The organism is Flavobacterium sp. RSP46, from assembly GCF_003984825.1.
GTDB lineage: Bacteria > Bacteroidota > Bacteroidia > Flavobacteriales > Flavobacteriaceae > Flavobacterium.
Genome location: NZ_RYDM01000002.1, coordinates 57,672 through 173,014 on the forward strand (window position 1 = coordinate 57,672; position 115,343 = coordinate 173,014).

The window sequence follows — 115,343 nt, forward strand, 5'->3', positions numbered from 1 at the left end:
ATTGCTTTATTGTTTGATAATTACTTTCCTCAATCTTGGTTTAATGGTTGGTTTCGAATCGTTTGGTATGTTGCAGCTTACATTCCGGTAGGGCTTCCAGTTTTGAAAGAAGCTTACGCTAGTATTGGTAAAGGAGCTATTTTTTCTGAATTTTTTCTAATGGGAATAGCTACATTAGGTGCGTTTGGAATTGGTCAATATGCCGAAGGAGTGGCTGTCATGTTATTTTACTCCATTGGTGAATTATTCCAAATGCTCGCCGTTAAAAGAGCAAAATTAAATATAAAATTATTACTGGATCAAAGACCTGATGTTGCAAACGTTGTAATGGGACAAAATGTGATTGCAATTAAAGCTTCGGAAGTGGCTATTGGAGCTGTCATAGAATTAAAACCCGGAGAAAAATTAGCATTAGATGGAATGTTGCTTTCGGATTATGCCACTTTCAATACTGCTGCATTAACAGGCGAAAGCAAACCGGATTCTAAGTCAAAAGGAGATACAATTCTTGCCGGAATGATCAATGGCACTTCTATTGCTCAAGTAGAAGTGACTACTGCATTTACAGACAGCAAATTATCTAAAATCCTCCAGATGGTGCAGGATGCCACTGCTAAAAAAGCACCAACAGAATTATTTATTAGGAAGTTTGCTAAAATATACACGCCAATAATAGTGTATCTCGCTATTGCTATATGTGTAGTGCCAATCTTATTTGCAGAAACGTATATATTTAAGGAATGGCTGTACAGAGCCTTACTGTTCTTGGTGGTTTCCTGTCCGTGTGCCTTGGTGATTTCCATTCCGTTAGGGTATTTTGGCGGAATTGGCGCCGCAAGTAAAAACGGAATATTGTTTAAAGGATCTACATTTCTGGATACTATGGCAGCTATTCAGGTAGTGGTGATGGATAAAACAGGGACTTTAACCAAAGGCGTTTTTAAAGTTCAGAAAGTAGTGTCGATAGGAATTCTGGAGTCTGATTTAGTTAACTATACTGCAGTAATTGAAGCTAAATCGACGCATCCGGTTGGTTCCGCAATAGTAGAATTTGCCAAAAATCCTAAAAATGAAATTGTTGTTTCTAATTTCACTGAGATTCCAGGCCTTGGCTTGCAAGGTGTTGTAGATGGAAATGAAATCTTGGTGGGAAGTCCTAAACTGATGAAAAAATTCCATATTGATTATGACACGGATCTTGATGCTATTCCGTACACTATTGTTGTAGTTGCCATCAATCAAAAATATACAGGTTATTTTCTTGTTGCCGATGAAATAAAAGAAGATGCAAAAGTGGCTATTGAAAGTTTACATAAAATAAATATCAAAACAATATTACTTTCTGGGGACAATCAAGCGGTAGTTTTGGCTGTAGCCAAAGAATTAAATATTGATGAAGCTTACGGAAATTTGTTGCCAGAAGATAAAGTCAATAAAGTAACCGCACTTTTAAACCAAAAATTAAAAGTTGCATTTGTTGGAGACGGAGTAAATGATGCTCCAGTCATTGCTCTGGCAGATGCGGGAATTGCTATGGGTGGTTTAGGAAGCGATGCTACTATTGAAACGGCTGATATTGTCATTCAAAATGACCAGCCCACTAAGATTTTTACCGCTATCACCATTGGAAAAAAAACAAAACAAATCGTTTGGCAAAATATTGGATTGGCTTTTTCCGTAAAACTAATAGTTCTCATTCTGGGAGCTGCTGGACTTGCCTCTATGTGGGAGGCGGTTTTTGCAGATGTGGGGGTGGCCTTATTGGCGATTTTAAATGCCGTTCGAATTCAGCGAATGAAATTTTAAATTTGTATTGCATTTAACTTAAAATTCCATAAAACACATTCCTATTTTTCTTAATTTCGTTTCATTAAATTACATACATGAAAATTGCAATAGTTTGTTATCCTACCTTTGGAGGTAGTGGTGTTGTCGCTACAGAATTAGGACTGGAATTGGCTCGTCGCGGGCATGAAATACATTTCATAACTTACAGTCAGCCCGTACGTTTGGCACTTTTAAGTCCAAATGTGCATTACCACGAAGTAAATGTGCCTGAATATCCATTGTTTCATTACCAACCGTATGAACTGGCCTTATCGAGCAAATTAGTCGATATGGTAAAATTATATAAAATAGAATTGCTTCATGTACATTATGCTATTCCTCATGCCTATGCGGGCTATATGGCAAAACAAATGCTGAAAGACGAAGGCATTGATATTCCAATGGTGACAACATTACACGGAACAGACATCACCTTGGTAGGGAATCACCCGTTTTATAAGCCAGCAGTCACTTTTAGTATCAATAAATCAGATTTTGTGACCTCAGTATCCCAAAGTTTAAAAGACGATACGCTTAAATTATTCAATATAAAAAATGAAATTGAGGTTATTCCTAATTTTATTGAATTGAATAAAAATACAAATAACCTGAACATTCCTTGTCAACGTTCAGTCATGGCCAAGGAAAATGAACGAATTATAACGCACATCAGTAATTTTAGAAAAGTAAAACGAATTCCGGATGTCATTAAAATTTTCTATAATATTCAAAAAGAGATTCCGGCTAAATTGATGATGGTTGGTGATGGCCCTGAAAAAGAAAAAGCAGAATATTTATGTCAGGAATTGGGTATACTAGACAAGGTAATCTTTTTTGGTAACAGCAACGAAATTGATAAGATTTTGTGCTTAACTGACTTGTTTTTACTCCCATCTGAAACAGAAAGTTTTGGTTTGGCAGCCCTTGAAGCTATGGCGTGTAAAGTTCCTGTTATCTCTAGTAATTCAGGCGGTTTACCCGAAGTTAATTTTGAAGGCATTTCCGGCTATTTAAGTGATGTAGGAAATACAGAGGAAATGGCTCAAAACGCATTGAAAATTCTAAAAGATGATTTGACGCTTGCTAAATTTAAAGAAAACGCATTAGCTGTTGCCAAACAATTTGACATAAAAAATATTTTGCCCCTTTACGAAGAGTTATATCAAAAAGCCATTAATAAATACTTATAGACACACAGGAATTATTTTTGAAATTATTAAATGTAAAAACATAAAAATGAAAAAAGTAATGCTGTCGTTCCTTGCTATAACTGTCGTTTCCTGCGGTAGCGTTTCTTTAAAAAGTACAGATGCCACTACAGCGCTATTTGAAGTTTTGACTCAGCAAACTAATGGTGGAGCTAGTATCCGTTTTTTTGAGATTCTTTCTGAACCAAGCGAAATTAAAATGCTGCAGAATGATGAAAACTTAAAAAATAAGATTAATGCTAATGATATTCTGAATGCTAATTTTGTTGTTTTGAATATGGGAGAGAAAACCACTGGCGGATATGCCATAGGAATTGATAAGGTAATTGAAACGGATAAAAATATAATTATAACAGTTCAAGAAACAAATCCTGAGCCGGGTAGTATGGTGACACAAGCTTTTACGACTCCTTTTTGTATTGTGAAAATTAATTCCAAGAAAGAGATTCTTATAAAATAAAAAATGCCACTATTTCTAGTGGCATTTTTTTTATTCTTTTTGAAATATTAGAATTGGTATTTAAGAGCTAAAGCTACATCAGAACCGTAATTGTTTCTGTAATAGTCGCTACCACCAAACTCTGGTCTGAAATCTAAAGAGATTAACAATGGAATATCAAAATTATATTCGATACCTATATCTCCGGCAACAAATGCGAAAGTTCCATTATTATAATTTCTATTATCATAATAATCTCTATTGTAGTTTCCTACACCACCACCAATACCTGCATACCAGTTGAATCCACCATCAATGTTCCATACCCACTGATACAAACCAGTTAATTTGATGGCATTGTCATCATAATTATCATTGTTATAATTATTTCTGTTTCTCCAACCTAAGTCTAATTCTAAACGATTGTTATCGCCTAAACCTCTTTGATAGGTGATCTCAGTACCAAAACCACCACTGTCACCAAAACGAAGGCCTAGTGCATTTTTTGAAATCTCTTGTGCTTGTGAGGTGAATGCTAATCCAATTAGCATTATAACCGATAAAATAATTTTTTTCATAAGTAATTTTTTATAAATACAAAGATATTACTAACTTTGTGATTAAATTTACAAAATTAATTGTAAATGTTTCATAATTCACACTTTTGATATAAAACCACCATTAATCTAAAATAGTTTTTTTAAAGAAAATAGCAGGTGTAACATACTGAGTACTGATTAAATCCTCCATCTCAAAAAGATTTTCATCTTCAGCATAATTAGTTTCTGAGTAGTGAAATAATTTCCAACGTTTTTTATTGTATTCCAATGCGGTTAAATTCTCCACCCAATCCCCGGAATTCAAATACAAAGTAGCCCCGTTTTTATTCTCTTTTTTGATTATTTTTGGCTCGTGAATATGACCGCAAATTACATAATCGTAGTTGTTTTCGATGGCGAGTTCCGTGGCTGTTTTTTCAAAATCCGAAATGTGCTTTACTGCCTTTTTTACACCAGCCTTTATTTGTTTAGAAAAAGAGTAGGGCTCTTTCCCTATTTTTGATAAGCACCAATTTACAAATCGGTTCAAAAGTATCAGATAATCATATCCTAAACCGCCTAATTTTGCAATCCATTTTGAGTGTTGTACGGAAGCATCAAAGACATCACCGTGAAATATCCAGGCTTTTTTGTCATCAAGATCCAAGACTAACTTGTCCACCAATGCAAAATTACCCATACTCATATCGCTAAACTTTCGGAGCATTTCATCATGATTTCCAGTAATATAATAGACTTTTGTTCCCTTTGAAGCAAAACTGATGATTTTTTGGATAACCTTTAAATGCGCTTTGGGAAAATAGGATTTTCTAAATTGCCATACATCAATAATATCTCCATTTAAGACTAAAATTTTAGGTTTAATTGCAGATAAATAATTATAAAGTTCTTTAGCATGACTTCCATAAGTCCCCAGATGTACATCAGAAATCACCACTAACTCGACTTTTCTTTTTTTCAAGGTGTTTGAATTTGAATTTTATCAAATTAATGGAATTCTACTGAATTGAAATGCGATTAAAGGTTAATAAATAGTTTTCAATATTAATTTAAAGTCAATAAATAGATATTGCTATTCAAAAGTTTAGTGGTTAAAATTTTGAACTTTAAACTAAAATACTACTTTTGTTCAAAACTAATCAGTATGGCAGGAAATAGCTACGGAACACTATTTAGAATAACAACTTTTGGAGAATCTCACGGTGACGCTTTAGGAGGGATAATAGACGGTTGTCCTCCCGGAATAACAATAGATTTAGAAGCAATTCAATTTGAAATGTCCCGCAGAAAGCCAGGCCAATCAGCAATAGTTACTCAACGCAAAGAACCGGATGACGTTCAATTTCTTTCCGGAATCTTTGAAGGTAAAACCACCGGTACACCCATAGGTTTTATTATTCCTAATACCAATCAAAAATCAGATGATTATTCTCATATAAAAGACAATTACAGACCCAGTCATGCGGATTATGTGTATGAAAAAAAATATGGGGTTAGGGATTATCGTGGCGGTGGACGCAGTTCTGCGCGGGAAACTGCCAGTAGAGTTGTGGCGGGAGCTGTAGCAAAACAAATGTTGCCAGACATAAAAATTAATGCATACGTTTCTTCTGTAGGACCTATTTTTTTAGACAAACCCTACCAAGATTTAGATTTTTCGAAAACCGAAAATAATCCGGTTCGTTGCCCAGATGAACAGGCAGCGGTAATCATGGAAGAATATATTCGTGATATCCGAAAACAAGGGGATACTGTGGGCGGAACCGTAACCTGTGTGATTCAAAATGTACCTATTGGTTTAGGAGAGCCCGTTTTTGATAAGCTTCACGCAGAACTTGGCAAAGCAATGCTTTCTATTAATGCCGTAAAAGGATTTGAATTTGGAAGTGGTTTTGAAGGCGCTAAGATGAAAGGAAGTGCGCATAATGATTTATACAATGCTGACGGAACGACAAAAACCAATCTTTCAGGTGGAATTCAAGGAGGAATCAGTAACGGAATGGATATTTATTTTCGCGTGGCTTTCAAACCTGTGGCCACCATTATGCAAAAACAAGAATCACTGGACAATAAAGGCAATATTACAGAAATGACTGGAAAAGGGCGTCATGATCCTTGTGTAGTACCGCGTGCTGTGCCTATTGTTGAGGCAATGGCAGCCATTGTATTAGCTGATTTTTATTTGATAAATAAAACATATCAGTAGTAATTGTTGATACTTTTTATGTTTTTTACAATACCATTTTTTACCTGACTGCGAGTAAAATTTTTTTTATAATCAAGGTTGATCCTACAATCTTATAACCAATTTAATGAATATGAATACAACTAAAAAGCCGTCCTTTTTTTCAGGATTAACAGGGCAAATATTAATAGCTATGGTTTTGGGTGCTATTTTAGGCATTATCATTCATAATTCTATTTCACCGGAAGCAGCTCAAAATTTTAGTAACAAAATCAAAATTCTGGCTACTATTTTTATTCGACTGGTTCAAATGATTATTTCGCCATTGGTATTTACGACGTTGGTGGTAGGAATTGCGAAACTTGGGGATATCAAAGCGGTGGGGAGAATTGGAGGAAAAGCGATGGGATGGTTTTTTACAGCTTCATTTATCTCTTTGTTATTGGGGATGTTTTTTGTAAACATACTAGAACCGGGAGTTGGCCTTAATTTATCAAATGTTGATATGGGATCAGTTTCAGAAGTCACAGCGAAAACACAAAACATATCTTTTGAAAACTTTATTGAGCATATAGTACCTAAAAGTATTTTTGAAGCAATGGCTACTAATGAAATTTTACAAATTGTAATATTTTCGATTTTCTTTGGTCTGGCAGCGGCTGCATTAGGTGATTATGTGAAGCCAGTGACAAATGCTTTGGATAAAATATCTCATATTGTTCTGAAAATGGTAAACTACGTTATGAAGTTTGCCCCAATAGGAGTATTTGGTGCTATAGCAGGTGTATTTGCGGTTAGAGATTTTCAGGAATTGGCAATTACCTATTTCAAGTTCTTTGGTTCTTTCTTAATTGGAATTTCCTCACTTTGGGTCGTGTTGATTGTTGTGGGGTATGTATTTCTAAAAAGCAGAATGACCGTTTTGCTAAAAAGAATTGTAAGTCCATTGATTATTGCTTTTGGAACAACCAGCAGTGAAGCTGTTTTTCCAAAATTGACCGAAGAATTAGAACGTTTTGGAGTCAAGGACAGAATTGTTTCTTTCATGTTGCCGCTCGGGTATTCTTTTAACTTGGATGGAAGTATGATGTACATGACTTTTGCCAGTATTTTTATTGCGCAAGCCTACGGAATTGATTTGGATTTGGGTACGCAAATGACCATGCTTTTAGTTTTGATGCTTACCAGTAAAGGAATTGCAGGAGTACCAAGAGCGAGTTTAGTGGTTGTTGCTGCAACTTGTGGTATGTTTGACATTCCAATCGAAGGAATTGCTTTAATTTTACCTATTGACCATTTTTGTGATATGTTTCGTAGCGCAACCAATGTGTTAGGAAATGCTTTAGCAACATCGGTAGTTGGAAGCTGGGAAAAAGACGAGGATTCCGAACCGGTTTCATTAGACTAAATAATAAAAAACTCCTCAAATAATGAGGAGTTTTTTTTTGTAAAATATCAGTTTGTCTGATTCAAATGAATTTAAAATTATGAAAAAACTTGCTTTACATTGGAAAATTCTTTTAGGAATGATTCTAGGACTCCTTTTTGGATTAGTAATGAAAAACTTAGAACAAAAAGGAATCGTAATTGACTGGATAAAACCTTTTGGAACTATTTTTATAAACTTACTCAAAATGATTGCTGTTCCCTTAATTGTGGTTTCATTGATTGTTGGATTAGCAGATTTAAAAGATATTTCTAAACTTTCTAAATTAGGAGGAAGGACAGTCTTTTTTTACTTATGTTCCACAGTAATAGCAGTCATTATTGGTTTGTTGTTAGCCAATTTAATTAAGCCCGGAACTTACATTAACGAAGAATCCAGAATAAGCTTACTTGAAAATTTTTCGGTTGATGCTTCTCAAAAAATTGAATTGGCGGTAAAAGCTAAAAATAGTGGGCCACTGCAACCTTTGATAGATATTGTACCAGATAATTTTTTTAAAGCTTTAAGTGATAATGGAAGTATGTTGCAAGTCATTTTTTTTGTTATTTTAATTGGGATCGGTCTCATTTTAATTGAAGAAAAAAAATCAAAACCTGTCGTTGATTTCTTTAAGGGATTGAATGATGTAATTCTGAAAATTATTGACATTATCATGCTTTTTTCACCAGTTGGTGTTTTCGCACTGATGGCCGCACTGATGGTCGAAATTCCAGATTTTTCAACATTAGGAGCGCTGGGAATCTATGGATTAACGGTTTTGCTTGGCTTGTTTTTGATGATGTTTGTGTTTTATCCAAGCTTATTAATGATTTTTGCAAAAGTAAATCCAATACAGTTTTTTAACGCCATTGCGCCCGCCCAATTATTGGCTTTTTCAACAAGTTCAAGTGCAGCTGCACTGCCCGTTACCATGGAATGTGTTACCGAGCGTTTAGGAGTTGATGAAGAGGTTTCCAGTTTTGTTTTGCCTCTGGGAGCAACAGTAAACATGGATGGAACTAGCTTGTATCAAGCAGTAGCTGCGATATTTATAGCTCAAGCAATGCTTCCGGAAGCTTTAGACCTCAGTACACAATTGATGATAGTTGTTACTGCAACACTGGCTTCTATAGGATCAGCAGCGGTTCCTAGTGCCGGAATGGTGATGCTTGTTATTGTTCTTGGTCAAGCTGGAATTCCAGAAGCTGGGCTAGCGCTTATTTTTGCTATTGACAGACCTTTGGATATGTGCAGAACTGTAGTCAATGTAACAAGTGATGCAACTATTGCAACTATTGTCGCCAAATCTGTAGGGAAATTAAATAAACCAAAAGAAATTAATTTTTAACTAATAGTTCTTTGTACACCATGAAGTAGATTTAATATATTTGAAATTCATGAGACTTCAAAATAGTTCACTTTTGACACTTAATTGATTAAAATAAATTATTATTTATTGGCGCATAAATTTATATTTAATTAAACTTAATCACTTATGAATCAGGTGTATATTGTGTTATTAATAGTGTTTGTATTTAACTTTTTCAGTGATGACGTACTTGCACAAACGTAAACGGCATGAAACAATGAGATCGTAAAATTAACGGATCATGCGTCACAATACCTGAAGAATGCTGATTTCGAAAAATCCTTGAAAATTTCGAAAATTGCCTTGTACAAAGCCATTACTCAAAAGGATAAATTTTCTATAGTAATTTCTTTAGTACATGACAAAAATAGATAGTATTGAAATTCAAGAAGATTAAGGTCATTTAATTCAAATAATATTTTCATTAAAACGCTTAAAAATAACACGTTAACGATAAATCACTTTTTAACGACAGTTAAAAAGTGATTTATTACAGATGTAAGTCAGTATAACGAATTTAATACCAGCGTTTTTTATTTTGTTTGGAAACCTCTGATTTTCTTGATTTATGAGCTCCACCACTGCGGTTTGAGTTCTTTTGAGTTCCCGCGGGAGCGGTTTCAGGACTTCCTGAATGCCAACCGTATGGGTGATCACTTACGGTTTTTACATCTACTTTTATTAATTTCTGAATGTCTTTCCAATATTGGTGCTCATCTTTGCTACAAAAAGAAATTGCAACACCTTCATTTCCGGCACGACCGGTTCTGCCAATTCGGTGTACATACGTTTCGGGAATATTGGGTAAATCAAAATTAATGACAAATGGTAATTGATCAATATCAATTCCTCTGGCTGCAATATCAGTAGCCACTAAAACATTCACTTCTTTATTCTTGAATCCTTCTAAAACGCGTTGTCTGGCATTTTGAGACTTGTCACCATGAATCGCTTCGGCAGCAATATCGTGTTTGCGCAATGCTTTTACAACGTTGTCAGCTCCGTGTTTTGTTCTTGAAAAAACCAAAACATTAGACAGTTTTTCGTTCTTAATTAAATGATACAGCAAATTTCTTTTTTCTGCTTTTTCAACAAAATATACGCGTTGTTCTACGTTTTCAGCTGTAGAAGAAACAGGAGATACGGTAACTGTTGCAGGATCTTTCAGAAACATTTCGGCTAATTCTCTTATGGCCATTGGCATTGTAGCCGAGAAAAATAAGGTTTGTCTGTTATTAGGGGTCAGTTTTACAATTTTTTTGACATCATTTACAAATCCCATATCCAGCATCTGGTCCGCTTCGTCAAGGACTAAAGTATGCAAATGGTCTAAATCGATGAAACCTTGTTTGACTAAGTCTAGCAAACGTCCTGGAGTAGCAATCAGGATATCAATTCCTTTTTTTAGCATTTCTACCTGTGGCACTTGAGAAACGCCACCAAAAATAGTAAGTTGCACTAAGTTTGTGTATTTTCCATATTGGTCAAAATTTTGTCCAATTTGAACGGCCAATTCTCGGGTTGGGGTGATGACTAAAGCACGGATTGGACTTGCTTTTTTAGAGGACCCTACTATTCTATGCAATTGATGAATAATAGGAATGGCAAATGCGGCCGTTTTTCCGGTACCGGTTTGGGCACAACCAATCATATCTCTACCTGATAATACGATTGGAATGGCTTGTTCTTGTATTGGAGTTGCTTCTAAATAGCCTTGTTCAAATACGGCTTTTTGTATACTTTTTGAAAGTGATAAATCTTCGAATAACATATTTTAAATATTAAATATCATGTATTAAGTACATAGATAGTGCTGCAAAGGTAGTGTTATTTATCGATTAGGTTAATAGGTATTCGTTTAAGCAATTTATCATTTAACCAGTTAGACAATCTGCTGGTTCGATTTAATAAAATCAGTCACCAGATAGCCTATCAGTTTACCTATTAAATGATTGTTTTTTTCTTCGCCTAAATCCGGTGCGCCTTCACAAATGTGTAAATAGGCAGCATTTTTATTTTTGGCAAAATAGTATATAAATTGCCTAAGTTGCTCCACAGAGTATCCACTCATAGTCATGGCACTGCAGGCAATATTAGGAATCGCATCCAAGTCGATCTCTATTCCAAAAAAATCATCATTTATAAATTCCGAAGCGAGCGCCATTTCCTGATCAAAGTTTTTTTCTCTTCTAATACTTACACTATCATAGGTGTTAAAACGAACTCGATCCTCTATTTTCTTAATGATATCCAACACACTTTTTGAAGTGTAGTTTTCATGTAGTCCAAAAATAAAATATTTTTTCAAAAAACCTTCTTCATAAGCATACGAAAAACCATTGCCACTGTGACGTCCTTCTATAATCCTAAAATCAGAATGCGCATCAAAATTGATTGCATTAATAGGTTTGCCTTTGGCGAGTGCAGTTCCTTTTATATTTCCGTATGAATTATTGTGTCCGCCACCAATGATTATTGGAGTTTTACCTGATTTTATAATGTTAAAAATGATATGAGAGACATCTTTGTCTATTTTTTCAACTAATTGGCTTAACTTAAAACGATCATCAATATCATTAAAATCAAGGTGTTCTACTTCCTGCATTTTCTCACTTACGTCTAATTGCCCTAAAACAATTAACTGACTTCCTTTACAAAAACGATTGTGCTGAATATTAGCGATACTTTTTATGGCACTGTCCCAAGCTGAAGCCGCCCCGGGTCGGCCAAAATTAGCTCTTATTCCAATGTCTTCGGGAATACCAAATAATACATATTTAGCCTCACAGGTTGTTAGAAAATCAATTGAATCAACATCTTTTGGGATGGTTATCATTTTTTCTCCAAACTTTATCTCGCCACTTCTGTGGTTCGTAATTTTTGCAAGATCATGAATTGTAAAGCGTATAATTTTTTCCATTAAAAAAAATATTTTTTCCCAAAAATAATATAAATGTATCAACTTGCGTTATTCATTAGTTATATATTGTTAAATTTGTAGAAATTAAATTAATTAAAAGATGGAAAATCAAAAAAGCAGTTCAAGTCTTAAGGCGGTTATAGCAGTGTTGGCTATTTTATTAGTGGGGAGTTTGGTTTACATTTTTAAAATGACTTCCGACGCAGATACCGTTAAAACAGAATTGAAAACTACATTGACCGAAAAAGAATCGGTTATGAAAGATTTGCAGGAATTAAAATCAACGTATGATGCCGCAATTGCTGAAAACACATCCATGTCTGATGAGTTAATTCAAGAAAGAGATAAAGTAGTAAACTTGATGAATGATTTGAGTAAGTCCAAAGGGGATGTAGCTTCATTATCTAAATACAGAACTCAATTCAATGCCTTGCAGGGAAATATGAAAGTTTTAATGGCTGAAAATGAAGGGTTGAAAAAAGAAAACACAACCTTAACTACACAACGAGACAGTACTGTAGTGGTCTTGGGAGAATCTAAAAAATACAACGAAGTATTAGTTGGACAAAACGAAGAATTATCTAAAGCGGTTGAAAAAGGATCTAAATTAACGGTTTTAAATACTAGAGGAACAGCTTTTAAATTAAGAAGTTCTGGAAAACAAATTGAAACAGACAAAGCAAGTAGAGCCGATGTTTTAAGAGTTAATTTTACGATTGCTGAAAATCAAATTGCTATGTCCGGTGACAAAATGTATTACGTACAAGTAATTGACAGCAAAAACAATGTTTTAGGAGACAAGAAAACGGAAAATTTTGGTGAGAATACGTTAACATACAGTTTTGCAACTAATGTGAAATATGAAAACAAAACAATTCTAGTTTCTGAGGATTTAAAAGGGAAAGATTTTGCTAAAGGAACGTATTTTATCAATATTTTTAATAAAGATGTTTTAGTTTCAAAAACAAGTTTTGTGTTGAGATAATCAAAAATTGAAATAATTAGGAAAGAGGAACGTGCTGTTCCTCTTTTTTTATGAAATAATTTCACCTTCAATCAGTACCGTTTCAATTAGAGTACTGCCAAAAGCGTATGGAAGCTGGTAATAGGATGTAATGGGTTTTGTAATAATTAGATTTGCTTTTTTGCCAATAGTAATGCTTCCATGAGTTTCAGAAATTCCCATGGCGTAAGCTCCATTTATTGTGGCAGCATTGATGGCTTCTTCGGGAGTCATTTTCATTTTGATGCATGCCGTTGCTACAACAAAATTCATATTTCCTGAAGGAGTAGAGCCCGGATTGTAATCCGTTGCAAGGGCAATAGGAAGTCCTGCCGCTATCATTGCTCGTGCGGGAGTGTAGGGAATGCTTAAAAAATATGAGCAAGAAGGCAATGCAACAGGCATTGTGTCGGTATTTTTCAACGCTTTGATATCTTCCGGTTTCATAACCTCTAAATGATCTACTGATAACGCGTTGTATTCAATTCCTGCTTGAATTCCGCCAATTGAGTTGAACTGATTGACGTGAATTTTTGGCTTTAAGCCAAATTTAATTCCGGCTTCCATAATTTTTCGGGTTTCTTCAACAGTAAAATAACCCGCTTCACAAAACACATCGATGAAATCTGCCAGTTTGTTTTTGGCAATTTCAGGAAGCATATCGTTGATAATTAAATCGATATAACCTTGATGGTTTGTTGCATATTCCAATGGAAAAGCGTGAGCACCCAGAAAAGTTGCTTTTATAGTAATGGGATAATTTTTTGATAGCCGCTGAACCACGCGAAGCATTTTCAATTCTCCATCCAGCGTCAAGCCATATCCTGATTTGATTTCTACAGCTCCGGTTCCCAGTTGCATGACTTCCTCCAGACGCACCTTGGATTGGTTATAAATTTCATCTTCGGGAGTTTCGTTGAGTTTTGTAGCTGAATTTAAAATTCCACCACCACAATTGGCGATTTCTTCATACGACAAGCCATTAATCCGATCTACAAATTCCTGTTCTCTATTTCCCGCATACACAATGTGCGTGTGACTGTCACACCATGAAGGTAAAACTATTTTGCCAGTGGCATCAATTATTTTGTCAGCATGTAATTCCGGCAAATTATCCATTGATCCAAAATCAGCAATCAGGTTGTCACTAATGACCAAAAAGGCATTTTTGATGGTGGGAAGAATTGCCATTTCAGCACCGGAAACTTTAGCAATAGCAGTTTCCCTAATCTGGAGTAATTCTTTGATATTGATAAGTAGCGTTGTCATTTTATATAAAATTATTCAGAAACTTTGATTTCAAACATTTTATCCCAGTTTTTTCCGGTCACAAAAATGGTTTTGGTTTTTGGGTTGTAGGCAATTCCGTTTAGGACATCTGTATCAGGTAATTGGGTAATTTTTTTCTTCAAATCAGCAAGATTGATAATTGCTTCAACGGCTCCATTTTTAGGATTGATGACTGCAATGGCATCTTTCTGGTACACATTTCCATAAATTTTACCATCAATCCATTCGAGTTCATTGATTGCTTTTATTTTTGTTTCAAAGGAATATACGTTCAAGTAATCTACTTCTTTGAATGTGATTGGATCAATGATCCAAATTTTTTCGGTTCCGTCTGATTGGTATAAATAAGTTCCGTCATTTGTCAATCCCCAACCTTCAATTGATTTGAAATAGGGGAACGTTTTTTCTTTTTTGAAAGTATCAGCATTATACACATATCCTTCATTGTTTTGCCAAGTCAGTTGGTATACTTTGTTGTTGAGAATCGTAATTCCTTCCCCAAAATAATTGTCAGCCAGTTCTACTTTTTTATATACTTCTCCAGTTTTATAGTTTGTTTTTCTTAAACTCGAAATCCCTTTTATTCCAGAACTGTTTCCAGAACCGTTTCCAGTTCCTTCATACAGCGTGTCACGGTAAAACTCTAATCCTTGCGTGTAGGCTTGAATGTCGTGCGGATAGGTATTTACAATGGTATATTTTAATAGTTTTGGTTGAATGCCGGAAACTAATTCTACTCTTCCAGTAGCCTCAGCGGTTTGTCCTTCATAATAAACAAGGGCTTTCAGGTCTTGGTTTCCTAATTTTTGATCTTTTAATTCCAATGATAGTTTATCAAGACCTTTCTTAGAAGCAATTTTTTTATCATTGACGTAGTAAATAATGCTATCTACTTTTTTTGAATTGGGATTCAAAACCGCTAAAGAAAGGACTTCTTGTGGGGTATATAATGCTGAAAATTTAGAATTATCAAAGGTAAATAAAGTGTTTTGGCCTTTTTTTTCCTCGTTGCAACTTGCTAAAGTGATTCCTAATAAAATGATAGATAGGGAGTTATGATTTTTCATTGTTTGAATTTTTGATACCCCAATATAACGTTATTTTTTAATGATTAAAGCTCTTGTAAAAATATAAAAAGATTGTATATTTGCACCGGCAAGTCCTACACGACCAGCTCCTGCAGACTCCCCCAGGATGGGAACATAGCAAGGGTACGTGGTTGAGCGGTGCGATGTAGGTCGCTTGCCATTTTTTTAATCTAAATTTATTTCAGATTCTTTTCTAAATTCACACAAATAAGTAGTCTTCCTTCGGGAGGATTTTTTTATTTTTGGATCTTTTGTACAATAAACATCAATAATCATGAATAAAGTAGTTTTAATAACAGGCGGTTCTTCAGGAATAGGGAAATCTATTGGCGAATTTTTACACCATAAAGGTTTTGTTGTGTACGGAACTAGCAGAAATCCGGAACGAATTTTAAATTCGGTTTTTCCTCTAATTGCTTTAGATGTTCGGGATTCGGATTCGATTCATGCGGCTGTAGCCAAAGTGATTGCGACCTCCGGAAGGCTTGATGTTGTCATTAACAACGCTGGTGTTGGGATTACGGGACCATTGGAAGAAATTCCGATGCATGAAATTAAGAATAATTTTGAGACTAATCTTTTTGGCCCAATTGAAGTAATGAAAGCAGTGTTACCACAAATGCGTACACAAAAATCAGGATTAATCATCAATGTGACTTCTATTGCGGGATATATGGGTTTGCCGTATCGAAGTGTTTATTCTGCTTCAAAGGGTGCCCTTGAACTCATCACTGAAGCGTTGCGAATGGAAGTGAAATCCTTTGGTATTCATATTACGAATGTGGCACCGGGAGATTTTGCGACAAATATTGCTTCGGGACGTTTTCATGCTCCGGTGCTAAAGGGTTCCGCTTACGAAACTCCGTACGGAAACACCTTGAAAACGATGGATGAACATGTGGACAGCGGCAGTAATCCAAATGAAATGGCCGAAGCGGTCTATCAGATTATCCAAACTCCAGAACCTAAAATTCATTATAAAGTGGGCGTTTTTATGCAAAAATTTTCAATTGTTTTGAAAAGAATTTTACCAGATAAAGTATATGAAAAAATGCTGATGAGCCATTATAAGTTGTAATTTTGCACCGAATTTATTAGCGTGAGGGATTACAGTGAAAATCCTTTTATTTTTTCTTTAAAAAATAAAAGATTGAAGCGGAAAGCCCGACCCTTGGGTCACGCCCAAAGAATTAAAACACACAATTAAATTAGATAATATGAAATTTTTTATTGACACGGCTAATTTAGCTCAGATTGAGGAAGCACAGGCGTTGGGCGTTTTGGATGGTGTTACAACTAATCCAACATTAATGGCAAAAGAAGGAATCACAGGAAAAAACAACATTTTGAAACATTATGTTGACATTTGTAATCTTGTTGATGGTGATGTTAGTGCCGAAGTAAATGCTTTGGATTACGACGGAATGGTAAAAGAAGGTGAAGAGTTGGCGGATTTACACGAGCAAATCGTGGTAAAATTGCCGATGACTAAAGAGGGAGTGATGGCTGCTAAATACTTTTCGGATAAAGGTATAAAAACAAATGTAACTTTAGTATTCTCGGCTGGTCAGGCTTTATTGGCTGCTAAAGCGGGAGCTACTTATGTTTCTCCGTTTATTGGTCGTTTAGATGATATTTCTACAGACGGTTTGGCTTTGATCGAAGAAATAAGATTAATTTATGATAACTACGGTTACGAAACTCAAATTCTGGCTGCTTCAGTGCGTCACACGATGCACATTGTAAACTGTGCGAAAATTGGTGCTGATGTGATCACCGGACCACTTTCTGCCATTTACGGCTTATTAAAACACCCATTGACTGATATCGGATTGGCGCAATTTGTGGCTGATTTTGAGAAAGGAAATAAATAAAAAATGCTCGGTGAGCCATTTTGAGTCTCAGCGAATTGAATAAAAAAATCCCATTTCAAATTTGAAATGGGATTTTTTTTATTGGTTTGGTATCAATATGGTTTGGTATTATATTTTTGATTAGTGTCGGCCACCAACTTCTACTTCTTTTCCGATTCCTTGTTTTTCCAAAATTCCAATTACTTTCCATCCGTAGAATGCGATGAATGCGAAACATAAAACAGGAATGAAGTAAGAAGCATGAATTCCTATAATATCTGCTAGTTTTCCTTGTAATGGCGGGATAATACCACCACCCAAAATCATCATCACCAAGAAGGCTGAACCTTGGGAGGTATATTTTCCTAAACCTGCAATTGCTAATGAGAAAATAGAAGGCCACATGATACTTAAGAATAATCCACCGCTCATGAAAGCAAAAATAGCGATTGTACCCGTAGTGAATAAACCAATAAGCATGGCTGTCATTCCCATTAAACCAAAAATCATTAAGGTTCTAGACGGTTGATCTTTTCCTAAAAAGAAACCAGCGATTTGGAACAAAATTACAAATGCATAAGCATATAAAGGTGTTACATCTTGTCCGGAAATAGCGTTAGCGGCTAATACGACTCCAAAAGCTATGTAAGGAACTACGATAAGTAAAATTTTCTTTAGTTGAGATGACGGGTTGAAAACTGTAATGGCTCCTGCCCAACGCCCAATCATTAAGCTTCCCCAATACATAGACATATAGGGCGCTAAAGCAGGTCCAGCTATTGAACCAAAATCAGCAGTCACCAATAATTCACCAAGGTTACTTCCTATAGTTACTTCGACACCTACGTAAGCGAAAAGGGCTAACATTCCCAAAACTAATTGTGGGTATTTCATGGCTCCCCATCCTTCAGGATTTTTTTGAGCCGTTGTATTGGCGAAAAATAATCCAATAACAACTACCAAAAGTGTAGAAACCGTTAAGGCTAATCCTAAGTAATCTTTTTCTTTGTTCTCGATAAAACGAGTAATAAATTCAGCATCTTCATAACGGGAAAAGATATAAGCAAAAATGGCAACCAAAATTACAGTGATCGCAATTAGTGTTTTCATTGCTTTATTCGCCGTTTCAAAAGTAGAATCACTTTTTCCGGCCGGTAACTTTTTAGAAAAATGGAATAAGGCTGCTGCCAATAAAAAGAGTGCACCAACAAATACATAAAGGATTCTCATAGAATCTAATGAATCTGGTTTTTGAGCAAATTCTTCGATATTAACTCCTGCAATAACACCAAACAAGGCGATAGAAACCACTATCGGTCCTATTGTGGTGCCCAATGAGTTGATTCCTCCGGCAAGATTCAGCCTGCTTGATGCTGAATGTGGTTCACCCAGTGAAGCAGCAAACGGCTGTGCCGATGTTTGTTGCAGTGAGAAACCAAGAGCTACAATGAATAATGCACCAAGAATAAACAAATAACTTCCTTGTGTTACCGCTAAAATCATAAGCAGAGCTCCAAACGTACTTATCAATAATCCGTAAATAATTCCTTTTTTGAATCCCCAACCGTTTAAAATATCTTTTTTGGCGATACTGCTAAAAATAAAAAGCAATAAAGCACCGATATAATAAGCCCCATAAAAAGCAAAATCGATAAGTTGACTTTGAAATTGGTCTAAGCCAAATTTAGCTTTGCAAAATGGAATAAAAATTCCGTTTGATGCTCCAATAAAACCCCAAAAGAAAAATACGGTTATGAGCGTGTAAAGCGCGGAATTGTTAGACTTTGTTTGTTCTGAATTCATAAGTATACATTGGTTAATGATTAAAACTAAATACTTTTATAGCTGTAAGACCGTAAATATATTTGTTAAGTAAATTAAAAAAAAATAATTTAGACTAAATATTGTTATAATTATTGAATCACCACGTTTTATTAAAAAATGATGCTTTTTTTTTAACCTTTTTGCTAATTCTAAAACGACGGTAACTTTGAAATTGGGATTAAATGTACTTTATCTATAGAAATAGTTTAAGATTTTCATAATCTCCATTTTTTTGGATACTCGAAGCAATCTGATTTATGGTATTTTTTATTTTCCTTACTCTTTTAAAAAAAACTATCTTTATAATTCAGTATGAAAAACACGATATGAAAAGTGATTTAAGAAGAAAAAAAGATATCAGTTATAAAAGTGCCGGTAAATTCGAAGAAACTAGATTTGAAAAAATTCATAATGAAATTTTCAAAAACTCAACAGAAGCCTCTGTAATTGTAGCGCAGGAAATTGCTGAATTGATTAAATCAAAAGAAAAGCAAAATAAATCTTGTGTTCTTGGTTTGGCTACTGGCTCTTCACCTATTAAAGTGTATGAAGAACTAGTTAGAATGTATAGAGAAGAAGGACTTAGTTTTAGCAATGTAGTCACTTTTAATCTGGATGAATATTATCCGATGACAAAAGAAAATAACCAAAGCTATCATTATTTCATGCACCAGCATCTTTTTAATCATATCGATATTAAGCCTGAAAACATACATATCCCAGATGGAACGATAGCTATTGAAGAACTGAATCAATACTGTATTGATTATGAAATGAATATTAAAAATGCTGGCGGACTTGATTTTCAATTATTAGGAATTGGTCGTACGGGTCACGTTGGGTTCAATGAACCAGGATCCCATATCAACTCGGGCACTCGCATAATTACTTTGGATCACATTACAAGAGTCGATGCCTCATCTGATTTTAATGGGATTGACAATGTTCCTAAAAGAGCAATTACCATGGGAGTTTCTACGATTCTAAGATCTAAAAGAATTGTATTAATGGCCTGGGGCCAAAACAAAGCAGATATAATAAAAAGAACAATTCAAGGCGATATTAGCTCTGAAGTTCCTGCGACATTTTTGCAAAATCATGCTAATGCTACGTTCGTTTTAGATCAATTGGCAGCTTCAGAATTAACCCGTTTTAAAACACCGTGGTTAGTGGGCGAATGTATTTGGACTCAAGAGTTAAAAAGCAAAGCAATTGTTTGGCTGTGTCAAAGTACCAATCAATCTATTTTGAAATTGACCGACAGAGATTACAATAATAATGGAATGTCTGATCTTTTAGCATTAGAAGGTTCAGCTTACGACTTGAATATAAATATGTTCAATGTGTTGCAGCACACCATAACCGGATGGCCAGGAGGTAAACCTAATACTGATGATTCCCATAGACCGGAAAGGGCTAATCCTGATAAGAAAAGAGTGATTCTTTTTAGTCCGCATCCAGATGATGACGTGATTTCCATGGGAGGAACTTTTTCTAAATTAATAAAGCAAGGACATGATGTTCATGTAGTGTATCAAACTTCAGGAAACATCGCTGTTACAGATGACGAAGCCTTAAAATTTGCTGAGGTTTGTACTGATTTCATTGGAGATGCTAAAACTAAAATTGATTTTCAATCCGTTATTGATTTCCTGAGGAACAAGTCAGAAAATCAAATAGATTCTCTTGAAGTTCGGAAACTTAAAGCACTCATCAGACGCAGAGAATCGTATGCAGCCGTTCGATACATTGGGTTAAATGAATCGAATATCCATTTTCTGGATATGCCTTTTTATGAGACGGGACTAATAAAGAAAAACCCAATCCACGCGGATGACATTGCTATTGTAAAAGCGATTATCGAAAAAATAAAACCGCATCAGGTTTTTGCCGCTGGTGATCTTGCGGATCCGCACGGAACGCATGAAGTTTGTCTTAATGCTATTTTTACTGCTATGGCAGCGTTGAAACCACAATCGTTTATGAATGATTGCTGGCTGTGGTTATATCGTGGTGCTTGGCATGAATGGGAAATTCATGAAATAGACATGGCAGTACCATTAAGTCCAGAAGAAGTAATGCTAAAAAGACACGCAATTTTATACCATCAATCGCAAAAAGACCGCGTGATGTTTCAAGGTAATGATTCCAGAGAATTTTGGGTGCGTGCCGAAGACCGCAATAAACATACAGCAAAATTATATGATGATTTAGGACTGGCAGAATATGAAGCCATCGAAGCTTTTAAACGTTTTGACTATTAAAAACATATTGAATACCTATAAACTATGAAATACTTTTTGATCCTATTATTAGTAAGTTTTGTTTCGAATGCACAAATTACCACCGAGCAATTAAACCTGATGCCTTGGCCACAAAATATAAAGTTGACCGCTGGCACTTTTGCTTTAAGCAAAAAATTTAAAGTGAATATTACCGGGAATCCTAATCCTAGAATTTTTATAGGCGCAACCAATTTTCTGCGACGATTAGATGGCAGAACGGGATTGTTTCTCGAACAAAGTTTTTTGACAGAAGTCAACGAAAGTCCGGAAGCTGAATTGCAGATAAATTGTGTTCGCAACGGAAAAATAGAAATTAATGAAGATGAAAGTTACGAATTGAAAATTGCTTCTAATCAAATAACCATTAATGCCACAAGTGATTTAGGGGCTTTGCATGGTTTGGAGACGTTATTACAATTGCTTCAGAATAATAGTACGTCATTTTACTTTCCGGTTGTTGAAATCTCGGATTCGCCACGTTTTACCTGGAGAGGCCTGATGATTGATGCGGCAAGACATTTTCAACCGGTAGATGTTATCAAAAGAAATCTGGACGCTATGGCTTCGATGAAAATGAATGTTTTCCATTGGCATTTAGCCGATGATCAAGGTTGGAGAATTGAATTAAAAAATCATCCAAAATTGACAGAATTAGCCTCAGATGGAAATTTTTATACTCAGGAAGAAATTAAAAATATTGTAAAATATGCTGATGAAAGAGGGATTCTGGTTATTCCTGAAATAGATGTTCCTGGACATGCATCGGCATTGCTGACTGCCTATCCTGAAATAGGAAGTAAAGTAGGTGAGGGGGAAATCACGTATGAAGTACAAAGAAATTCAGGGATTTTCAATGCGACTTTAGACCCTATAAATCCAAAAACCTACGAAGTTTTAAGTTCTATTTTTGATGAAGTGTGCCCGTTATTTCCAAGTAGTTATTTTCATATTGGAGGTGACGAAAACAATGGGAAGGAGTGGAATGCAAATCCTGCTATTCAGCAATTTAAAAAGGATAATAATCTGGCCAGTAATCATGATTTGCAAACTTATTTTAATATGAAGTTGATTCCAATCTTGAAAAAATACAACAAAAAATTAATGGGTTGGGAAGAAATAATGACTGAAAATATGTCTAAAGACGCCATAATTCATGCTTGGCGAGGAACTAACGAAGGGCAAGAAGCCGGTGGAGCATTGATCAAAGCTGCAAAAAGCGGTTACAATACAGTGTTGTCAAATGGATATTATATTGATTTGATGCTTGGTATTGAAAGTCATTATTTGAATGATCCCATACCCAAAAAGATAATTCTTAGTCCAGTGGAAAAAGCAAGGGTTTTAGGAGGAGAAGCAGCGATGTGGAGTGAACTCGTAACGCCATTAAATATAGATTCCAGAATTTGGCCACGAACCGCTGCGATAGCCGAGCGATTATGGTCTGATGAATCTGTTACCGATATGAACAGCTTACGCAAAAGGTTGAAAACAATTTCTTTTCGATTAGAAGAACTCGGAATTACTCACATTAGAAACAAAGAAGTGATTTTAAGAAACATCAGCAACAATCAAGATACGCGTGCATTGAATGATTTTTCAAACCTTTGTGAACCACTGAAAAATTACAAACGTAATGGTGGCGGAAAGAAATACCGCATGCATTCTCCGTTGACCTTATTTGCGGATGCTTGTAATGCGGATGCTTCGGAAGCACTAGATTTTAATGTTGCAGTCAATGTATATTTAGCAAATAAAAGCAAGGAGAATAAAGGGATAGTGACTGACTTTTTTAAGAAGTGGATCGTCCTAAATTCCGATTTAATTGCTTTAAGTGCCAATGCGCCGCTGGTGCAACCTCTTTTGCCCTTGTCTAAAAGTTTGAGTGATGTATCCCAGCAGCTATTGCTTTTAATAGATAAAAAACAAAAAGTAAGTCAAACGGTATTGGAAGATTTATTAGAGAAATGCAATACCAGAAGTCCCGCCGATGTAGAATTAGCAGTTTACGGTAGTTTGAAAAAATTGCTGTAAACAAGAAAAGTAACATTGGCTTTATGAAGTAAGAATTTTGAAATCCTGATAATTTGTGTCAGGATTTTTTTCTGTTAATTGTTGTTCTAATCCGTAAATTAAAACCGTTAAAAATGGATTTTTTTGGAATTCAGTAAATCGTTATTTTTTTCGTATTTTTGCAAAAATTTTATAAAATAAATATTCATGTTAACAGTAAATAATTTATCAGTTCAGTTTGGCAAACGAATTTTGTTTGACGAAGTAAATACTACCTTCACTCACGGTAATATCTACGGAGTTATCGGAGCCAATGGCGCTGGAAAATCTACTTTTCTTAAAATAATCGCCGGTGAAATGGACCCAACTTCGGGACATATTCATTTGGAACCAGGAAAACGTATGTCGGTTTTAAACCAAAACCACAATATGTTTGACGAAAGCACCGTATTGGAGACCGTTATGATGGGGAATAAAACCTTGTATGCGATCAAAAAAGAAATGGATGCTTTATATTTAGATTACAATGATTCAAATGCGGACAGGATAGGCGAGTTACAAGTGCAATTTGAAGAGATGAACGGTTGGAATGCTGATTCCGACGCGGCATCGATGTTGTCAAATCTAGGCATTACAGAGGAACATCATTATACTTTAATGGGAGATCTTGAGGGAAAAATTAAAGTTCGTGTCCTTTTGGCACAAGCGCTTTTTGGAAATCCGGATTTACTTATTATGGATGAGCCTACCAATGATCTGGATTTTGAAACCATTGCCTGGTTAGAGAATTTCTTGGCCAATTATGAAAATACCGTAATTGTAGTTTCTCACGACAGACACTTTTTGGATTCTGTTTGTACGCATATTTCGGATATAGATTTCAGTAAAATAAATCATTATTCCGGAAACTATACATTCTGGTATGAATCAAGTCAATTAGCAGCAAAACAACGCGCGCAACAAAACAAAAAAGCAGAAGAAAAGAAACAGGAATTAGAAGAATTTATTCGTCGTTTTAGTGCGAATGTAGCCAAATCAAAACAAGCTACTTCTCGTAAAAAAATGATTAGCAAGCTGAATATTTCCGAAATAAAACCATCAAGTCGTCGTTATCCGGCAATTATTTTTGACCAAGAGCGTGAGGCAGGAGATCAAATTTTGAATGTGCAAAATTTAAGCGCTTCTGTTGATGGAGATATTTTATTTAAAGGCGTAGATTTGAATATGGCCAAAGGCGATAAAATCGTTCTTTTCTCCAAAGATTCACGTGCCACTACCGCTTTCTACGAAATTCTAAATGGAAATCAAAAAGCGGATTCCGGAACTTATGATTGGGGAGTTACAACAAACCAAGCGTATTTACCAGGAGATAATCATTCGTTTTTCGAAAACGATTATTCTCTTGTAGATTGGTTGCGTCAATGGGTAAAAACTGAAGAGGAGCGTGATGAAGTAAATATTCGTAGTTTTCTTGGAAAAATGATTTTTTCAGGAGAAGAAGCCTTAAAAACCTGCAGAGTATTATCCGGAGGAGAAAAAGTGCGTTGCATGTTGTCTCGAATGATGATGGAACGAGCGAATGTTTTAATGCTGGATGAACCTACCAATCACTTGGATTTAGAGTCCATTACAGCTTTTAATAATTCATTAAAAAACTACAAAGGTTCTGTGATTTTCACCACTCATGATCATGAATTCTCGCAAACGGTTGCTAATAGAGTAATTGAATTAACGCCTAATGGAGCGATTGACCGTTACATGACTTTTGATGATTACCTAGATGATGAAAAAGTTCAGGAATTGAGAGCTAAAATGTATATTGTATAAAAAGTAATTTATATTTAAGATTAAAAATATCCCGCAATTGCGGGATATTTTTATTAAAAGAAGTTTTTAATTGTCAATCTTAATTAAACGATCATTATTTCTTACCGAAAATCTTATTAATGATAAAAATGATAATAACGATAACGGCAACAACTATAAATATACCAACACCTACTCCAGCTTTGAATATTCCTCCTATTATTGAACAACTTGAAAATGATATTAGTACTATAAAAAGCATCAATAATCTGGTGAGTCCTTTTTGCATGATTTTGTGTTTTTTATGTTAAATGTTAAAATGTAAAATTAGGGTATCACTTCTGGTCGCTATTACATAATTTTCATTCTTTCTTGTAAAATTAAGTACTATAAATATACTGTTTTTTTTGAATTATTTGAATTAGCATTTTCTCTCTTTTTAATTATAAAATCATAAATTGGAATTTGTATATTTGCCAAACCAAACTACACAATTACTATGAGTCAAAAAGTATTACTTACTGCAAAAGAAGTTACTATCATATTACATCGTTTGGCCTGTCAATTAATAGAAAAACATTTAGATTTTTCAGATACAATATTAGTTGGAATCCAACCAAGAGGTGTTTTTTTGGCAGAGCGATTGAAACAAATTCTGGAAAAAGAATATCAAACTCCTGAAATTCAATTAGGTTATCTGGATATTACCTTTTTCAGAGATGATTTTAGAAGAACAGATAAGCCATTAGAAGCCAATAAAACCAAGATTAATTTTATTGTTGAAAATAAAAAAGTCATTTTCATAGATGATGTCCTGTTCACCGGACGAAGCATACGTTCAGCTTTGACTGCTATACAATCTTTTGGGCGACCTTCGGAAATTGAACTGCTGGTTTTGATAGACAGACGTTTCAGTCGCAATTTACCCATTCAACCGGATTATAGAGGCAGACAGGTAGACGCAATAAATGATGAAAAAGTAAAAGTGAGCTGGAAAGAAAATGACGGAGAAGATGGTGTGTATTTAATTACAAGTTAGATTTAAAACAAAAGCCACCTATTAAAAACTATAATCGTAAATAAAAATGAAAGAATTAAGCGTAAATCATTTATTAGGGATAAAATACATCAACAAGAATGATATTGACCTGATTTTTGAAACTGCCGATCATTTTAAAGAAGTCATTAATCGACCAATTAAGAAAGTGCCTTCGTTACGAGATATTACCATTGCCAATATTTTCTTCGAAAACAGTACCAGAACAAAACTTTCTTTTGAATTAGCACAAAAACGGTTGTCTGCAGATGTTATTAGCTTTTCGGCAGCACAATCTTCTGTCAAAAAGGGAGAAACATTAATAGATACCGTAAACAATATCCTTTCGATGAAAGTAGATATGGTGGTGATGCGGCACGCGAATCCAGGCGCTGCTTATTTCTTGTCCAAAAACGTAAAAGCCAGCATCGTCAACGCAGGAGATGGTGCACACGAACATCCTACACAAGCGTTGTTAGACAGCTATTCCATTCGAGAAAAACTAGGTGAAGTAGCCGGAAAGAAAGTGGTCATTGTAGGTGATGTTTTGCATTCCAGAGTCGCTTTGTCCAACATCTATGCGTTGCAAATGCAAGGCGCTGAGGTCAAAGTTTGCGGCCCTAAAACACTTATTCCAAGACATATTGAATCGCTTGGCGTTACTGTGGAACCTAATTTAAGAAAAGCATTAGAATGGTGTGATGTTGCCAATATGTTACGTGTGCAAAATGAACGTATGGATGTCAATTATTTTCCATCCACAAGGGAATATGCACAACTATATGGAGTTGATAAACCACTTTTGGATTCTCTTAATAAAGAAATTATAATTATGCATCCCGGACCTATTAATCGCGGTGTAGAGATTACAAGTGAAGTGGCTGATTCCCATCAATCCGTGATTTTGAACCAAGTAGAAAATGGTGTAGCAATTAGAATGGCGGTTATTTATCTTTTGGCTTCAAAAATTCAATAAACTAATTTAAAACTTTGTAAATTAGCTACTTATAAACCATACTGCTATTAAAGATGCAGTCTCTGAAATTTAATACAATGAAAGTAGATCAAAAAGGACATACGATAACGATTAGGGATACTCAGGGTGATTTTACTTCTTTTTTAATGAAGGTTACCCATCAATATAAAACATTCGAAAAACACAACATAATAATTGATCTTTTGTTGCATAACGATTTGTCAACAAATGATGTTAAATTATTTATGCCATTGTCAAAACAACATAAAAAAGCTAAAAAATCTTTTGTAATTGTCACTTCTGATTTTGATTACAATGCCATTCCTGAGAAATTAACTGTGGTGCCTTCACTATTAGAGTCTCATGATATTATTGAAATGGAGGAGATTGAAAGAGATTTAGGTTTTTAAGTTAGAACACTCGGTTACTTTTTAACCGCCAAATTTATTTAAACAAATATGAAATAACGATTAAACAGTTAACCAAATAACCGAATAAATTAAACTTGAAACTAACAATCCTCGGTTGCTATGCAGCCACTCCACGAACCTTTACCAATCCTACTTCCCAGATTTTAGACATAAAAAACAGACTTTTTTTGATTGATTGCGGAGAAGGAACCCAAGTGCAATTGCGGAAGAATAAAATACGATTTTCTAAAATAAACCATGTTTTTATTTCCCATTTGCACGGAGACCACTTCTTTGGATTAGTGGGTTTAGTATCCACATTTACTTTGCTCAACAGAACTACGGATTTGCATATTTATGGTCCAAAGGGCATCAAAGAAATTATCAAGTTGCAATTGCGATTGTCTAATTCTTGGACCAATTACGGTTTGTTCTTTCATGAATTGGAATCGCTGGAAAGCGAAATTATTTTTGAAGACGACAAGGTTTTGGTGAAAACCATTCCATTAAAACACCGCGTGTATACAAATGGTTTTTTGTTCCAAGAAAAATTAGGAGACCGAAAACTGAATTTGGATGCCGTTCAAAATTATGAAATAGAGAGCTGCTATTACCAAAAAATAAAAAATGGGAAAGACATCGCGTTGGAAGACGGAAGAATCATAGCAAACGACAAATTGACATTTGATCCTATTCCGGCAAAGAATTATGCATTTTGCTCAGATACTGCTTACAATGAGGAGATACTTCCTATAATTGAAAATATAGATGTGTTGTACCATGAATCTACTTTCCTTCAATCGGAGGAAAATCTGGCAAAAAAAACATTACATTCTACAGCTAAAGAAGCTGCAACCATAGCTTTGAAAGCAAATGCTAAACAATTAGTTTTAGGACATTATTCCACCCGATATGAAAATATCGGATTGTTTAAAGAAGAAGCCGAAACTATTTTCCCCTCAGTACTCTTAGCAGATGATGGAAAAAGCTTTGAGTTTTAAATACAGAAATCAATTTAGAGTATAAAATAGTATTTGGATTTTTTGATAATTTTTATCAAATCATTCAACAATCAAACTTTTTTAAAACAATGAAATATGAACGACTTAAGTAATTACAGAAAATCATACGAAAAGAGTGAATTATTAGAATCGAATATTCCGGAAGACCCAATAAATTTGTTTAATCGCTGGTTTCATGAAGTAGAAGATTATGGTGGCGAAAGCGAAGTAAATGCTATGACGGTTGCTACAATAGGTTTAGATGGTTTTCCCAAGTCTAGAGTTGTTTTATTGAAAAAATTTACTGAAGAAGGTTTTATTTTTTATACCAATTACAATTCAGAAAAAGGTAAGGCTATTGCTGAAAATCCTAATGTGTGCCTGTCTTTTTTTTGGCATACTATGGAGCGTCAGGTAATCATTAAAGGAATTGCAAAAAAAACATCGGAAATGACTTCTGATAGTTATTTTGAATCCAGACCTGATGGCAGTAAATTAGGCGCAATAGTTTCTAACCAAAGTGAAGTGATTCCTTCCAGAGGCTATTTAGAGGAAAACCTGAAGCAGTTAGAAAAAGATTTTGAGAGTGTTGTAATTCCGAGACCCAAACACTGGGGCGGATTTTTAGTAACTCCTTTAGAAGTAGAGTTTTGGCAAGGAAGGCCCAATCGATTACATGATAGAATTCGTTATACAAGTCAACACGATTATTCTTGGAAAATGGACAGGCTCTCTCCTTAAAGTAGGAAATATACATATATAAATATCTTTATAATGTAGTTAGTCGATTATTTTTGGTAGTTTAACGATAAAAGATGTAATTTTAATTAATAATAAAAAGCATCTATTAATTATTCTTAAAGTTTTTTGTCCCACAATTTACTTTACACTTAAACTACTACTCTTATGAAGCTAAAATTACTTCGTGCGTTATTGCTCGTGACTGTAATATGCACTATGAATTCCTGTTCTTCAGACTCTTCTGATACTCAAACAGCTGATGCCGTAGCAAAGAAAGTAACTGTTTATTCATACAATTCGATCGAAATAGAAACGATGAATTTGATTAATGCTCACAGAGTTCGCAAGGGTTTAACACCTTTAGAAAAAATTAATCACATGTCTTACAAATCAGAAGAACATGATCATTATATGATTGCAAATAATGTAGTGAATCATAATGATTTTGTGGCTCGTTCCGAAAATATAATGAAAACATTAGGAGCCACATCCGTGAGCGAAAATATTGCTTATAATTACAATACACCACAAGCGGCTTTAAATGCTTGGTTAGCCAGTCCTAGTCATAAAGAAAATATAGAGGGTAATTTTACCCATTTTGGAATTGCAATAAAAGAGGATCCTGCAACGGGTAAAAAATATTACACAAATATCTTCGCAAAAATTTAAGTTGAGTATTTTTTTATAATTAAAAGGCTGTCTTCCCCCAAAAGACGGCCTTTTATTTTTTATGAATAGCCAATTATTTTTAAAAAGGTTTAGTGCTATTTTTTTATTTACAAAAAGTCCAATGAATCTACTTTCATTGGACTTTTTGTATTTGTGTAATCTTACGGAATTTTTATTCGTTTATAAAAAAAACAACTAATTTTATTCTAAAGTAGCTCTTTCATTTTTGGTTTACGTCCACTGATGAGTAAAAGATACTAAATAGTCGGCAGTACAACTCATAATGAAACAACGGAAAGTGATGCTTCTGGAAAACCAAAAAACCTCGGATTCGGGCTTTGTTTTTTTGTGGACGGTTTCTTAATTTACTATTTTCAAACTTCGTACCTTTGCACTTTAGAAATTGAAAGAAAATGATTGAAATAGGAAAATACAATACGCTTACCATATTACGCGATACCAAAGTGGGTTTGTTTCTAGGTAATCCAGAAAAAGATCCCGAAGGAATTCACGACATTCTGTTGCCTAACAAATATGTACCAAACGAATTTGAAATAGGCGAGGAGTTGATTGTTTTTGTGTATTTAGACCACGAAGAAAGACCCGTAGCCACCACATTAGAACCGTATATATTATTGAATGAATTTGCGCTTTTGCGTGTGAATTATACCAATCAGATTGGTGCTTTTATGGATTGGGGAATGGAAAAAGATATTTTGGTTCCGTTCAAAGAGCAGGCGCGTCCTATGGAAAAAGGCAAACGCTACTTGGTTTATCTTTATATGGACGAAAAAACCAATCGTTTGGTGGCTTCCAGTAAAACCAACCAATTTCTAAAAAATGAGGAGCTAACGGTTGAAAAAGGAGAAGAAGTGGATTTGATTGTTTCGCACATTACTGAAATAGGAATTAACGTAATTATCAACGAGAAACATAAAGGTTTGTTGTACAAAGATGAAGTGTATGATGATGCAATTCGAACAGGAGACCGCATGCGCGGCTACATTAAGACGATTCGCCCTGATAATAAAATTGATGTGGCATTGCAGGTTCAGGGGTACCAAAGTATCGAGCCCAATGCAGATAAAATTCTAGATGAGTTAAGAGCCAGCAGAGGTTTTTTGCGTTTGACGGACAATTCACACCCGGAAGACATTAAAACAGTTTTGAAAATGAGCAAGAAAACCTTCAAGAAAGCCATTGGTGCTTTATACCGAGAGAAATTAATCGAAATCAAGGAAGACGGAATTTACTTAATTAAGGAGTAAAATAATACCAACACTATTTTTATGTTTTATCGTTTTCAACCATTAAAAAATTTAGGAAGTTTAGTCAAGGAGCATATTCTTACTGTAGATTAATTTCTAAATGATTTAGAAAAAATATAAAATGTTTAAACAATGTTCAATGTAAATTAAAAAAAGAAAGACTAATCGGTATGATTAGTCTTTCTCTTTTTAATATTGTTTTAGAATAATAAATTCTGACAACATTAAAATAAATTGGATGTCCAAAGTAACTTTATCCACCTCTAACACTATAGTATTCAGGATACTATTTTTAAAACAATAACGTAAGCATAAAGTACTTTAAAGAATAGTTTGTCTTTAAATGTCCAGTCAGTTGCGTAGCATTTTTGAAAATAATTTCACAATAAAGCCACTGGTTTTATATATATTGGAAGATAATTTTCTAAACAATTGTTTATTAATGTCTCACTTATGCAAGAACAAGAAAAATAGCTCTTTAGTTAACCGTGGGTGTTACTTTTATTTTTACTGCTGAAGCAAATGATTTTCTCATAAACTCGTTAATCAGGGCTTTTGAAATAGTGTTATAAGTTATTACCGTAGAAAAACGAGTGACAACATTTTTAATGATATTCAATACATTCTTTTTTTAGGTTAATAAATCAGTGAAAAATCAATAATTAAATGAGATAAATAATTCGTATTTATCTGATTAGCTGATTATAAAGTTAGAAATAATTTGGATTCCCAACTGTTAAAACGCTATTTTTTGGTCGTTTTTTAACATTACAAAGCCTTTAATGAGAGAAATATTACCATAAGCTTGTCTAAATAGAATAGATAAAATGTAAAAAATGATTTATTTTTACACTATAATAATTAAAATCAATTGTAATGGATTGGATTACTGCTAAAGAATACGAAGATATCACTTATAAGAAATGCAATGGCGTTGCCAGAATTGCTTTTAACAGGCCGGATGTGCGCAATGCATTTCGTCCAAAAACGACAGCTGAATTGTATAATGCCTTTTATGATGCGCAGGAAGATACTTCAATTGGAGTAGTTTTACTTTCTGCCGAAGGACCTTCTTCTAAGGATGGCGTATATTCTTTTTGTAGCGGAGGCGATCAAAACGCACGTGGTCATCAAGGATATGTAGGCGATGACGGACAGCATCGTTTGAACATCTTAGAAGTACAACGCTTAATCCGATTCATGCCAAAAGTAGTTATCGCCGTAGTTCCTGGATGGGCTGTAGGCGGCGGACATAGTTTACATGTGGTCTGTGATTTGACTTTGGCAAGTAAAGAACACGCTATTTTCAAACAAACTGATGCCGATGTAACCAGTTTTGATGGTGGATATGGTTCAGCTTATTTAGCTAAAATGGTGGGACAGAAAAAAGCACGTGAAATTTTCTTTTTGGGACGCAATTATTCTGCTCAGGATGCTATGGATATGGGAATGGTGAACGCTGTGATTCCTCACGCTGAATTAGAAAATACGGCTTACGAATGGGCGCAGGAAATCTTGCAAAAATCTCCAATGGCTATTAAAATGCTAAAATTTGCGATGAATCTTACGGATGATGGAATGGTGGGACAACAGGTTTTTGCCGGTGAGGCCACTAGACTTGCCTATATGACCGAAGAAGCTAAAGAAGGCAGGAATGCATTCTTGGAAAAAAGAAAACCGAATTTTGAGAAAAAATGGTTGCCGTAATTGAGTATTCAGTTATAAGTGTTCAGTAGTAGGTCGCCATCAAGAACGCAGTCGTAATTTGTCATTTCGACGAAGAAGAAATCTCATTAACAGTTTCAGTAATCAGACTCAAAAGACTCAAATAAAAACGTCGCGCCTTAGTGGTCTTTGTGGCAAAAAAGAAAGCCTCTTTTTGGCAAAAAAAACTAAAATTTACAAATGGAAAATTTCACAAACGAAACAATTGATACGGGCCAACTTCCAAAATTTGAGAAAGTCACTTTTATGAATTTACATCCTAAATATATTAGGGTAGTATTGATTAATTTGGCGTTATTTATTGGCATACTTATTCTTGTTCCAATATTGATTTCAACATTTAAACCGGAACTGTTTTCAGGAAGAGTCTGGTTGATTATAGGAGCTGTTATTCCCGTATTCTCAGCTTTGTTGGTAGTGTTTTCTATTATTGGATTCCATAAAAAAGGATTTGCATTCAGGGAACACGATGTGCTTTTCAGACACGGAATAATTGCTACAAATACGATTGTAATTCCTTATAACAGAGTGCAACATGTGGCATTGCATGAAGGACTGATTTCACGTTATTTTGGTTTGGCCAAAATTGAAATTTTTACTGCTGGCGGAAATTCCAGTGATATTGAAATTCCCGGAATTGAAAAAGAACAAGCCGAAAATATCAAACAGTTGTTGATGGGTAAAATACAAAAGCAATTGTAATGGGAGCCGATTTTAGTCAGCCACAGAGGCAATCTTCAATAGGGATTTTAGTGATGTTTTTTTACACGCTTCAGTATTACGCCAGAGCGTTGTGGCCTATGATTGTGATTTGGATTTTCAAGTTTGATGAGGTTAATAAATTGTATTTTTTCTTTGGGATGCTTGCCCTCTTTGTGAGTGTTGGAGTTGTTTCTTATTTGAAATACCTGAATTTCACTTTCTTTTTGGATGCCGAAAATCAGGAATTTATAATTACAGAGGGCGTTTTCAATAAAACCAAAACCGCGATTCAGCTGCGTAAAATCCAACAGGTAAATATCAATCAGTCTTTTATTCAAAAATTAATTGGAGTTTATGAATTGGATGTAGACACAGCCGGAAGCAATAAAAAAGAAGGCGCTATTCAAGCGATTTCGCAAGAACTGGCTTTGGAATTGAAATTTCGTTTGTTAGAAAATGAAGATATAAAGAATGAAATTGGCGCTGAAGAAACTGTATTGGAGGAAACCGAGCAAAAACTATTTGAAGCTGCGCATCCTTTTATTAAAATCAGTTTTTTGAGTTTGCTGAAAGTTGGAATTACATCTAATTATGGCAGAAGTATCGCTCTATTGGTAATTTTTTTTAGTACTATATATGAGAATTTTCAAAATTTTGGAGAAGAAAGCAATGCTTATAAGGAGAAAGTAGGATTATACATTGATAAAAATGCAGTGTTGCAAACTATTTTAATATCAATACTGTTGTTGTTTGTTGTGGTTCTGGTAGTAAATGTGATCCGTACGGTTTTTAAATATTATGATTATAGAATAGCGAGACAAAAAGGATCTTTGTTGTTGTCTTTTGGCTTGTTGAATACGAAAAGCACTATCATCAAACCTGAAAAAGTTCAGATCACGTCCGTTACCAGAAATTATTTCCAAAAAAAAATGGGAATTTTAGAACTACAAATCAAACAAGCTACCGGGGGTGAAAAGGAAGAACGGAAATCAATAATAGAAATTCCGGGATGCAGTGAAGCCGAAAGAGATTCCATATTGAAGTTATTATTTCATCAAATTCCTGAAAAGGGACTAATGCTTCAGCCTAATTTTCGTAAACTTGTTTTTTCTGTTATTCTTTCAATAGGATTACCTTTGTTTGGTTTTATGGCAGTTGGTCATTGGATTGAACCTATAATTTTTGAATATAATTATGTGGTGCCAATTTATGTGATTTTTATTGGAGCAATCCAGTATTTTAAATTCAAAAATGACCGATTGTTTATCCACGAGAATTTTATAATAAAGCAAAGTGGCGCTTGGGATGTGAGCAATGATATTATTGAACCCAGTAAAATACAAGCGATTACAACGTCGCAGCTTTTTTGGCATAAAAAGTTGGATATTGGTTCCATAACATTGCATACCGCAGGAGGAAATATCGCTTTTCAATTAGGGAATTATTCAGTACTACAACAACAAGTTAATTTTTGGTTGTACGAAATAGAAACTTCCGATAGCAATTGGATGTAAATAAAATGGTTTAAAGTTTAAGGTTTAAAGTTGTTTTTTACAATAAAGCTTAAGTTTTAAACTTCAAACTTTTAAATAAAAAAATATGAAACATTGGATTGAAGCCGCACGACTGCGCACCTTGCCTTTATCGGTTTCTGGAATAATAGTTGGAAGTATGTACGCTTTGGCAAACCCAACAGATAACATATTAACGCCTACGGAAGTCTTTAACTGGCGATTGTTTGGTTTTGCAATATTGACAACATTAGGATTGCAAATATTGTCCAATTTTGCCAATGATTACGGTGACGGAATGAAAGGAACGGACAATGAAGATCGGGTAGGACCAAAACGAGCCATACAAAGCGGTGTGATTACTCCGCAAGCCATGAAACGCGCCATGATCATAACATCAGCTTTGACGTTGCTTTCAGCGATGCTATTGATTTATTATGCGTTTAGAGATACAAATTTATGGTTTTCCTTGTTTTATTTGGTTTTGGGAATTTTGGCAATTGTATCAGCCATTCGATATACAGTTGGAAATACGGCGTACGGATACCGTGGATTTGGCGATGTGTTTGTCTTTGTATTTTTTGGGTTGGTGAGTACTTTAGGAGTGAATTTTTTATATTCTAAACAATTGGATGCGTTGTTGGTTTTACCTGCAATAGCCATTGGATTATTGAGTGTAGGTGTTTTAAATCTGAATAATATGCGAGACGAAGCATCAGATAAAAAATCAAATAAAAACACGATTGTCGTAAAAATTGGCGGTGCCAAAGCTAAAATATACCATTATATTCTGATTGTAACCGCGATGGTTTTAGTATTGATTTTTGCAATTACAGATGATTTTCACTTTGATCAATACTTGTTTTTATTGTCGTATATCCCTTTGACTAAACATTTAATTACCGTCTATAAAAACCAAAATCCTAAGGAATTAGATCCTGAATTAAAAAAACTGGCATTGAGTACTTTTGCACTTTCAATTTTATTGTCATTAGGTATGATTTATTTCTTTTCGGATATAATTGTAAACACTTTTTTAGGGGGGAGATAAAATAATAATCTAAATACGGAATCCTTTAATCATTCTATTTTTAAATTTAAAAAGATGAAAATAACATTTTACGGTCACGGGGCATTAGGGATAGAAGTTGGCGGCAAACATATTATTGTAGATCCGTACATTTCTGCAAATCCCAATGCAGCTCACATTGACATTGATACGTTAAAAGCCGATTATATTTTAGTGACACATGCTCACGGAGACCATATTCTGGATGTCGATGCGATAGCTAAAAGAACGAATGCGGTAATTGTTTCTAACGCTGAAATTGCCGGTTATTATGGTGCAAAAGGCTTTCAATCGCATCCTATGAATCACGGTGGAAGCTGGAATTTCGATTTTGGAAAACTGAAATATGTAAATGCCATTCATTCCAGTTCGTTTCCTGATGGCAGTTATGGAGGAAATCCTGGCGGTTTTGTCATTGAAGGGGAACATAAAAACATCTATATTGCTGGTGATACAGCGCTTACTATGGATATGAAACTCATTCCTATGCGGACCAAACTCGATTTAGCCATTCTGCCCATAGGTGATAATTTTACCATGGATGTTGAAGATGCTATTGTCGCTTCTGATTTCTTGGATTGCGATAAAATTCTGGGGTATCATTACGACACTTTCGGTTATATCGAAATTGATCATGAAGATGCTATTCGTAAATTTTTCAATAAAGGAAAAGATCTCATGTTGTTAGAGATAGGAAGTTCCATAGAGTTGTAATTTTTTTATTTGAAGCTAATCCAGCTATCCGTTGCAATCTTTTATCACCCTGTCAGGGTTTCAAACCCTGACAGGGTGATAAAAGGATTTTTACTTCTATCTGGGCTAGGGTTTGCCGGTACCAAACTTCGTAGTTAATTTTACTAAAACGTTGTTCGCTCTGGTGTTTAAATTTTATATCAATCATGCAAAAAAAGAATTTCATTTTTTTATTTCTGTTTCTAATTTCAACAAATACTATTTTTTCTCAGAAAGATGGCTATTGGGATAAAACCCGTGCTACAACCGAAGAAATTACAGTTTCCGCCAGAGATAGAATCGTTATAAAAACTCAAGATTTCCCTGAAGGAACTACCGAGGTCGTATACAGAATAACGCTTTTGGATAAAAATCAGCAAATGGTGGGCAGTTTAGTTTCGGTTTTAAAAGCTATTCCAGACCCAACAGGAATCAGTCAAGGTTCAGCAGGAGCAGTTTTTATCTTGTCGAAAATATCAGGTGATGATAAATGCAAGTATGCTGTTTTCTCTAGCGATGAATTAGCCATGCAATATAAAGAAAGTGGCAAAACGGATGATGCTTGTTTGGTTCAAGACACGCCGGTGAGTAAAGATGCCAAACGACTTTCTACTGAGAAATCTACTTGTATGCGATCGAATTCGGGAAATTTATGGTTTGGTTTCGAAAGTAAAAACTGGATCATGAACCAAAAAATCATTCTCGAAGTGGTGCCGTGGGTTGATAATAAACTCAGTCGCGGATGGACTTTAGCAAACAGAAAAGCAATAATTGAACAATGCAAAACATCTAATTTGGCTCAAAAAATGACCAATTCAGATGATTTTTGTGTTTGTATTCTCGATAAAATCCAAACCAAGTACAAGTTTAAGGAATTCCAGAAATTATTAGCTGTAGAGCGCACTAAGGCGTTCAGGGATTTTGGTAATAGTTGTTTTGGTGAAAGTAGTCTTTCAAAAAGTGTGTATGACAATTTGCGTAAGCAAGCCGCTATGTTGGCTAAACAAGGAATGCAAGGTGAGGCAATCACGAAATTGACAACGATTATCAATGATGGAAAAGCAACTGCTTTGGATTATAATGCGATAGGTAGCAGTTATGTTTTGACGAAGCAATACGGCAAAGCAATTAAATTCCTGAAAGAAGGTGAGAAAATAGACGATACAGAGTTATTGATAAAGCTGAATTTAGCACACGCGTATTTATTGAATGATAATTTTTCGTCTGCAAAAGCCATTTATAAAGAGTATCAATCGCAAAACGTAACGGATAGTTTGAGTTGGACTCAAAAAGTAAAACAAGATTTCGCAGCTTTTAAGAAAGTTGGGATTAAAAATGATGATTTTGAAAGAGTTTTGAAGTTAATGGATAAATAAATCGAACTTTAAAGCTTATATGCCTTATATGTTTTAAAGAAGCAACAATTCTTTTTACCATGTTAGGCATCTAAATTTTAATAAAATAATTCAGATATAAGTTTACTAGATTGAAATAACTCATAATTCATAATTTCTTGAAAGCAACCTACCACAAATATATTCTTAATTTCAAACGTCCATCAGGAACTTCTCGTGGCGTTATGACCGAAAAAGAAACTTGGTTTATTGTTTTGGAACAAGACGGTAAAAAGGGAATAGGAGAGTGCGGAATCCTTCGCGGATTGAGTATTGATGACCGACCGGATTATGAAGAAAAATTGCAGTGGACTTGCGATAATATTCACTTAGGAAAAGATCAGCTTTGGGAAGCGTTATTAGAGTTTCCTTCGATACAATTTGGAGTGGAAATGGCGTTCCGATCTTTGGAGAGTGAAAACCCTTTTTTCCTCTTTCCATCTGAATTCACAAACGGTACAAAATCCATCCTGATAAACGGTTTAGTTTGGATGGGTGAAGAGGCGTTTATGAAGCAGCAAATCGAGGAAAAATTAGCGCAGGGTTTTAGATGCATCAAACTCAAAATTGGAGCAATAGATTTTGATAAAGAACTACAGTTATTAAGGTTTATTCGGGAACATTTTACTCCGGAACAAGTCGAAATTCGGGTGGATGCGAACGGTGCTTTTGATGTAACTTTAGCTTTAAATAAATTAATTCAACTATCTGAATTTAAATTACATAGTATAGAGCAACCGATACAAAAAAACCATACTGACAGGATGGCAGATCTGTGTAAAAAAGCTCCTTTTCCTATTGCTTTGGATGAAGAGCTGATCGGTGTGTTTACTTTGGCAGAGAAAAAGCAATTACTGACAAAAATCAAGCCGCAATACATCATTTTGAAGCCTAGTTTTGTAGGTGGTTTTCGAGGCACGCAAGAATGGATTTCATTGGCTGAAAAGCATAAAATCGGGTGGTGGATTACCTCTGCTTTGGAGAGTAATATTGGACTAAATGCGATTGCGCAATGGACTTTTTTGCAACACAATGCAATGCCTCAGGGATTAGGAACCGGAGCGCTTTATACGAATAATTTTGACTGTCCGCTGGAAGTTTCACAAGGGCAATTGTGGTATAAAAAGGAGTTGGACTGGGCGTTTGATTTTGCTCTTTTGAAATAGATTATCTCGTCTTTTTTTGTTCGCCCTCTCCTAACAAAACGGATAATGTCTTCTAACTAGGAGTGCGGTCCGCTATCAATTTTATAATAAATAAATAACGGGACCTGCCAAAAGTGAGGTTCTAAAATACAAATAAAGATAGCTAATCCTTTTTGTATTCCTTTTTTTCAATCCACTTACAAACAGGATATAGAATAAAACTAATGAGTAAAGCAAAACATAACGGAATAAATAGTGTTTTTCTAAAATAGAATATTAATGCGGACAACGTTAAGTAAGTCGAAAGTTTAAAAGTCGTAAAGTCAAAAGAATTAACTTTAAGTAAAATATCTTTAAATCAGATTGTTACATAATTTTATCCTGATTTTAAAATACGACATTATACCATGGTTATTACTTATAAACTGAAGAATTTCTAAAACAGAATATTTTTTAGTGGACTGAACCGGGATGGGAGTTTTAGAGGATTGGATATCAATATTACATTATAGTCGTTATCTCTTATTCGTATTTTATATTTATTTGCGAGTAAGATGTTTGTTATAACTAATCGAATTACAGTAAATTGAATATTGTGGGAAATATTTAAGCGTCCAATAATCGCCTGTGGTAATTAATTTGTCCCAAATGATAGGCAAGGTGCGTGGTCAAATGGAGGAGTATGAACTCAGTTGAAGTTTTGTTCTTTAAAACTAAAAGTGGATATTCCATTTTCAAATCTTCTTCTGAGAGGGTATTAAGTGCATTGACAAGGATAACTATCGTTTCTTCGATTTTTGATAATAATTCTGCTCTTGAAATATCTTTCAGTGAAAATTCTAATGGTCTGTTTCTTATATAACCCGTCTTTCCATATTGGGCTCCAATATATGTGTTGAGATTTCCTATAATATGCAAGCATAGATTTCCGGCTGAATTAGCGATTCCTTTTTGTGTTTTCCAAATATCACTTTCGTTTTCATACGATTCAATTTCGGATTTCAGAATGTTTAAATCTCTAATGAAAAGCATTTTCAGGGTGTCAATCAGCATGTTGAGTTTCTTTATATTTTTTTAATGATAAAAGGGCTTGCTCTTGAATTTTTTTATGAAAAAAACCAGTCCAGCCTAGTAGGTATCCGGTGATTCCAAAAGCTTGTTTGGACCATTTAAAAATATCAAAATCATCGGTGTGTTTTATAATTAATCCGTCTTTAAACTGAAATTGTGCCTGAATACGATTTACTACTTTTCTATTAGTCTTACTGAAATTGTAGGTAGCTATAAATTGTACGGAGCCAATATAGTCATCAGCCTTGACCGCAGAGAATTTAATTGTAATATTCCCTTTGCTTTTTTCGAGGAGCATTTTCCACATTAGGCAAACATCATTTCCCTTTAATAGACCAAAAACTGGATCACGAAATTGAATACTGGAATCATAACAGTTACACATTGTTGGTGAATCTGCATTTGCAATAGCACTATAGAATTTGGTAAGGATTTTCTCGTTTTCGGTCATGTTTTTAAATAAAGTGAAAAGTAAAAATACTAAAATTTTTACGAAAAGTAAGTGTTTAAAATCAAAATTGGAAGGGGATTACGTCTAATTTACCTTTACTTTGTAAAATTATAAGATTCAGAACTAATAAATTAATTCAAAAAAATTGGTATTAATTTGGGACTAAAATAGTAATAAAGATCTTCATTTCTTTCCATAGATTTCACAGATTTGCATAGATTAATGCGCTTCATAGCTTTAAAATATTTTTAATCAGCCCAATCTGTTGCAAAAATTTTCTTTAATAATTGCGAGAATATATCTTTCTTGCTACTTAATTATGAAAATGAATTTCTATTCATGATATCTGAAATAAATTTCAGCACAAAAAAAGAGGATAGAACTTTGCGTTTCTACCCTCTTTGTCAATTTATAATACGTGCATTTTACTTATTTAATAGCGGGCATTATATCAATTATGACGGTACGGTTGTAAAAACGTTCTTCAGGGGTTTTGTTTTCAAAAGGAGAATTATTTTCATTCTCGCCCTCTCCGGTTACTTCAAATTTTACGTCATTCCTACCGGCTTTAGATAACCCTTTTTCAAGGATCCCTTTCACATCGTTAGCACGGGCTAAAGACAAGTTTTGATTGTAGGTTTTTTCACCAATACTATCAGTATGACCGTGAATTAGTACTGTTGCGCCAACAGGTATTTGTGGGGTTACTACTTCGCTAAGGTATTTTTCATAGATACCAATTGCTTTAGATTTATTAAATTCATAAATAATACTATATCTGGTGCCTTCCTCCATTTTTGCAGGAGTCCAAAGTACCATGTGAACAGGAGTTTCTTTTTCTACAATTTTACCACTTTTAGTTTGACCAATCATTTTTACGGTGTAATCACCTTCTGGACGGCTCCCTAAAATTGCTTTTCCAGGAATTTTAACTTCGTCTTGAGTATATGGTCCAAAATTTTGAACCGTACCTTGCTCATCAGTAATTTGTAATGACCATGAAGATAAGGCTTCACCGGCTCCTTTATTGTTGAAGCTAACATAGCTTTCAATAGGAGCTTCTTGTAGTGCTATTATTTGTACAGGTTTTAATTGCGCATCAGGTCCACTTTGAAATTCCATTAGTAAATCCGGTGAATTACTTTCGATAGAAACTCTGCGATCGCCTTCACGAAGTAAGACTAGTTCTTGAGTTCCGCCTGGTTGTTCAGAAGGTATAGTTGGTTTGTCTTGACCTTTAGTCATGATTCTAGACGGATCAATAGCAAATATATATACTAGATAAGTCTTGATTGATGCTGCCATTACTAAACCCTCTTGGGATCCTTTTTCTGACGAACCTACCAAGATAATTGTAGCTGTAGGATTTTTTTGCATTCGATCACCCAGAATGTTCAATACATTATAATACACAGTCATTTGACGTTTAGAACGATCAGACAATTTTTTTGGAACAAAAACTTCCAGTTGGTCTTCTTTGAAGTCTTTTACTTGGTCTTTCGTTAATACAACATAACGACTTGGAATTTCAGTAGATCCTTGATTAAAAAACACATAGTTTCTAAGTGGGAAAATCTCTGTCATTCTTCTTTCTCCCGGAACATTACTAGGAGAATTTACGGAGAACTGTACTTCACGGTCCTTAGCCAGATCTGTTGCTTCCTGAATATTTTTCCCTTGTCCAAATTTGAGCGCAACACCAGCTCTGACAGTAGTATTGTTCCATGTTTCTGTAGCACGTGGATCTTGACCAAAATAGGGTTGGAAAGCGACAAAAGGCGACAATATAAATTGTGTTTTGTTGCTGTCTGAAGATAGCGGAATGTCATATCCAGCTCCAATTTGAAGAGATAAAATTGTTTTGTTAATGGCACTAAAATCACCTCTTACTTCAGGAGAAGGCTCTTGATCCGGAAATGCCGTATTAGTGCCCAATTGATAGGTAAATGATTTGTCTAAGTTGAAAGCTAAACGCGGGCCTCCATACACATAGAAATTAGATTTGAACGGAGCAAAACGTACGCTGGGTTCCACGGTGATGTAACTAAGATCAGTAGATAAATCTGCAGGACAGTCACATGCGGTAGTAACGGGGTCAAAAGAACCTTTACGGCTGTCATAACCTGCTTGAAACATGATGCCCCATCTGGAATCAGCAGGCCTGTATTCTACAAGCGGCGCAATGAAAAGTCCAATACCGTCTCCCTCATGGAAAGTAGCGGGTGGTGTGAAATTAGCATTCAACTGATTTGTTGAACCGCGATAAAAATTAAAATTGGCACCAGCTGCAGCTCCAAAAAGCCAAGTAGGTTTTGCATATTTTACTACTAGTGTTTCTTGTGCCTGAACTTGGGTTTGAATGCTCCACCATGTCAAAGCAACTATCGCAACACTTTTGAAATTCAGATTATTAGGGGACCATGCAGCGCATGATCCCATTTTGAAATTATTTTTAGTTTTCATTTTTTACGGTTTAGAGATTATATTTGTGTGCGTCATTACTACTGCTCCATTTCGAGCAAGCATTCTGCCATTTGCAGTTGAATATGCTCCCATTGTTATAGATTGCAAGGCTAATATATTCCCTTCAAATTTTGTGTAGTTTCCAATAGTTGCAGAACTTCCCGTTTGCCAATACACATTCTTAGCAAGTGCTCCACCACTAAGTTTTATATTTCCACCTGCACCACCAACAGTAGTAAAAGCAGATGCGACTTGGAAGATCCAAACGTCAGTTGCAGAACCGGTAAGAGTCAAATCTCCATTTTGTACTAAAAGTGTGGATGTTGATTTGTATATACCTGCAACAAGTGTTTTTCCGCCCTGATCACCGGATACAGTTATTGGCGCACTATAAGAAGCTCCTTCTGCAAAAAGATATGCATTAGTCAGGTCTAGTTTTGCTTGTGTTAGCAGGGCAGCAATCCCTACAGGGGCAGTATCATCAGAAGCATAAATAGCACCATTTATTATAACTGCGGGAGGAAAGCCTGTTATTGAAGAACGAACACCAGGACTGATACCCACATCCATATTATTAATTACACTGAAACCTGCATTATTACTTACTCCAACACCGGATAAAATTCCAAATCTTTCTGCTGATCCAAGATTTACTGTATTTCCAACCAAGTTTGAACTAGTACTAAAGTTCCAAACGTAATCGTTTGCCAGAGGAGTACCCGCTAAATTTTTAGCAGCTGTACTAATTGTTGCGGTATAAGTAGTCCCTGCTGTAAGTGGGCTTGTAGGAATAAAGGAAAGTGTAGTCCCTGAATAGGAAATAGCTCCTGCTACCGCTGTAGTACCATTTTTTAAAGTAAAGGTAGAATTACTAATAGTAGTAGGATCCATTTCTACACTAAAACCAGCAGTAATAGTTTTATTCAGAGCAACACCAGAAGAATTATTTTCAGGATCTGTTGTGACTACTGAAGGTCCACTAGTGGCGCCTGTGGTAAATGTCCAAACAAAGTTATTTGTAAGTGATGTTCCTTGTATATTTTTGACTCCAGTTGTGATCGTACTTGTATAGACGGTATTGACAGTTAAAGGAATACTAGGTACAAAATAAGCTTTTGTTCCGTTATAAGTAACCGTACCAGCAACGGAATTAGCGCCTTGTTTTAAGGTGAAATTGGTAGCGTTTACAGTCGCTTGATTCATTGGCATATTGAACTCTGCCGCAACCACTTTATTCAGAAATACATTGGTGGCATTGTTCAACGGATCTGTTTCTATTACCATTGGAGTAACTGTAGATCCGGTACTAAATGTCCAAACATAGTCTACTTGTAATGCATTTCCCATTACATCTTTAACGGATGTTTTAATTTTACCGGTATAGGTTGTGTTCGCAGATAATGGGGATGTAGGATCAAGTGTAGCAGTTGTTCCACTGAATGAAACAGTTCCTGTAACTAAAGTGGAGCCTTGTAAAGTAAAAGAGGATTGGTTAAAAGTTGATGCGTTCATCTCCTCATTGAAAATAACGGTAATCGATTTGTCTAGTGCTACATTAATAGCTCCATTTTCAGGGCTTGTCGAGATAACTTCTGGACAAACACCATCAATTTCTTGAAAGTCATCCTTAGCGCAACCAGAAATTAATGCAATAAATAGTATTGCAAAAGTTACTAATAAATTTTTAATTTTCATTTTTTGTTTATTTAGGGGATTAAGTTATATGCAGACAAAGGTGAGTTTATTAAAGTAGGAATATGTTATGGAATTAGCGAAATTACTTGCAAGATTTACTCTTGTAAATTGTCATCTTTACTTTTATGTATTAAAAATCAATTAGTTATATTTTGTGTTTGCTTAACGCAATATTAAAAGAGAATAGTGGCCTTTTACAGGATCTCTTTACAGTTTAAAAGCTTTTTTGTAGTTTTATATCGATGTTCAATTTTAAGTTCAAAAAAGTAAATAGCGTAAAACGCAAAAATTAATTTTAAAAAAAGACATAAAAAAAATCAAGAATTTTCATTCTTGATTTGTAAATAATACGAATATAATCTGTTTATGTCTTTTTTTTCTTTTTACCTTTTTTTTCTAATGCAAAAATAAATGTTGTCAATTCGTTTGTAAAAATATCCAGCGCTATGGTAGATTGTTTTATGTACTCTGAAAATTCCTTTAATTCATTTGGGGAATTTATAGATTCCTCAAGTAAATTGGCTAACCCAATGATATTGGCAATAGGTTGCCTCACTCTATGCGAGGTCATGAAGATCATTTCTTCAAGACCTTTTATATATTCTTTATGGTTTCTTTTGCTTTTTTAAAAAGCATTTATACTGTAGTTACATTGTTTTCCACACTGAAAATTGGAACAAATTGATATTGAGAATCTTTTTGTAACTGTAATTTAAAAATTTTAAATTTTAAATTCCTTTTTAGCTTCTACAAATTTAGTTTCTCCCTTGCCAATTAAATTTTCGCCTTCGTTCCAAATTTTCTCATACTTTTGAGTTATTGTCCCTAATAAAGAGTCTAATTTGCCTTTTAGTTCATCAGCATAATCATTGCTTTTGTCCATGATTTTTCTTCTTGTTTTGTCTCCTTTTTCAGGCGCAAACAAGACTCCTAATAATGCTCCTACGGCAACTCCTCCTAATACTCCTAATATAATTTTATCTGCTTTCATAATGTTTATTTTTAATAACAATGAATTTAAATTCCTCGGCCTTTTATCAGTCTCAATATCACTGCTATTACAGCTATAACCAAAAGGATGTGAATAATTGATCCCGCGCTGTATGCGAAGAACCCAACCGCCCAAAAGATAATTAAAATTACGGCTATGGTATATAATAGATTGCTCATGATTTTAGTTTTTAATGATTAATATTTTAATTTCTAGTTAAGTCTAAGTCCCACATATACGCTCAATACGCTATTTTTTGCATCAGGATAAGTGTAATTAGTACCGGAATAATTTCTTTCTTTTCCTACTTTGGTTAAACCATAATTATATCGTACTCCAAAGTTTGCAACATCTAAATCGATACCAATACCTCCGGAGATACCGGCGTCAAACTTATTGAAATCATTGGTGTCTAATTCACTTTCGGAACTAAATAAGTTAGAATCATTGGTTGTTTTACCACTTACCATATAAGCGGCATAAGGCCCAACATGGACATTAAAATTATCGGTAAGATTCATTACCAATAAGACTGGTACTTCAATATAATTGACATTGAATTTAGCTGTTCCGTTAGCAAAAGAATTGTTGTACACCAGTTCTGCTCCTTTTGTGGTATAGTTAATCTCAGGCTGAATAGCAATAGCATTAGTAATGGGAAGCTTAGCATATAAACCGGCATTAAAACCTGTTAATACATTATTGTCATCTACATTATCCGTGTAAAGATTTGAGAAATTTAATCCTCCTTTAAAACCAAAAGAAGCTGTTTTTTCTTGTGCTTCAATAGTTGTAAAAGTGATAAGGCTTACAAATAGTGAAGCTAAAATAATTGATTTTGATTTTTTCATTTGTTTAATTTTTTAATTAAAAAATTGTTCTTTGCAAAGATGCAACTGTTTCAAAATAATTATGTTACAATACTTTTTGATAAGTTTATATTATTCACACTTTTTTCAATCTCCAAATTTTTCTTTTGATTTTTATTTTTGTCTTTCCAATTTCCTTTTAAATCTGATTCATTCCGCTTTATTGATAATTACCTGTGAAAGAATTGTCACTTTACAAAGTTCAGCTCTTTATGTACAGTTTAAACCGGAATAGGGTGTTCAGTTTGCTCTGGAATATCCACTTTATACCTAAAAACGATTACATAACTTTTAGGATTAGTTACATTATTCACGGGTTACAGACTAAGGCTTAGAGCCACATGTATTTTGCCTCATTCATTTCATATACCGGAATTGATTAATTGGCAGTTCTAGGGTGATTAATAGTGTATTCTTTAAGGATATTTTCTAAAGACTTGTAGTAATTTGTTAATGTTTGGATATTTATTTCAGGATTTGAAATAATTGGAACAGTGATGGGAATCTCCGCTAGGTATTTAGATAACTCAGGATACTGGTCGTGTATTTTTATCGTAATTTCAAGAATAGATTCGCTAAGTTGTTTTTCTGTTTTCATACTAAAATAGTTTAAGGTAACCTTTATTTTTTTTAAAAAGATGCAATCAAATTCACGAATTTCATCTTTAATAATTAGAATAAATACTTGATAAAGTAGTGGTTATAAAGTAAATTTATTCAAAATACGGTTGTTTATTCCAGAGTAAGAATTGTTATTGCGGGTTTCATGTTCTAAGGTTTTTTTGGATTATTGCTATTCCAAAAAAAGAAAAGGTAACTTTTTAAAAATAAAACCTACCAGGTATGGATTCATATCAGGTAGGTTTTATAAATTTAAAATTGGTTGGTAGACAAAATCATCTGCATCCCCGGATATTGAATATCTCCGTCATCTTCAGCAGTTATAAATATTTTTGACGGCTTGTAGGCTGTAACTGTTTCAAAAGTTGCTCTAAGTTTTGAGGACAAAAATCCGCTATTGCTTTTTATTTGACCAATATTTCTTACAATATCCCCGTCTGTTTCCATCCAGACAACGTAAACATTTTTTGAAGGCTGTAATCTGTTTACTTCGGCTAAATCTGATATTTTTATTTTTATCAAATAATTTTTGTTACTGTCTTTTGTGACATTTACCGAGCCATTTGCTGCGGGGACCACAATAGAATTTTGAAAAGCAATGTTTTTACCACATGAAGAAATCGAAAGCAGCATCAGCATTGCTAAACCACCCATAAATATTTTTTTTAAATCAGCACTTATTTTCATTTTAGTTTTATTTTAAGAGTATATATAATACAAATTTAAGTTTTTTTATTAAATTAGTTGTTGAATAACTTTTATTTAAACTTGTAATATTCACAGATTAATAAAAAATTTATTCTTTGTAATTAATTACTTTGTTTCTTGTCTTTCATAATTAAAACAACTCCTCCAATAGCAAGTACAGCACCTATAATGGGGGACCATTTTATTGGATGGTTTACTTTTTTATTTATTTGTATTGGGCCTATATCAACAATTTTTTCAGTGGTTACATAGTTAAAGCTGTTGTAAAGTAACAGAATTACTCCTAAAAAAATCATCGCGATTCCAATGGTTCTTGTTTTCATTTTTTTTTATTTAAAAGTGATTGTATGGAGATGCGTTTATGCTTTTGAAAAATATTCTTTTACAAAGGTATGTTGCTGATTTGGTGTCATCTGATTGGGATGTTTGATTTCGAATTTTATTTTAAAAAATGTTCATCCTCACTCAAGAAATTAAACAGTTCCAGTGGGTGTGCTTGAGCAAATGGCTTTTAAAGTACAGCTATAGAGTTGTCAATTTGGTATAAAACAATTTAAATTATAAGATAATTCCGTTCTATTTATGGAGTGTTGTTTTGACAGTTGTGCAGAGTGAAGATATTTTATTATTCATCTTTTGTTGTACGAATCAGACTAATACCTGAAGCGAAAAATACGGCACCTAATATGCCATAAATAAGGAGGGATTTAATGTCACTCATATCGTCTGAGGCACTAGAAAATAATACCGCAGTATAGATTAGACCGCTAATTCCAAGAAAAGTAAGTACAGTTCCAAAGATTCTTTTAAGATTCATATTTCTTTTTTTTAAATGGATTGCTATAGTTTTAGTAATTTCTCGTGAAAGTCTAATTAGAAACAAATACACAAAATAAAAATATCTTCAAACAGCTGTAAATAATGGTATTACAATACAAATGTATTCCGATTAGACTTTACGAGTGTTATATAATTGTCTATAAAAGTTACATCATTCACACTTAAAAAAAAGGGATTTAGTATCACATTCTATCCATGAACCAATTCAATTCCTTTGTCATTTTTTGATATTTAAAAATAGTTTTGATATTTTTATTTAACCGAATAAAGGCAGTTTCACTTTTTACTACATAATCAAATGCTTTGTGATGCATACAGTTTACTGCAATTTCAATCTTATCCTGTGAGGACAACATGATCACTGGAATATCTGGATTGAAAGCTTTAATTTGATCTAAAGTTTTAATTCCGTTTATGGCATTTTTCTCAATACCATCAAGTTGGTAATCTAAAATGATCACATCTGGATTATTGGATATATTTGCCAAGCAGTGTTCACCGGTAGAGAAGGTTTCAACGATAAAATCAGTATTTGTGGTAAATTCAATTTCTAAAGATTTTAAAAATAATGCATCATCATCTACTAAGAAGATTTTTATTTTATTTTCGTTTTTCACTATTATGTGTTTTTAATTATATTAAGTTCTTCCTCTAGTTCAATACAGGCTTGCAGACAAATTTTTTCTAGTTGTAATACTAAATCATATATTCCCTCTGATTGATCTTGTGTAATTGCAAAGTTCTGAATTTTTTTTGCCATATTTTCAAAATCACTGTTAATACCCATTATGGCAAATGAAGGGATCATTTTATGAGCAGCAGCGCCTAATAATTTCCAGTTTTTGTCCTCTAAACTTTGCTTTATAGTATTCATTAAAGGCGGTGTTTGTACTAAATACAGGGATATCATTTCCATCATTAAGGTTGGATTTGATTTTGTTTTTTGATTCAAATAAATCAAATCAATACATTTTATTTTTTTCTCTTTACTATTGTTTTCCTTTAAACCGTTATTAAGTTTTTCACTCAGTTTTTCCAGTTTTGGTTTTTTTAATATTCCAACAATTTTGCTGTACAGCAGTCTTTCGTCAACTGGTTTTGCAAGGTGGTCATTCATTCCTACCGATTTGCATTTAGCTAAATCAACTGTGGTGACATCAGCAGTTAAAGCAATAATTGGGACTTTTGAATTCATTTTCTTACGGATATACTCTGTAGCTTCAAATCCGTTCATCTCTGGCATTTGTAAATCCATTAGAATAATATCGTACTCTTTCGCTTTTAGTTTTTCGATAGCTATTTTCCCGTTTTCGGCAATATCGCACTCAAATCCAAAATCGTCTAATAATGTCTTCATTAGCAATTGATTGAGCGGAATATCTTCAACTACTAAGACTTTAATATTCTTGATTTCGGTATCTAATTCGATTAACTCATTTTCTAATTCAACATCGGCATTTGTTTTCTGAAAACTTAAAGTAAAACTAAATGTAGAACCTTCATTTAGGGTACTTCTTACCCTTATAGTCCCGCCTTGTGGCTCTATCAGCTGTTTGACAATTGCCAGACCTAGTCCCGTTCCTCCGTACAATCGTGAAGTTCCACTGGAAGCTTGTTGAAAATTTTCAAATATTTTGTCTATTTTTTCTTCTGGGATACCAATTCCGGTATCAGTAACGGCAAATTCAATAATGACTCGATCTTCGTCTTCATGTATCAAATGTACGCTTACTGTAATGTTTCCTTTTGATGTAAACTTTACGGCATTGCTCACGAGGTTTAAAATAATCTGATGCAAACGCACCGGGTCTCCCACAAGTACATTTGGTATTTTACTGTCGTATTGCTTTATTAATCGTAAGTTTTTTTCTTGAATTTTTGTTTCAAATAAATGCAGCATAGCTGATATGGATGATTTCATTTTGAAAGGTTTTTTTTCAAATGTCATCTTTCCTGCGTCAACTTTTGCTAGATCGAGTATGTCGTTGATCAGCACAATTAGGGCATCACCACTCATCTTAATCGCACTGATGTATTCTTTTTGTTTGGGTGTCAATTCTGTTTTCAAAACCACTTTTGTAAATCCAATGATGGCATTCATTGGGGTACGTATTTCGTGACTCATATTTGATAAGAATTGTTGTTTTGCTTTTACGGCATTCTCTGCTATAATAGTGGCGCTTTCAGCATTTTTTTTAGCTTCTTCAGCAATTTCTGTAGTTAACTCAGCAAAAACTCTGGCCTCAATCAACTCTGTCGCAATTCTTTTTTGCTCAGTAACATCTCTGGCAACAATTACTACACCAAGGATGTTTCCTTTGTCATCTTTGTATACGGATCCGTTGAATAATACATCTGTTAGTTTGCCGTCTTTATGCCGTAGTGTAAGTGGTGAATCTGCAACAGATCCTTTCTCAAATACTTCCTGATATACTTCTCTTGCGTTTTGTTGTTCCGTAAAATAATCAAAAAAATCAGAATCAGTAAGTTCCTCTCGAGGGATTCCTGTGATATTTACTAAGGCTTCATTCATGTCAGTAATTTTTCCTTTGGTATTAATTGTAACCAATGGATCACGACTCGCTTCAATTAAACTGAGTGAATACTGATACGCTAATTTTGCGTTGTACGTAAGTTCCTCTAGTTTTTTATTTACAATTTCTCGTTTTTCTTTTTCTTTACTTTGAAATAAAAGCTCCTTATTGGCAATAACTAATTCATCCGCGCGTTTTTCTTTTTCATTGTTTTGAAAAGCCAATTCTTCATTGGCAATAACTAATTCAGCAGCTCGTTTTTCTTTGATCTTGTTTTGAAAAGCAAGTTCATTGTTTGCAATTTTTAAATCTAGCGCCCATTTTTGTTTTGCACTATCTCTAGCAACAATTAGTACGCCTATTATAGTTCCTAAATTATCTTTGTATACAAAGGCATTAAACAATACATCCGTAAAACTGCCATTCTTATTTTGAATTGTAAGCGGAAAATCAGACACAGCCCCTTTCTGGAGAACTTCATGATAGATGTCTTGTATTTTTTGTTTTTCTGTAAAATAATCAAAAAAGTCAGAATCAATTAAAAAATCGCGAGTAAATCCCGTTATTTGTATTGTCGCTTGATTTATATCCGTAATTTTCCCTTCCGTATTTATTGCAATTATGGGATCCAGACTGGCTTCTATTAAACTTCTTGCGTATTGTGATTCTTGATTTTTAATGATTTCTGTTTTATTTATGAAGGTAGATAAATAAGGTGTTGATTGTTCTAATTTAAATTCCCGATTTCTTCAATTGGGCTTCGTCTTTTATCTTTTAATTTTTTAAAGTGAGAAGGGGAAAGTCCGGTTACTTTTTTGAACTGACTTGATAAATGGGCAACACTGCTGTAATTCATTTTCCAAGCGATCTCAGTTATATTTAATTCGCCGTAAATAATTAATTCTTTGATCCGTTCTGTTTTATGTGAAATTATAAATTGTTCAATTGTGGTTCCCTGCACTTCTGAAAACAAGTTAGATAAATAGGTGTAGTCGTGATTTAAGAGTTGGCTCAAATAATCGGAAAAATTGATCTTAATATTTTCAGTTGAATGGTGCACCATTTCGATAATTATATTTTTAATTTTTTCAATAAGCATTGACTTTTTGTCATCCATCAATTCAAGTCCAGAATCTAAAAGTGCAATTTTTAATTGTTGTCGTTGCTCCAAAGTAATATTTTCCATAATTTCAACTTCTCCTAAATCGACAACCATAAAGTGAAGGTTTAGTTTTTTTAGCTCTTCTTTCACTGCAATTTTACAGCGATTGCTTACCATGTATTTTATATATAGTTTCAAAAATATTTCTTTTACAGTTTAGACAAAAATAGCTTCTAGTAATAAAGGTACATTATATAATTTAACTTATAAGTTATATAATTAAAGGTATTCTATTTTTAATAGGATATTAATCCGAAATATTCAATTGAATTATAGTAATTAATTTTTTACAATTAGTAAATTTCGTTAAATATTTTTCACCAGTAATATTCTAGCAATTTTAAAATAATTGGCATTAAAACTATTTTTGGAATTTAGTATTTCTATTCTGTTTTGCAACAACTATTCCTGAAGAAAAAATGCATTGCTATTTTTTAAAAAATTATTTCATCAAAAATGAATTTACCCAATCTAATGATTTAATAGAAGAAACTTTATTTTCTTCATTCATTGTAACTCGAAGTTCCTTGTTGGCTACTTTTTTAGTATATGATGCCTTGTATCTGAAAAGAGTACTTCCGTCAAAATTGTTTTTATATACCTCAACTAACTGAAGATCAATAAAAGTTCCATAATATTGGCGAAAACGCGTACAGGTCTTTGTCAGTCTTTCTTCGGTGGTGTTTTTTATTACTGACGTTGTGGCTTCATTGAGGTTAAAAGGCTTGAATTTTGAAGTATTACAGGTCATCAAAACTCGCTTTCCTAACTCATACGCTTTGGCTTTTTGATCCGCATCGATTGCTGTTAAGTCCAGCTTCACAATTTTAGCGTTCTCAAATTCGGGTTCTGGGGCAATTACAATAGTTTTTGATTTGCATCCAATAAGTAAAAGAATGCTAAATACAATAATTATTTTTTTCATGATTTATTTAATTTTTAATAGGATATTAGGATCCGGACAATTTTTCAAATAGTAGCTCAAATCATTTTTGCTGCAGACACCCGGATAATCACCAAGGATTTTTGCTATTTTTTTTATAATCTGAAAATGCAAATGTGGGGCATAATCACCATTGACAGTAGAATCGCCTAATGTAGCCAGCTGACTTCCTTTTTCGTACACATCACCAATATTAATGTTACTAATGCTTTCAAGGGACAAATGACCGTATAAAGTATAGAATTTTTGATTTTCTATTTTATGTTCCAGAATAATAGTGGGGCCATAATCACCCACACCAGTATTGTAATTGAAGCTGTGGATAAATCCGTCTAATGCTGCCAGAACTGGCGTTCCTGCCTTGATCCATAAGTCTAGACCAATGTGAATGTTTCTTTCATCGGTTTTCGTATCATTAAAAATTTCACTCCGTTTGTATAAATTTCTAATTTCATTATATCCTCCAAACGCAACTTTTGCATTATTTTGAGCTAAATAATCCTCAATATATTCTTCAAAGGCAACTGCGGTATGTATATTTCGTTTTGATAAGATTTCATTTGTATTGGATAAATCTAATGGCAGGTAGCTGTTGTAATCAATTGTTTGATCTATAACTTTAACATTTTGAATGTTGTGTAAGATAGTTTCTAGTTTTGTCATTTATTGGGTTTTAAAAAGCTTAAATTTAAATAAAAAAAGGCTGTATAAAAATTTTACGCCCGCTTTATAACTTTTAATTAGCAGATAGAACCTTTTAATTTGAGTGTACAAGTATAATTTTTAACTCCTAATTTTAAGAATTTATTTATAAATAGGTACCGAGTTTAGCAGCTGAATTTTTCTTTTAAAACGTCATCAACTTTTCATGCTCATCCGTTAAATGGGATAAACAATCTAATAATGGATTATCTAATGACTGTTTAGAAATGAGTTTATGTATTTTTTCTATCAAAAAAAATCCCAATCGTTTCCAATTGGGATTCTAATTTATGAATTGGATCTTAGTATAAATTTGGATATTTTGATGGATTTACTTCATTCATCATACCATACACTTTTTCAAAAATATCTTCTATTGAAGGTTTAGAGAAATAATCACCATCTGTTCCGTAAGCAGGTCGATGTGCTTTTGCTGTTAGCGTTTGAGGTTTGCTGTCTAAATAATTATAACCATCTTGATGCTCAATAATTTGTTGTAAAACATAAGCTGAAGCACCACCAGGAACATCCTCATCAATTACTAAAAGACGATTTGTTTTAGCAATACTTTTTACAACATCTTGATTAATGTCAAACGGAAGCAAAGATTGTAGGTCGATAATCTCGCAATCTATACCTATTTCAAGGAGTTCCTTGGCAGCTTGCTGTACTAATCGCAAAGTAGAACCATAGGAAACGAGTGTAATGTCTGTTCCTTGTTTTAAGGTTTCAACTACTCCAATTGGTGTTTTAAATTCGCCATAGTTTAAAGGCATTTTTTCTTTCAATCGATAACCGTTCAGGCACTCAATGACTAAAGCAGGTTCGTCACATTCTAATAAACTATTATAAAAACCGGCTGCTTGAGTCATGTTTCTAGGAACTAAAACGTGAATTCCTCTAATGGCATTTATAATCATTCCCATAGGAGAACCAGAATGCCAGATGCCTTCTAAACGATGACCACGAGTACGGATAATTAATGGTGCTTTTTGTTTTCCTACGGTTCTATAGCGCAACGTAGCTAAATCATCACTCATGATTTGAATTGCATACAATAAATAATCTAAATATTGAATTTCGGCAATAGGGCGAAGACCTCTTAAAGCCATTCCAATCCCTTGACCTAAAATGGTTGCTTCACGAATTCCTACATCGGCAACGCGGAGTTCTCCGTATTTTTCTTGCATTCCTTCTAAACCTTGATTGACATCACCAATAGCTCCGGCATCCTCACCAAAAATTAATGTTTCAGGATATTTAGTAAAAATCGCATCAAAATTATCGCGCAAAATCATACGTCCATCTGTATCTTCCTTGGCATCTTCAGCATAAATAGGCAAAACTTTTTTGACAGAGAACACATTTAAATCCGTTTCCGAAAATAAGTTGCTGCTAAAATTCTTTTGTGTTTTAGCAGTGTAGGTTTTTATCCAAAGTGACAGTTCAGTTTTGCTATTTTCATTTAGGATTAAACGCAATACTTTTCGTGCTGTCACCAGAATTTCCTTTTTCAAAGGAGATTTGATACTGCTTAAATCAACGATATGTTTTAATATTGCTTCTTTGTTTTTGCTGCTTTCGGCTATTTTTTGTAATAGAGCGACTATTTCTTTTTGCTCTTCAATTATGGGTTCTAAAAATGCATTCCAGGCCGCTTTCTTGCCTTCTAAAACATCTTTTTTGGCTTGTGTATCAATGGCTTCAATTTCTTCAGGAGAAGCAATATTGATAGCAATCATCCATAATCTCATTTGACGGATGCAATCATAGTCTTTTTCCCAGGCCAATCGGTCCGTATTTTTGTAGCGCTCATGAGAACCAGAACTGGAATGTCCTTGCGGTTGTGTCAATTCATTTACGTGTATCAAAACAGGAGTATGATTTTCTCGGGCTATAGTGGCAGCTTTTTCATACGTGGCAATCAGGTCTGCATAATCCCACCCTTTTACTCTTAAAATTTCAAAGCCATTTGTGTTTTTGTCTTTTTGGTATCCTTTTAAAATTTCAGAAATATTTTCTTTTGTGGTTTGATGTCTTGCATGAACAGAAATCCCATATTCATCATCCCAAATACTCATTACCATTGGTACTTGTAAAACACCCGCTGCATTGATAGTTTCAAAAAATAAGCCTTCTGAAGTACTTGCGTTTCCTATGGTGCCCCAGGCAATCTCATTTCCTTGATTAGAAAAATTAGCTGCATTTGGTATTCCGGAGACTTGTCTGTAAATTTTTGATGCTTGAGCCAGTCCTAATAAACGTGGCATTTGTCCGGCAGTTGGGGAAATGTCAGCGCTAGAGTTTTTTTGTTTTGTTAAGTTTTTCCAACTTCCATCTTCATTTAGACTATGGGTAGCAAAGTGACCGCCCATTTGCCTTCCTGCTGACATTGGTTCTTGTTCGATATCATTATGACCATATAATCCGGCAAAAAATTGTTGGATACTAAGTTCACCAATAGCCATCATAAACGTTTGATCCCGATAGTAGCCAGAACGGAAATCTCCATTTTGGAATGCTTTCGCCATTGCCAGTTGTGGTACTTCTTTTCCATCTCCAAAAATCCCAAATTTAGCTTTTCCAGTTAATACTTCCTTACGTCCTAAAAGACTGCATTCTCTGCTTAATATGGCTATTTTATAGTCATTTAATACTTCGATTTTGAAATCTTCAAATGTCAATGTAGTATTGGTTTTTTCTTTTATCATAATTGAAAAGTATAACTTTGAGGTGCAAATTTACTTAAAAAGTAGCTAGATTCATAATTCATTGAAATAAATATAATTAAATTATTGTAATTTATTCTAATAAAAAGTATCTTATTTTTTTAGTATATGTAATTTTAAAATCAATTCACTAAGAATAGTTTAATAATTAATGAGAATCTTATTGGATTAGAACCATTTTCGATTAAAAAGATTGATTAATGTTTTAGGTGAAAAAGTTACGATGAAGCGTATTTTTTCATTGTAATTGTTTTGGGCAATTTCCCATCCATTTGTAGAATAGACCGGAAAATATAATTCAAAATAATCTGTGACTAAATTTAGGCGTATACCACTGTCATAGACAAATCTTTCTTTTACATTTTTATTTTTGATTAAACCAATGTCACCATATACTTCAATCCAGTTCCAGATACTATAACTGGCATTAAAGCTGGTAAGCCATCGATTGGCATAAGGCGTAGCAATTTTTGATTTAAAACCGCCTTCGGCCAATACATATTGTTGACTAAAAATCCCTGTACTTTCAGACCTTCCAAAATAATTGTAATCAAAAAGGTAATCCGTTGGCCGGTCTAATGCGAAGCTGAAAAAATCGGATTGCGTTTTATTATACAAAAAACTTCCCGCATACAACCGTAAATTAATTTGCCGGTTGTTTTCAAAGAGTTTTCGGTATTCAATTTCACCTGTAATTTTTCCGAATTTACCAGAAATTTGTAGATCCGTAGTAAAATTAAAATGGTTGGTAACTTCTGTTTTGGTATTAATATATCTCGCATCAAAAACAGAATAATTTTCGGGGGAGTTGTCAAGTACCAGGATACTTTTTTCTTTATTGACAATTACTTGTCGGAATAAGAAAAGCTGTTTCCTATTATCTCTGAAGTTGGGCTCTCGGATACGCAATTGCACCGTTGGATTTAGTCTAAGATACGCTGCATCCTGTGCATAATGAAAATAGGATCCACTTACTGAATATCGGGCATTATACAGCGTTGTGTTTCTGAAATTTTGGTTGACCACAAAAAATGCTGAACCAGATACGTTATTTGATTTAGTAGAATAAGATGGATTGACATCAAAAACAAAAGGCTTTTCCAGAATGGTTTTGTTATGCAATCTGATGCCGGGAGTTAAACCATCGTATAAATTGTAATATATTGACGGAACATACAGTACTTGATTGTAATAAGGATCCTCTAAGTCTTTCATGAAAACAAACTTTACAGGACGATTATTAGGGAGAAACCCTTCTAATTTCTTCCAGTTATTTCTTAAGTTATATTCTGGAACTTCATTTTTTAGATTTAAAATAATTTTGTCAGCATTATTTCTGGGTATCGTGAAAGTAGTATCGGTTTCATTAATATCCAGCCATTGCTTAAAAACAATTTGACCTTTTTTAGTACCATAAACTGGAATGGGAATAAGAGTTCCAGTTCTGTTTTTAATTGAAAAAGTGATACTGTCTTGGGTTTTTAAGACGCTTGAAAATTTATAATCAATGATGTCTCTTGAATTAATGATTGTATTAAAAAACCAACTGATATCTTTAGTTGTATTTGATTTTAATAAAATTTCAAAATCGGATCTCGATACTTGTTCCAACTGATTTTTTTTATAAAATTGTTGAATACTGGTCTTTACAGCATCATTTAACAAATAATCATCCAGAAACCGAATGCTTAATCCCGCACGGTATTTACTGGCAATTTGTTCATTGAATTTTATTAAAGTGTTCTTTGGATCGCCTAATGGCTGATCCAGATTTTTGCGAGCCATCAACATATAGAAATAACTGTATTGTCCATTAAAGTCAATATTGGTCAGATTGAAACTTTTTAGCAATCGGATGTTTGATGCACTGCCCATCATTTTAGCTTTGGGATGATTTTCATCCATATATTTCATCATCGCATAAACTTGAATACCATCATAAATCCAATTGTCTTTTCTAGGATCCAGATGTAAACTCTTTTTTAAATATTCATTTAAATAGGCTTTTAGAAATTTGATTTCGAAAATAAATTCATCAGAAAAAGGACTTATAAATGAGGGAAGCTGATTCAATCCATAAAACGGATTTTTCTCATAATCCGTTTGGGAAACTACAATTCTTTCGTAAGGATATTTCCCAATCAAATCACTTGCAAAATTCACAATTCGGTCAATTGCAATTGCTTTTTGAATGTTGTCTAATTTGTTGCTTTTCATATCCGTCAGTACTTCAACTGAACTGTTTTTGTAACTCTCAAAATTCAATTTAGGCTCAATGATCAGACTGAAATCAGTTCTGTTATTCCCCCACAATTTGTAGTTTGAAAAGCCATTATTATCAGTTGTTTTCTCACTGTTTAAATCGGATGTTGCTTCTAAAGTAGTGGGTATTTTAAGATCAATTTCAAAGTTAGAAATAGCATTGGCAATATCATCCAGATTATTATTACTATTTTTGATAAAAGCATGGTTTTCATAACGCGCAGGAGTAAGGTACCAGTTTTTAAGGTTTACAGTTCCATTGTTGTGGTAACCAAATTTTGTAAATTTTTCGCTGGGGATTTTAGTAATGTACGAGAGATTTAAATTGATTTTCTGGTTTGGAAGTAGCGGATTTTTTAATTGGACAACTACATAATCAGGATTTTTCTCTGTCCTTTGCCAAGACAAAAACTGCTGAGTGGCATCTGTAATAATTAAATTTATTGTGCTACCACGCTCTTCTTCTTTGGCTAAATGAAATCCTCTATAAAATTCATCCGAAAATCGTTTGGCTAAAGGCGTATTTTTATTGGAAAAGGCATGATTCCAGTCATTCAAAACAATAGATGTCAACGTATCATCGGACTGATTATTAAAAATGATTTCCTGCTTAATATCCAATGTCTTTTTTTCAATATTTAACACTACAGAGATGGTAGAGTGCTGCTGTGCATATTGATTCAATGTAGCTAATAAAAAAAGAATGTAACAGAATATTTTAAGGTATGATTTCAAATTCAGATATTGATTTATTAAAAAAATAAATGTACTTATAATTAGATAGTATTCTTACTAGGGATCTTAAAATAAAACAAAAAAAAGAAGCTGTTTTGAAGCAACTTCTTTTTTTGTTTAAAAATTTGGAGATAAATCGTATTTCTTGTAAAAGGCATTCAGGACGTCAACCACTTCATCTTCTGTATCTACAATTTTAAATAAATTCAAATCTTCGGCATGAACTGTACCTTCTTTTTCCACTAAAACCGTTTTTATCCATTCAATTAATCCTGCCCAAAAGCTGGAACCAACAAGTATAATTGGGAATCGAGCAATTTTTTTGGTTTGTATTAAAGTCATCGCTTCAAATAATTCATCCATCGTTCCAAAACCTCCCGGCATCACTACAAAACCTTGAGAATATTTGACAAACATCACTTTGCGAACAAAGAAATAATCAAAATTAAGGTTTTTATCACTGTCAATATATGGGTTGAAATGTTGCTCAAAAGGCAGTTCAATATTCAATCCTACTGATGTTCCACCACCCAAATGTGCACCTTTGTTTCCTGCCTCCATAATTCCTGGACCACCGCCAGTGATTACACCATAACCGGCCTTACTGATTTTATAGGCAATCTTTTCAGCAAGCAAATAGTAGGGGTCTTCAGGCTTTGTTCTGGCAGAACCAAAAATGGTTACGCACGGACCTATGCGTCCCATGCTCTCATAACCATTAACAAATTCGGCCATGATTTTAAAAATCGCCCAACTATCATTGGTCCTAATTTCGTTCCAAGTCTTTCTTTTCAGTCGGTCTTGGATTACTCTATCTTCGTCGTTATCAAAATCTTCTAATCTCATTTTCAAAAATATATTTTAATTTCTCTTTTTTTTGGAGCTATTTCCTGCTATCCATTTCAATCTTTATTGTTTTAAAGAAAAACAATAAAGGATTTTCATTGCTATCAGGGCTAAGCAAATTTAATACGTTTGCTCTTCAATGGATTTTGTTATTTTAGATATAACTTTACCAGTATGTTCAGTAGTTTTTGATTCTATCAGCATTATTAAACAGTCGTCAGTTGACGAAACTCTGTGGTTTATACCTTTTTTTACCACAAATAAATCTCCTTTTTTCATAGTGAATTTAGGTTCGTTTTCAATTTCCATTAAAAGTTCTCCTTCTACAATGTAAAATAATTCATCTTCATTTTCATGATTATGCCATGGTAAATCTTGGCCTTTGATTTTTGCCACTTTAATAAATTGATCATTAACTTCACCAATTATTTTAGGTGAAAAATAGTTTTCGACACTACTGAACGCTTCTTTTAAATTCATAATTTCCAAAAATTATTTTTTTATTTTTTATGTATACTAAAGTAATTCTTTTTTCAAGAATTGCGCCGTATAGCTTTTCTTATTTTTAATAATTTCTTCCGGAGTTCCTTTGGCAATGAGTTGTCCGCCGCCTTTTCCGCCTTCAGGACCAATATCTATAATATAATCCGCAAGTTTAATCACGTCCATATTGTGTTCGATAATCAAAATCGTATTTCCTTTGTCAACCAGTTTATTGATCACTTCCATCAACACTCGAATGTCTTCAAAATGCAAACCAGTTGTGGGTTCATCCAGAATATAAAACGTGTTCCCAGTATCTTTTTTAGATAATTCTCCCGCCAGCTTAATGCGCTGTGCCTCACCGCCGGAGAGTGTAGTGCTTTGTTGTCCAAGGGTAATATATCCTAATCCAACATCCTGAATAGTTTTTACTTTTCTATAAATCTTCGGAATCATTTCAAAGAACGGAACCGCTTCATCTACTGTCATATTCAACACATCCGAAATGGATTTTCCTTTGTATCGAATCTCCAAAGTTTCTCTGTTAAAACGCTTTCCTTGGCAGGTTTCACATTCTACATATACATCAGGTAAAAAATTCATTTCAATCGTTCGCACTCCAGAACCTTGGCAGGTTTCACAACGTCCGCCTTTGACATTAAAACTAAAACGTCCGGCTTTATATCCCCGAATCAGACTTTCAGAAGTCATCGTAAACAGATTTCTGATTTCGGTAAACACTTCGGTATAAGTTGCAGGATTAGAGCGTGGCGTTCTGCCAATCGGACTTTGGTCAATATCAATCACTTTATCAATATGTTCCAGTCCTTCAATTTTTTTATACGGTTTTGGTTTTTTGACACCATTAAAATAATACGCGTTCAAAATAGGGTAGAGCGTTTCATTAATTAACGTAGATTTACCACTTCCGGAAACTCCAGTCACGCAAATCATTTTGCCCAAAGGCAATTCTATCGAAACATTTTTCAAGTTATTTCCGGTTGCTCCGGTCAGTTTTAGGAATTTCCCATTTCCCTCCCGACGTTTTGCTGGAACCTCAATTTTCATCTTCCCATTGAGATATTGTGCCGTAATGGTATTTGAGGCCATTGTTTCTGTAGGAGTTCCAATGCTAATGATTTCTCCTCCGTATTTTCCTGCTTTTGGTCCAATATCAATTACATAATCTGCACGTTCAATCATGTCTTTATCGTGTTCCACCACAATTACAGAGTTTCCAATATCGCGTAATTGTTCCAGGGAATGAATCAATTTATCATTATCTCTTTGGTGTAAACCAATACTTGGCTCATCCAAGATATATAAAACACCTACAAGTTGCGAACCAATTTGAGTCGCTAATCGAATGCGTTGTGCTTCACCACCCGAAAGTGATTTAGAGCTTCGGCTTAAAGCCAAATAATCCAAGCCTACATTCATTAAGAAGTTCAATCGATCCTTAATCTCTTTGATGACTTCGGTAGCGATGCGTTTTTGTTTGTCGGATAAATGATTTTCTAAGTCATTAAACCAAACCGTTAGATCCGAAATATCCATATCGCACAATTCGGTACTATTCTTTTCATTGATTTTAAAGAACATCGCTTCTTTTTTCAAACGGGAACCGTCACAAACCGGACATTTTATTTCATCCATAAATTCCTTTGCCCAGCGCTTGATTGATGTAGAGCCGCTTTCATCATGTTGGTTTTTTATGAAATGTGAAATCCCTTCAAAATCAATTTTGTATTCTCGGGCAACGCCTAAATCTTTTGAGTTGATGGTGAATTTTTCTTTGCCGCCATTCAAAATCATTTCCATCGCTTCCTGCGGAATGGTTTCTATGGCATCCGTCAATTTGAAACTATATTTTTCGCCTATGATTTCAAGTTGCTTAAAAATCCAAGATGACTTGTATTCGCCCAAAGGCGCAAAACCGCCATTTTTTATGGATAATTTTGGATTTGGAATAATCTTTTTTTGGTTAATTTCATTGACTGTTCCTAAGCCATTGCAATGATCACAAGCGCCTTTTGGGGAATTGAAAGAAAATAAATTGGGTTCGGGATTCTGATAGGAAATTCCAGTAGTAGGACACATCAAATTCCGGCTAAAAAATCGTACTTCATTGGAATCTTGATCCAAAACTATCAAGACGTTCTCCCCATGATGCATGGCTGTATTGATGCTTTCCGACAAACGTTTCTCGTTATCTGGGGTGGCTTCAATCACCATTCGATCCACAACAATTTCGATGTCGTGTGTTTTATAACGGTCTAATTTCATTCCCAAAGTAATATCCAATACATCGCCGTTTACGCGTACTTTAAGAAAACCTTGCTTGGCAATTTGTTGAAAAAGCTCCGCATAATGTCCTTTGCGAGACCGAATAACTGGCGCTAAAATATTGATTCGCTTTCCGGTAAAATCTTGAATAATCAAATCTTTGATTTGCTCATCAGAATAAGAAACCATTTTCTCGCCGGTGTTGTAACTGTATGCATCAGCTGCACGAGCATAAAGCAAACGTAGGAAATCATAAATTTCAGTGATAGTTCCCACGGTGGAACGCGGACTTTTACTGGTCGTTTTTTGTTCAATAGCAATTACAGGAGAAAGTCCGTCAATTTTATCCACATCGGGACGTTCCAAGCCACCAAGAAACTGGCGTGCATAAGCCGAAAAAGTTTCTACATAACGGCGTTGCCCTTCGGCATAAATAGTATCAAAAGCTAAGGAGGATTTTCCAGAACCTGAGAGACCGGTAATTACAACCAGTTTTTCCCGAGGAATAGAAACATCTATATTTTTTAAGTTGTGAACGCGAGCGCCTTGAACTTCGATGGTATTGTCTTTGTCTAACATAATTTTTCGCAGATTCCGAATTTTTCGGAAACAAAGTTACTATTTTGATTTATTCTTTCGATAGAACACTTTAGAAGTTTGTGTTAAAAGTAATTACGAAATTATTCTATCGTCATCGATTTTAGTTTAGTTCTGTAAGCCTCAAGCGCAATAGATTTAGAAATAAAACCATAATATTTGTCGTTTTTGAGTACTGGCAAAAAGGCTACTTTAGATTTTTCAAATTTATTCATGACGGTTTCCATACTGTCATCCGGAGTGACTGTTTCCAAAGGTTTTATCATAATATCTTTGACCAAAGTATATTTAACTCTATAGGTATTGAATATTATTTCCCGAATAGTATTAAAATGAACCATTCCTAGAAGTTGATTTTCTGGATCTACTACAGCAAAAATTACTTGATTAGAATGTGATATCAAATCTACTAATTTTTCTAAATTTTCATTTGGCGTGACCGTTAAAAAATCCGTTTGAATAATAGAATTTGTTTCTAATGTGGAAAGAACATTAGTGTCTTTATTGCTGGTAAATGCATGTCCTTTTTGAATAAGATTTTTTACATCCATAGAATGTTTTTCAAAACGCTTTGAAATAGCAAAACTGATAGAAGAAACAATCATAAGTGGAATCATTAAATTATAACCTCCTGTAATTTCAGCAATTAAGAAAATCGCAGTCAATGGCGCATGAAACAAGCCACTCAATATTCCGGCCATGCCAACCAAAGTGAAATTGCTGATAGGAAGTTTCGTTAATCCGGTTAAATTTAAAAATTTAGCAAAGAAAAAACCAACATAAGACCCCAGAAATAGGGAAGGTGCAAAATTACCTCCATTACCACCACTACTCAAGGTTATTCCTGTAGCAAAAACCTTTATCATCATGGTGCAACCTACAAACAATAAAAGCGCCCAACTATTATTTCTAAAACTACTGAATAAAGTGTTCTCCAATAATTTTCCGGGATCATTTTCGGATAATGTTTTGATACTTTCATATCCTTCTCCAAAAAGTGTTGGAAAAATAAAAATAAGAATGGCCAAAATAGAAGAACCAAATAAGGCTTTTTTATAAGGCGATAATTTAAGTCTGGCAAAAAAATGTTCTACCCTTTGAAAGTTACGGGAATAATAAACGGAAACAAACCCGGTAAACAAGCCTAAAAGTACGTAAAAAAAAAGGTTGTGATAATCAAAACTTTGCTGTTGCTTAAAGGACAGTAAGATGGCTTCGTCCAAGGCAATGACGGATACTAATGCGCCTGTTGCCGCTGCAATCATAATGGGTGTAAATGCCGCAATACTCACATCAACTAATAACACTTCAATAGCAAATAAAACCCCAGCAATTGGCGCATTAAAAGCAGCGGCAATACCTGCGGCAACACCACAACCGATTAGAAGCGTTCGGTCTTTATAACTCAGTTTATATTTTTGGGCATAATTAGACCCAAAAGCAGCTCCTGTAATAACAATAGGGCTCTCCAGACCTGCAGACCCTCCTAATCCAACTGTTAGTGAGCTGGTAACAATTTGGGAATACATTTGTTTTTTTGGAATAATACTTGCTTTTTTGGCAACAGCATATAAAATTTGCGAAGTTCCTTTTTGTATGGTTCCTCCCAAAACTCTTTTGACTACAAAAACAGTAAGCAGAATACCAATTATAGGCAAGATACTATTAAGAAAACCTAATTTTAATATTCCACTGACATACGTGGCAAAAGAAAAAACCCAATGGGCAAAAGTTTTTAAAACGATTACGGCAAATGCAGAAGAGATACCAACTAAAACAGCAGATAAAAATATAAACTGTTTTGGAGTCAATAAAGACTGTGCTATGGCAATTATTACTTCTAATTTGGTGATCAACTTTTTGAACATTATATTTTTTTTAAAGGGGATGCAAAACTACTATTATTTTAATCCTAACAAATGTTTTTTAAAGCTTCTTTTGTGCTTAAGGGGTTTAAATTACAATTTGCGACAAACTGCTGCACAGCTTTTGGATCTATTTTGTGTAAAAGCGTTTTCTAAGGCGAGTGCAAAATTCATAAAAAAGTAAATTTGTCATCATTCCGAGCACAATCAACGGACTAAAAACCAACCGCTGTATCGTCACCTCTAAAATCAGCACCACCCTCTAATTTTTTAGTTGGTAAAACCAAAATCGCATCTACTTTTCCTATTACAGGTGTTGTTTTTTCATTGATGATGTATCCTCGGGACTTTAAGGTTTCAAAAGTTTTAGCATCGAAAGTATTAGGCTCAAAAGTGATTAAATCCGGTAACCATTGATGATGAAAACGAGGTGCGTTTACTGCTTGTTGCATGCTGAAATTATACTCAGAAACATTTAAAATCGTTTGCAATACGGATGTAATAATTGTCGAGCCTCCGGGAGAACCCACAACCATGAATAATTTGCCGTTTCTCTCCACAATTGTTGGCGTCATGGAACTCAGCATTCGTTTTTGTGGCGCAATACTATTAGCTTCATTTCCTACCAATCCAAACATATTAGGCACACCTGGTTTAGCACTGAAATCATCCATTTCGTTGTTGAGGAAAAATCCCAATTCATCACAATAGTATTTAGACCCGTAACCGTCGTTTAATGTTGTTGTTGCCGAAACAGCATTCCCAAACTGATCTACAATAGAATAATGAGTAGTTTCTGTACTCTCATTATAATTTACTTTTCCTTCTTTTATATCCGATGATAAGGTGGCTTTTTCAAAACTAAAATTCGACATTCTTTGTTTCAAATACGCATCTGCCATTAAGGCTTTTAAAGGAATTTTTACAAAATCAGGATCGCCCAGATAATAACTTCTGTCTGCGTAAGCCCTTCTTTCGGCTTCAACAATAACTTGAATGGCTTCGGTTGAGTTATGTCCCATTTTAGCCAGGTCGAAAGGCGCTATCATTTTGAATATTTCAGCGAGACATATTCCGCCACTGCTGGGTGGAGGCATCGAGATTATCTTTAAATCCTTGTAATCAAAAGTGAGTGGCGTCCTCCATTTGGCTTCGTATTGAGCCAGATCTTCTAAGGTGATGATAGCTCCTTTTTCTTGAAGGTATTTCACTAATATTTCAGCAGTTTTCCCTTTGTAAAATTCAGCTCTGCCATTTTTTGAAATCCTTTTCAACGTAGCTGCCAGCGCAGGATATTGTATTACATCATTTTCTTTGAAAGCAGTTGCAAATAACGTTTTGTTCCCATTTACTTTTATAATTCTATCTCGATAAGCAGCTAGTCGGTCTTCTTGTTTTTTGGTAACAATAACCCCTTTTTCGGCTAATGCAATTACAGGTTTCAGGATGTCTGCAATCGGTAATGAACCTAGTTTTTCATGAACTGCAAAAACACCGGCAATTGTTCCAGGAACTCCAATAGCCAGCGGAGACTCAGTACTTTTTCCTTTTATGACATTTCCTTTTTCGTCCAGAAACATGTTTTTCGTGGCTGCTATCGGCGCTTTTTCACGGTAATCTAACGAACCAATTTCACCGTTCGCTTTTCGGTACACCATAAAACCGCCACCGCCAAGATTTCCTGCAAAAGGGTAGGCTACTGCCAAAGCCAATTCGGTTGCCACCATCGCATCAAAAGCATTACCCCCTTTTCGCATGATTTCAACTCCAATTTTGGAAGCTTCTACCCGTGCCGAAACGACCATTGCTTTATCAGCAACCAATCCTGTGGGCTGAACCATTATATTTTGGGTTTTACACCCAATAGAAAGCATACATAGTAGAATACTAATTTTTTTCATTTGAATGTATAAATTTAAAAACCAACGGCTTTATTATCACCTCTTTTGTCTGCTCCACCTTCTAATTTTCCATTTGGCAAAACCAAAATTGCATCAACTTCACCAATGATTTCTTTGTTTTTTTCATTGATGAAATAGCTTTTTTTCTTCAGATTATTCAATAATTCTGTATCGAATGAATTGGGTTCAAAAGTAATTTCATCTGGTAACCATTGATGGTGAAAACGTGGGGCGTTTACCGCTTCTTGCATGCTCATATCAAATTCATACACATTTAATATCGTTTGTAACACCGATGTGATAATGGTGGAGCCTCCCGGCGTACCTACAACCATAAAAAGTGTACCGTTTTTTTCGACAATCGTGGGTGTCATGGAACTTAACATTCTTTTTCCGGGAGCAATACTGTTGGCTTCACTTCCAGTGAGTCCGTATAAGTTGGGAACACCCGGTTTGGCACTGAAATCATCCATTTGATTATTCAAAAAGAAACCCAATTCGTCGCAATATATTTTGGAACCATAGTTATCATTTAAAGTAGTTGTTGCTGAAACTGCATTCCCAGCGGCATCAACAATAGAGTAATGTGTGGTTTGGTTGCTTTCATATCCCTTTATTGCTCCGTGGGCAATATCCGAAGATTTAGAAGCTTTATCAAATGAAAAATCAGCCATTCTTTTTTCTAAATAGGATGGACTTACTAATTCTTTTACCGGAAGTTTTACAAAATCAGGATCACCCAAGAAATAATTCCTGTCCGCATAGGCTCTTCGTTCTGCTTCAGTAATGACTTGAATCGTTTTTAGGCTGTTGTGTCCCATTTGCGAGAGGTTGAAGGGCTCAATCATTTTCATGATTTGATTCAAACAAATTCCACCACTGCTGGGAGGCGACATCGAGGTGATTTTTAAATTTTTATATTGAAAAGTAATTGGAGTTCGCCACTTGGCTTTATAACTATTAAAATCTTCAATGGTGGTATTTCCACCTTTTTCAGCAAGAAAAGCAACTAACTTTTGAGCAGTTTCTCCTTTGTAAAATTCATCTCGTCCGTTTTTAGCAATTCGTTTTAATGTTGCTGCCAAAGCGATGTATTTTATAGTATCATTTTCTTTATATACTTTAGAAAACAAACTGTTCTTACCATTACTATTTATAAAGGAGGCTCTGTGATACGCCAAACTTTCGGCTTGAAATTTAGTGACAATAACACCTCTTTCTGCCAAAGCAATTACAGGTTTGAGAATTTCACTGATGGGTAAAGAGCCATATTTTTTGTGTACTTCAAATATTCCTGCAATGGTACCCGGAATTCCAGATGCCAAAGCAGTCGCAGTACTTTTTCCTTCAATTACATTTCCTTTTTTGTCTAGAAACATATCTTTAGATGCTGCCAAAGGTGCTTTTTCTCTGTAATCGATAGCGCCTGTTTCACCATTGGCTTTTCTGAAAACCATGAAACCGCCACCACCAATATTTCCCGCCTGAGGATGTGAAACCGCCAAAGCCAGTTCCATGGCAACCATAGCATCAAAAGCATTACCGCCTTTTTTCATGATTTCAACTCCAATTTGCGACGCTTCTTCACGAGCGGAAACGACCATCGCTTTAGAAGTCACTAAACCTGTTGGTTCGACTGTTTTTTCATTTGATTTGCAACCTAAAACGGCAAAGGCAAGTAGGAATAGTATTTTTTTCATTGTATAATATATTTTGGTTTTAGGTGTATTGTTTTGGTTGTTTTATATTGTAATACTTTAAATGGTTTGACCACATAGAGACATAGAATTTTAGTTTGTGTGTAAAAAAACTTCGCTTAAAATTAGATTGTTACATAATTTTATCCTGATTTTAAAATACGACATTATACCATGGTTATTACTTATGTTTGAAAATTATTTTCTAATCTGTCTCTACAAAAAACAAACTTATGTTTCTATGTGGTAAAAAAAATCATTAATCAATTCTTTTTTGTTTTGCAAAAGCGTTCAATTCTTCAAAGAATTCCGTGAACTCCTTTTCAAATTCCGAATAAAATTCTGAAAGCTCATTGGTAGCAAACCGCATTTTAGATTCATTTTTGGTGCGATGGTCCATTTGAGTCAAAATATGCTCAATTCCTTCAACTGTTTGATAACTCACCAGCCAATTTTCTTTCATCATGGTAGGCATTAGTCCTTTGGTTCGTTCTGACAACATCTCATAATTATAATACAAGGATTGGTAAAATCGTATCACAAAGTCCTCTAGTTTTTCATCGGAATACTTCGTCCAGTTTTTAGCCAAAAAATGGTCGTAAAAAACATCAACAATTACACCTGCATAATGATGATAATGCTCATGCAGGCGTTTGGTACTTTTTCTAAAAACAAGATGTGCATCAGTAAAAGTGTCAATGGCACGATGCAGAACAATTCCTTTTTGAATTTCTAAAGGAAAGCTTTCAAAATGTTTTCCCCGAATTCCATCGGCCATGAAATTGCCAATTTTGATTAAATCATTATCACCGGAAAGATAGATGTGTGCTAGAAAATTCATTCGCCTAATTTAGGAATTTAAATGGTTAATTTTGAATTCTAAATGACTTTTATAAAGCGTCAATTATTATATTTGTGAGCAATTTAAAATTTATAATTCAAAATTTAAAATAATTAATCAATGACTTTAATAAAATCAATATCGGGAATACGTGGGACAATAGGAGGTAAAGTAGGAGATAACCTGACACCTGTTGATGCGGTTAAATTTGCCGCGGCGTACGGAACTTGGTTAAAAAAATATATCGGGAAGGAAAAAATCACTGTTGTTGTAGGTCGTGACGCCCGTATTTCGGGACCAATGATTCACAATTTGGTGGTAAATACTTTAATTGGTTTAGGAATTGACGTGATTGATTTAGGTCTATCAACAACCCCAACGGTTGAAGTTGCTGTTCCGTTAGAAAAAGCTGAAGGTGGCATTATCCTTACCGCTTCTCACAATCCAAAAGAATGGAATGCCTTGAAATTATTGAATGAAAAAGGAGAATTCCTGAATGGAGAAGAAGGCTTGAAAATTCTTGAAATTGCTGAAGCGGAAGCTTTCGATTTCTCAGATGTGGATAATTTGGGAGAAATTATGATTAACGACGCCTACATGGATATTCATATTGATGAAGTGTTGAATTTACCTTTGGTAGATGTTGATGCAGTAAAAGCAGCTAAATTTAAAGTGGTTGTGGATGGTGTAAATTCTTCTGGAGGAATTATTATTCCAAGATTATTGGAATTAATGGGCGTTGAAGTAGTCGAATTATACTGTGAACCAAATGGTCATTTTCCTCATAATCCCGAACCGTTGAAAGAACATTTGACCGATATTTCAGAATTGGTTGTCAAAGAAAAAGCAGATTTAGGAATCGTGGTAGATCCTGATGTGGATCGTTTGGCTTTCATTTGTGAAGACGGAGAGATGTTTGGTGAAGAATATACTTTGGTGGCTTGCGCCGATTATGTATTGAGTAAAACACCAGGAAATACGGTTTCGAATATGTCGTCTTCCCGTGCGTTGCGTGATGTAACTAATTTGCATAACGGAAGCTATGAAGCCAGTGCGGTGGGTGAGGTAAATGTAGTCGAGTTGATGAAAAAGAATAATGCTGTAATAGGTGGTGAAGGAAATGGCGGAATCATTTATCCGGAACTGCATTACGGTCGTGATAGTTTAGTGGGAGTAGCGCTGTTTTTAACGCATTTGGCTAACAAAAAAATGACAGTTTCGGCTTTGCGTGCTTCGTATCCGGAATATTATATGAGCAAAAACAAAATCGAATTGACGCCACAAATTGATGTAGATGCGATTCTTGTTGCCATGACGGAAAAATACAAAAACGAAGATAGTACAACCATTGACGGTGTAAAAATTGACTTTGCTGAAAATTGGGTTCACCTAAGAAAATCGAATACGGAGCCTATAATTCGTATTTATACCGAAGCAGCTTCGCAGGAAAAAGCAGATGCTTTGGCACTTAGAATCATTGACGAAATAAAAACAGTGGCTGGATTGTAATTCCGCATTTTATATATAAAAAAACCTTTCAAATGCTATTTTGAAAGGGTTTTGTCTTTATGATACTGTACAAAATGAAATTAAAAATTTACTCTGAAACTTATATTTGGCGTTAAGCCAAGTGACTTATTGTCTACTTGAATGGCATCATTAGTATCATTTGGATTGACTTTGTAATAGCGATTGATGACATTGTCCTGATTGGAAGCATTGATTACACCGGCTGTAAACGAAGCTTTAATTGATTCAGACAGGTTGAAATTATACTGTAAGGAAGCGTCTAAACGCATGAAATTATCTAAATTTTCATTGTTGGGGGAATCGTAGTTGACCATTGTGGCATTTCCGTCTTGTATGGTTTCATTTCCTGGAATGGGTTTTGTGTACGGTTGCCCGTTTCGCCATACTCCACCAACAGATACTTTTAGATTTTTGATTATATCATAATAAAACCCAATAGAAAAAGAATGTCTTATATCCGCATTATTAGGAAAAATAGAAGGCGTAAAAACAGCAAATTCATAATCGTTTATGCTATAGGTGTAACTGAACCAAGCACTATATTTAAGAGCTGTTTTATTGGCTAGAAACTCAATTCCTTTTGCTGTATAGCTGCCGTTGGCATTAATAAACTGAAAACTATTATAGAAACCTTGATTAGAAGCCGTTATGCCCTCTACCAATTTATAAAATCCAGTAAGCTCAATATTTAATTTTTTTTGGTTGAATTCTATTCCAAAAGAGCTTTGTTTACTTGTTGCAATCGGGATATCTTGATTGTTTACTAAAACCCAACGTCTTTTTTCAACACCAAGAAAATCATCTTCAAAATCAATTATTTGTGCAGTAGTTTGATTTTTAAATTCTCCTTCTAGTTTCAGAGCAAAAGTAGTTGATAATTTTTGTCGGATATTTATTCTTGGTTCAATCAAAAATTTATTAAATTTTTGAAAATAATTTATACGCATACCAACTCTTAAATAAGTGTTTGCATTGTTGTATTCCGCTTCCGAAAATAGGGAATGATTTAACAAAACATCTTTTTTAGTTCGTTTATATGACGGAGCGCTAACGGTAGTTTCGTTTAACATTCCTGTTTCATTAAACTGGTACCCGGATAAAAGGCTTAGGTGCTTATTTACTTTATAATGGGTATTTAGTTTCACGCCAGTTTCCAGAACTTCATTGGTTTCTGTGAGTCGTTGGTCAGTTTCTATCCTATAATCAGTGGCGTCGATATTGTATTTTGAAAAATAGGTAATCAGGTTGGTACTCCATTTTGAGGTCCATTGTGCTTTCCAGTTTCCGCCGTAACCAATATTATTTTGAGAAAGTGTACTTGCTTTTGTTTCAGTATTGTTCGTATTAGCGTTGCTCTCAGAATAGGCCAAAGCATTATTTATTCCAATAATATTGGCTCTAAACTGATGTTTTTCATTTAAATCAAAAAGTAATTTGGCGGTAAAATCGTAAAAGTAAAAATCAGAATTAGTATTCTTGTCTGAGCTATCGGCATTGATTTCGCTGTCCTGAAAACTTCTTTCAAAATAATTAGTATAAGTTGGTGTATTGAAAAGATCTGTGATAGAACGGCGTCCTGAGAGGTGAAGTTCCAGATCCTTAGCTAACGGAATGGCAAGAAAAGCATCGGCACTGATGAGATTGACACCGGCTCCACCGGAAAATTTGTTCGTCACTACGTCTTTGGTTTGCATGTTTATGGTGCTGGAAACTCCATCACTGTACTCCGCACTCGTTCCGTTTTTGCTGACAGTCACTTTTTCGGTAAGATTTGGATTATAGGCAGAAATCAATCCGAAGAAATGACCGGAATGGTACATTTTGATATTATCCCAAATGACCAGGTTCTGATCGTTAGTACCACCACGAACATTGATGTTTGCAATGCTTTCATTGGTACTTTCAATTCCGGGAAGTATTTGTATGGATTGTAAAATATCAGGTTCAATAAGTCCAGGAAGAATCCCGAAATTTTTTGTGTTTAAAACGGTACTGCCGTCTAAAAACTTTTGCAAACCAGGTGTCAAATATACATTAATTAACACTTGGTTCAGCGTTTCGCTTTTTGCTGTAAGAGTGATTTCCAGACAATTAGTACCGGATAAAAACAGTTCTTTTGCAGGGATCTCTTTAATTTCATATCCTAAATACGAGAGCGTAATTGTTGAATTCAGAGGTATATTTTGTAATTTAAAGATGCCGTTTTCAGTTGTAACGGTGCTTCTGGAAGTATTCTTTACCAGTACGGAAGCACCGGAAAGTGGCCTCTTATTTTCCTGGTCAAAGACAGTTCCGCAAACAGCTATCGTTTTATTGATAACCGAAACGGTAATGTACCGCTTGTCTAAAACTTTAAAATTCAGTACTGTTTTAGCATTAAGATAATCTATAACCTGAGGTAATGTGAGTGTAGTTTCAGGTTTTTCTATTGAAACAGCGACTACATCTTCTACAGCATACGAAAATTTAATATTAAATTGTTTCTCTATAGAAAGGATAAGAGCCGTTAGTGGAATTTTTTTTGGAGAATTTTGTCCGTAACACAAGCTTCCAAAACAAAGTAATAGCAAAATCAGCCCTTTATTTTTCATCATAATTATAAAATATAACGGTTTTGCCTTCCATTTTATAACTTAATTTAAGCGGAATTGTAATCGCCTGAAGGGCTATATTTTGATCTTTATGTGTAAAACTACCTGTAAATAATTTAGTTGTATCCAGATTTTGTGTTTTAATTTTTAGATCATATTGACGCTCCAGTTCTGCAATAACCTGATTAAAAGGAACACGATCAAAACTAGATTCTTCTTGAATCCACGAAGGGTTTTTTGTATTTAAGTCTTGAACTCCTTCTCTGGCATCATTTATAATTCGGAATGTTTTGCCAGGAGGCAATTTAACGATTTGATTTTTGTAGGACACGCTAACTAAGCCTTCATAGCAATTTACTTCAAAATATTTGTTCCGTTTTTTTACATTAAATTGTGTTCCTAAGACAGTAATAATTCCGGCATCTGTTCGCACACTAAAAGTTTTTCCTTTTTTGACTTTAAAAAAGGCTTCTCCGTCTAAAGTTAAATTTCTTTGATCATCCCATTTTTTGTCGTTAAAAGTTATTTTTGAATCAGAATTTAAGATTACTTCAGAATCATCAGGAAGGTTAAAGGTTTTTGTTTGTGCTATTTGGGTCTCAAATGTCTGAATGTTATTAAAAAACAAAAAATAAGACGACGTCAATAAAACCACTAAAACTGCAGCTACTTTAAACCCTGTTTTAAAATTTAGGGTTCTGACTTTTGTTTCCTTTTTAGACTGATTTCTAGCTGTAAATGCTGCAAAAGCTTCCTGAGCATCTACTTGTGGAGCTTCCATTTTAGAGGCATAATAAGCAATTTTATCAAGTGTTTGCAAGCTATCAGATTGTTTTAAATCCTCAATTTCTGTACTTGAAAGCGCATCGTCTAACCATTTTAATATTTCTTTTTCGTTTTTCATTTTAATATCGCTATGTTTATTAGACAACTAACTTTTAAATTACCCTACGGTAAAATGGTTATTTATAGGTTTTCTATCTGGGATTTTAAAAGTTGCAGTGCTGCCGACATTCTTTTTTCTACGGTTTTTTGAGAAATGTCGAGTATTTCAGCTATTTCTCGGTACTTTTTGCCATCGATTCGATTCATCAAAAATACTTCTCGTTGCGCTTCACTTAAGGATGCAATTGCTTTAGTAAGTTTTTGTTTGAATTCTTCTTCTTCAAATAAATATTCTGGATTTTGATTATTGGTGTCTAAATTTGGTGTTTCTTTCGCATACTGCAATACTACTTTGTGGTGTTTTATAGTATTTAGAAATAAATTTGATATCGTTGTAAATAAATAAGTTTTTACTTTACTGAAATCAATTTTGGCACAATTCTCCCAAATTTTAGTAAAAGCATCTTGAACTAAATCTAAAGCAGTATCAGTATTACCACATTTATAATAGGCAAAATTAGTTGCTGATTGTACTTGCTTTAAGTAAAAGTCTCTAAAGTGTTTTTCTTCGCAAAGTGTACTCTTTTGGTCGTCCATTTAAAAGGGATTCATTTTTTGTAGATTGTAAATGTAATTTTTTTTTCAAAAAGCAGTCAGGTTAATTCGAATTGATTTTTACTTAAAAAAAATATAAAATCGTATAGCACTGTTATATAGTTATTTATGAATTTTTTAATAAAAATTTATATTTTTTTTAAAAATAAAATAGGGTAAAACGGAACGTAGTTGTCTTACTAAAAGAAAGGCGTCAAAAACAGCGCCTCTACAAACAAAAATATATTAAATTTGAACGTTATGAAAAAATTAAAAACGATTACTGGAATAGCATTAATGACTCTATTCGGATTTGCATCTTGTCAAAGTGAAGTGGATAACGAGCAAGGACAAAATCCAAATACAAATGCGGCAAACTCAACTACAGCAAACAATCTGAAACGTACCTCTATGTATGACGGATCATCGGATGATTTTTTAGACGGCACCTCTTGTTCTTCTATTATCCTGCCAGCTTCAGCTAGAGTAAATGGAACGCAAGTTACTCTTTTTAGCCAAGTCAATTATCAACAAGTCATTTCTATCCTTGGACAGTATAATAATGATCAGGATTCTGTAGTATTACAATTTCCTTTAAAAGTTAAATTAAGTAATTATACAGAGGTTAATGTAAGTAACCAAACAGAGTATAATGCTATAATTAATGCTTGTTCCTCCGCACAATCATCTGGTCAGAATGCTATTTCGTCAGTAAATATTAGTTTTCCAATTACTATTTTGACCTATAATTTAAGTGTTCAACAAACGGGAAGCGTTGTTATCACATCCGAACAGCAATTATATACGTATATGACTAATATTAGTAGTACGGAATTGTTTTCAGTAAATTATCCAATGTCAGTTACAACCAGTGATGGTTCAAAAACTACAATTTCTAGTGATGCAGAATTGCAAGCTACTATTGTGGCGTCTCTTAAAACAGAAGCAACTAAAGACGAAGCAGCTCAAAATTCAAAAAAATTAGAAACCATTATGGTAAACGGCAAATTCAAAGTAGAATCATTTGTAAGTTCTGGAGTAAATTCAGCAACTAATTACAAAGATTTTACAATAGATTTTGCAAATGATTGGAGTGTAAAAGCGGTAAATAATTTAAATTCAACTGTAAATGGTACGTACGCTGTAAGCTCACAAATAGAAGTCTTTCTTAAATTAAATTTTACAAGTAACGCTTCTTTTAGCTTATTGAATAATGATTGGAAAGTAACTTCTTTTAATGCAACAACGATATCATTACAAAGTTCAACTAATGCAGCGGCGACATTAGTTTTGAAACAAATATAAATTAGACTTTTAAGTTGGGTTTAATTTTTTTAATTTCTCAAAAAACAGTTGTCTTTTTAGGCAGCTGTTTTTTAATAATAAACTTTAATATAAATAGATAATAATGAAAAAAGTACTTGTAATCCTGTGCGTAGGTTTTGCCTTATTGGTATCCTGTTCAAAAGAAAATGATGTAACAGAAGAAATTGAGACTGTTGATCCCATTACTAATAAACAGTCCACAGGTAGTTCTGCAAACGATTTATTATCAGATAAAAAGTTTAAAAGTATGGTTATTGAAGTGGTTTATGTTGCTGGTTTTCAGCCAACCAGTATAGCAATAAATAATTTTGTAGCTTTTCTGGAAGCACGAACACATAAGCCCAATGGGATTAATATTGTATTGAGATCGATCCCGTCACCAGGGACTTCTCCGTATACCAATGAGGAAATTGTAGCAATTGAAGAAACAAACCGAACAAAATACAATACCTCAAATGAAATTGCCGTTTGGGCCTTTTTTGCAGATGGAGAATCAGCTAGAAATACAAGCAGCGGAGTTGTTTTAGGAACGGCGTATAGAAATACTTCATTTGTTATTTATGAACAAACAATTCATGGGTTAAGCAACAGCACTTTTAAACCCAGCAGAAGCGTATTAGAAACAACTATCATCACCCACGAATTTGGACATATTTTTGGCTTAACAAACTTAGGAACGGCAATGCAAAGCAACCATGAAGATGGGGAACACCCAAAGCATTGTAATGTAAAAACGTGTTTAATGTTTTGGTCTGCAGAAACAGGCAGTGGTATTGGAGAGATGGTCTCAGGAGGTACAGCACCACAATTAGATGCACAATGTATTGCAGATCTTAGAGCGAACGGGGGAAAATAATAGAATACATTAAAAAACACTTATCGATGAAAAAACAAAAATTAATACTCGTAATGCTTTTTGGTATGACCCTCGCTGTGAATGCCCAAAACAAATCGAATAATAAATCCTTTGGAGGAATAAAAGGAGGGTATAGTTTATCCTCAGTACAATTTGACGGAAATGCTGAAACAGCTCAACGTCATAGCTTTCATGTGGGGGTTTATGGAGAGTCGTTTATAAGCAATAGTTTTTCTGTTCAGCCAGAATTGTTGTATTCCCAACAAGGATATATAATTACGAATAGTAGCGGGACATTTACACAAAAGCTAAATTATATCAACCTGCCATTGATGCTTAAAGCCTATCCTTCTAGAAATTTCTTTTTAGAAGTGGGGCCTCAAATTGGATTGGCTATTTCTCATAGAGAGGAGTTTAACAGTGGGTTTAGTTTATTTGATACCAATCAAGAATTTGAACCTAATAATTTTGACTGGGGAGTCAATTTTGGAGCAGGTTTTAAAACGGATTCCGGAATAAGTTTAGGAGTACGCTATCACTTAGGCAAGGGCGATATCTATGAGGAAGGAAAAGCACAAAATCGAGTACTGCAGTTTTCGTTAGGATTTGATTTATAATTAAAAAAAAACAGTTGAAATGCCCAATAGATATTGGGCATTTTTTGTTTATTTTACTCTGAATAAATTTCACGAAAAGGGCTTTACTACACCTGTTTTTAGAACAAAACTTTGTAGATGAGTCCGGCGGTAAAACCTCTTGTAAGTCCATCGGGTCTTACTTCCCGAATTACAAAAGGGGCAGCCAATGATAATTCGATACTATTTTTAGCATCAATAGTATAAGAACCAATCAAATTTCCATTGATGGTGAGTCCATCAGAATTTTGTATGGTTTCTCTTTTTCCAAAAGCATTTTCAAAACTATCCTCGCCTAAATGATAAAGAAATAATACATTAGGTTTGAAGGTAAATTTAGTATTAGCGGGCTGAATGGTGTAGGTAGTTCTAAATAAAGCATCTGATTTTCTTTCAAATAAATTAGTAGACGGGAAATCATCCGTGTCTGAAAACTCCTTAAAATAAGAATTTTTGTTGTTATTAAAAACAGGAATCTGTATCCCGGTATTGAAATCCCATTTTTTATAAGTAAGATTCAAACCCAAAATAAGGTCAAAAGTTCCCAGACTGGATTGGTAGTCTAACGGAAGCGAAAATTCATTTATTTTTAGATTGGAACTCGTAAAAGGTATTTTAAAACCCATAAGAGTGCTCCATTTTGCGGTAGTTTTAGTTTTCCAGTTATAGTTGCCTATGAAATAGCCATCACCAAAAGCACCACGTTGTCCAAAACTGCCGTTTGCTACAGAATAAGTGATTTTAGAACTGAGTGAAAAGCGTTCGTTTATTGTTCTGGTATAGGTAAGATAGGATGAAAAATAAGTTAGATCTGCTTCCCCGGTGCCAAAAATATTTCCTATTTCTATACCGTTTTTGAAATCAGTTTTTGAGTTTTGAAAGCTGTTTCCTATCGAACAAATCCCTGCGTCACTGCATCCTTGAGAATAAGAACTAAAGCCTGAAAACAGCCCAACGAGTACAATTATTATTGTTTTTTTCATGGATATAAATTTAATTTTGAGACAATTGCGCTACTGCAAAAAGATGACTGTATTGCTGACAATGAATCAGCACATATTTATAATCACTAATATTTACTTGAGGAGGAATTGCATATACTGTTGACGAGGTTAAATTTCCTAAATTCACAAAATCTGAAGGGGCAGCGGTTTTAGATAAATATACTTTTAAATCCGGGCCATTGGAAATACTAAAATTGTCCAAGCGTACTTCATTTTGATTGGTATTCAAATACACTTTGGCTGAACCTGAAACCTTAATGCCTGATGTAGGCATAAAATCTCCAGTAAATGCAGATGTACTATTTTCAGGAAGTGAGGCTTGTATAGCTGGATCACGCGTCAAATCTCCTTCCACTTCGCAGGAGAGCAGTAAAATAAATAGTGGGAGTATAAAAATTTTTTTCATAATCAGGATTGGTTATTGATTATTCAAATGTATAAGGAATGTAAATTAAACTTTGTCAGCTACTTTACATTTAAGAGAAGATTAAAAACACTAGAATCCACTTTCCATAAACTGAAAATATTTTTTCTGCAAAAAAATAATACCTTTGAACTCAAATCAGGAATTCTATGATAACTAAAGAAGTACCCACCCAATTAGAACAATATTTTCAACAGTTTCGTAAAAATATAATTGGAATTGATCAAGAATTTGAGTCACCTTACGGACCAAAAAAAATTATATACACGGATTGGACCGCCAGTGGTCGTTTGTATCGTCCTATTGAAGAAAAATTAATGAATGATTTTGGCCCTTTTGTAGCCAATACTCATACTGAAACTACCGTTTCGGGAACTGCCATGACTAAAGCATACCATCAAGCGCGCCATATTATCAAACACCATGTGCATGCCGGCAGTGATGATATTTTGATTACTGATGGAACAGGAATGACAGGTGTAGTCAATAAATTTCAACGAATTCTAGGTTTGAAAGTACCCGAAAACCTGAAAGATTTTATTACCATCCCACCCGAAAAAAGACCAGTTGTTTTTATTTCTCACATGGAACACCATTCCAATCAAACGTCTTGGCTAGAAACTATTGCTGATGTTGTAGTAATTCCCTCTACTGAAGACGGATTGTTCAGTATGGAGAATTTAGAAATAGCATTGAAAAAGTACAAAGAGCGACCTTTCAAAATAGCGTCAATAACTTCTTGTTCAAACGTAACGGGAATTAAAACACCGTATCATGAAGTGGCAAAAAGAATGCATCAAAACAACGGACTTTGTTTTGTTGATTTTGCTTGTTCTGGACCATATGTAAAAATTGATATGCATCCGGAAGACATTGAAAATCAATTGGATGCCATTTTTTTTTCGCCTCATAAATTTTTGGGAGGACCTGGAACCTCCGGGGTGTTAATTTTTAATAAAAAGCTATATCAAAATTTAATACCTGATAATCCTGGAGGAGGAACGGTAAGCTGGACCAATCCTTGGGGAGAGCACAAGTATATTGATAATATTGAAGATAGAGAAGATGGAGGAACTCCTGGTTTTCTTCAGGTTATAAAAATTGCACTGGCGGTTCAATTGAAAGAGCAAATGGGAATTGAGAATATCTTGAAGAGAGAGCATGAAATTGTGGATTATATTTTCTCAGAGATAGGAGCGGTTTCTAATATTAAAATCCTTGCAGGGCAGCATCACGACAGGTTAGGGGTTATTTCTTTTTTTATAGAAGAATTACATTTTAATTTAGGGGTAAAGTTATTGAATGATAAATTTGGAATACAAACCCGTGGCGGGTGTAGTTGTGCCGGAACATACGGACATTTTTTATTGCATGTGGATCAGGAAACCTCACACAAATTAATTGACGAAATTACTTTGGGGGATTTAATCAGAAAACCAGGTTGGATCAGAATGTCTATTCATCCTACAACTACAAATGCCGAAATTGAATTTGTGTGTAACGCAATAAAAGCATTGGCTGAAAAGCATAAAATTTGGGCTTTGGATTATGATTATAATTCGGCTACAAATGAGTTTATAAATAAAAATACACGCCATTTAGAAGATGAATTGGTAAAAAACTGGTTTTCTTTATAGAAGTTGCTGTTTTAAGAAACTAAAAAAATCACATATCATAAACGCTATTGTTTCTAATGTGTGATTTTTTTCTGAATACGAATTACTACCGTCTGTGTTTCCATCGTTTATGCGTCCAAAAATAATATTCAGGAGCTTCCAGAATTTGTTTTTCTACTTCCCGTAAAAAAGTATTGGTGATTTCAAAATCGGGAATGGATTTTGGATCATCTGTTATAGGGACAAAAGTAGCTTCATAAAATCCTCTTTTTACTTTTTTTACTTTTACAAAAAGGACATTGAGATCGTATCGTTTGGCCAGCATTTCAGCTCCGGTATGCACTGGAACTTCAATGCCCATAAATGTATCCCAGTGAAAGGCTCGATCTAGTTTTGGGGATTGGTCGCTGGCTAAGCCATACATGAATAATATTTCTTTTTGTTGATTTTCTGCCATCAACGGGATCGCTCTTTTTGTTTCGACTAATTCTGCATTGTATTTGGATCGAATATCTCGTAGTAATTTATCAAAGTATTTATTGGCAATTTTTTTATAAACGCCTATTCCTTTAAATATTGTTTTTTCATTTACAGATAATAACCATTCCCAACTTGCATAATGGGAGGCTAATAATACAGTGCTTTTCCCTTTATCCTCATATTCTTTAACCAGTTCAATATTTGTTATTACAAATCGTCGGTTCATTTCAGCAGCTGAAATAGTCATGGTTTTTATCATTTCCAGGAACATATCACACAAATGGTGATAGGATTTTTTTTCGATAATAAGACGCTCCTTGAAACTCAGATTAGGAAAAGTAAGGGCTAAATTTTCTCTAACTGTTTTTTTTCGATACCCTATAATATAATATACAATCAAATAGATACAATCCGAAAACCAGTATAAAATCCGAAAAGGAAGAATAGAAATGACCCACAAAAAGGGAATGATTAAGATGAAAATAAGAAATTGCATGCCGTATTTTTTTTGACAAATATAAGGCAAAAATATAGATTGATATAAATTTGGACTGCATACAAGATGGTATTTGAGAAAGACTATCTTTACAATTCACAATAAACATACTTTATGAATACCATTTTAATAGCAATAATTGTTGTAAATGTTTTGATTAGTTACAAAGGTTTTAATGACCTTTCTTTTTTTAGAAAATATGAATTCCATATTGGAAGTATTCGTGCAGGCGAACAAATACGGTTGTTATCGTCTGGTTTTCTTCACGCAGATATGACTCATTTGATTTTTAATATGCTGACACTGTGGTTTTTTGCACCGGTAGTCATCAGTTATTTAGGGAGTTTTTCATTTATACTGGTGTATTTTGGAAGTTTAATTTTTGGAAGTTTATTGACGGTATTGTTTCATAAAAATGATTACGGGTATAGAGCTGTAGGTGCTTCTGGAGCCGTAACAGGGGTTTTATATTCGGCCATATTGTTACAGCCAGACATGATGTTGGGAATCTTCTTTATTATCCCAATGCCTGCTTATATCTTTGGAATCCTTTATTTATTGTATTCAATCTACGGAATGAAAGCTAAGAATGATAATATAGGTCATACCGCCCATTTTGGAGGCGCTGTTGGCGGTTATTTGATTACACTTGTCAACGAGCCACAGTTATTAGTGGATCATGCTTTAATGGCAGTTTTATTAGCCATTCCTATAATTATCCTGTTCGTAATGGCAAAAATGGGAAAATTATAATGGCACAACTTTTGAAAAGAAGTTAACACAAACAATTAAATGATAAAAAAATGAAAAAAGCACTATTAATCTTGTCTATTTTATTTATTTCAGTGTCCTACGGGCAAGAAATCAAACAAGTTCCTCAAATAAGCGTAAGTGGCGAAGGAAAAGTAAAGGTTGTTCCGGATCAAGCAAGTATAACGGTGACTGTTGAAACAAAAGGGAATAATGCCAAAGACGTCAAAAAGCAAAATGATCAAAAGATTGAAGCTGTGCTTAAGTTCATCAAAAAAATGAACTTGGCTCCTGCAGATTATAAAACGCAACGTGTTTCGTTGAACCCACAATACGATTACGAAAAAAAGAAACACAGCTATAATGCAACACAAACAATCGAAATTGTATTGAAGGATTTATCAAAATATGATGAATTGATGGAAGGTTTAGTTGACGAAGGGATTAATAGAATTGATACTGTTGTGTTTGAATCTTCTAAGTTGGCCCAATATCAATCTGAGGCTAGAAAATTAGCGATGAAAGAGGCTAAATTAAAAGCAGAAGATTATGTTTCAGTATTAGGACAAAAAGTAGGACGTGCTATGATCATATCAGATAATTCACAAAATTATAGCCCACAACCAATGTATGCTGCCATGAAAATGGAAATGAGCGATACTAGAGTTTCAAGAGAAACGATGGCGGTAGGCGAAATCAACATTACGGCTAATGTAACGGTAAGTTTTATTTTAGAATAGAAGAAGCTGCAAGTATTAAAAAATTCCGTTCAAAATATCAATTTGCTAGGATTTTTTTTGGATTAATTCACAACAGTAGTATGCAAAAAAAAACTCTTCAATCGCTTGAAGAGTTTTGTGGGGAGAGCAGGATTCGAACCTGCGAAGTTTACACAGCAGATTTACAGTCTGCCCTCGTTGGCCGCTTGAGTATCTCCCCAAGACTCAATAAGCAGTGCTTATTGTGCTAACCGGATGCAAATATAAAAACTGTTTTCAAGTTTCCAAACTATATTAGTACTTAATTTTACTATTATTTTTAAAGCATTGGTATTGAATAAAATAAAAAAATCTCCACTAGGGAGATTTTTTTTATTTGTACGATATAAGGTGTTTATTGTTCTAAAAGCTCAATTATTTTGGCTCTAAGGGCATCTCCTCTTAAATCTTTAGCCACAACATTTCCGGATGCATCCAGGATAAAAGTGGCAGGTATAGATTCTACTTTATACAAAGCAGCAATTGGTTCGTCCCAAAATTTCAAATTTGAAACCTGATTCCAGGTCAACTTGTCTTTAGCAATGGCTTCTTTCCAGGCTTTGGCATCTTTATCTAAAGAAACACCAATAATATTAAGACCCTTACTGTGTAACTCTTTATAGATGGCCACAACATTTGGATTTTCTTGACGACACGGCCCACACCATGATGCCCAAAAATCAACTATTGTTACTTTTCCTAAACTTTCTTTCAGAGAAATTATTTTCCCTTGAGGATTAGGGCCTGAAAAATCTGCTCTTCATTTACCATCAGTAGTTGGAGCAGTAGCTGGAGCGGTAGCGCCTACAGCAGCCGGTGATTTCATTTCAGCTAGTCTGGTTTTGATAGCAATTCCAGGCTTTGTTTTTTTCAATGCTTCTTCTAAACTGTTGTATAACTTTTCAGATTTTGCAACATCAGCACTAGGATCGTTTAACATTCCTTGGATTATTAGCGCTGAAATAAAAGATTTAGGATGTGTTTCAGCATACGCTAAATACTTTGCTTTTGAAGCAATACCAACTTCTTCTTGAAGTTTAGAAAATTCCTGCATCAAATTATTGATCACAGCCGTGTCCTTGCTTTGTTGAGCAGCTTCCATTGCTTGCATGTTTTTGTTTTGGAAATCCATTAGTTTCTTTTGAACTTTAGTGATTTCCTCGTTGAAGGTTGCGTATTCATCATTGTTATACGTTCCTGAAACTTTAGATTTTTGAATACTGTCTTTATTTATAGCGATTGTTACTTCTCCATTTTCTAATATGAAAGGTATTTTAGCCTGAGCCCCTTCTAATTGGATTGTATAAAACGATGGCTCTGTAATAATTCCTTTCATCTCAAATTTACCGTTTTCAACTTTTACGGTATCCTTAGCAATAAGTCCCATGCCATTTGCATCTTGTGTTTCTAAGATAATTGTTTTACCATTTTCAATTCCTGTTGCAGTCCCTGAAATAATGTATTCATCTTTGCCAACTTTGCTACAAGATAGTAAAACAACAGCAGCCGAAAGTAATAAAATTATTTTTTTCATTATTAATTAGTTAAGTTAAGAGTGCAAAAGTATTTAAATTTTTAATTGATATATAATTTTACAACCTAAATTTTTGTTATTATTTTTCATTCTTAATTAGGATTTAGCATTTATTTTACAAGTAGTTATTTTACTTCCTTCTTTGAATATAAAACCTTTTAATCATGATGTGTTTTGGGACAATCAATTTTTTTTCAATTAAGATTTATAAAAAAATAGCGAATAATGGGATTTAAAACACTTTCTAGACGAGTTATTTAGGTTTTGCAAGCAGGCGTTTGTATATTGCTATTTCAGAACGGGACAAGTCCAAAATAAAAAAACATCCTTTTTTTGAAGGATGCTTTTTTATTTTGGACTTAAAAAAAATTAATCTTGATTGATTGTTTTTCTCCAAGTAAAGGAATTCAGGATGTGTCTTTTTGCAAATCTTCCAGGAGATTCAGCATTTACCATTTTTACGTAAGTAGCTTTAGGCACACTAATGTATTCGTAAACACTTCCATTTGAAAAATTGATGATCAATCGTCCTTCTACGAACTTATAGTCTGAAATTTTTGCAGTTGCAATAGTTTCAGTGTATTCCGGTAAGTTTTGTTTTAGAGTTTCAGGATTGATACTCACTAAGAAATGATAAGCTTCAATAATTTTTTTACTGTTTTCTTCAGCTGCTTTTAAACCAGTTTCATCTCCTTGAAATTTATCAGGATGCGCTTCTTTCATCGCATTACGATATATCGTTTTCAAATCTTTCAGCTCTGCAGTTTTGTCTACATTTAGCAGTTTGCGGTATTCAACTATTTTTTTCATAAATAAGGTAACTACTTGTCTTTTACTATAAAACCAATGTGATTTGATTTCAAAAAGCGACAAATTTTTTGCAAAGGTACACTTTTTTTTATTTTTTTGGTTTCAGACCAATAAATTTTCCGAAAAAAGTATTCTGAAACAATAGATTTAAGGAATAAAAAACTGAAAAAGTTTTATTGTTGGGGCTTATTGTTTGCTTTATCGAAATTTTTGGATTTTTTTGGATATTTATTATAACTGATATCACTCGGATTTTCGATGATTGATTTTATCGTAATCCAATCTCCAATACTGTGTTTTTGAGCCATTTTATAGTCCAGAAGATAGGCACCACAAAAAAAATTGTTATTTTCATCTTTTTCCATAATTCCTGTATAAACTCCTTTTTGCAGCATTTGTTCTTGTGAAGACTTTGTCATATCAATTTGATTTTAAATAATTCTATTTGGCAAAGTTAATCAATTATTAAATGTATTGCTACAATTTAGCTTGGCTCAATTGGTTTTAGTATTCTGGTTTTTTATTCCAATTTTGTTCCATTTCAAACTTTAACTTTTGTTTCATTTAATAATGAACTGATTTTATCAAAAAAAAACTAATTTAGGATTTTAATTGAATGCATCTATTTCCAGATAGTATTCAATGTTAACGAAATTAATAGTATATAAATATTTATTTGGCAATCTATGAAAAGAAGATCTTTTTTAACTACAGCAACACTTGCTTCCGCAGGTTTAACTACACTTTTGATTACAGGCTGTACCTCCGGTACCAAAAAAAATGAAGATTCAGTATCTGTTGAAGATTTCAATGCCGTTTTTGAACTAGACGAAGAAACCATCAGCAGTGTAAGGGAGAAATTAACTTCTGGCAAATATACTTCGGAACAATTAGTACAATTATACTTAAAACGGATTGAAGCTATTGATACCAATGGGCCTCAATTGCATTCCGTCATCGAAGTCAATCCAGATGCACTGGCTATCGCTGTTGCACTGGATAAAGAGTTAAAAGCTGGTAAAAGCAGAGGTCCTTTGCATGGAATCCCCGTTTTAATAAAAGACAACATAGACACAGCGGATAAAATGCTAACCACGGCTGGATCTCTGGCAATGGCAGGAAATAGTGCTTCAAAAGATGCTTTTGTCGTTAAAAAACTCAGAGAAGCCGGTGCAGTAATCATTGGAAAAACAAATTTGAGTGAATGGGCTAATTTTCGTTCGACCCAATCCTGTTCCGGTTGGAGCAGTAGAGGCGGTCAGACTAAAAACCCCTATATTTTAGATCATAATCCGTGCGGTTCCAGTGCTGGTTCAGGAGCAGCAGTCTCAGCCAATCTTTGTGTTGTTGCTGTTGGGACAGAAACGGATGGTTCTATTGTTTGTCCAGCTTCGGTAAACGGAGTTGTAGGGATTAAACCTACTGTAGGTCTGGTTAGTCGATCTGGGATTATTCCAATTTCAAAAACACAAGATACGGCTGGTCCAATGGCCAGAACCGTAACGGATGCTGCTATTTTATTAGGCGTAATTGCTGCTGTAGACCAAGATGATACTGTAACCATTGAAAGTAAAGGGAAAGCACAGAAGGATTATACAACTTTTTTAGATAAAAATGCTTTGAAAGGTAAGCGTATTGGTATTGAAAAAAAGCCACAAGGAAATAATAAATACATTAATGCACTTTTAGATGCTGCTGTCAACCTGCTAAAAAAACAAGGGGCTATTATTATCGAAATTGACTATTTGGAGAAAATTAATGCTTTGGGTCAGGCCGAATTCGAAGTTTTACAATATGAATTTAAAGATGGATTGAATACCTATTTGGCTACAGCCAATGCAAAAGTAAAAAGTTTGAAAGATGTTATCGATTTTAATACTGCTAATGAAGATAAAGCAATGCCGTATTTTAAGCAAGAAACATTAGAAAGTTCTAATGCTAAAAAAGGATTAGAGGACAAAAAATATCTGGAAGCATTAACCGTAAGTTTCGAAGGAAGTAAAAGTGTGCTAAATACAGTTTTTAAAGAAAATAAATTAGACGCTATTTGTGGAATCACCATGGGACCTGCTTGCAGTATTGATATGATCTACGGAGATCGTTGGGGAGGATATTCTTTAACTTCTCCTGCTGCAGCAAGTGGCTATCCACATATTACAGTTCCTTGCGGACTGGCTTATGATTTGCCGGTTGGTTTATCATTTTTTGGTATGCCGTATACAGAAGGGAAATTAATAGGATTGGGCTATGCGTATGAACAAGTATCTAAAAAGAGAATAAAACCGGGACTTAAACCTTCTTTTTTATAATATTTTATAGGTATTTAAAAGGGTAAAAGGGTGAATTACTTTTTACCCTTTTATTTTTTTTATAATACTGACAAATGGAATTAATCGGTTATTCCGGACATTTGGGCTGAGGCTTAGAAATTTCTCTTCCTCAAAAGGAAATAGCCATCCTAATTTCGCCCCAAATTTCTTTTGGTAAAACTTGCAAGAGTTGTTTCTCAGCTTTGATTCCGTATTCGGATTCTGGGATTAATCAAATTCTGGGCACTACTCTAACTCCAACGGATGTTTTTTGCCTATATAAGTAAGTCGAAAGTTTAAAAGTCGTAAAGTCAAAAGAATTAACTTTAAGTAAAACAGCTTTAAATCAGATTGTTACGTAATTTTATCCTGATTTTAAAATACGACATTATACCATGGTTATTACTTATTTGTTATAATGATTCTAAATTTTTATCCCATTCCGTTGCATTTTCAAATAAATCCGTATCACTATTCTTTGAAGTCCACTGATAAAGAATTCACGCAATAGCGTTGTCCGGTTTTTGTAGGTCCGTCATCAAAAACGTGTCCTAAATGGCTGCCACAATTAGCACAAAGGATTTCAGTGCGTTTCATACCAAGTGTTACATCAGAAATATATTCTACTTTTCCAGGAATGGATTCGTCAAATGAAGGCCAACCGCAATGGGCATCAAATTTAGAGTTGCTTTCGAACAAAGATTCACCGCAGGCACCACAGCAATAGGTTCCTTTTTCGTAATGTAAGTTATAAGTTCCAGTATGTGGGTATTCAGTTCCTTTTTGTCGAAGAATTCTATACCGTTCTGCTCCTAATTTTTCTTTCCATTCTTGTTCTGTTTTTTCTAAAGGATATTTCATGATTATTTTTTTATTAATTGTATAGTGTTGTATTTCAATTATTTATTTTGGATGAATTGAACTGTTTTTTCAATTACTTTAAGGTTGCCTAGAATCTTTCTATGTCCTAATCCGTCTGTTAATAGTAACTCTCCATTTTTTAAATATTTATGAATGTGAATTCCAGCCTTTACGGGAACTTCAGGATCAAGGTTATCATGTATTACTAAAATAGGAATCGCTGTTTCTTTTGCAGCCAAAAAAGCAGAATAACTATTCATTTTTTCTCCGTATTTTTTTTCGAAATGCAAACGCAAAAGAGTACTTACACTTGGTTTTAATTGTAATTTTGCCACAAAATCATCTATAATATCTTCTACAACATCACCACTGCCAATCACTACGGCATGATTTACTTTTAAACCTTTTTTTATGGCGTTCAAAACGGACATTCCTCCTAATGAATGACCAATAGCTGCTTCAAAGGGCCCAAATTGCTTCTCTATTTCTAAAATTGTATCAATAAAGTCGACCATAATAGTCGTTTTTCCAGGTGATTTTCCATGTGCAGGAGCATCAAAACTGATCGTAGAATATCCGGCTTTAAGCAATTCATCCGCTATTTTGAATAATTGAGTTCCACGTCCTGACCAACCATGAACTAATAAAATTTTCTTGTCACTTTTTCCATATTCATACACAACAACTTCTTTGCCAATTGCCGGAATTGAAATTAATTTTTGTATACTATTTCGATCCATTTCTAACTCTCTTTTTGGAATCTTATGTTTTATGGGTGTAGTAAACAGTTTAGCTGCAAATAATGTAATTAGTTTTGGTGAAATAAAAGAGATTAATTTACTGGTTAATAAAATAATTTTAGGAATTTTCAATGATTGGGTATGATTAGAAGACTTTTTTGTCATTTTAATAAATTTTCAAGCAGGTTATTATATTATAATTTTTTTAGTAAATTTAGAAAAACATAAAAGTAGTATTTTTTAGAAAGTTTTCAGGCGTATTTATATAAAAGACTAAAATAGGGGTTAAAATTAATTAAAAATATCAAAAGTTCATACATGGAAATATTTCATATCAGTGCAGAGTGTTATCCTGTTGCAAAAGTAGGAGGTTTAGCTGATGTAGTTGGCGCATTACCAAAATATCAAAACAATGCAGAGCATCGTGTAAGGGTTGTAATACCTTGTTATGATACAAAGTTTAAAAAAGAAAATGAGTTTGAATGTGTTCATTGGAGTTCTGTAAAACTTGGAAATTTTAATTTTCCGTATAGTATTCTAAAAGAAAAAACAGACCAACTAGGATTTGAATTGTATTTGGTTGACATTCCGGATTTATTCAACAGGAAAGACGTGTATGGTTACGAAGATGATATTGAACGTTTTTTGTCTTTCCAGATCGCCACTTTGGATTGGATTACAGGCAGAAGCGAAGTTGCTGATGTCATTAATTGTCACGATCATCATACAGGTATGATTCCATTTATGATGTTGTATTGTCACAAATACGAAAAATTACGAAATATTCCTTCCATGATTACCATTCATAATGGTTTATACCAAGGGCAGTTTGGGTTTAATAAATTATATTATTTACCCGAATTTGATTTGGCTCACGTAAATATTTTAGAATGGGATAATTGCATTAATTCATTGGCAGTAGCCATAAAATGTGCTTGGGCTGTTACCACAGTTTCTCCAAATTATCTAAATGAAATCAACTATTCAGCAAATGGTCTGGAATCACTATTTAATTTGGTTCGGTATAAGTCTAAAGGGATTTTGAACGGAATTGATATTGAAGTTTGGGATCCGGAAAAAGACGCGATGATAGAAAAAAACTATTCGATTAAAAATTTTGAAAAAGGAAAACAGGAAAATAAAGAAAAATTATGCAAACTCTTTAATTTAGATCCAACAAAACCACTTTTTAGTTTTATTGGAAGATTATTAGAAGAAAAAGGAGGGGATTTATTACCACCAGCCGCAGCTCTTGCTTTATCTGAGAATTATCAACAAATTAATATTTTGATTTTAGGATCCGGAAGTACAATTATTGAAAAACAATTGAATACTTTGCTACAAGATTACAAAGGAAATTACAATACGTTTATTGGTTATAATGAAGAATTAGCACACTTGATTTACGCCGGTTCTGATTTTTTATTAATGCCTTCCAGAGTAGAGCCTTGCGGTTTAAACCAAATGTATTCGTTGCGCTACGGAACAATTCCCATTGTGAGACGAACTGGTGGGTTAAGAGACACAGTTGTTGATTTTGGCGATGACGGAAACGGAATTTGCCACGATCAGGCCACAGTTGGTGATGTTTGTTATTCTATTCAAAGAGCCGTCAATTTATATGATGATAAAGAACATCTGAACAAAATTAGAAAAATAGGAATGAACACAGACCATTCATGGGAGCGTGTTTGTCAGGAATATATAGAAATGTACAAACTAATAAGCAACAAGAAATGAAACCCAAAAAGAAAAATGTTATTGCAATTATTTTAGGTGGAGGACAAGGTTCAAGATTGTATCCCTTGACAGAATCACGATCAAAACCAGCTGTACCAATAGGAGGAAAATACCGATTGGTTGATATTCCTATTTCAAATTGTATGAATTCAGATATTTACAGAATGTTTGTATTGACACAATTTAATTCGGCTTCCCTGAATGCACACATAAAAAACACCTATAACTTTAGTATTTTTAGCCATGCCTTTGTTGATATTCTTGCTGCTGAACAAACTCCTGATAATCCAACCTGGTTTCAAGGGACTGCCGATGCCGTAAGACAATGTATGCCTCATTTCTTAAACCATGATTTCGATTATGCGTTGATACTTTCCGGAGATCAGTTGTACCAAATGGATTTCAACGATATGTTAGAAGAACACATTAAGAACGAAGCTGATATCTCTATTGCTACTTTGCCAGTAAATGCTAAAGATGCGCCTGAATTTGGGATATTAAAAACAAACTCCGAAAGCTGTATTGAATCCTTTATCGAAAAACCAGCGAAGGAATTATTACCGGATTGGGAATCGGATGTGAGTGAACAAATGAAAAGTGAAGGAAAAAATTACTTGGCTTCGATGGGAATCTACATTTTTAACAAAAAACTGTTGGTCGATATCATGTCCAATAAAGAAACCAAAGATTTTGGCAAAGAAATTATTCCGCAAGCGGTAGGCCACAGAAAGATTTTAAGTTATCAATATGAAGGATACTGGACGGATATTGGTAATATAGATTCCTTTTTTGAAGCGAATATTGGACTTACGGATGACTTGCCAAAATTTAATTTATTTGATGATACTAATAAAATTTATACCAGACCAAGATTATTGCCGCCATCAAAATTCCAAAAAACAATGGTTGATAAATCATTGATTTCAGAAGGTTGCATTTTGAATGCCAAAGAAATTAATCGTTCTGTAATTGGTATTCGATCCAGAATAGGGGAGGGAACTATCATTCAAAACAGCTACGTAATGGGTAATGATTTCTATCAGAATATTGATGATATGAATGAAGATCTTAAAAGCGACAGACAATTGGTTGGAATTGGGGAAAGATGTTTTATAAGTAATGCTCTCGTGGATAAAAACTGCAGAATTGGTAATGATGTATATATCAATGGTGGAAACCATCTAGAAGATTTTTCTAATGAGTTGTATGCCATAAAAGATGGAATTGTTGTTATCAAAAAAGGAGCAGTTATACCAGATAATTACATTATTAAGTAACCCTAAAAACTGTTTTTCTTACACTAATATTCTGATTTTTACACAAAGCAGAAGCATACAATTGTTATATGAGCAAAGTTATCTCGCATTCCCTTTTTACCGATTTCGATATTGAATTATTCAAATCAGGGAAACATTTTCGTCTGTATGAAAAACTAGGTGCACATCTTCTTTCAGTTGATGGAACAGACGGTGTTTATTTTGCGGTTTGGGCGCCAACAGCTCAGTCTGTTTCTGTAGTTGGGGATTTCAATTTCTGGACACAAGGTAAACATCTGTTGGAAGTTCGCTGGGACTCCTCTGGCATTTGGGAAGGATTTATTCCAAACATCAAAAAAGGGACAACCTATAAATATAAAATACAATCTAATAATGGTGGAATCATAACAGAGAAAGCGGATCCGTTTGCTTTTTATTGTGAAAAACCACCACACACTGCCTCAGTAGTTTGGGATTTAGAGTATCAATGGAAAGACAAAAACTGGATGAAAACGCGTCAGAACCACAATGGTTTAGACAAGCCTTATTCAGTATATGAAGTCCATTTAGGATCCTGGAAACGGCATGCAGAAGATAATCGCTTTCTGACGTATCTAGAATTTGCCGAAGATTTAGTACATTATATAAAAGAAACTGGATTTACGCACGTGGAGTTCATGCCCATCATGGAATATCCATACGATCCGTCTTGGGGCTATCAATTAGTGGGGTATTTTGCACCAACTTCCCGTTTTGGGAATCCGCAGGAATTCATGCATTTAGTAGATAAATTGCACGAAGCAGGAATTGGGGTAATCCTGGATTGGGTACCCTCTCATTTTCCAGATGATGCACATGGTTTAGGATTTTTTGACGGTTCCAATCTTTTTGAACATCCAGATCGTAAAAAAGGCTATCATCCAGATTGGAAAAGTTTAGTTTTCAATTATGGACGAAATGAGGTTCGCTCTTTTTTGATTAGTAATGCGTTATTTTGGTTGCAACATTACCATGCGGATGCTTTGCGGGTAGATGCCGTCGCCTCGATGTTGTATCTGGATTATTCCAGAAAAGAAGGCGAATGGGAACCTAATATTTACGGTGGAAGAGAAAATCTAGATACTATTAGTTTCCTGAAAGAATTTAATGAAGCCGTGTATCTAAATTATGAAGGCGTTCAAACCATAGCTGAGGAAAGTACCTCGTTCCCAATGGTTTCGAGACCAACATCTATCGGAGGTTTGGGTTTTGGAATGAAATGGATGATGGGTTGGATGCACGATACTTTGGAATATTTTCAAAAAGACACGGTGTACAGAAAGTACCATCAAAATGATTTGACTTTCTCAATGACCTATACTTTTTCGGAAAATTTTATGTTGCCGCTTTCGCATGACGAAGTGGTGTACGGAAAAAAATCTATAGCAGGAAGAATGCCGGGAGATGAATGGCAGAAATTTGCGAATTTAAGATTACTTTATGGTTACATGTTTATGCATCCCGGAACTAAATTATTGTTCATGGGAAGTGAATTTGGACAAAGCAACGAATGGAATTTTGAAGGAAGTTTAGATTGGCATTTATTGCAATATCCCTATCATGAAGGCGTAAAAAAATTAATTACAGATTTGAATAAATTGTATAAAACACAACCTGGATTATATGAAAAACAATTCAGTCCGGAAGGTTTTGAATGGATTAATTATTCGGATCATCAAAATGCGGTGATGTCTTTCATTCGAAAAGGAAATGATCTAAAAAACGATATAATTGTAGTGTGTAATTTCACGCAAGTGGTGCGCCCTGATTATCGAATTGGTTTACCTAAAAAAGGAAAATTGACAGAAATTTTTAACAGTGATGCTTCAAATTATGGAGGAAGCGGCGTTTCTAATACTACAAAAATAGCAATTGAGTCATTGCCTTATGATGGAAGAGATTATTCTGCTGAATTGCTATTGCCGCCGTTAAGTGTTATTGTTTTTAAAATCGGATAATTTTTAACAAAACGATTTAGAGGTTAAGAGAACTTCAGATTACAATGAGAATTAGAGATTAAGAGTATTTAAAGCTTAATTATGTAGGTGTAACAACTAATTTAAATTTAGTGTTGATTTATCGTTTTTTTTGATTTTAACTCCTAATCTCTTACCTTCTTTGTTTTAAAAAACACACCTATTTATCTCTAAATTTAACTGTCTAAAAACTATAACGTTTTCGTTAATAAACCCCACACATATAACTGTTTACAAAGTAATTTCGTAAGTTTGAATGCTAGAAAAAGATTAAAATTAATACCATAAAACATGATTACAAATACAGAATTAGAATATAAGGGAGATTTATATCCCACAAAAATAATTTCTTTTGAACAGGAAGTTGATTCAATCTATTTTCATACCGATAATAGTGTCATCTTGAAAGTAACCATATTAAGAGATAGTTTAATCCGATTTAGATTTACAACAAAAGGGTATTTTAGCAATGATTTTTCTTATGCAATTGATAAAAGTCATTCTCATGGTTATAATTTTCTGGAAGTTTCTGAAGCAGAAGAGTATTATCAGATAAAAACCAGTAAAGTACAATGCAGGATTCAAAAAATAGACATGAGAGTATCTATTTATGATCTAGAAGAAAATATTATTTTAGAAGATGAGCTTGGATTTCATTGGGAAGAAAGCTATGAATATGGCGGTAACATTGTCAAAATGAGTAAGGCTTCAAAAGACGGGGAATGTTTTTACGGACTTGGCGACAAAGCAACCCAAATGAATTTGAAGGGAAAAAGACTGGAAAATTTTGCAACAGATCAATATGCTTTTCAAAAAGATCAAGAGCCCTTATACAAAGTTGTTCCATTTTATATTGGATTACGAAACAAGAAATCCTATGGTATTTTCTTTGATAATACCTTTAGAACCTATTTTGATTTTTGTCACGAAAGAAGAAATGTAACCAGTTATTGGGCTGAAGGTGGAGAAATGAATTATTATTTCATTTACGGACCCCAAATGCAAGATGTGGTTACAACGTATACTGATTTGACCGGTAAGCCAGAATTGCCGCCACTTTGGGCACTTGGATACCACCAATGCAAATGGAGTTATTATCCGGAAAGCAATTTAAAAGAAGTTGCAGCTAAATTTAGAGAGTTGAAAATTCCATGTGACGCACTGTATTTGGATATTGATTATATGGAAGGTTTTCGATGTTTTACTTGGAACAAAGAATATTTTCCGGATCCAAAAAGAATGGTGGCTGAATTAGCCGAAGATGGTTTCAAAACAGTTGTAATTATCGATCCGGGAATAAAAATTGACAAAGAATATTCGGTATATCAAGAAGCTTTAGAAAAAGATTATTTCTGCAAAAGAGCTGACGGTCCATATATGAAAGGAAAAGTATGGCCGGGAGAATGTAATTTTCCGGATTATACAAACCCTGCGGTACGGGAGTGGTGGGCTGGATTGTTCAAAGAATTAATTTCGGAAATTGGAGTAAAAGGAGTGTGGAATGACATGAATGAACCCGCAGTAATGGAGGTTCCTAATAAGACATTTCCAATGGATGTGCGCCATGATTACGACGGAAACCCTTGCAGTCATAGAAAAGCACATAATATTTATGGTACACAAATGGCCAGAGCAACCTATCATGGTGTGAAACGATTTGCATATCCAAAAAGACCCTTTGTAATAACAAGATCAGCATACGCAGGAGCACAACGGTACACGTCTTCTTGGACTGGAGATAATGTAGCCACTTGGGAACATTTATGGATTGCAAATATCCAGGTGCAACGCATGTCTCTATCTGGTATGGGTTTTACAGGATCAGATATTGGTGGATTTGCAGAACAACCATCAGGCGAATTGTATGCCCGTTGGATTCAATTGGGTGTTTTTCATCCTTTTTGCAGAACTCATTCTTCAGGAGATCACGGCGATCAGGAACCATGGGCTTTTGATGAAGAAGTGATCAATATCACTAGAAAGTTCGTGAATTTAAGATACCAATTATTACCTTATTTATATACCATGTTTTGGCAATATATTGAGGAAGGAATTCCTATGTTGAAGCCATTAGTGTATTATGATCAGGAAGATATTCAAACGCATTATAGAAATGACGAATTTGTTTTTGGAAATCAAATTCTTGTTTGTCCTATTTTAGAACCTAATTCAGTAGGAAGGCGCATGTATATTCCTCGTGGACAATGGTATAATTATTGGACCAACGAATTGGTCAATGGCGGAAAAGAAATATGGGTAGGTACTAAGTTTGATGAAATTCCAATTTTTGTAAAAGCAGGAGCAATCATTCCTAAATATCCGGTTCAACAATATGTTGGCGAACTGGAGTTTGATGAGTTAACACTGGATATTTATTATCACGAAGGAAAAGAAAAATCAGTAGTGTATGAAGATGCGCAAGATGGATATGATTATAAAAAAGGACGGTATAGCTTTTTGTCTTTTCAAGCAACCGGAAAAGAGAAGGAACTGATCATTCAGTTGCATAAAGAAGGAAAATACGACACTAATTATTCTAAGTATAAATTAAATTTGATTGGACTTCCTTTTAAAGTCAAAACAATAGAAATTGATAACGTTGAAGTTGTATTTGATAAAATTACTTTGGATAATGAAGGCTATTTGATTGTTGGTAAGGGATTTACAGCTTTGTATATTATTGGAGAATAACAAAAAAATGATACTTTTAAATTTAATTTTATAAATTAAGTTAATTACTTTTCTATGTTTGAAATACCTACGGGTTATCTATAACTATCTTAAATAATGTCAATTAAGTGGGAAGTTTCCATATGAATTTTACAAAGCTTGAACCTATAATTCCTACTCCATCGATACTTAATCTGTTTTTAGCTGATAAATCGCCATATTTTGCTTTTAAGTCCGTTCTGGGTAAAGCATTTAAGGAATACTCAAAAGCAAATTTATCATTAACATCCCATCTAAAAGATAGATTTGTACCAATTGATAAATGAGAAGAAGGTTCGTTAAAACTTATTCCTCCTCCCCATGTACCCCATCTGTTTATTAGAGTGGGTTCTATACTGGGAATAAAGGTAGTTTTGATACTTCTTTGAAAAGCATATAAATATAATGGGAAATGGTACCCTAAGCCTATAAAATATTTATCAAATTGTATTTTATTGAAACTTTCATAACCAACAGATACTTCTACATTTCGATCAACCATCGAAAATTGTAAATTATAATTTATGGCTGATTTATCATTAGTTGGATCACTCCCAATAATTGCATTTCTTAAATCTAATCCTCCTGAAAAAGAGATATAGTTATCTTTTTCGGTTTGAGAATATGAATTACACGTTGCTAGTATTACTGCTAATATTATTACTGTTTTGCTCAATTTATTTTTTTTCATTCATTCATTTTATTCACATAATCTAATGCCTCTTTTAATTTCTTCATCACTCATTTCAGTAATTATTATTACTTTTTTTAGATCTTCAATAGTGTACATTTTCCAGTTTTTTGTTGTGTTTAGCTTAAAATTTTAACTTAAAAAATTGTAATTTCTATAAAATTAAATTATTAAATTTTTTCTTTTTTACTCTGGGTAATAAGTGTTTTGTTTTGTGTTGTAAGTGAAAAAAAATTATGACTGATTTTATTATTTGTAATGAATAGAGCGTTGAATGAAAGTGTATTGTTCTTCAGAATTATTTTAATAATTACGTATTTTAAATGTAGAAATATTTCCAAAAAAAATAATCCGCAACACAAAATAGTTGTGAAATTAATGAAATAATTAAAATGTTTTTCCAGTAATTATTCGGTCGAATTTTAAATAGAAGAAATTATTTTGAAATTTTTGGGACATGAATTTTGTCGAAATATGAATTGTAACAGCTAGGATAGTCTGGATTTAATTGTGATTTCACATATTTCTCAAAAATAATCACTTATTACTTGGTAGTGTGTTTTTTACTTTTTTTAATATAAAATTTGAGTTAAATTTTAACGTAGTAAATGATGAAAAAAAAATTACTAGTACTGTTGTTTGGTTTTGGAACAGCAACGTATGCACAGGTTGGAGTAGGAACACTTGCTCCTAACGCATCTACAATGCTAGATGTGGTTGCAAATAATAAAGGAGTTATGATTTCTAGAGTCCCTTTGAAGGGAACCAATGATAGTACAACTATTTCAAATGGTAATGTAGAAAGTTTATTGGTTTACAATACACAGCTAATTGCTGATGTTAAGCCTGGTTATTATTATTGGCTTAATAATAAATGGAATAGAATAGTGAATACTGATGATGTAACAAAGGCATTGTCAATTTCTTCAATTGTGACAAAAACTAGTAGTTACGATGCTTTAACTACTGACGAGACCATCTTAGTAGATGCAACTTCCAATGCAGTGACGGTAACCTTGCCTTCAGCGGTATTGTCATTAGGAAAAAAATTTAACATTAAAAAAATTGATACTTCTAATAATAATGTGATCATAAAATCAGCTGCTGGAGCAATCGATACGATGACCTCCATTTCAGGAGGATTATGGTTGCAAACTTGGGTACTTCAATCGGATGGTACAAATTGGTTTGTGATAAGCAGTAACTAAGTTTTTTTTTACGTTTTGTAAGATACCTTTCTCTCTTATAATACCATAAAAGAAAAGTAGTGTTTAGAAAAAAAGAAGTTTCCTTTTTTAATAAAAAACAGAAAAATGAAAAAAAATATTTTAATAGCATTGCTATTTTTGAGTTGTTTTATGGCAAAAGCACAAATAGGTATTGGTACACCAATGCCTGATCCTTCAGCAGTACTGGAATTAAAAAGTACTACTAGAGGTTTTTTGCCCCCTAGTTTAACGACCGTTCAACGTGATGCGATTATATCTCCAAAGGTAGGTTTAATGATTTATAATACCAGTAGAAGATGTTTAGAATGGTACAATGGTACTTTTTGGTATAACGGCTGTGGTATCGATAGCTCTTCGGGAGGAAGTGCTGTTATCTCGGGGTATAGTAGTGTTACTGCATCATCAGGGACTTTAACTGTTGGAAATTCTGCATCAGGGGTTACTCAAACCATAACGGCTTTAGTGGGTAAGGTTGGTAGTTATGATATTTCGGTAACTGTCAATGGCGTAACATTTACAGCTTCTGGTATTTTTACCGGAACAGGACCCCAGAACATTGTGCTTACCGCTTCAGGTACTCCCTTAAAAGGAGAAACCTCAAATTTTGTTTTAAACACTACCCCCAGCATTAGTTTTCCTAGAACAATTGTAGCAGTAGGTGTTGAAGGGTCTTCAAATGGTACTGCTGTAGTTTCGGGGTATAACCCTTCTACGACATCAACAGGTACTTTAACCGCTGGTACTCCTGCATCAGGGGTAACCCAAACGATAACGGCTACTGTAGGCAGTATTGGTACTTATAATATTTTGACTATAGCCAATGGTGTAACGTATACCGGTTCCGGAACTTTTACAGGAACAGGACAACAGAATATTGTACTTACGGCTACAGGAATACCTTTAAAAGTACAGACCTCAAATTTTGTTTTAAATACAACCCCTAGCATTAGTTTTCCCCGTACAACTGTAGCTGCAATCGTTGGTACTAGTGTATCTTCAGGTGGTAGTGCTATTGTTTCGGCATACACGGGTGCTACGGCATCTACAGGAACTTTAACTGCTGGTACACCTGCAACTGGAGTAACCCAAACCATAACGGCTACAGTAGGCAGTGTAGGTACTTATAGTATTACAAAAACCATTAATGGTGTAACTTTTACAGGTTCTGGCACTTTTTCAGGAACAGGGCAACAGGATATTGTGCTTACAGCTACAGGTACTCCTGTAGTAGCAGGTGTTTCTAATTTTGTATTAGACACAACTCCTGCAGTTAGTTTTTCTAGAACAATTTTAGATGCTGGTTCAAATGGATCTTCGGGAGGTACAGGTATTGTTTCGGCATACGCGGGTGCTACGGCATCTACAGGAACTTTAACTGCTGGTACACCTGCAACTGGAGTAACCCAAACCATAACGGCTACAGTAGGGAGTGTTGGTACTTATACTATCACGAAAACCATTAATGGTGTAACTTTTACAGGTTCTGGCACTTTTTCAGGAACAGGGCAACAGGATATTGTGCTTACAGCTACAGGTACTCCTGTAGTAGCAGGTGTTTCTAATTTTGTATTAGACACAACTCCATCCGTTAGTTTTTTTAGAACAATTTTAGATGCTGGTTCAAATGGATCTTCGGGAGGTACAGGTATTGTTTCGGCATACACGGGTGCTACGACATCTACAGGTACTTTAATTGCTGGTACTCCTGCGTCTGGGGTAACCCAAACCATAACGGCTACTGTAGGCAGTGTAGGTACTTATAATATCACGAAAACCATTAATGGCATAACGTATTCCGGTTCAGGTACTTTTACAGGAACAGGACAACAGGATATTGTACTTACAGCTACAGGTACTCCTATAGTAGCAGGAACTTCCAATTTTGTATTAGACACAACTCCATCCGTTAGTTTTTCTAGAACAATTTTAGCAGCTGGTTCAAATGGATCTTCAGGAGGTACAGGTATTGTTTCGGGCTATACTGGTGCTACGGCATCTACAGGAACTTTAACTGCTGGTACTGCTGTATCTGGAGTAACCCAAACCATAACGGCTACTGTAGGCAGTGTAGGTACATATAGTATTACAAAAACAATTAATGGCGTAACTTTTACGGGATCTGGCACTTTTTCAGGAACAGGGCAACAGGATATTATACTTACAGCTACGGGTACACCTGTAGTAGCGGGTATTACTAATTTTACATTAGACACAACTCCTGCAGTTAGTTTTTCTAGAACAATTTTAGATGCTGGTTCAAATGGATCTTCGGGAGGTACAGCAGTTGTGACAAGTTATACTAATAAATCATCATCAGGAACTTTAACTGCTGGTACTCCTGCGTCTGGGGTAACCCAAACCATAACAGCTACTATAGGAAGTGTAGGTACGTATAATATTACTACTATTACTAATGGCGTAACTTTTACGGGTTCTGGAACTTTTACCGGAACAGGGCAACAGGATATTGTGCTTACAGCTACAGGTACACCTGTAGCGTCTGGTATTACTAATTTTACATTAGACACAACTCCTACGCTTAGTTTTTCTAGGGTAATTGTCAGTGCAACTTCAGGTGGTACTGCTGTTGTGACAAGTTATAGTAATAAATCATCAGCAGGAACTTTAACTGCGGGTACCACTGTGTCTGGGGTAACCCAAACGATAACGGCTACAGTAGGAGGTGTAGGTACGTATACTATCACTACCATTAGTAATGGCGTAACTTTTACGGGATCTGGCACTTTTTCAGGAACAGGGCAACAAGATATTGTGCTTACCTCTACAGGTACACCTGTAGTTGCAGGAACTTCCAATTTTATATTAGACACAACTCCATCCGTTAGTTTTTCTAGAACAATTTTAGATGCTGGTTCAAATGGATCTTCGGGAGGTACAGCTGTTGTTTCGGCATACACGGGTGCTACGGCATCAACAGGTACTTTAACCGCTGGTACTCCTGCATCTGGGGTGACTCAAACCATAACGGCTACAGTAGGCAGTATAGGTACTTATAATATCACGAAAACCATTAATGGTGTAACTTTTACAGGTTCTGGCACTTTTTCAGGAACAGGGCAACAAGATATTGTGCTTACCGCTACAGGTACACCTGTAGTTGCAGGAACTTCCAATTTTATATTAGACACAACTCCATCCGTTAGTTTTTCTAGAACAATTTTAGATGCTGGTTCAAATGGATCTTCGGGAGGTACAGCAGTTGTGACAAGTTATAGTAATAAATCATCATCAGGTACTTTAACTGCTGGTACTCCTGCGTCTGGGGTAACCCAAACCATAACAGCAACTGTAGGAAGTGTAGGTACGTATAATATCACTACCATTAGTAATGGAGTAACTTTTACAGGTTCTGGCACTTTTTCAGGAACAGGGCAACAAGATATTGTGCTTACCGCTACAGGTACACCTGTAGCGTCGGGTATTACTAATTTTACATTAGACACAACTCCTACACTTAGTTTTCCTAGGATAATTGTCAGTGCAACTTCAGGTGGTACTGCTGTTGTGACAAGTTATAGTAATAAATCATCAGCAGGAACTTTAAATGCTGGTACTGCTGTGTCTGGGGTAACCCAAACGATAACGGCTACTGTAGGAAGTGTTGGTACGTATTCTATTACCGCTATTGCTAATGGGGTAACTTTTACGGGTTCTGGCACTTTTACAGGAACAGGATCACAAGATATCGTGCTTATTGCTACAGGTACTCCTGTAGTAGTTGAGACTTCAAATTTTGTTTTAAACACTACTCCTACACTTAGTTTTACTAGGGTAGTAGGCTCTCCTGTCAGTGCAACTTCGGGAGGTACTGCTGTTGTGACAGGTTATATTAGTACGGCATCTTCAGGAACTTTAACTGCTGGCACCGCTGCATTTTGGGTTTACCAAACGATAACGGCTACAGTAGGCAGCTTAGGTACATATAATATTACCACCATTTCTAATGGTGTAACTTTTAGAGCTTCTGGCACTTTTACAGGAACAGGATCACAGAATATATTGTTTACGGCTACAGGTACTCCTGTAGTAGTAGGGACTTCTAATTTTGCATTAAACACGACTCCATCCATTAGTTTTACTAGGGTAATTGTCAGTGCAACTTCAGGAGGTACTGCTATTGTGACAAGTTATAGTAGTAAATCATCATCAGGTACTTTAAATGCTGGTACTCCTGCAACTGGGGTAACGCAAACGATAACAGCTACAGTAGGCAGTGTTGGTACGTATTCTATTACAGCTATTGCTAATGGGGTAACTTTTACGGGTTCTGGCACTTTTTTCGGAACAGGATTACAGGATATTGTACTTATTGCTACAGGAACTCCTATAGCAGTAGGAACTTTTAATTTCGTTTTAAACACAACTCCTACAGTTAGTTTTCCTAGGGTAATTGTCAGTGCAACTTCAGGAGGTTCTGCTGTTGTGACAAGTTATATTAGTACGGTATCCTCAGGAACTTTAACTGCCGGTACCGCTGTGTCTGGGGTGACCCAAACGATAAGAGCTACTGTAGGCAGTGTTGGTACCTATTCTATTACCGCTATTGCTAATGGTGTAACTTTTACAGGTTCTGGCACTTTTTCAGGAACAGGGCAACAGGATATTATACTTACCGCTACAGGTACTCCTGTAGTAGTTGAGATCTCGAATTTTGCATTAGACACAACTCCTACTGTTAGTTTTCCTAGAACAATTTTAGCGACTGGTTCAAATGCATCTTCAGGAGGTACGGCTGTTGTTTCGGCATACATAGGTACTACAGCATCAACAGGTACTTTAACTGTTGGTATTCCTGTATCTGGTGTAACCCAAACGATAACGGCTACAGTAGATAGTATTGGTACATACACTATCACCACTTTTATTAATGGCGTAGCTTTTACCGGTTCTGGAACTTTTACAGGAACAGGACAACAGGATATCGTGCTTACTGCTGCGGGGACACCTGCGGTAGCAGGCGTTAATAATTTTACATTAGAAACTACACCATCTGCTAATTTTCCTAGAGTTGTTATAGCAGCAGGTCCTGTTGGAGGTTATGCAATATGTGATGGGTCTGCACCTACTACAGTGGTAGATATTCTTTCGAGTACAGGAAAGACCTGGATGGACAGGAATTTAGGTGCCAGTCGGGCTGCAACTTACGAGAAGGATTTTCTGGCTTATGGGTGTTTGTATCAATGGGGTCGAGGTAATGACGGTCATGCGGGTATGAATTGGTCTAATTCTGCAAATGGAAGTCCGCTTCAATCAATAACGCATGATAAATCATTAACTGATAGTCCAGTTAATAAATTATTCATATTGGGTGATAGTTTGAATGGAAACTGGCGTTCAACACCAAACTCCAATTTATGGCAGGGTGTTTCCGGTATCAATAATCCTTGTCCTTCAGGATATAGAATACCCACAGATACTGAATTCACGGCAGAGATAAATGAGTATCATATTTCAGGAAGCTATAGGGCTTATGTTTCAATTCATAAGTTTGTTCTTTCAGGTTATCGGAATTCTAGAGATGGTAGGTTAGACAATAATGCTGGTAATAACGCTGTATATTGGACTAGTAATTCAATTTTTAATTCCGCAAAGATGTTTTATATGGAGTATATGCAGTCTAATGCATATGTTGGGAATAACTTTGATACTTCTTATGGTGCTTCCGTTCGTTGTATCAAAGACTAATTTTTTTAATTTCTTCCTGCCTTTAAGGCAGGAAGTTTTAAATATTTAGTTTTACGGTTTTTAAGTTAAATAATTTTTAAAAAAAAATAAAAAATGATGAAAAATATTTTAATAGCAATGCTATCGCTGAGTTGTTTTATGGCAAAAGCGCAAATAGGTATTGGTACACCTATGCCTGACCCTTCGGCAGTACTGGAATTAAAAAGTACTACCAAAGGTTTTTTGCCCCCTGGTTTAACTACGGTTCAACGTGATGTGATTGCGTCGCCAATGGCGGGTTTAGTGATTTATAATACGACCAAAAATTGTTTAGAGTGGTTTGATGGGACTACCTGGTATAACGGTTGTGGGGTTCAGGAATCCTCGGGAGCTACTGCTGTTGTCACGGCGTATAGCTGTTCTACTAATTCAGTGGGTACCTTAACTGTGGGTACTCCTGTGTCTGGGGTAACCCAAACCATAACGGCAACGGTTGATAGAGTGGGTACCTATAGTATTTCGGCTAGTGCTAATGGGGTGACTTTTACGGGTTCTGGCTCTTTTGCAGGAACTGGATCTCAGGATATTGTACTTACTGCTTCAGGGACTCCCTTAGTAGTTGCCAACTCAAATTTTGTTTTAGATAGAAGTGTATCGTGTAATTTTAGCCGAAATACGCTTTAATGCTACTGGAGCCACAGCTACATTGAAGTAGTTATGTGAGTGGTGCTGATGTGCTTTTTAGCTTCTTTACAAATAATGCAAAGGCTGGAATTTATTACATGCGTTAATTCGGTAATAGTGTTCGTTGTATCAAAGACTAAATTGTTATTTTTTCTTCCTGTCCTTTGAGGCAGGAAGTTTTAAATATTTAGGTTTTACGTTTTTTTAAACCCTAGATTCAAGTTACAAAAACAAAAAAAGGATAAAAAATAACATGACTTTCCGTTCGGACTACCAGTCAATTTTTGCTGCCACAACATGAGGAACTCGATCTGGCGAAGCAATTATCCTGAATTTCTATTTTAATCTTTTAAAAAAAAACGGTAAAAATCAGTGTAATTTTTATCATTTTTTTTTAGAAATACTGCTCTTTTGTAAATTTAGTCCGCTTATCGAACAGTACTAAAAAATATTTTGAAAGCGTTGTTATTTCTCAATTGTTTGAATACTGCATTAGCATTCAAATAAGATATTTCTATAATATTTTATTTACCGTACTAGCTTTATCGACACTTTTAGGAGGTCCAGTTAATGATAATTCAGTGGTTAAGTAATTGTGTTTTGAACTTTATTGTGATGAAGAATTGATATAAGTTGTGTTGCGGAAGTTAATGTGTACAATTTTGAAGCATAATCTAGCTTATTTTTATAAATATAATTTTTATTTTTCTATTCTGTCTATTTTTAAAAACAAGTATTTTTTGTGTTTATATTTTTTACACACCTACTTTTCAGGTATTTAACCGCTAAAATTGTTAAAAATATTTTTAATTATATTGGTTGTAAATAATCGCATATTTGGACTTTTTTTTTGTTAGTGTTAATAATATATGCGAATCAAGGGTTAAAAAAGAAAGAAATATCTGTTTAAAAATCAGATTAATAAGCTGATAATCAGTATATTTATAGTGTATCTAACGCACATTTAAATATATGATTAATCAGCTTAAAGCCCTAAAATTAATAAAAATCTACTCAATAATCTGCGACAGATTTGAAAAAGATTTAAAATATACTTGCGAACGTTTTAGCAACAACGATAAGCAAGATTTAACAGACCAAGAAATTATGACCATTTATCTATTCGCAGTTCAAGAAGAACAACGCTTTAGCATCAAACAAATTCACAAATATGCTTGTGATTATTTGATTGGTTGGTTTCCAAAACTCGGTTCATATACTGCTTTTTCTAATCGGCTTAACCAATTGTCGGAAGCTTTTAGACGTTTTACATCTTCGTTGTTTGAAGATTTTATACCCTCTGACTGTTTTGCTGATCAAAGTTTACTGGATTCAATGCCTATAATCACTTGTTCTGGAAAGCGTAATGCAAAAGTAGCTAAAGAACTGACCGACAAAGGATATTGCTCTACTAAAAGCTTGTATTATTATGGTGTGAAATTACACGCATTGGCTTTTAGACGCTTAGATAAAATCCCTTTTCCTGAGGAAATTCAAATAACTCCTGCCTCAGTAAATGATTTAACTGTATTCAAAGAAGCTTGGTCTGAGAAAACTAACAGGAATTTTTTTGGAGATAAAATATACAATAATCTAGATTTTTTTACTGAATTAGAGCAAAAGAAAAATTCGATTATGATGACTCCAATCAAAGGAATTAAAGGGCAATGTCAAGAAATCAAAAATAGAGATAAAGCTGCAAATGATTTGTTTTCGACAGCAGTATCAAGAGTTAGACAACCTATAGAAGCATTTTTTAGTTGGCTAATTCAAAGAACAGATATTCAAAGAGCTAGTAAAGTGAGGTCTGCCAAAGGACTGTTGATTCATATCTTCGGCAAAATCGCTTCCGCTTTTATAAACTTAACATTTTAACCCTTGATTCGCATAATATAATAGAAGAGAATCTAACTATTAGTTTTAATATGTTGTAGTTTCGCTTTTTTTAATGTCCCTTTTACCTGATTCTAATAGTATGTTGTTATTTTTCTTTTTAGCTTTTTCTTTTTCGGGAATATTATGTGCTTTTATTCTTTTAATTTTAAATAGGGTTGATGTATTTGCAAATCGGTTATTAGCGATGGGTTTGTTTAATATTTCTGTTGTTATTGTTTTGAACGGTTTAACGTATGTTGATGGTTTTTATCTTTCTTACCCACATTTGTATCGATTAGGTGTTTTTTCACAATATTTGCTGGCGCCTTTTTTTTATTTATATGTGCGAGCGACTATTAATAGAGAAGTTCGCTTTCGCAAATGGGACTGGCTTCATTTTATGCCGGCCCTGTTGCATTTTATTGAGTTTATTCCTTTTTATTTTATGCCAACAGATGAAAAAATAGCGTATTTAAAAATTGCTTTTTCTCATGTCGAAATACTTTCTGAGCAAAAAGAAGGTTTATTGCCAGCGAACCTTCATCCCCTTCTTAAAACAGGAACCGGTATTGTGTATGAGTTTTTTCAGGTACGTTTATTGTTTTTTTTCTACAAAAATGACTATAAATGGTCGAAAAAAAATAAAAGAGTTTGGAATTGGCTAATTTGTCTCACTTTTTTCCATAGCTTAACCTATCTTTTTGTTTTTGTTTTGTCTATTTTTCATATTGGAAGCGATATAAGAATATATGCGATTTTAACACTAAGTGTGGTTCAGTTTTTTTGTGTAATTACTTTAGTGTTTAATCCAAGAGTGTTGTATGGTATGAAAGAAACTTTGAATATGAATACAGCTATAGATGCGGACGATCAAACAGAATCAAGTTCAAAAAAATTTATTCTTTCTTCCGATAAAAAGAAGCTGTATAAGGTAGCATTGGAGTCTTTTATTGAGAGTCAAAAACCGTATTTAAAAAAAAATTATTCGATACGAGAATTTGCGATTGATTGTAATATCCCTGTTCATCATTTGTCTATTGTTATTAATGGGGAGTATGGTTGTAACTACACTGATTTTATTAATAGTTACCGTATCAATTATATTATTGTTCATCGGTATGATGAAAACTGGAGTTCCTTTTCATTCGAAGGGCTATCTTCTGAGGCTGGTTTTAATTCACGGAGCTCTTTTCTTAATGCATTTAAGAAAGTAACCGGTCAAACACCTTCGGATTATTTTGCGCAAAAAAAGCATAATAGTATAAAAAGTATTAAACCGATTTCTTTTCTGTAAAAACGGATCATCGATACATCTCCTTTAGCTACGCTGTAGACACAAGTTTAAAATAGAACACAGATAACACAGATTAACGTAGTTTTTTCTTTTTTTCGTAAAAATAAAACCTATCTGGATTCGACTTTACGTGAATTAATTTGTGATAATTTATGAAAGTTGAGTCTGATTTTTTTTTAATATTGGTGTCCAGACGGTAGCTAAAGGAGAAGGGGGTGTAATAAGGCTATCTTATTTATGTCTTTGGTATAACTTCTTGAATTTGAAATTTCTAATACTTTATTTTTTCCTCATAAAAGCAATTTTTAAGTTTAGTATCTTCCTTTGTATTGAATATTTGCATAATGACTAGTGCTGTAATCGTTTAAATTATTTTGACTCGTAAAGCAGACTGAGTAAATTTCCTTTTAGCCTCAGATTTAAAATATTTTCACTGTTTGTTTTCTAATAAACGGTTCTTTTTGCTGTATTCCGGTAAAATCCGTATAATCCTGGACGGAAATAAGCAACTGGTATTAGTAACGGATAGTCATAAAAGATCAGACTCCAAATTCCCGGATCACAATGGGGAAGCATTTTTTATTGTTTCTCAGTTTGGTCAAGAGTATAAATACCGTCCGCAATTAGTGGGACATTCGAAGTTGTCGTTATTGTATATAAGCACAATCTTTTTTAACTAGTATAATTTTTGGACTTCTCTCAAGAGAGGTATAAGTAATTAGAAAGATACAGTGTCGTAATATAAAATACGAGACCAATTAGTAAAAAGAGTTTTTGCCAATAATTTTAAGAATTAAAGAGATTTTTGGGCTAGCTGGCAAATTAATCTGCGGCAAAGAATATATTTAGGGCTCCATTACACTAAGATATTAAATTTTAGCCATTACTGAATTGGCATTAGGGAAAATTTTGGCATATGAAATGGTAACTAGAATGGACCATTTTTTTACATTAGATTCTGAGCTGTTTGTTGTAGAATTAAGTACCACAGTAGCCTAAATTATAATGGATTTTGTTTCAGTGCTTGTGACAGGTGTCCTTCATGCAAGCGATTAATTTTAAAAAATTTGTAAAACGGACTAAATAACCACTCATAATTGCTTCGTTTCGCCAAACAAGGCAGCAAATTCGCATCGTTTGACGAAATGAGGCAACAAATGCAGCAATGTAGTATTGGGGAATATTATTTACGTTTTACTTTTGGATCATATTTATGGCACTCGCAAATGTGTTGTGTTTGTCATTTATACTTTAAAAAGTAACAATTATAATCTGTCAGTTACAATTGTTGCTTTTGAGATTTGGTTTAAAAATGCCTGTTTGGGGTTTTTAAAAGACTAGACTTAATTCTTATACTTTAGACTCGAAATTTGAGGATATTTTTTTTAAAATAAAACTAATTAAAAATAATTACTATGAATGCACATTACAATATCACGATAATTGACGACGACTTTATTGATGTTTTAGCTTTAAAAAAAATAATTTCAGCGTATTGTATCAATATTAATTCAGTCATTCATATAGCCACTATCCAGGAGGCAATTATTGAACTTAACGAGAATAAGCCTGATATCGTTTTTATGGATGTTATATTTAAAGATTCAATTATTTTTGATTTTTTAGATGAGTTTAGTTTAGAGGATGTTCCGGTAGTGTTTATTTCTTCAGAAAAAGCGTATGCGGTAAATGCTTTCGAAAATAATGCTGTTGATTTTATTCTAAAACCATTTAAAGTAGAGAATGTAATTTTGGCAATCAATAAAGCAGTAAAGAGAATCAAGATGAATAACTTGTATTTGCAAGCTGATTTTTCTGTAGAAAATAGAAATACTCATAATGATTATTTAGCTATTTCATCTTTAAATAAAATTGATTTTATAAAAAAAGAGGATGTTATGTTTTGTATGGCTGATGGTAAGTACACTACTTTTTTCTTATTAGGGGGTAAAAAAATTGTATCAAGTAAAAATTTAGGAGAGTATGAGAAAGTCTTGGATAGTTCCTATTTCTATAGGATTCATCACGGATATATTATAAATATCAGATTTTTAATAAGTATTATCAAAAAAGACGGTGTTTATTGTGAACTAGCGAATAAAATTACCATACCAGTTTCCAAAAGGAGACAGGAAAGCTTTAACAAATTCATTAAGCTTAAAAACTAAATGAATATAGTAGTATTGAGGTCGGTATTTAAGCACATATCATTTCTTGATGAGTAATATTCTCTGATTTCACCATTCTTTTGATTAAATTGTTAAAGATTGTGTCTTTGTTTTGAGAACGATTAATTAGGTAACAAAATTCAGCAAAATATCTGTTAATATTATTCTCACTTACCCAAGAATAAGTTGTTCTTATCCAAGATTTCACTGGATGAATCATAATATGTAATGCTTTAAAATTAGACCCTTTATCACTTAATATTTGTGTTAGGTCATAATCCTTAGCAATAGGATTGTATCCTTTCCATTTGTCGGTCGTTATTCTTGCGTGTAAATCTATATGTTTTTCGAACATTTTTCTTAAAGATTTAGCGGAGTAATCGAGGATTTGAAAGGTATAAAAACGTTTTGCTTTTCCGTTATCTGTAAGTTCCAAAGCACATATGGCTTTTTTCTTTGTACTGTCATAACTTCGTCCGTGTTTACCTTCTTCATAGCCACCTACGACATATTCATCAACATTAATTACGCCAGTCATAGGGAAATTTCCACTTGATTTCATAGCCTCACGCACTTTATGCATAAATAACCTAGCGGTTCTTTGGTGAACGCCAAAACGAACTGCAGTTTGAGAAGCGGAAAGACTTTTTGTACTAGTTGACATTTCAAAACAAATAAAAAATGCTTTTTTCAAACCAAATTTTACTTTGTGGAATAAAGCGTTAGCCATTGCCGATTCAGTATCGCTACAAATATTACAAGTTCTCGCAAAATCTTTGCGGACTTGACTTTTTGTATAACCACACTTACTACAAACACAGTGCTCTGACCATTTTATTTCTGAAAGATATTCTCTACAATCTTGGTCTGTTTTGAATCGTTCAGCAAACTCTATGAGATTTTGTCCTTTAAAAATTTCCATTTTTTATATGTTTTACTAGACTTTAAAGGTGTGAATTTAAATGCCGACCTCAATAGTAGTATATTTTAGCCATGTGATTTCTGGAGGGGTTAACTTTAAATTTTCAATATAAATATAGAGCGATCATATGAATAGCCTATTTAATAAAAGATTGTGGATGTAGTTGCGGGAGAGTTCTTTACTTTCATATTTGGGCAATTATACTCCTTTTATTTACACTTGTTACTTTTAGATAGGAGTTATTATTGAAAATAGTAATATTTGAAAAAAATAGTTGTCATGCCACCTTTTTATCCATTTGAGTTTGGAACGTGTGTACAAAAGTTTTTTGTTTTTTGAAAAATGTCTGAGAGTACTTTTCGTTAAAGTTTTTTTTTATCAAGTTACAGGGGTAGTAGGTACTTCAATTTTTTTGGTTTGTTTACTTGAAAAAATGCAACATTTTTTTCTATCCTGTACGATGTTATTTTTTTGATAAACAAGCTTGGATTAAGTAGTATTTCAATTTAAGTATTTTAAATATTTTAGCAATGAAGAAGATAATTAAATATGTTATTAGTGCGGATGGAATTCCGATTTTGTTTAGTTGTGATATATTACATGCTGATGTGTTGCAAAGCAGTTCTATATCCGCAGGTTTTTTGATTCTGAGGTATGATGTTGCAAAGGCTGCTTTTTTAGTAAAATGTTTTGGAGAAAGTAGCTCTTTAAAAGTGAAATCAAAACTTGAAGTTGATGAAAAAATAATCGAAGATTTTTTTAATTTTTAGTTTAGGATTAGAAAAAAACGTATTTAGATTATTGGGATATTTAGCGCATTTAATGCAGCAGTAATTGATGGAATTTAGGGGTAACTAGCTCAGATGGTTTAAGGAAATGAATAGAAGAGGGCATTAAGTAATCAGCATTTTTTTAGGTTTTCGGATCACGTTCTAAAATTAATAATTGTTTACGATAGGCCAGGAAATAATGGTTTGCTAAGAAGCAAAAAAAATAAGTATGTGTGAAAAATAAACTCCTGATTTATGACTTTTCAAACGGTTGTAAATTCATTATTAAAAAAAATGAATTTGATTTCAAGAGCTTTTTTGAATACATAAGGGAGGAAGTTATTGATTATAATGATTTTGTTGCAGTGATTTTTATTGTCAACTATAGACTGTAGAACTTTTGGATATGATGCGGATTTATAAATAGGAGTGCTGATTTTTTTAAGGACTCGGATAATGCAAATCAGTAATGCTTTAGAAGAGTTAGAGGATACTATTTTTCTTGATTTACAACTAAGTCGTCAGGAAATGATAGATTATATAAAGTTTAATTTGAGGCTTTCCGGGGCTTCTAAGGTAGGTTAAACAACAAGATAAAAACACATTGTAATCCCTCTATTTATTGAGTTGTAAAGAGTTTTTTTATGTACAATTCTTATTTTAATTTGTTGGACTACCAATGTTGTTCGTTAATTAGTCCAATTGGGAGTTCAAGCGCAATGTTAGTAAGGTAAGGTTTATTTTGTCATTGTGAGGAAAGAAGTAATTACATCTGTTGCTCTAGTTAGGAGTTTTCATTTAAATGTCAGTTCGAGTGATTTTATAAATTATCGATAGCAGTTTATAAAATTGTATCGAGAACCGTTGTTTACTAAATAGCTTCTCGATACATTTTGACTTATTACGTTGCTGTTTTCTACCACAATCCTACAAGTCAAAATCCCGAAGTCTCGGGACGAAGTGACGTTGCTTGAAGATGCATACAGTCTGCTCAGCGTTTTTAGATTCAAAATCCTGTTTTAATTTTGATTAGCATGCGGCACATGATTTCAGTTCGCTTTTTATAAAAAACGTGTTATGTTTTTTTGAGATTGAATAATGCCGATATTGATACGGTTATTCCCTGAAAAGTGCACTTGTTTATTTAGGATGGTATTTTCACAAGAAAATGATTTTATTTGAGGTCATTATTACTGTAAAACTTAAAAACGTATGAAAAAATTTTTATTTATCATTGTGTTGTTCATGGGATTGTCGAGCTATGCGCAAGTAGGGGTTGGAACTTCTAATCCGGATACATCAGCTCAACTCGATGTGGTTTCGACAAATAAAGGAATTTTGA

General features: G+C 34.2%; 93 protein-coding genes, 1 tRNA gene, 1 other RNA gene and 1 pseudogene (2 of these 96 cut by a window edge). 48 read left to right on the forward strand and 48 right to left on the reverse strand.

Translation table 11 applies throughout. From position 1 onward, the window contains the following. The 3 genes from EKM01_RS04570 to EKM01_RS04580 all read left to right on the forward strand — a co-directional run. On the forward strand, positions 1-1,806 hold the 3' portion of the coding sequence (locus tag EKM01_RS04570) for a heavy metal translocating P-type ATPase (protein WP_126767117.1). The gene continues 207 nt to the left of window position 1, outside the view; only the last 1,806 of its 2,013 coding nucleotides appear in the window; the start codon falls outside the window, past its left edge; its stop codon occupies positions 1,804-1,806. A gap of 77 nt (positions 1,807-1,883) precedes the next feature. Continuing rightward, positions 1,884-3,017 carry an N-acetyl-alpha-D-glucosaminyl L-malate synthase BshA gene (bshA, locus tag EKM01_RS04575; RefSeq protein WP_126459984.1) on the forward strand — a complete coding sequence of 378 codons (1,134 nt, stop codon included), beginning with the start codon at positions 1,884-1,886 and terminating at the stop codon, positions 3,015-3,017. 46 nt (positions 3,018-3,063) lie between these two features. Further along, complete coding sequence (locus tag EKM01_RS04580) at positions 3,064-3,495, forward strand: protease complex subunit PrcB family protein (RefSeq protein WP_126562192.1); 432 nt, start codon at positions 3,064-3,066, stop codon at positions 3,493-3,495. A 47-nt stretch (positions 3,496-3,542) separates the two neighbouring features. On the opposite strand, the gene EKM01_RS04585 is transcribed toward EKM01_RS04580, so the two are convergent. Further along, positions 3,543-4,052 carry a hypothetical protein gene (locus EKM01_RS04585; RefSeq protein ID WP_126459978.1) on the reverse strand — a complete coding sequence of 170 codons (510 nt, stop codon included), beginning with the start codon at positions 4,050-4,052 and terminating at the stop codon, positions 3,543-3,545. A 103-nt stretch (positions 4,053-4,155) separates the two neighbouring features. Beyond that, entirely contained in the window at positions 4,156-4,995 is an 840-nt protein-coding gene (locus EKM01_RS04590) for a UDP-2,3-diacylglucosamine diphosphatase (protein ID WP_126459977.1), read from the reverse strand. Positions 4,996-5,178: 183 nt separating this feature from the next. Here EKM01_RS04590 and aroC point away from each other — a divergent pair, with 183 nt between their 5' ends. The 3 genes from aroC (at position 5,179) to EKM01_RS04605 (ending at position 8,993) form a co-directional block, all read left to right on the forward strand. Continuing rightward, positions 5,179-6,240 carry a chorismate synthase gene (aroC, locus tag EKM01_RS04595; protein WP_126453382.1) on the forward strand — a complete coding sequence of 354 codons (1,062 nt, stop codon included), beginning with the start codon at positions 5,179-5,181 and terminating at the stop codon, positions 6,238-6,240. A gap of 106 nt (positions 6,241-6,346) precedes the next feature. Then, entirely contained in the window at positions 6,347-7,627 is a 1,281-nt protein-coding gene (locus EKM01_RS04600) for a dicarboxylate/amino acid:cation symporter (RefSeq protein WP_197037191.1), read from the forward strand. Between the two features lie 79 nt (positions 7,628-7,706). Then, positions 7,707-8,993, forward strand: coding sequence for a dicarboxylate/amino acid:cation symporter (locus EKM01_RS04605; protein ID WP_126459974.1), 1,287 nt, complete (start codon positions 7,707-7,709; stop codon positions 8,991-8,993). Between the two features lie 538 nt (positions 8,994-9,531). Here EKM01_RS04605 and EKM01_RS04610 read toward each other — a convergent pair. Together EKM01_RS04610 and EKM01_RS04615 are read right to left on the reverse strand one after the other, a co-directional pair. Next, positions 9,532-10,785 carry a DEAD/DEAH box helicase gene (locus EKM01_RS04610; protein ID WP_126453388.1) on the reverse strand — a complete coding sequence of 418 codons (1,254 nt, stop codon included), beginning with the start codon at positions 10,783-10,785 and terminating at the stop codon, positions 9,532-9,534. A 111-nt stretch (positions 10,786-10,896) separates the two neighbouring features. Continuing rightward, positions 10,897-11,934, reverse strand: coding sequence for a formimidoylglutamase (locus tag EKM01_RS04615; RefSeq protein WP_126459968.1), 1,038 nt, complete (start codon positions 11,932-11,934; stop codon positions 10,897-10,899). A 100-nt stretch (positions 11,935-12,034) separates the two neighbouring features. Between EKM01_RS04615 and EKM01_RS04620 the strand changes: the two genes are divergently transcribed. Further along, entirely contained in the window at positions 12,035-12,919 is an 885-nt protein-coding gene (locus EKM01_RS04620) for a hypothetical protein (protein ID WP_126453393.1), read from the forward strand. A 48-nt stretch (positions 12,920-12,967) separates the two neighbouring features. On the opposite strand, the gene hutI is transcribed toward EKM01_RS04620, so the two are convergent. Then, complete coding sequence (hutI, locus tag EKM01_RS04625; RefSeq protein WP_126562190.1) at positions 12,968-14,206, reverse strand: imidazolonepropionase; 1,239 nt, start codon at positions 14,204-14,206, stop codon at positions 12,968-12,970. Positions 14,207-14,217: 11 nt separating this feature from the next. Beyond that, positions 14,218-15,294 (reverse strand): glutaminyl-peptide cyclotransferase, encoded by a 1,077-nt coding sequence (locus EKM01_RS04630; RefSeq protein ID WP_126767120.1) that lies wholly within the window; start codon positions 15,292-15,294, stop codon positions 14,218-14,220. A gap of 86 nt (positions 15,295-15,380) precedes the next feature. On the opposite strand from EKM01_RS04630, the gene ffs reads away from it, so the two are divergent. The 3 genes from ffs (at position 15,381) to fsa (ending at position 17,189) form a co-directional block, all read left to right on the forward strand. Continuing rightward, positions 15,381-15,478: signal recognition particle sRNA small type (ffs, locus tag EKM01_RS04635), an RNA gene on the forward strand. 111 nt (positions 15,479-15,589) lie between these two features. Then, entirely contained in the window at positions 15,590-16,393 is an 804-nt protein-coding gene (locus tag EKM01_RS04640; RefSeq protein WP_126767123.1) for an SDR family oxidoreductase, read from the forward strand. Positions 16,394-16,532: 139 nt separating this feature from the next. Further along, complete coding sequence (gene fsa / locus EKM01_RS04645) at positions 16,533-17,189, forward strand: fructose-6-phosphate aldolase (RefSeq protein WP_126562187.1); 657 nt, start codon at positions 16,533-16,535, stop codon at positions 17,187-17,189. A gap of 120 nt (positions 17,190-17,309) precedes the next feature. On the opposite strand, the gene EKM01_RS04650 is transcribed toward fsa, so the two are convergent. Beyond that, positions 17,310-18,971: an MFS transporter gene (locus EKM01_RS04650; RefSeq protein WP_126767126.1), complete on the reverse strand. Its 1,662-nt coding sequence runs from the start codon at positions 18,969-18,971 to the stop codon at positions 17,310-17,312. Positions 18,972-19,318: 347 nt separating this feature from the next. Here EKM01_RS04650 and nagB point away from each other — a divergent pair, with 347 nt between their 5' ends. The 18 genes from nagB to EKM01_RS04735 all read left to right on the forward strand — a co-directional run bounded on the left by nagB (position 19,319) and on the right by EKM01_RS04735 (position 39,493). Then, positions 19,319-21,256: a glucosamine-6-phosphate deaminase gene (gene nagB, locus EKM01_RS04655; protein WP_126568947.1), complete on the forward strand. Its 1,938-nt coding sequence runs from the start codon at positions 19,319-19,321 to the stop codon at positions 21,254-21,256. 24 nt (positions 21,257-21,280) lie between these two features. Further along, positions 21,281-23,308 carry a beta-N-acetylhexosaminidase gene (locus EKM01_RS04660; protein WP_126767129.1) on the forward strand — a complete coding sequence of 676 codons (2,028 nt, stop codon included), beginning with the start codon at positions 21,281-21,283 and terminating at the stop codon, positions 23,306-23,308. A gap of 186 nt (positions 23,309-23,494) precedes the next feature. Beyond that, positions 23,495-25,114 carry an ABC-F family ATP-binding cassette domain-containing protein gene (locus tag EKM01_RS04665; RefSeq protein ID WP_126453416.1) on the forward strand — a complete coding sequence of 540 codons (1,620 nt, stop codon included), beginning with the start codon at positions 23,495-23,497 and terminating at the stop codon, positions 25,112-25,114. Positions 25,115-25,242: 128 nt separating this feature from the next. Next, positions 25,243-25,404, forward strand: coding sequence for a hypothetical protein (locus EKM01_RS14530; RefSeq protein WP_158616087.1), 162 nt, complete (start codon positions 25,243-25,245; stop codon positions 25,402-25,404). Positions 25,405-25,592: 188 nt separating this feature from the next. Further along, positions 25,593-26,132 (forward strand): bifunctional pyr operon transcriptional regulator/uracil phosphoribosyltransferase PyrR, encoded by a 540-nt coding sequence (pyrR, locus tag EKM01_RS04670; RefSeq protein ID WP_126555710.1) that lies wholly within the window; start codon positions 25,593-25,595, stop codon positions 26,130-26,132. A 46-nt stretch (positions 26,133-26,178) separates the two neighbouring features. Continuing rightward, positions 26,179-27,105: an aspartate carbamoyltransferase catalytic subunit gene (locus EKM01_RS04675; protein ID WP_126555712.1), complete on the forward strand. Its 927-nt coding sequence runs from the start codon at positions 26,179-26,181 to the stop codon at positions 27,103-27,105. A 77-nt stretch (positions 27,106-27,182) separates the two neighbouring features. Then, on the forward strand, positions 27,183-27,515 hold the full coding sequence (locus tag EKM01_RS04680) for a ribonuclease Z (RefSeq protein ID WP_126459918.1): 333 nt from the start codon (positions 27,183-27,185) through the stop codon (positions 27,513-27,515). 95 nt (positions 27,516-27,610) lie between these two features. Then, positions 27,611-28,516 (forward strand): ribonuclease Z, encoded by a 906-nt coding sequence (locus tag EKM01_RS04685; protein ID WP_126459916.1) that lies wholly within the window; start codon positions 27,611-27,613, stop codon positions 28,514-28,516. A gap of 96 nt (positions 28,517-28,612) precedes the next feature. Continuing rightward, positions 28,613-29,257, forward strand: coding sequence for a pyridoxamine 5'-phosphate oxidase (gene pdxH, locus EKM01_RS04690; protein ID WP_126562184.1), 645 nt, complete (start codon positions 28,613-28,615; stop codon positions 29,255-29,257). 165 nt (positions 29,258-29,422) lie between these two features. Then, positions 29,423-29,926 carry a CAP domain-containing protein gene (locus EKM01_RS04695; RefSeq protein WP_126562183.1) on the forward strand — a complete coding sequence of 168 codons (504 nt, stop codon included), beginning with the start codon at positions 29,423-29,425 and terminating at the stop codon, positions 29,924-29,926. A gap of 413 nt (positions 29,927-30,339) precedes the next feature. Continuing rightward, positions 30,340-31,194: a S1 RNA-binding domain-containing protein gene (locus EKM01_RS04700; RefSeq protein ID WP_126454843.1), complete on the forward strand. Its 855-nt coding sequence runs from the start codon at positions 30,340-30,342 to the stop codon at positions 31,192-31,194. An 876-nt stretch (positions 31,195-32,070) separates the two neighbouring features. Next, a complete protein-coding gene (locus EKM01_RS04705; protein WP_126459908.1) occupies positions 32,071-32,901 on the forward strand; it encodes a 1,4-dihydroxy-2-naphthoyl-CoA synthase in 831 nt (276 codons plus the stop codon). Positions 32,902-33,099: 198 nt separating this feature from the next. After that, the gene (locus EKM01_RS04710; protein WP_126555721.1) at positions 33,100-33,621 is read left to right on the forward strand and encodes a PH domain-containing protein; all 522 of its coding nucleotides are present in this window, start codon (positions 33,100-33,102) and stop codon (positions 33,619-33,621) included. After that, on the forward strand, positions 33,621-35,135 hold the full coding sequence (locus EKM01_RS04715) for a PH domain-containing protein (protein WP_126767132.1): 1,515 nt from the start codon (positions 33,621-33,623) through the stop codon (positions 35,133-35,135). Before EKM01_RS04710 ends, EKM01_RS04715 begins: the two co-directional genes overlap by 1 nt. Before the next feature lie 85 nt (positions 35,136-35,220). After that, positions 35,221-36,183, forward strand: coding sequence for a 1,4-dihydroxy-2-naphthoate octaprenyltransferase (gene menA / locus EKM01_RS04720; protein WP_126555727.1), 963 nt, complete (start codon positions 35,221-35,223; stop codon positions 36,181-36,183). Between the two features lie 54 nt (positions 36,184-36,237). Then, on the forward strand, positions 36,238-36,915 hold the full coding sequence (locus EKM01_RS04725) for a metal-dependent hydrolase (protein ID WP_126454851.1): 678 nt from the start codon (positions 36,238-36,240) through the stop codon (positions 36,913-36,915). A 185-nt stretch (positions 36,916-37,100) separates the two neighbouring features. After that, positions 37,101-38,309 carry a M48 family metallopeptidase gene (locus EKM01_RS04730; protein ID WP_126562182.1) on the forward strand — a complete coding sequence of 403 codons (1,209 nt, stop codon included), beginning with the start codon at positions 37,101-37,103 and terminating at the stop codon, positions 38,307-38,309. A gap of 137 nt (positions 38,310-38,446) precedes the next feature. Then, positions 38,447-39,493, forward strand: coding sequence for an o-succinylbenzoate synthase (locus EKM01_RS04735; protein WP_126562181.1), 1,047 nt, complete (start codon positions 38,447-38,449; stop codon positions 39,491-39,493). A gap of 585 nt (positions 39,494-40,078) precedes the next feature. Here the strand turns inward: EKM01_RS04735 and EKM01_RS04740 are convergent. The 26 genes from EKM01_RS04740 to EKM01_RS04865 all read right to left on the reverse strand — a co-directional run bounded on the left by EKM01_RS04740 (position 40,079) and on the right by EKM01_RS04865 (position 70,764). Beyond that, on the reverse strand, positions 40,079-40,525 hold the full coding sequence (locus tag EKM01_RS04740) for a DinB family protein (protein ID WP_126576258.1): 447 nt from the start codon (positions 40,523-40,525) through the stop codon (positions 40,079-40,081). Continuing rightward, positions 40,515-40,994, reverse strand: coding sequence for a nuclear transport factor 2 family protein (locus EKM01_RS04745; RefSeq protein ID WP_126562180.1), 480 nt, complete (start codon positions 40,992-40,994; stop codon positions 40,515-40,517). Before EKM01_RS04745 ends, EKM01_RS04740 begins: the two co-directional genes overlap by 11 nt. A 429-nt stretch (positions 40,995-41,423) precedes the next feature. Next, a complete protein-coding gene (locus tag EKM01_RS04750; RefSeq protein ID WP_126767135.1) occupies positions 41,424-43,457 on the reverse strand; it encodes an OmpA family protein in 2,034 nt (677 codons plus the stop codon). 3 nt (positions 43,458-43,460) lie between these two features. Next, complete coding sequence (locus tag EKM01_RS04755) at positions 43,461-45,152, reverse strand: Ig-like domain-containing protein (protein ID WP_126576257.1); 1,692 nt, start codon at positions 45,150-45,152, stop codon at positions 43,461-43,463. Between the two features lie 364 nt (positions 45,153-45,516). Next, positions 45,517-45,723, reverse strand: coding sequence for a histidine kinase dimerization/phospho-acceptor domain-containing protein (locus EKM01_RS04760; protein ID WP_126459879.1), 207 nt, complete (start codon positions 45,721-45,723; stop codon positions 45,517-45,519). A 150-nt stretch (positions 45,724-45,873) separates the two neighbouring features. Next, positions 45,874-46,143, reverse strand: a complete 270-nt coding sequence (locus EKM01_RS04765) for a YtxH domain-containing protein (protein ID WP_126555752.1) — start codon at positions 46,141-46,143, stop codon at positions 45,874-45,876. A 26-nt stretch (positions 46,144-46,169) separates the two neighbouring features. Further along, positions 46,170-46,322, reverse strand: a complete 153-nt coding sequence (locus tag EKM01_RS04770) for a lmo0937 family membrane protein (protein ID WP_126459873.1) — start codon at positions 46,320-46,322, stop codon at positions 46,170-46,172. Positions 46,323-46,355: 33 nt separating this feature from the next. Then, a complete protein-coding gene (locus EKM01_RS04775; protein WP_126459870.1) occupies positions 46,356-46,994 on the reverse strand; it encodes a porin family protein in 639 nt (212 codons plus the stop codon). Positions 46,995-47,391: 397 nt separating this feature from the next. Then, a complete protein-coding gene (locus tag EKM01_RS04780) occupies positions 47,392-47,610 on the reverse strand; it encodes a hypothetical protein (RefSeq protein WP_126459867.1) in 219 nt (72 codons plus the stop codon). 275 nt (positions 47,611-47,885) lie between these two features. Next, the gene (locus EKM01_RS04785) at positions 47,886-48,320 is read right to left on the reverse strand and encodes a hypothetical protein (RefSeq protein WP_199749399.1); all 435 of its coding nucleotides are present in this window, start codon (positions 48,318-48,320) and stop codon (positions 47,886-47,888) included. Between the two features lie 122 nt (positions 48,321-48,442). Further along, positions 48,443-48,664: a hypothetical protein gene (locus EKM01_RS04790; protein WP_126555761.1), complete on the reverse strand. Its 222-nt coding sequence runs from the start codon at positions 48,662-48,664 to the stop codon at positions 48,443-48,445. Positions 48,665-48,966: 302 nt separating this feature from the next. Further along, the gene (locus tag EKM01_RS04795) at positions 48,967-49,158 is read right to left on the reverse strand and encodes a hypothetical protein (protein WP_126555764.1); all 192 of its coding nucleotides are present in this window, start codon (positions 49,156-49,158) and stop codon (positions 48,967-48,969) included. Between the two features lie 205 nt (positions 49,159-49,363). After that, on the reverse strand, positions 49,364-49,798 hold the full coding sequence (locus tag EKM01_RS04800) for a response regulator (protein ID WP_126459855.1): 435 nt from the start codon (positions 49,796-49,798) through the stop codon (positions 49,364-49,366). Between the two features lie 2 nt (positions 49,799-49,800). After that, positions 49,801-52,413 (reverse strand): ATP-binding protein, encoded by a 2,613-nt coding sequence (locus EKM01_RS04805; protein WP_126767138.1) that lies wholly within the window; start codon positions 52,411-52,413, stop codon positions 49,801-49,803. A gap of 29 nt (positions 52,414-52,442) precedes the next feature. After that, positions 52,443-52,994, reverse strand: a complete 552-nt coding sequence (locus EKM01_RS04810) for an AraC family transcriptional regulator (protein WP_126460145.1) — start codon at positions 52,992-52,994, stop codon at positions 52,443-52,445. Positions 52,995-53,319: 325 nt separating this feature from the next. Then, positions 53,320-53,802, reverse strand: a complete 483-nt coding sequence (locus EKM01_RS04815) for a hypothetical protein (protein WP_126555770.1) — start codon at positions 53,800-53,802, stop codon at positions 53,320-53,322. A gap of 3 nt (positions 53,803-53,805) precedes the next feature. Beyond that, entirely contained in the window at positions 53,806-54,483 is a 678-nt protein-coding gene (locus EKM01_RS04820) for a peptidoglycan DD-metalloendopeptidase family protein (RefSeq protein ID WP_126767141.1), read from the reverse strand. 341 nt (positions 54,484-54,824) lie between these two features. After that, on the reverse strand, positions 54,825-57,233 hold the full coding sequence (locus EKM01_RS04825; protein WP_126459843.1) for a thiamine pyrophosphate-dependent enzyme: 2,409 nt from the start codon (positions 57,231-57,233) through the stop codon (positions 54,825-54,827). A 186-nt stretch (positions 57,234-57,419) separates the two neighbouring features. Beyond that, the gene (locus EKM01_RS04830; RefSeq protein ID WP_126767431.1) at positions 57,420-60,167 is read right to left on the reverse strand and encodes an aminopeptidase; all 2,748 of its coding nucleotides are present in this window, start codon (positions 60,165-60,167) and stop codon (positions 57,420-57,422) included. 198 nt (positions 60,168-60,365) lie between these two features. Further along, positions 60,366-61,094: a TIGR00730 family Rossman fold protein gene (locus EKM01_RS04835; RefSeq protein ID WP_126459840.1), complete on the reverse strand. Its 729-nt coding sequence runs from the start codon at positions 61,092-61,094 to the stop codon at positions 60,366-60,368. Positions 61,095-61,214: 120 nt separating this feature from the next. Continuing rightward, positions 61,215-61,574: a cupin domain-containing protein gene (locus EKM01_RS04840; RefSeq protein ID WP_126459837.1), complete on the reverse strand. Its 360-nt coding sequence runs from the start codon at positions 61,572-61,574 to the stop codon at positions 61,215-61,217. Positions 61,575-61,610: 36 nt separating this feature from the next. Continuing rightward, complete coding sequence (gene uvrA / locus EKM01_RS04845) at positions 61,611-64,442, reverse strand: excinuclease ABC subunit UvrA (protein ID WP_126767144.1); 2,832 nt, start codon at positions 64,440-64,442, stop codon at positions 61,611-61,613. 101 nt (positions 64,443-64,543) lie between these two features. Then, positions 64,544-66,328 (reverse strand): chloride channel protein, encoded by a 1,785-nt coding sequence (locus tag EKM01_RS04850; RefSeq protein WP_126454883.1) that lies wholly within the window; start codon positions 66,326-66,328, stop codon positions 64,544-64,546. Positions 66,329-66,540: 212 nt separating this feature from the next. Beyond that, positions 66,541-68,226: a gamma-glutamyltransferase gene (gene ggt / locus EKM01_RS04855; RefSeq protein ID WP_126459831.1), complete on the reverse strand. Its 1,686-nt coding sequence runs from the start codon at positions 68,224-68,226 to the stop codon at positions 66,541-66,543. Positions 68,227-68,240: 14 nt separating this feature from the next. Next, positions 68,241-69,926, reverse strand: coding sequence for a gamma-glutamyltransferase (ggt, locus tag EKM01_RS04860; RefSeq protein WP_126767147.1), 1,686 nt, complete (start codon positions 69,924-69,926; stop codon positions 68,241-68,243). A 256-nt stretch (positions 69,927-70,182) separates the two neighbouring features. Then, positions 70,183-70,764 (reverse strand): ACP phosphodiesterase, encoded by a 582-nt coding sequence (locus EKM01_RS04865; protein WP_126459824.1) that lies wholly within the window; start codon positions 70,762-70,764, stop codon positions 70,183-70,185. Positions 70,765-70,884: 120 nt separating this feature from the next. On the opposite strand from EKM01_RS04865, the gene glmM reads away from it, so the two are divergent. Next, the gene (gene glmM, locus EKM01_RS04870; protein WP_126767149.1) at positions 70,885-72,273 is read left to right on the forward strand and encodes a phosphoglucosamine mutase; all 1,389 of its coding nucleotides are present in this window, start codon (positions 70,885-70,887) and stop codon (positions 72,271-72,273) included. Positions 72,274-72,353: 80 nt separating this feature from the next. Here glmM and EKM01_RS04875 read toward each other — a convergent pair whose 3' ends face one another. The 3 genes from EKM01_RS04875 to EKM01_RS04885 form a co-directional block, all read right to left on the reverse strand. After that, complete coding sequence (locus EKM01_RS04875; protein WP_126767152.1) at positions 72,354-74,888, reverse strand: TonB-dependent receptor; 2,535 nt, start codon at positions 74,886-74,888, stop codon at positions 72,354-72,356. Further along, entirely contained in the window at positions 74,875-75,789 is a 915-nt protein-coding gene (locus EKM01_RS04880; protein ID WP_126767155.1) for a FecR family protein, read from the reverse strand. The genes EKM01_RS04875 and EKM01_RS04880 overlap by 14 nt, the downstream gene beginning before the upstream one ends. 62 nt (positions 75,790-75,851) lie before the next feature. Further along, positions 75,852-76,367, reverse strand: coding sequence for an RNA polymerase sigma factor (locus EKM01_RS04885; RefSeq protein ID WP_126459810.1), 516 nt, complete (start codon positions 76,365-76,367; stop codon positions 75,852-75,854). A gap of 258 nt (positions 76,368-76,625) precedes the next feature. Between EKM01_RS04885 and EKM01_RS04890 the strand changes: the two genes are divergently transcribed. From EKM01_RS04890 to EKM01_RS04900, 3 genes are all read left to right on the forward strand, one after another. Then, positions 76,626-77,669 carry a hypothetical protein gene (locus tag EKM01_RS04890; RefSeq protein ID WP_126454903.1) on the forward strand — a complete coding sequence of 348 codons (1,044 nt, stop codon included), beginning with the start codon at positions 76,626-76,628 and terminating at the stop codon, positions 77,667-77,669. A gap of 103 nt (positions 77,670-77,772) precedes the next feature. Further along, positions 77,773-78,546, forward strand: a complete 774-nt coding sequence (locus EKM01_RS04895; RefSeq protein ID WP_126767158.1) for a membrane metalloprotease — start codon at positions 77,773-77,775, stop codon at positions 78,544-78,546. A 26-nt stretch (positions 78,547-78,572) separates the two neighbouring features. Further along, the gene (locus tag EKM01_RS04900; protein ID WP_126767161.1) at positions 78,573-79,163 is read left to right on the forward strand and encodes a porin family protein; all 591 of its coding nucleotides are present in this window, start codon (positions 78,573-78,575) and stop codon (positions 79,161-79,163) included. A 98-nt stretch (positions 79,164-79,261) separates the two neighbouring features. Here EKM01_RS04900 and EKM01_RS04905 read toward each other — a convergent pair whose 3' ends face one another. Beyond that, on the reverse strand, positions 79,262-80,164 hold the full coding sequence (locus EKM01_RS04905; protein ID WP_126743216.1) for a hypothetical protein: 903 nt from the start codon (positions 80,162-80,164) through the stop codon (positions 79,262-79,264). Positions 80,165-80,174: 10 nt separating this feature from the next. Continuing rightward, on the reverse strand, positions 80,175-80,591 hold the full coding sequence (locus EKM01_RS04910; protein ID WP_126555800.1) for a DM13 domain-containing protein: 417 nt from the start codon (positions 80,589-80,591) through the stop codon (positions 80,175-80,177). A gap of 167 nt (positions 80,592-80,758) precedes the next feature. On the opposite strand from EKM01_RS04910, the gene EKM01_RS04915 reads away from it, so the two are divergent. Then, positions 80,759-82,246, forward strand: coding sequence for an aminotransferase class V-fold PLP-dependent enzyme (locus EKM01_RS04915; protein ID WP_126562165.1), 1,488 nt, complete (start codon positions 80,759-80,761; stop codon positions 82,244-82,246). A gap of 85 nt (positions 82,247-82,331) precedes the next feature. Here the strand turns inward: EKM01_RS04915 and EKM01_RS04920 are convergent, their stop codons facing one another. Next, complete coding sequence (locus tag EKM01_RS04920; RefSeq protein WP_126576247.1) at positions 82,332-83,201, reverse strand: lysophospholipid acyltransferase family protein; 870 nt, start codon at positions 83,199-83,201, stop codon at positions 82,332-82,334. Between the two features lie 114 nt (positions 83,202-83,315). On the opposite strand from EKM01_RS04920, the gene EKM01_RS04925 reads away from it, so the two are divergent. Next, positions 83,316-83,954, forward strand: coding sequence for a rhomboid family intramembrane serine protease (locus EKM01_RS04925; RefSeq protein ID WP_126459787.1), 639 nt, complete (start codon positions 83,316-83,318; stop codon positions 83,952-83,954). Between the two features lie 50 nt (positions 83,955-84,004). Next, a complete protein-coding gene (locus tag EKM01_RS04930; protein WP_126459784.1) occupies positions 84,005-84,691 on the forward strand; it encodes an SIMPL domain-containing protein in 687 nt (228 codons plus the stop codon). A 118-nt stretch (positions 84,692-84,809) separates the two neighbouring features. Here the strand turns inward: EKM01_RS04930 and EKM01_RS04935 are convergent. The 5 genes and pseudogenes from EKM01_RS04935 to EKM01_RS04955 form a co-directional block, all read right to left on the reverse strand. Continuing rightward, a tRNA-Tyr gene (locus EKM01_RS04935) sits at positions 84,810-84,890 on the reverse strand. Between the two features lie 174 nt (positions 84,891-85,064). After that, positions 85,065-85,451 (reverse strand): annotated as a pseudogene (locus tag EKM01_RS04940) (TlpA family protein disulfide reductase); the annotation flags it as partial. A gap of 18 nt (positions 85,452-85,469) precedes the next feature. Beyond that, the gene (locus EKM01_RS04945) at positions 85,470-86,243 is read right to left on the reverse strand and encodes a DUF4369 domain-containing protein (protein ID WP_126767163.1); all 774 of its coding nucleotides are present in this window, start codon (positions 86,241-86,243) and stop codon (positions 85,470-85,472) included. A 369-nt stretch (positions 86,244-86,612) separates the two neighbouring features. After that, positions 86,613-87,053, reverse strand: a complete 441-nt coding sequence (locus EKM01_RS04950) for a KTSC domain-containing protein (RefSeq protein WP_126561605.1) — start codon at positions 87,051-87,053, stop codon at positions 86,613-86,615. A 173-nt stretch (positions 87,054-87,226) separates the two neighbouring features. Beyond that, on the reverse strand, positions 87,227-87,472 hold the full coding sequence (locus tag EKM01_RS04955) for a hypothetical protein (RefSeq protein ID WP_126561604.1): 246 nt from the start codon (positions 87,470-87,472) through the stop codon (positions 87,227-87,229). A gap of 267 nt (positions 87,473-87,739) precedes the next feature. Between EKM01_RS04955 and EKM01_RS04960 the strand changes: the two genes are divergently transcribed. Next, positions 87,740-89,362: an amidase gene (locus tag EKM01_RS04960; RefSeq protein ID WP_126767166.1), complete on the forward strand. Its 1,623-nt coding sequence runs from the start codon at positions 87,740-87,742 to the stop codon at positions 89,360-89,362. A 471-nt stretch (positions 89,363-89,833) separates the two neighbouring features. Here EKM01_RS04960 and msrB read toward each other — a convergent pair whose 3' ends face one another. Continuing rightward, positions 89,834-90,223 (reverse strand): peptide-methionine (R)-S-oxide reductase MsrB, encoded by a 390-nt coding sequence (gene msrB / locus EKM01_RS04965; RefSeq protein WP_126514806.1) that lies wholly within the window; start codon positions 90,221-90,223, stop codon positions 89,834-89,836. A 38-nt stretch (positions 90,224-90,261) separates the two neighbouring features. Next, positions 90,262-91,128: an alpha/beta fold hydrolase gene (locus tag EKM01_RS04970; protein WP_126555815.1), complete on the reverse strand. Its 867-nt coding sequence runs from the start codon at positions 91,126-91,128 to the stop codon at positions 90,262-90,264. Between the two features lie 153 nt (positions 91,129-91,281). Between EKM01_RS04970 and EKM01_RS04975 the strand changes: the two genes are divergently transcribed. From EKM01_RS04975 to EKM01_RS04990, 4 genes are all read left to right on the forward strand, one after another. Further along, positions 91,282-92,703 carry a glycogen synthase gene (locus EKM01_RS04975; protein ID WP_126767168.1) on the forward strand — a complete coding sequence of 474 codons (1,422 nt, stop codon included), beginning with the start codon at positions 91,282-91,284 and terminating at the stop codon, positions 92,701-92,703. Beyond that, complete coding sequence (locus EKM01_RS04980) at positions 92,700-93,980, forward strand: glucose-1-phosphate adenylyltransferase (protein WP_126451441.1); 1,281 nt, start codon at positions 92,700-92,702, stop codon at positions 93,978-93,980. Before EKM01_RS04975 ends, EKM01_RS04980 begins: the two co-directional genes overlap by 4 nt. Positions 93,981-94,048: 68 nt before the next feature. Continuing rightward, positions 94,049-95,956, forward strand: coding sequence for a 1,4-alpha-glucan branching protein GlgB (glgB, locus tag EKM01_RS04985; RefSeq protein ID WP_126459777.1), 1,908 nt, complete (start codon positions 94,049-94,051; stop codon positions 95,954-95,956). Between the two features lie 309 nt (positions 95,957-96,265). Continuing rightward, on the forward strand, positions 96,266-98,665 hold the full coding sequence (locus tag EKM01_RS04990; protein ID WP_126767173.1) for a glycoside hydrolase family 31 protein: 2,400 nt from the start codon (positions 96,266-96,268) through the stop codon (positions 98,663-98,665). 103 nt (positions 98,666-98,768) lie between these two features. Here EKM01_RS04990 and EKM01_RS04995 read toward each other — a convergent pair whose 3' ends face one another. Continuing rightward, positions 98,769-99,359 (reverse strand): hypothetical protein, encoded by a 591-nt coding sequence (locus EKM01_RS04995; RefSeq protein WP_126556348.1) that lies wholly within the window; start codon positions 99,357-99,359, stop codon positions 98,769-98,771. Positions 99,360-99,982: 623 nt separating this feature from the next. Here EKM01_RS04995 and EKM01_RS05000 point away from each other — a divergent pair. The 6 genes from EKM01_RS05000 to EKM01_RS05025 all read left to right on the forward strand — a co-directional run bounded on the left by EKM01_RS05000 (position 99,983) and on the right by EKM01_RS05025 (position 112,309). After that, the gene (locus EKM01_RS05000) at positions 99,983-100,582 is read left to right on the forward strand and encodes a hypothetical protein (protein WP_126556351.1); all 600 of its coding nucleotides are present in this window, start codon (positions 99,983-99,985) and stop codon (positions 100,580-100,582) included. A gap of 105 nt (positions 100,583-100,687) precedes the next feature. After that, positions 100,688-106,309: an FISUMP domain-containing protein gene (locus tag EKM01_RS05005; protein WP_126767176.1), complete on the forward strand. Its 5,622-nt coding sequence runs from the start codon at positions 100,688-100,690 to the stop codon at positions 106,307-106,309. Between the two features lie 93 nt (positions 106,310-106,402). Beyond that, entirely contained in the window at positions 106,403-106,972 is a 570-nt protein-coding gene (locus tag EKM01_RS05010; protein WP_126767182.1) for a hypothetical protein, read from the forward strand. Between the two features lie 972 nt (positions 106,973-107,944). Further along, a complete protein-coding gene (locus EKM01_RS05015) occupies positions 107,945-108,847 on the forward strand; it encodes a transposase (RefSeq protein ID WP_126767184.1) in 903 nt (300 codons plus the stop codon). Positions 108,848-108,947: 100 nt separating this feature from the next. Next, positions 108,948-110,141, forward strand: a complete 1,194-nt coding sequence (locus EKM01_RS05020; protein ID WP_126553177.1) for an AraC family transcriptional regulator — start codon at positions 108,948-108,950, stop codon at positions 110,139-110,141. 1,415 nt (positions 110,142-111,556) lie between these two features. Beyond that, positions 111,557-112,309 (forward strand): LytTR family DNA-binding domain-containing protein, encoded by a 753-nt coding sequence (locus EKM01_RS05025; RefSeq protein WP_126553179.1) that lies wholly within the window; start codon positions 111,557-111,559, stop codon positions 112,307-112,309. Between the two features lie 28 nt (positions 112,310-112,337). Here the strand turns inward: EKM01_RS05025 and EKM01_RS05030 are convergent, their stop codons facing one another. Next, positions 112,338-113,231, reverse strand: coding sequence for an IS1595 family transposase (locus tag EKM01_RS05030; RefSeq protein ID WP_126553181.1), 894 nt, complete (start codon positions 113,229-113,231; stop codon positions 112,338-112,340). Between the two features lie 530 nt (positions 113,232-113,761). Here EKM01_RS05030 and EKM01_RS05035 point away from each other — a divergent pair. Then, the gene (locus tag EKM01_RS05035; RefSeq protein WP_126553183.1) at positions 113,762-114,001 is read left to right on the forward strand and encodes a hypothetical protein; all 240 of its coding nucleotides are present in this window, start codon (positions 113,762-113,764) and stop codon (positions 113,999-114,001) included. A gap of 1,212 nt (positions 114,002-115,213) precedes the next feature. Then, positions 115,214-115,343 carry the start of a hypothetical protein gene (locus EKM01_RS05040; RefSeq protein ID WP_126767188.1) on the forward strand. 941 nt of this gene lie beyond the right edge of the window, so only the first 130 of its 1,071 coding nucleotides appear in the window; it begins with the start codon at positions 115,214-115,216; its stop codon lies beyond the right edge, outside the window.

Excerpts from the sequence above, each read along its gene's own strand:
- glmM (WP_126767149.1), top strand. The coding sequence starts at position 70,885 with ATGACTTTAATAAAATCAATATCGGGAATACGTGGGACAATAGGAGGT.
- EKM01_RS04615 (WP_126459968.1), bottom strand. The coding sequence starts at position 11,934 with ATGGAAAAAATTATACGCTTTACAATTCATGATCTTGCAAAAATTACG.
- EKM01_RS04980 (WP_126451441.1), top strand. The coding sequence starts at position 92,700 with ATGAAACCCAAAAAGAAAAATGTTATTGCAATTATTTTAGGTGGAGGA.
- EKM01_RS14530 (WP_158616087.1), top strand. The coding sequence starts at position 25,243 with ATGATAATAACGATAACGGCAACAACTATAAATATACCAACACCTACT.
- EKM01_RS04610 (WP_126453388.1), bottom strand. The coding sequence starts at position 10,785 with ATGTTATTCGAAGATTTATCACTTTCAAAAAGTATACAAAAAGCCGTA.
- EKM01_RS05030 (WP_126553181.1), bottom strand. The coding sequence starts at position 113,231 with ATGGAAATTTTTAAAGGACAAAATCTCATAGAGTTTGCTGAACGATTC.
- EKM01_RS04750 (WP_126767135.1), bottom strand. The coding sequence starts at position 43,457 with ATGAAAACTAAAAATAATTTCAAAATGGGATCATGCGCTGCATGGTCC.
- EKM01_RS04900 (WP_126767161.1), top strand. The coding sequence starts at position 78,573 with ATGAAAAAACAAAAATTAATACTCGTAATGCTTTTTGGTATGACCCTC.
- EKM01_RS04620 (WP_126453393.1), top strand. The coding sequence starts at position 12,035 with ATGGAAAATCAAAAAAGCAGTTCAAGTCTTAAGGCGGTTATAGCAGTG.
- hutI (WP_126562190.1), bottom strand. The coding sequence starts at position 14,206 with ATGACAACGCTACTTATCAATATCAAAGAATTACTCCAGATTAGGGAA.
- EKM01_RS04775 (WP_126459870.1), bottom strand. The coding sequence starts at position 46,994 with ATGAAAAAATCAAAATCAATTATTTTAGCTTCACTATTTGTAAGCCTT.
- EKM01_RS05035 (WP_126553183.1), top strand. The coding sequence starts at position 113,762 with ATGAAGAAGATAATTAAATATGTTATTAGTGCGGATGGAATTCCGATT.
- EKM01_RS04970 (WP_126555815.1), bottom strand. The coding sequence starts at position 91,128 with ATGACAAAAAAGTCTTCTAATCATACCCAATCATTGAAAATTCCTAAA.
- EKM01_RS04925 (WP_126459787.1), top strand. The coding sequence starts at position 83,316 with ATGAATACCATTTTAATAGCAATAATTGTTGTAAATGTTTTGATTAGT.
- EKM01_RS04815 (WP_126555770.1), bottom strand. The coding sequence starts at position 53,802 with ATGAAAAAAATAATTATTGTATTTAGCATTCTTTTACTTATTGGATGC.
- EKM01_RS04695 (WP_126562183.1), top strand. The coding sequence starts at position 29,423 with ATGAAGCTAAAATTACTTCGTGCGTTATTGCTCGTGACTGTAATATGC.
- EKM01_RS04675 (WP_126555712.1), top strand. The coding sequence starts at position 26,179 with ATGAAAGAATTAAGCGTAAATCATTTATTAGGGATAAAATACATCAAC.
- EKM01_RS04880 (WP_126767155.1), bottom strand. The coding sequence starts at position 75,789 with ATGAAAAACGAAAAAGAAATATTAAAATGGTTAGACGATGCGCTTTCA.
- aroC (WP_126453382.1), top strand. The coding sequence starts at position 5,179 with ATGGCAGGAAATAGCTACGGAACACTATTTAGAATAACAACTTTTGGA.
- EKM01_RS04890 (WP_126454903.1), top strand. The coding sequence starts at position 76,626 with ATGAAAAAATTAAAAACGATTACTGGAATAGCATTAATGACTCTATTC.
- EKM01_RS04585 (WP_126459978.1), bottom strand. The coding sequence starts at position 4,052 with ATGAAAAAAATTATTTTATCGGTTATAATGCTAATTGGATTAGCATTC.
- EKM01_RS04895 (WP_126767158.1), top strand. The coding sequence starts at position 77,773 with ATGAAAAAAGTACTTGTAATCCTGTGCGTAGGTTTTGCCTTATTGGTA.
- EKM01_RS04770 (WP_126459873.1), bottom strand. The coding sequence starts at position 46,322 with ATGAGCAATCTATTATATACCATAGCCGTAATTTTAATTATCTTTTGG.
- EKM01_RS04715 (WP_126767132.1), top strand. The coding sequence starts at position 33,621 with ATGGGAGCCGATTTTAGTCAGCCACAGAGGCAATCTTCAATAGGGATT.
- EKM01_RS04990 (WP_126767173.1), top strand. The coding sequence starts at position 96,266 with ATGATTACAAATACAGAATTAGAATATAAGGGAGATTTATATCCCACA.
- EKM01_RS04755 (WP_126576257.1), bottom strand. The coding sequence starts at position 45,152 with ATGAAAATTAAAAATTTATTAGTAACTTTTGCAATACTATTTATTGCA.
- EKM01_RS04795 (WP_126555764.1), bottom strand. The coding sequence starts at position 49,158 with ATGAATCTTAAAAGAATCTTTGGAACTGTACTTACTTTTCTTGGAATT.
- EKM01_RS04725 (WP_126454851.1), top strand. The coding sequence starts at position 36,238 with ATGAAAATAACATTTTACGGTCACGGGGCATTAGGGATAGAAGTTGGC.
- EKM01_RS05000 (WP_126556351.1), top strand. The coding sequence starts at position 99,983 with ATGATGAAAAAAAAATTACTAGTACTGTTGTTTGGTTTTGGAACAGCA.
- EKM01_RS04660 (WP_126767129.1), top strand. The coding sequence starts at position 21,281 with ATGAAATACTTTTTGATCCTATTATTAGTAAGTTTTGTTTCGAATGCA.
- EKM01_RS04600 (WP_197037191.1), top strand. The coding sequence starts at position 6,347 with ATGAATATGAATACAACTAAAAAGCCGTCCTTTTTTTCAGGATTAACA.
- EKM01_RS04910 (WP_126555800.1), bottom strand. The coding sequence starts at position 80,591 with ATGAAAAAAATTTTTATACTCCCACTATTTATTTTACTGCTCTCCTGC.
- EKM01_RS04730 (WP_126562182.1), top strand. The coding sequence starts at position 37,101 with ATGCAAAAAAAGAATTTCATTTTTTTATTTCTGTTTCTAATTTCAACA.
- EKM01_RS05015 (WP_126767184.1), top strand. The coding sequence starts at position 107,945 with ATGATTAATCAGCTTAAAGCCCTAAAATTAATAAAAATCTACTCAATA.
- EKM01_RS04810 (WP_126460145.1), bottom strand. The coding sequence starts at position 52,994 with ATGGTAAGCAATCGCTGTAAAATTGCAGTGAAAGAAGAGCTAAAAAAA.
- ggt (WP_126459831.1), bottom strand. The coding sequence starts at position 68,226 with ATGAAAAAAATTAGTATTCTACTATGTATGCTTTCTATTGGGTGTAAA.
- EKM01_RS05025 (WP_126553179.1), top strand. The coding sequence starts at position 111,557 with ATGAATGCACATTACAATATCACGATAATTGACGACGACTTTATTGAT.
- EKM01_RS04820 (WP_126767141.1), bottom strand. The coding sequence starts at position 54,483 with ATGACAAAACTAGAAACTATCTTACACAACATTCAAAATGTTAAAGTT.
- EKM01_RS04840 (WP_126459837.1), bottom strand. The coding sequence starts at position 61,574 with ATGAATTTAAAAGAAGCGTTCAGTAGTGTCGAAAACTATTTTTCACCT.
- EKM01_RS04650 (WP_126767126.1), bottom strand. The coding sequence starts at position 18,971 with ATGAATTCAGAACAAACAAAGTCTAACAATTCCGCGCTTTACACGCTC.
- EKM01_RS04960 (WP_126767166.1), top strand. The coding sequence starts at position 87,740 with ATGAAAAGAAGATCTTTTTTAACTACAGCAACACTTGCTTCCGCAGGT.
- EKM01_RS04680 (WP_126459918.1), top strand. The coding sequence starts at position 27,183 with ATGAAAGTAGATCAAAAAGGACATACGATAACGATTAGGGATACTCAG.
- EKM01_RS04945 (WP_126767163.1), bottom strand. The coding sequence starts at position 86,243 with ATGAAAAAAATAATTTTATTACTTTCGGCTGCTGTTGTTTTACTATCT.
- EKM01_RS04920 (WP_126576247.1), bottom strand. The coding sequence starts at position 83,201 with ATGCAATTTCTTATTTTCATCTTAATCATTCCCTTTTTGTGGGTCATT.
- EKM01_RS05005 (WP_126767176.1), top strand. The coding sequence starts at position 100,688 with ATGAAAAAAAATATTTTAATAGCATTGCTATTTTTGAGTTGTTTTATG.
- EKM01_RS04825 (WP_126459843.1), bottom strand. The coding sequence starts at position 57,233 with ATGATAAAAGAAAAAACCAATACTACATTGACATTTGAAGATTTCAAA.
- EKM01_RS04955 (WP_126561604.1), bottom strand. The coding sequence starts at position 87,472 with ATGACAAAGTCTTCACAAGAACAAATGCTGCAAAAAGGAGTTTATACA.
- EKM01_RS04905 (WP_126743216.1), bottom strand. The coding sequence starts at position 80,164 with ATGAAAAAAACAATAATAATTGTACTCGTTGGGCTGTTTTCAGGCTTT.
- EKM01_RS04865 (WP_126459824.1), bottom strand. The coding sequence starts at position 70,764 with ATGAATTTTCTAGCACACATCTATCTTTCCGGTGATAATGATTTAATC.
- EKM01_RS04630 (WP_126767120.1), bottom strand. The coding sequence starts at position 15,294 with ATGAAAAATCATAACTCCCTATCTATCATTTTATTAGGAATCACTTTA.
- EKM01_RS04975 (WP_126767168.1), top strand. The coding sequence starts at position 91,282 with ATGGAAATATTTCATATCAGTGCAGAGTGTTATCCTGTTGCAAAAGTA.
- EKM01_RS04760 (WP_126459879.1), bottom strand. The coding sequence starts at position 45,723 with ATGACCTCGCATAGAGTGAGGCAACCTATTGCCAATATCATTGGGTTA.
- nagB (WP_126568947.1), top strand. The coding sequence starts at position 19,319 with ATGAAAAGTGATTTAAGAAGAAAAAAAGATATCAGTTATAAAAGTGCC.
- ggt (WP_126767147.1), bottom strand. The coding sequence starts at position 69,926 with ATGAAAAAAATACTATTCCTACTTGCCTTTGCCGTTTTAGGTTGCAAA.
- EKM01_RS04740 (WP_126576258.1), bottom strand. The coding sequence starts at position 40,525 with ATGCTGATTGACACCCTGAAAATGCTTTTCATTAGAGATTTAAACATT.
- EKM01_RS05010 (WP_126767182.1), top strand. The coding sequence starts at position 106,403 with ATGATGAAAAATATTTTAATAGCAATGCTATCGCTGAGTTGTTTTATG.
- EKM01_RS05020 (WP_126553177.1), top strand. The coding sequence starts at position 108,948 with ATGTTGTTATTTTTCTTTTTAGCTTTTTCTTTTTCGGGAATATTATGT.
- EKM01_RS04915 (WP_126562165.1), top strand. The coding sequence starts at position 80,759 with ATGATAACTAAAGAAGTACCCACCCAATTAGAACAATATTTTCAACAG.
- pyrR (WP_126555710.1), top strand. The coding sequence starts at position 25,593 with ATGAGTCAAAAAGTATTACTTACTGCAAAAGAAGTTACTATCATATTA.
- EKM01_RS04790 (WP_126555761.1), bottom strand. The coding sequence starts at position 48,664 with ATGAAAACAAGAACCATTGGAATCGCGATGATTTTTTTAGGAGTAATT.
- EKM01_RS04580 (WP_126562192.1), top strand. The coding sequence starts at position 3,064 with ATGAAAAAAGTAATGCTGTCGTTCCTTGCTATAACTGTCGTTTCCTGC.
- EKM01_RS04705 (WP_126459908.1), top strand. The coding sequence starts at position 32,071 with ATGGATTGGATTACTGCTAAAGAATACGAAGATATCACTTATAAGAAA.
- pdxH (WP_126562184.1), top strand. The coding sequence starts at position 28,613 with ATGAACGACTTAAGTAATTACAGAAAATCATACGAAAAGAGTGAATTA.
- EKM01_RS04850 (WP_126454883.1), bottom strand. The coding sequence starts at position 66,328 with ATGTTCAAAAAGTTGATCACCAAATTAGAAGTAATAATTGCCATAGCA.
- glgB (WP_126459777.1), top strand. The coding sequence starts at position 94,049 with ATGAGCAAAGTTATCTCGCATTCCCTTTTTACCGATTTCGATATTGAA.
- EKM01_RS04765 (WP_126555752.1), bottom strand. The coding sequence starts at position 46,143 with ATGAAAGCAGATAAAATTATATTAGGAGTATTAGGAGGAGTTGCCGTA.
- EKM01_RS04785 (WP_199749399.1), bottom strand. The coding sequence starts at position 48,320 with ATGAAAATAAGTGCTGATTTAAAAAAAATATTTATGGGTGGTTTAGCA.
- EKM01_RS04710 (WP_126555721.1), top strand. The coding sequence starts at position 33,100 with ATGGAAAATTTCACAAACGAAACAATTGATACGGGCCAACTTCCAAAA.
- msrB (WP_126514806.1), bottom strand. The coding sequence starts at position 90,223 with ATGAAATATCCTTTAGAAAAAACAGAACAAGAATGGAAAGAAAAATTA.
- EKM01_RS04665 (WP_126453416.1), top strand. The coding sequence starts at position 23,495 with ATGTTAACAGTAAATAATTTATCAGTTCAGTTTGGCAAACGAATTTTG.
- EKM01_RS04875 (WP_126767152.1), bottom strand. The coding sequence starts at position 74,888 with ATGATGAAAAATAAAGGGCTGATTTTGCTATTACTTTGTTTTGGAAGC.
- bshA (WP_126459984.1), top strand. The coding sequence starts at position 1,884 with ATGAAAATTGCAATAGTTTGTTATCCTACCTTTGGAGGTAGTGGTGTT.
- EKM01_RS04640 (WP_126767123.1), top strand. The coding sequence starts at position 15,590 with ATGAATAAAGTAGTTTTAATAACAGGCGGTTCTTCAGGAATAGGGAAA.
- EKM01_RS04950 (WP_126561605.1), bottom strand. The coding sequence starts at position 87,053 with ATGAAAAAAATAGTTGAATACCGCAAACTGCTAAATGTAGACAAAACT.
- menA (WP_126555727.1), top strand. The coding sequence starts at position 35,221 with ATGAAACATTGGATTGAAGCCGCACGACTGCGCACCTTGCCTTTATCG.
- EKM01_RS04700 (WP_126454843.1), top strand. The coding sequence starts at position 30,340 with ATGATTGAAATAGGAAAATACAATACGCTTACCATATTACGCGATACC.
- EKM01_RS04745 (WP_126562180.1), bottom strand. The coding sequence starts at position 40,994 with ATGACCGAAAACGAGAAAATCCTTACCAAATTCTATAGTGCTATTGCA.
- EKM01_RS04780 (WP_126459867.1), bottom strand. The coding sequence starts at position 47,610 with ATGAAAACAGAAAAACAACTTAGCGAATCTATTCTTGAAATTACGATA.
- EKM01_RS04930 (WP_126459784.1), top strand. The coding sequence starts at position 84,005 with ATGAAAAAAGCACTATTAATCTTGTCTATTTTATTTATTTCAGTGTCC.
- fsa (WP_126562187.1), top strand. The coding sequence starts at position 16,533 with ATGAAATTTTTTATTGACACGGCTAATTTAGCTCAGATTGAGGAAGCA.
- EKM01_RS04835 (WP_126459840.1), bottom strand. The coding sequence starts at position 61,094 with ATGAGATTAGAAGATTTTGATAACGACGAAGATAGAGTAATCCAAGAC.
- EKM01_RS04885 (WP_126459810.1), bottom strand. The coding sequence starts at position 76,367 with ATGGACGACCAAAAGAGTACACTTTGCGAAGAAAAACACTTTAGAGAC.
- EKM01_RS04605 (WP_126459974.1), top strand. The coding sequence starts at position 7,707 with ATGAAAAAACTTGCTTTACATTGGAAAATTCTTTTAGGAATGATTCTA.
- uvrA (WP_126767144.1), bottom strand. The coding sequence starts at position 64,442 with ATGTTAGACAAAGACAATACCATCGAAGTTCAAGGCGCTCGCGTTCAC.